74 protein-coding genes, 2 tRNA genes and 1 pseudogene (1 of these 77 only partly in view) are annotated in these 88,282 nt (G+C 73.4%); 38 read left to right on the top strand and 39 right to left on the bottom strand.

Annotated features, from left to right (window positions below; all coding sequences use genetic code 11):
- From ACWD4P_RS06920 to ACWD4P_RS06895, 6 genes are all read right to left on the bottom strand, one after another.
- Positions 1–404, bottom strand: a 404-nt coding sequence (locus tag ACWD4P_RS06920) for an NAD(P)/FAD-dependent oxidoreductase (protein ID WP_449778831.1), incomplete at its 3' end; no start/stop codon positions are given.
- Positions 405–577: 173 nt separating this feature from the next.
- Positions 578–1,591, bottom strand: a complete 1,014-nt coding sequence (locus ACWD4P_RS06915; protein ID WP_449778830.1) for a hypothetical protein — start codon at positions 1,589–1,591, stop codon at positions 578–580.
- Complete coding sequence (sigM, locus tag ACWD4P_RS06910; RefSeq protein ID WP_359830979.1) at positions 1,588–2,277, bottom strand: RNA polymerase sigma factor SigM; 690 nt, start codon at positions 2,275–2,277, stop codon at positions 1,588–1,590. Before sigM ends, ACWD4P_RS06915 begins: the two co-directional genes overlap by 4 nt.
- Positions 2,278–2,318: 41 nt before the next feature.
- Positions 2,319–4,313 (bottom strand): serine/threonine protein kinase, encoded by a 1,995-nt coding sequence (locus tag ACWD4P_RS06905; protein ID WP_449778829.1) that lies wholly within the window; start codon positions 4,311–4,313, stop codon positions 2,319–2,321.
- Positions 4,314–4,616: 303 nt separating this feature from the next.
- A complete protein-coding gene (gene murJ / locus ACWD4P_RS06900) occupies positions 4,617–7,094 on the bottom strand; it encodes a murein biosynthesis integral membrane protein MurJ (protein WP_449778828.1) in 2,478 nt (825 codons plus the stop codon).
- Between the two features lie 58 nt (positions 7,095–7,152).
- On the bottom strand, positions 7,153–9,702 hold the full coding sequence (locus tag ACWD4P_RS06895; RefSeq protein ID WP_449778827.1) for a DUF6049 family protein: 2,550 nt from the start codon (positions 9,700–9,702) through the stop codon (positions 7,153–7,155).
- A gap of 367 nt (positions 9,703–10,069) precedes the next feature.
- On the opposite strand from ACWD4P_RS06895, the gene ACWD4P_RS06890 reads away from it, so the two are divergent.
- The gene (locus ACWD4P_RS06890; protein ID WP_449778833.1) at positions 10,070–11,494 is read left to right on the top strand and encodes a CCA tRNA nucleotidyltransferase; all 1,425 of its coding nucleotides are present in this window, start codon (positions 10,070–10,072) and stop codon (positions 11,492–11,494) included.
- Between the two features lie 102 nt (positions 11,495–11,596).
- On the opposite strand, the gene ACWD4P_RS06885 is transcribed toward ACWD4P_RS06890, so the two are convergent.
- The 5 genes from ACWD4P_RS06885 to ACWD4P_RS06865 form a co-directional block, all read right to left on the bottom strand.
- The gene (locus ACWD4P_RS06885; RefSeq protein WP_449778826.1) at positions 11,597–12,652 is read right to left on the bottom strand and encodes an LppU/SCO3897 family protein; all 1,056 of its coding nucleotides are present in this window, start codon (positions 12,650–12,652) and stop codon (positions 11,597–11,599) included.
- A 34-nt stretch (positions 12,653–12,686) separates the two neighbouring features.
- On the bottom strand, positions 12,687–13,220 hold the full coding sequence (locus ACWD4P_RS06880; RefSeq protein ID WP_449778825.1) for an LppU/SCO3897 family protein: 534 nt from the start codon (positions 13,218–13,220) through the stop codon (positions 12,687–12,689).
- A gap of 232 nt (positions 13,221–13,452) precedes the next feature.
- Positions 13,453–14,775: an MFS transporter gene (locus tag ACWD4P_RS06875; RefSeq protein ID WP_449778824.1), complete on the bottom strand. Its 1,323-nt coding sequence runs from the start codon at positions 14,773–14,775 to the stop codon at positions 13,453–13,455.
- A gap of 118 nt (positions 14,776–14,893) precedes the next feature.
- Positions 14,894–15,976 (bottom strand): inositol-3-phosphate synthase, encoded by a 1,083-nt coding sequence (locus tag ACWD4P_RS06870; RefSeq protein ID WP_359822995.1) that lies wholly within the window; start codon positions 15,974–15,976, stop codon positions 14,894–14,896.
- Between the two features lie 126 nt (positions 15,977–16,102).
- Entirely contained in the window at positions 16,103–16,804 is a 702-nt protein-coding gene (locus ACWD4P_RS06865; RefSeq protein ID WP_359822992.1) for a PadR family transcriptional regulator, read from the bottom strand.
- Between the two features lie 519 nt (positions 16,805–17,323).
- On the opposite strand from ACWD4P_RS06865, the gene ACWD4P_RS06860 reads away from it, so the two are divergent.
- Positions 17,324–19,801: a transglycosylase domain-containing protein gene (locus tag ACWD4P_RS06860; RefSeq protein WP_449778823.1), complete on the top strand. Its 2,478-nt coding sequence runs from the start codon at positions 17,324–17,326 to the stop codon at positions 19,799–19,801.
- A 241-nt stretch (positions 19,802–20,042) separates the two neighbouring features.
- Positions 20,043–21,620 (top strand): glycosyltransferase family 87 protein, encoded by a 1,578-nt coding sequence (locus tag ACWD4P_RS06855; protein WP_449778822.1) that lies wholly within the window; start codon positions 20,043–20,045, stop codon positions 21,618–21,620.
- Between the two features lie 11 nt (positions 21,621–21,631).
- Here ACWD4P_RS06855 and ACWD4P_RS06850 read toward each other — a convergent pair whose 3' ends face one another.
- From ACWD4P_RS06850 to ACWD4P_RS06840, 3 genes are all read right to left on the bottom strand, one after another.
- Positions 21,632–22,666 carry an alanine racemase gene (locus ACWD4P_RS06850; protein WP_359822985.1) on the bottom strand — a complete coding sequence of 345 codons (1,035 nt, stop codon included), beginning with the start codon at positions 22,664–22,666 and terminating at the stop codon, positions 21,632–21,634.
- A gap of 13 nt (positions 22,667–22,679) precedes the next feature.
- Entirely contained in the window at positions 22,680–23,798 is a 1,119-nt protein-coding gene (locus ACWD4P_RS06845) for a lipid II:glycine glycyltransferase FemX (RefSeq protein ID WP_359822982.1), read from the bottom strand.
- A 224-nt stretch (positions 23,799–24,022) separates the two neighbouring features.
- A complete protein-coding gene (locus ACWD4P_RS06840) occupies positions 24,023–24,322 on the bottom strand; it encodes a hypothetical protein (protein WP_359822980.1) in 300 nt (99 codons plus the stop codon).
- 321 nt (positions 24,323–24,643) lie between these two features.
- On the opposite strand from ACWD4P_RS06840, the gene rpsF reads away from it, so the two are divergent.
- The 4 genes from rpsF (at position 24,644) to rplI (ending at position 26,418) form a co-directional block, all read left to right on the top strand.
- Positions 24,644–24,934 carry a 30S ribosomal protein S6 gene (gene rpsF / locus ACWD4P_RS06835; RefSeq protein WP_329488774.1) on the top strand — a complete coding sequence of 97 codons (291 nt, stop codon included), beginning with the start codon at positions 24,644–24,646 and terminating at the stop codon, positions 24,932–24,934.
- A 96-nt stretch (positions 24,935–25,030) separates the two neighbouring features.
- Positions 25,031–25,639 (top strand): single-stranded DNA-binding protein, encoded by a 609-nt coding sequence (locus ACWD4P_RS06830; RefSeq protein ID WP_359822977.1) that lies wholly within the window; start codon positions 25,031–25,033, stop codon positions 25,637–25,639.
- Between the two features lie 78 nt (positions 25,640–25,717).
- Positions 25,718–25,954 (top strand): 30S ribosomal protein S18, encoded by a 237-nt coding sequence (gene rpsR / locus ACWD4P_RS06825; protein ID WP_030059640.1) that lies wholly within the window; start codon positions 25,718–25,720, stop codon positions 25,952–25,954.
- Between the two features lie 17 nt (positions 25,955–25,971).
- Positions 25,972–26,418 carry a 50S ribosomal protein L9 gene (rplI, locus tag ACWD4P_RS06820; protein ID WP_359822975.1) on the top strand — a complete coding sequence of 149 codons (447 nt, stop codon included), beginning with the start codon at positions 25,972–25,974 and terminating at the stop codon, positions 26,416–26,418.
- Positions 26,419–26,520: 102 nt separating this feature from the next.
- Here the strand turns inward: rplI and ACWD4P_RS06815 are convergent, their stop codons facing one another.
- A complete protein-coding gene (locus ACWD4P_RS06815) occupies positions 26,521–27,867 on the bottom strand; it encodes an MATE family efflux transporter (RefSeq protein WP_449778821.1) in 1,347 nt (448 codons plus the stop codon).
- A 451-nt stretch (positions 27,868–28,318) separates the two neighbouring features.
- Here ACWD4P_RS06815 and dnaB point away from each other — a divergent pair, with 451 nt between their 5' ends.
- Positions 28,319–29,923 (top strand): replicative DNA helicase, encoded by a 1,605-nt coding sequence (dnaB, locus tag ACWD4P_RS06810; RefSeq protein WP_449778820.1) that lies wholly within the window; start codon positions 28,319–28,321, stop codon positions 29,921–29,923.
- A 22-nt stretch (positions 29,924–29,945) separates the two neighbouring features.
- Here dnaB and manA read toward each other — a convergent pair whose 3' ends face one another.
- Positions 29,946–31,124 (bottom strand): mannose-6-phosphate isomerase, class I, encoded by a 1,179-nt coding sequence (manA, locus tag ACWD4P_RS06805; protein ID WP_449778819.1) that lies wholly within the window; start codon positions 31,122–31,124, stop codon positions 29,946–29,948.
- A 337-nt stretch (positions 31,125–31,461) separates the two neighbouring features.
- Between manA and ACWD4P_RS06800 the strand changes: the two genes are divergently transcribed.
- Positions 31,462–32,226, top strand: a complete 765-nt coding sequence (locus ACWD4P_RS06800; protein ID WP_359822967.1) for a polyprenol monophosphomannose synthase — start codon at positions 31,462–31,464, stop codon at positions 32,224–32,226.
- 90 nt (positions 32,227–32,316) lie between these two features.
- On the opposite strand, the gene ACWD4P_RS06795 is transcribed toward ACWD4P_RS06800, so the two are convergent.
- Positions 32,317–32,724 carry a winged helix-turn-helix transcriptional regulator gene (locus ACWD4P_RS06795; protein WP_359822964.1) on the bottom strand — a complete coding sequence of 136 codons (408 nt, stop codon included), beginning with the start codon at positions 32,722–32,724 and terminating at the stop codon, positions 32,317–32,319.
- A gap of 108 nt (positions 32,725–32,832) precedes the next feature.
- On the opposite strand from ACWD4P_RS06795, the gene ACWD4P_RS06790 reads away from it, so the two are divergent.
- The 10 genes and pseudogenes from ACWD4P_RS06790 (at position 32,833) to ACWD4P_RS06745 (ending at position 44,203) form a co-directional block, all read left to right on the top strand.
- Complete coding sequence (locus ACWD4P_RS06790; protein ID WP_449778818.1) at positions 32,833–33,480, top strand: FMN-dependent NADH-azoreductase; 648 nt, start codon at positions 32,833–32,835, stop codon at positions 33,478–33,480.
- A 109-nt stretch (positions 33,481–33,589) separates the two neighbouring features.
- Positions 33,590–34,636, top strand: coding sequence for an MBL fold metallo-hydrolase (locus ACWD4P_RS06785; protein ID WP_449778817.1), 1,047 nt, complete (start codon positions 33,590–33,592; stop codon positions 34,634–34,636).
- Between the two features lie 28 nt (positions 34,637–34,664).
- Positions 34,665–35,607: pseudogene (locus ACWD4P_RS06780) on the top strand (NTP transferase domain-containing protein).
- A 20-nt stretch (positions 35,608–35,627) separates the two neighbouring features.
- Positions 35,628–36,812, top strand: coding sequence for a molybdopterin molybdotransferase MoeA (locus ACWD4P_RS06775; protein ID WP_449778816.1), 1,185 nt, complete (start codon positions 35,628–35,630; stop codon positions 36,810–36,812).
- On the top strand, positions 36,809–37,870 hold the full coding sequence (locus ACWD4P_RS06770) for a potassium channel family protein (protein ID WP_449778815.1): 1,062 nt from the start codon (positions 36,809–36,811) through the stop codon (positions 37,868–37,870). Before ACWD4P_RS06775 ends, ACWD4P_RS06770 begins: the two co-directional genes overlap by 4 nt.
- 42 nt (positions 37,871–37,912) lie before the next feature.
- Positions 37,913–38,890, top strand: a complete 978-nt coding sequence (locus ACWD4P_RS06765) for an NAD(P)H-quinone oxidoreductase (protein ID WP_359828962.1) — start codon at positions 37,913–37,915, stop codon at positions 38,888–38,890.
- Between the two features lie 151 nt (positions 38,891–39,041).
- Entirely contained in the window at positions 39,042–39,791 is a 750-nt protein-coding gene (locus ACWD4P_RS06760) for a hypothetical protein (RefSeq protein ID WP_449778814.1), read from the top strand.
- Positions 39,792–40,004: 213 nt separating this feature from the next.
- Entirely contained in the window at positions 40,005–40,619 is a 615-nt protein-coding gene (locus tag ACWD4P_RS06755; RefSeq protein ID WP_181970628.1) for a bacterial proteasome activator family protein, read from the top strand.
- A gap of 301 nt (positions 40,620–40,920) precedes the next feature.
- Positions 40,921–42,366: a protein kinase domain-containing protein gene (locus tag ACWD4P_RS06750; RefSeq protein WP_359828964.1), complete on the top strand. Its 1,446-nt coding sequence runs from the start codon at positions 40,921–40,923 to the stop codon at positions 42,364–42,366.
- Positions 42,367–42,478: 112 nt separating this feature from the next.
- The gene (locus ACWD4P_RS06745) at positions 42,479–44,203 is read left to right on the top strand and encodes a protein kinase domain-containing protein (RefSeq protein WP_449778813.1); all 1,725 of its coding nucleotides are present in this window, start codon (positions 42,479–42,481) and stop codon (positions 44,201–44,203) included.
- Between the two features lie 62 nt (positions 44,204–44,265).
- Here ACWD4P_RS06745 and ACWD4P_RS06740 read toward each other — a convergent pair whose 3' ends face one another.
- Positions 44,266–45,366: a phosphotransferase gene (locus tag ACWD4P_RS06740; RefSeq protein ID WP_449778812.1), complete on the bottom strand. Its 1,101-nt coding sequence runs from the start codon at positions 45,364–45,366 to the stop codon at positions 44,266–44,268.
- Between the two features lie 65 nt (positions 45,367–45,431).
- On the bottom strand, positions 45,432–46,091 hold the full coding sequence (locus tag ACWD4P_RS06735) for a response regulator (RefSeq protein ID WP_074001879.1): 660 nt from the start codon (positions 46,089–46,091) through the stop codon (positions 45,432–45,434).
- Positions 46,092–46,517: 426 nt separating this feature from the next.
- Between ACWD4P_RS06735 and pdhA the strand changes: the two genes are divergently transcribed.
- Genes pdhA through ACWD4P_RS06720 form a run of 3 tightly spaced genes read left to right on the top strand, consistent with a single transcriptional unit; the run spans position 46,518 to position 50,125 of the window.
- Positions 46,518–47,672, top strand: a complete 1,155-nt coding sequence (gene pdhA, locus ACWD4P_RS06730; RefSeq protein ID WP_449778811.1) for a pyruvate dehydrogenase (acetyl-transferring) E1 component subunit alpha — start codon at positions 46,518–46,520, stop codon at positions 47,670–47,672.
- Positions 47,672–48,646, top strand: coding sequence for an alpha-ketoacid dehydrogenase subunit beta (locus tag ACWD4P_RS06725; RefSeq protein WP_449778810.1), 975 nt, complete (start codon positions 47,672–47,674; stop codon positions 48,644–48,646). The genes pdhA and ACWD4P_RS06725 overlap by 1 nt, the downstream gene beginning before the upstream one ends.
- Positions 48,647–48,661: 15 nt before the next feature.
- On the top strand, positions 48,662–50,125 hold the full coding sequence (locus ACWD4P_RS06720) for a dihydrolipoamide acetyltransferase family protein (RefSeq protein WP_449778809.1): 1,464 nt from the start codon (positions 48,662–48,664) through the stop codon (positions 50,123–50,125).
- An 81-nt stretch (positions 50,126–50,206) separates the two neighbouring features.
- On the opposite strand, the gene ACWD4P_RS06715 is transcribed toward ACWD4P_RS06720, so the two are convergent.
- Both ACWD4P_RS06715 and ACWD4P_RS06710 read right to left on the bottom strand, forming a co-directional pair.
- On the bottom strand, positions 50,207–51,148 hold the full coding sequence (locus ACWD4P_RS06715; protein ID WP_449778808.1) for a hypothetical protein: 942 nt from the start codon (positions 51,146–51,148) through the stop codon (positions 50,207–50,209).
- A gap of 214 nt (positions 51,149–51,362) precedes the next feature.
- Complete coding sequence (locus tag ACWD4P_RS06710; protein WP_449778807.1) at positions 51,363–52,298, bottom strand: hypothetical protein; 936 nt, start codon at positions 52,296–52,298, stop codon at positions 51,363–51,365.
- A gap of 365 nt (positions 52,299–52,663) precedes the next feature.
- Here ACWD4P_RS06710 and ACWD4P_RS06705 point away from each other — a divergent pair, with 365 nt between their 5' ends.
- The gene (locus ACWD4P_RS06705; RefSeq protein ID WP_449778806.1) at positions 52,664–53,896 is read left to right on the top strand and encodes a M64 family metallopeptidase; all 1,233 of its coding nucleotides are present in this window, start codon (positions 52,664–52,666) and stop codon (positions 53,894–53,896) included.
- 59 nt (positions 53,897–53,955) lie between these two features.
- Entirely contained in the window at positions 53,956–55,356 is a 1,401-nt protein-coding gene (locus ACWD4P_RS06700; RefSeq protein ID WP_449778805.1) for an MFS transporter, read from the top strand.
- A gap of 65 nt (positions 55,357–55,421) precedes the next feature.
- On the opposite strand, the gene ACWD4P_RS06695 is transcribed toward ACWD4P_RS06700, so the two are convergent.
- Positions 55,422–56,243 (bottom strand): maleylpyruvate isomerase family mycothiol-dependent enzyme, encoded by an 822-nt coding sequence (locus ACWD4P_RS06695; protein ID WP_359829721.1) that lies wholly within the window; start codon positions 56,241–56,243, stop codon positions 55,422–55,424.
- A 174-nt stretch (positions 56,244–56,417) separates the two neighbouring features.
- Between ACWD4P_RS06695 and ACWD4P_RS06690 the strand changes: the two genes are divergently transcribed.
- The 3 genes from ACWD4P_RS06690 to ACWD4P_RS06680 all read left to right on the top strand — a co-directional run bounded on the left by ACWD4P_RS06690 (position 56,418) and on the right by ACWD4P_RS06680 (position 59,155).
- Positions 56,418–57,215: a carbon-nitrogen family hydrolase gene (locus ACWD4P_RS06690; protein ID WP_359829722.1), complete on the top strand. Its 798-nt coding sequence runs from the start codon at positions 56,418–56,420 to the stop codon at positions 57,213–57,215.
- A gap of 150 nt (positions 57,216–57,365) precedes the next feature.
- Positions 57,366–58,391 carry a GntR family transcriptional regulator gene (locus ACWD4P_RS06685; RefSeq protein WP_449778804.1) on the top strand — a complete coding sequence of 342 codons (1,026 nt, stop codon included), beginning with the start codon at positions 57,366–57,368 and terminating at the stop codon, positions 58,389–58,391.
- A 116-nt stretch (positions 58,392–58,507) separates the two neighbouring features.
- Entirely contained in the window at positions 58,508–59,155 is a 648-nt protein-coding gene (locus ACWD4P_RS06680; protein WP_359831514.1) for a hypothetical protein, read from the top strand.
- 39 nt (positions 59,156–59,194) lie between these two features.
- On the opposite strand, the gene ACWD4P_RS06675 is transcribed toward ACWD4P_RS06680, so the two are convergent.
- Positions 59,195–59,980: an SLATT domain-containing protein gene (locus ACWD4P_RS06675; RefSeq protein ID WP_359831512.1), complete on the bottom strand. Its 786-nt coding sequence runs from the start codon at positions 59,978–59,980 to the stop codon at positions 59,195–59,197.
- A gap of 367 nt (positions 59,981–60,347) precedes the next feature.
- On the opposite strand from ACWD4P_RS06675, the gene purD reads away from it, so the two are divergent.
- The 4 genes from purD to ACWD4P_RS06655 all read left to right on the top strand — a co-directional run bounded on the left by purD (position 60,348) and on the right by ACWD4P_RS06655 (position 66,640).
- Positions 60,348–61,595 (top strand): phosphoribosylamine--glycine ligase, encoded by a 1,248-nt coding sequence (purD, locus tag ACWD4P_RS06670; protein WP_359831510.1) that lies wholly within the window; start codon positions 60,348–60,350, stop codon positions 61,593–61,595.
- 694 nt (positions 61,596–62,289) lie between these two features.
- Positions 62,290–63,885, top strand: coding sequence for a hypothetical protein (locus ACWD4P_RS06665; RefSeq protein ID WP_449778803.1), 1,596 nt, complete (start codon positions 62,290–62,292; stop codon positions 63,883–63,885).
- Positions 63,886–64,113: 228 nt separating this feature from the next.
- Positions 64,114–65,652, top strand: coding sequence for a N,N-dimethylformamidase beta subunit family domain-containing protein (locus tag ACWD4P_RS06660; RefSeq protein WP_359817733.1), 1,539 nt, complete (start codon positions 64,114–64,116; stop codon positions 65,650–65,652).
- An 88-nt stretch (positions 65,653–65,740) separates the two neighbouring features.
- On the top strand, positions 65,741–66,640 hold the full coding sequence (locus tag ACWD4P_RS06655; RefSeq protein ID WP_359817735.1) for a phosphoribosylaminoimidazolesuccinocarboxamide synthase: 900 nt from the start codon (positions 65,741–65,743) through the stop codon (positions 66,638–66,640).
- 29 nt (positions 66,641–66,669) lie between these two features.
- On the opposite strand, the gene ACWD4P_RS06650 is transcribed toward ACWD4P_RS06655, so the two are convergent.
- The 7 genes from ACWD4P_RS06650 to ACWD4P_RS06620 all read right to left on the bottom strand — a co-directional run bounded on the left by ACWD4P_RS06650 (position 66,670) and on the right by ACWD4P_RS06620 (position 71,331).
- A complete protein-coding gene (locus ACWD4P_RS06650) occupies positions 66,670–67,293 on the bottom strand; it encodes a response regulator transcription factor (protein WP_359817736.1) in 624 nt (207 codons plus the stop codon).
- A gap of 34 nt (positions 67,294–67,327) precedes the next feature.
- Positions 67,328–68,557 carry a sensor histidine kinase gene (locus ACWD4P_RS06645; protein ID WP_449778802.1) on the bottom strand — a complete coding sequence of 410 codons (1,230 nt, stop codon included), beginning with the start codon at positions 68,555–68,557 and terminating at the stop codon, positions 67,328–67,330.
- A gap of 112 nt (positions 68,558–68,669) precedes the next feature.
- Positions 68,670–69,497 (bottom strand): ABC transporter permease, encoded by an 828-nt coding sequence (locus ACWD4P_RS06640; protein WP_449778801.1) that lies wholly within the window; start codon positions 69,495–69,497, stop codon positions 68,670–68,672.
- Positions 69,494–70,501 carry an ABC transporter ATP-binding protein gene (locus ACWD4P_RS06635; RefSeq protein WP_449778800.1) on the bottom strand — a complete coding sequence of 336 codons (1,008 nt, stop codon included), beginning with the start codon at positions 70,499–70,501 and terminating at the stop codon, positions 69,494–69,496. The genes ACWD4P_RS06640 and ACWD4P_RS06635 overlap by 4 nt, the downstream gene beginning before the upstream one ends.
- A 184-nt stretch (positions 70,502–70,685) precedes the next feature.
- Positions 70,686–70,758, bottom strand: a tRNA-Gly gene (locus tag ACWD4P_RS06630).
- A gap of 39 nt (positions 70,759–70,797) precedes the next feature.
- A tRNA-Gly gene (locus ACWD4P_RS06625) sits at positions 70,798–70,870 on the bottom strand.
- A 143-nt stretch (positions 70,871–71,013) separates the two neighbouring features.
- Positions 71,014–71,331: a histone-like nucleoid-structuring protein Lsr2 gene (locus tag ACWD4P_RS06620; protein ID WP_030056585.1), complete on the bottom strand. Its 318-nt coding sequence runs from the start codon at positions 71,329–71,331 to the stop codon at positions 71,014–71,016.
- Positions 71,332–71,796: 465 nt separating this feature from the next.
- On the opposite strand from ACWD4P_RS06620, the gene purS reads away from it, so the two are divergent.
- From purS to ACWD4P_RS06600, 4 genes are all read left to right on the top strand, one after another.
- Entirely contained in the window at positions 71,797–72,051 is a 255-nt protein-coding gene (gene purS / locus ACWD4P_RS06615; protein ID WP_049654013.1) for a phosphoribosylformylglycinamidine synthase subunit PurS, read from the top strand.
- Complete coding sequence (gene purQ, locus ACWD4P_RS06610; protein WP_359817744.1) at positions 72,048–72,725, top strand: phosphoribosylformylglycinamidine synthase subunit PurQ; 678 nt, start codon at positions 72,048–72,050, stop codon at positions 72,723–72,725. The genes purS and purQ overlap by 4 nt, the downstream gene beginning before the upstream one ends.
- Positions 72,725–74,980: a phosphoribosylformylglycinamidine synthase subunit PurL gene (purL, locus tag ACWD4P_RS06605; RefSeq protein WP_359817745.1), complete on the top strand. Its 2,256-nt coding sequence runs from the start codon at positions 72,725–72,727 to the stop codon at positions 74,978–74,980. Before purQ ends, purL begins: the two co-directional genes overlap by 1 nt.
- A gap of 64 nt (positions 74,981–75,044) precedes the next feature.
- Positions 75,045–75,860, top strand: a complete 816-nt coding sequence (locus ACWD4P_RS06600; protein ID WP_449778799.1) for a sterol carrier family protein — start codon at positions 75,045–75,047, stop codon at positions 75,858–75,860.
- A gap of 37 nt (positions 75,861–75,897) precedes the next feature.
- On the opposite strand, the gene ACWD4P_RS06595 is transcribed toward ACWD4P_RS06600, so the two are convergent.
- Positions 75,898–76,701, bottom strand: a complete 804-nt coding sequence (locus tag ACWD4P_RS06595; RefSeq protein WP_449778798.1) for a DUF3152 domain-containing protein — start codon at positions 76,699–76,701, stop codon at positions 75,898–75,900.
- Positions 76,702–76,921: 220 nt separating this feature from the next.
- Between ACWD4P_RS06595 and ACWD4P_RS06590 the strand changes: the two genes are divergently transcribed.
- The gene (locus tag ACWD4P_RS06590) at positions 76,922–77,341 is read left to right on the top strand and encodes a DUF3151 domain-containing protein (RefSeq protein ID WP_449778797.1); all 420 of its coding nucleotides are present in this window, start codon (positions 76,922–76,924) and stop codon (positions 77,339–77,341) included.
- A gap of 118 nt (positions 77,342–77,459) precedes the next feature.
- Here the strand turns inward: ACWD4P_RS06590 and fbaA are convergent, their stop codons facing one another.
- The gene (gene fbaA / locus ACWD4P_RS06585) at positions 77,460–78,482 is read right to left on the bottom strand and encodes a class II fructose-bisphosphate aldolase (RefSeq protein WP_359817752.1); all 1,023 of its coding nucleotides are present in this window, start codon (positions 78,480–78,482) and stop codon (positions 77,460–77,462) included.
- Positions 78,483–78,899: 417 nt separating this feature from the next.
- On the opposite strand from fbaA, the gene ACWD4P_RS06580 reads away from it, so the two are divergent.
- Positions 78,900–79,625: a DedA family protein gene (locus ACWD4P_RS06580; protein WP_359817754.1), complete on the top strand. Its 726-nt coding sequence runs from the start codon at positions 78,900–78,902 to the stop codon at positions 79,623–79,625.
- Between the two features lie 114 nt (positions 79,626–79,739).
- On the opposite strand, the gene pyrE is transcribed toward ACWD4P_RS06580, so the two are convergent.
- The 6 genes from pyrE to ACWD4P_RS06550 form a co-directional block, all read right to left on the bottom strand.
- Positions 79,740–80,276 (bottom strand): orotate phosphoribosyltransferase, encoded by a 537-nt coding sequence (gene pyrE / locus ACWD4P_RS06575; RefSeq protein WP_049659651.1) that lies wholly within the window; start codon positions 80,274–80,276, stop codon positions 79,740–79,742.
- Positions 80,277–80,320: 44 nt separating this feature from the next.
- Positions 80,321–81,325, bottom strand: a complete 1,005-nt coding sequence (locus ACWD4P_RS06570; RefSeq protein ID WP_449778796.1) for an SRPBCC domain-containing protein — start codon at positions 81,323–81,325, stop codon at positions 80,321–80,323.
- Between the two features lie 188 nt (positions 81,326–81,513).
- The gene (locus ACWD4P_RS06565; protein ID WP_359817758.1) at positions 81,514–83,169 is read right to left on the bottom strand and encodes a polyamine aminopropyltransferase; all 1,656 of its coding nucleotides are present in this window, start codon (positions 83,167–83,169) and stop codon (positions 81,514–81,516) included.
- A gap of 154 nt (positions 83,170–83,323) precedes the next feature.
- Positions 83,324–83,854, bottom strand: coding sequence for a DUF2617 family protein (locus tag ACWD4P_RS06560; protein WP_359817760.1), 531 nt, complete (start codon positions 83,852–83,854; stop codon positions 83,324–83,326).
- Positions 83,855–84,365: 511 nt separating this feature from the next.
- On the bottom strand, positions 84,366–85,526 hold the full coding sequence (locus ACWD4P_RS06555; RefSeq protein ID WP_359817762.1) for a pyridoxal phosphate-dependent aminotransferase: 1,161 nt from the start codon (positions 85,524–85,526) through the stop codon (positions 84,366–84,368).
- 121 nt (positions 85,527–85,647) lie between these two features.
- Positions 85,648–86,205, bottom strand: coding sequence for a type III secretion system chaperone family protein (locus ACWD4P_RS06550; RefSeq protein ID WP_359817764.1), 558 nt, complete (start codon positions 86,203–86,205; stop codon positions 85,648–85,650).
- 36 nt (positions 86,206–86,241) lie between these two features.
- On the opposite strand from ACWD4P_RS06550, the gene ACWD4P_RS06545 reads away from it, so the two are divergent.
- Complete coding sequence (locus ACWD4P_RS06545) at positions 86,242–86,904, top strand: helix-turn-helix domain-containing protein (RefSeq protein ID WP_449778795.1); 663 nt, start codon at positions 86,242–86,244, stop codon at positions 86,902–86,904.
- Between the two features lie 91 nt (positions 86,905–86,995).
- Here the strand turns inward: ACWD4P_RS06545 and clpB are convergent, their stop codons facing one another.
- A protein-coding gene (gene clpB, locus ACWD4P_RS06540; RefSeq protein ID WP_359817768.1) for an ATP-dependent chaperone ClpB crosses the window boundary here: on the bottom strand, positions 86,996–88,282 show its final stretch. 1,335 nt of this gene lie beyond the right edge of the window; the window shows 1,287 of its 2,622 coding nt (coding positions 1,336–2,622); its start codon lies off the right edge, out of view; the stop codon is at positions 86,996–86,998.

The raw sequence follows: 88,282 nt of genomic DNA, 5'->3' as shown, positions 1-88,282 counted from the left end.
CAGGAGACGCCGCGGCCGGAGAGCTTGTCCTCGTTCGGCAGGCCGAGCTTGCGGTGCTGGGAGCCGGTGGTGACGATGACGGCGCGCGCCTTGTGGACGTTGCCCTCGGAGTCGGTGACGGTCTTGACGTCACCGGTGAGGTCGACCGCGACGATGTCGTCGGGGATCAGCTCGGCGCCGAAGCGCTCGGCCTGGGCCCGCATGTTGTCCATCAGCTCGGGGCCCATGATGCCGTCCCGGAAGCCCGGGAAGTTCTCGACCTCGGTGGTGTTCATCAGTGCACCACCGGCGGTGACGGCCCCCTCGAAGACCAGCGGCTTGAGGGAGGCACGGGCCGTGTAGAGCGCAGCCGTGTACCCGGCCGGGCCGGAACCGATGATGATCACGTTACGGACGTCGCTCACTGCTTCTCCTGGTTCGCATCGCGACCCGCGTTTGCTGCGGGGAGGGCGGTCCTGCTCCGCCGCCCGGGACAACGACTGACCAGTGTCTCGCATTCCCAGGCGGATCAGTACCAGGCGCCCGGAGTCCGGAAGCGGCGTGCCGCCACCGGCGTGGATCGCATGGGAACCGCCGGTCAGCGGCTGGGAACGGCCTGGTGGAGGAGGACCGGACCGCAGTCGGGGGAGCGCAGGTAGACGTCGACGGAGCCGGGCCGGCCGGGCAGCGGGTAGACCAGGACGTCCACCGGGGAGCCGCGGTAGCTGCCCCGGTCGGTGGCCAGCGGGGTGCCGGGGGCGGGGGCCGGGCAGCCCGGGGCGGTCGGGGAGGCGGCGGTCGGCTCGGGCTCCGGCCGGGCGCCGTCGGCCGGCATCGCGCCCGGGGAGCCGGCGGGCCCGGTGGCCCGCAGCCCCGGGACGCTCTCCGAGCGGGCCAGCAACTGCTGGACCTGGGCGGCGAGTTCGTCCTCGCGGTAGTCGGTGCCGGCGCCCACCGCGTGCGGGGCCCGGGCGTCGCGGCTGTCGGCGGTGGCGGCCGGGGCGCCGCCCGCGGTGGCCGTCACCGAGCCGGACCGGTCCTCGGGGTGCAGCAGCAGGGCCCCGCCGAGCCCGAGGGCGGCCAGGGCGGCGGCCGTGCCGAGCAGCACGGCGAACCGCCGGCGGCGGGAGCGGGAGCGGCCGGGCCCGGTGGCCGAGCCGGACCGGTCGGCAGGTCGGCCTGCGGGTCGGTCGGTGGATCGGCCGGCGGGTCGGGAGGGGAGGGCCGTGGAGGACGGCGTGACGGGTGCCGTGGCGGCGCGTTCGGGCCGGGCCGGGGTCTCGGCCCGGCGGTCGGTCGCGGGGGCCTCCTGCGGCCGCTCGACGGCCTCGCGGCCGTTCCCGGCGGCGGCCTCGGCAGCGGCGGCCGCCAGCGCGGCGTCCAGCCGGGCGGCCACGTCGGCCGGCATCGGCGGCGCCTCGAAGCCGCCGAGCAGCGTCCGGACCCCGGCGAGCGCGTCGGCCGTCTCCCGGCACTCGGCGCAGCCGTCCAGGTGCCGCCGCAGTGCCTCGACGGCGCTCGTGGAGTCGATCAGCCCCTCGGCGAGGTCGGCGAGCCGCTCGACCGGGGGGTGGTCCTCGGTGGGGTCGGGGAAGGAGGGATGGGCGTTCATCGGGCGCTCGCGTCTCCTTCCAGGATCGTCCCTGTGACGGTTCCGGGGCGCTTCGGGTTCCCCGGGGTGCTCCGGCGTGGCGGGGCCGAGCCGGGGGCGGGCGGTGTTTCACGTGAAACACCGGGCTCGCGCAGGTGCCGGACCAGCGGGAGGAGCTTGGCCCGGCCGCGCGCGCAGCGGCTCTTCACCGTGCCCACCGGGACGCCCAGCAGCTCCGCGGCCTCGGCCACCGGGTAGCCCTGCATGTCGACCAGCACCAGCGCGGCCCGCTGTTCGGGCGGCAGCTCGGCGAGCGCCGCGGTCAGCTCGCGGTGCAGCTCGGCCCGGACCACCGGGAAGTCGGCCGGTTCGGCGGCGCCGACCAGGGTGTCCAGCCGCTGCGGGTCCTCGTCGAGAGGGGTGGTGCGGCGGGTGGCGCTGCGCCGGGCGCGGTCCAGGCAGGCGTTGACCACGATCCGGTGCAGCCAGGTGGTAACCGCGGAGCGGCCCTGGAATCCGGCGGCGGAGCGGAAGGCGGACACCAGGGCGTCCTGGAGGGCGTCGGCGGCCTCCTCGCGGTCGCCCAGGGTGCGCAGGGCGACCGCCCAGAGCCGGTCGCGGTGGCGGTCCACCAGCCGGCCGAAGGCCGCCGGGTCGCCGGCGACGTGCCGGGCGAGCAGCGCCGCGTCGTCGTCCGTCACCGTCACCCCTCGACCCCCTGCCGTCGTCCCGGGTCCACCGCCCCCGGTCAGCCGAAGACCTTGACCTCGGCGACCTGGCCGGTGAACTTTCCGGCGCCATCCTTCGGCAGAGCGGTCAGCCAGAGCAAGAGGTAACGCGTGGTGACCGGGGCTTCGAGGGTGTACTCGACGTTGGCCCCGCTCTTCTTGCCGGCGAGGGTGAAGCCGTCGAGCTTCGCCGACATCGGGTTGGCGGCGGCGGCCGCGGTGGGCACCCGGAGCTCCGCGGTGTGCTCGCCGGCGAACTGGACGTTCACCGAGGAGACGGACTGCGCCGAGCCGAGGTCGATCAGCAGGCCGGTACCCGACTTGAGGGCGGGCGGCTTGGTGCCGAACTGGTCGTTGTACCACTGGGTGGTCCAGACGGTGTTCACGTCGCCGTCGACCGCCTTGCCGGGGCTGTCGCTCCCCTCCGACCCCTCGCCCGGCAGGACGTACGACTGGGCGCCCTTGATCGTGATCGGCGCCGGGTTGTGGGTGCTGGCCTGCGGGCTGGGCGCGTTGCTGCTGGCCGAGGGCAGCGGGGACGCGGCGGCCGGCCCGGTGTGGCGCAGGGTGTCGACGAACTGCCAGGAAGCGACGCCGATCGCGCCCAGGGCGACCGTCCAGGCGGTGGCCTTGACCACCCGGCGCAGCCGCCGCCGCATGCGGTGCGAGGAGGTCGGGCGGGAGGAGGCCGGCAACGGGGAGACGGTGGTGTCGGCGACCCGGGTGGGGTTGGGCGCGGTGGGCAGCGCGTGGGTGTTGTGCCGGGGCGGGGCCGGGAAGGCGGGCAGCTCCGGCTCTGGCTGGCGGATCCGGGGCATCTGCGCGATCGCCCGGACCAGCTCCTCCGGCGTGGTGATCGGCTGGGCGTGGTGCGGCGGCTGGTCGAACAGGGCCCGCGCGGCGAGCTCGGACAGGCCCTTGTGGACCCCGGCGCGGACCTGGTCCGGCGCGGCGTTCTGGAGGCCCTTCGGCAGGCCCTGGAGGTCGTAGCGGTCCTCCGGGTACGGCCAGCGGTGGGTGAGCGCGGCGAACAGCAGTGCCCCGATCGCGCGGGTGTCGGCCCGCTGGGCGTCCTCGGCGCCCTCGGCGGGCAGCCCGCGCAGCGCGGCGTCCACCGCGATCCCGTTGATCCGGTACTGGCCGCTGTCGGTGCGCAGCACGCAGCGCGGGGTCAGCCGCAGGTGGGCCTGGCCGCGCCGGTGGGCGGCCGCGACGGCGTCGGCGACCTGGCGGACCATCTGGTACGCCTCGTGCGGCTCCATCGGGCCGTTGGCGAGCAGCCTGGCGAGGTCGGAGGAGTGCGGCAGCCACTCCCGCACGACGTAGACCAGCTCGCCCTCGTGGACGGCGTCCAGCACCTGGACGAAGCGGGGGTCGCCGAGCAGGGCGGCGGACTTGGCCGCGGCCACCACCTTGCGGGCCCGCTGGTGGCCGGAGGCCATCAGGTGGACGCCGACCGCCCGGCGCAGCTTCTCGTCGACGGCGCGCCAGCTGCTGAAGGTCTCGGTCTGGGAGATGCACTCCTCCAGCCGGTACCGGTGGCCGATCATGTCGCCGCTGCGGCGCTGCGGGGCGGGCAGGGTGCGCGGGAGGGTGGCGGTGTCGCGCGGGTCGACCGTGGGCTGCGGGTCGGTGGGGCGGCGCGCGGGTCGGGCGGGCTCCGCGGCGGGCTTCTTCCGGGAGGAGCCCGCGGTCAGCTCGGCGCGGAGCTCCTGGACCGAGAGCGGTGCGGTGATCTCCGAGGTCTCCTCGCCGACGGCGGACCCCGGGCCGGCGGCCGGCGCGTCGTCCCCGTCGCCGTCCTCGTCCTCGTCCTCGTCCTTGGCCTTGGCCTTGTCCGCGTCGGTGCGCCCGGGAGCGGCGGCGGTGGTGGAGCCCTTGCGGGTGCCCGCGGGGGTGCTCTCGCCGGCGTCCTCCGAGCCCGCGAGCCCGTCGATCGCCGCAGCCAGCGCGGCCTCGTCCGTCGCCGCGTCAGCTGCTGACGTGTCGACGACCGCCTTGGTGCCATCAGCCACCGTGGTCCTGCCTCCCCTTGTGTCGCCCCGGCCTGAGAGAGTCGCTGGAGCCCGAGGGTCGGCAGCCCTGCGCTCCAGGACAATTGTGCCCACTCTTCTCCACCGGGTACGACCGCTGAGGCGTCCGCTCGGTTGCACGGGGGTGGAGAGATGTGGTGCAGATCCGACACCGGGTCGCCATCCGGCGGTCGGGCGGACCCGAACCAACCGGTGCCCCAGCACTCGGCCGGACGAGCGGCGGAGCTGCCTGCTCCGGTTGACGCCCGGTCAGGGCGCCCGCTCGTCCGGCCGGTGGTCGGACGGTCAGCGGCCCAGTCGGCCGCGGACCATCCCCAGCATGGAGTTCAACTCCTCGATCCGCAGACGCTTCGCGATGAGCACGAAGACCGCCAGCTGGAGGCCGCCGGCCACGACCAGCGCCGCCACGCTGCCCGCCCAGCCGCCGAGCACCTGCTGGACGCCCAGGCTGGCGCCGAGGCCGACCAGGGCGGCCGGGACGCAGGCGGCGGCCAGCCGGCTGTAGGTCCGGCCGATCCGCTTGGTGTCCAGCCCGCCGATCCGCTTCTTCAGCTTCGGCATCGCGACCGTCACTCCGACGGCGTAGGCGAGGCCGTAGCCGAAGGCGAGGCCGACCACCGTCCACTCGGCGGGCAGCACCAGCCAGCACAGCAGCGCGAAGCCGGCCTGGCAGGCCGCGACCCAGACGGTGTTGGAGAACGGCGTGCGGGTGTCCTCGTAGGCGTAGAAACCGCGCAGCATCACGTACTGGGCGGAGTAGGGGACCAGGCCCAGCGCGAAGGCGGAGAGCATCAGACCGACGTTGGTGGCGTCGTTCAGGACGGTGTCGTTGCCGCCGACCGCGTAGATCGTCCGGCCGATCACCGGCCCGAGCGACAGGAACAGGAAGGCCGCCGGGACGACCGCCACCGCGGTGGTGCGCAGACCGTAGGAGATGTCGTCGCGCACCGCGCCGGCGTCCTCGTCGGCCGCCGCCCGGGAGAGCCGGGGGAGCACCGCGCTCATGATCGAGACGGTGATCACGGCCTGCGGCAGCTGCCAGATCAGCAGGGCGTTGGAGAACGCGGCCAGGCCGACGCCGCCGTGGCCGGCCGCCGCGGCGGCGTCGCCCGCCTTGGTGGACAGCTGGGTGATCACCAGGTAGCCGGCCTGGTTGGCGAGGACGAAGAAGAACGTCCACTTGGCCAGCCGGGCGGCCTTGCCCAGGCCGTGGCCGCGCCAGTCGAAGCGGGGACGGAAGCGGAACTCGGCGGCCCGCAGGTACGGGATCATCGACAGCGCCTGGACGACCAGGCCGACCAGGGTGCCGATGCCGAGCAGCCGCACGCCCTCGGGGGAGACGCCCTCCGGGGTGACGTGGGTGGTGCCGAACCCGCCGTAGACCCAGATGTAGGCGGAGAAGGTGAAGATCACCACGATGTTGTTCAGGACCGGGGTCCACATCATCGCGCCGAAGCGGCCGCGGGCGTTGAGGATCTGCCCCATCACCACGTGGATGCCCATGAAGAAGATGGCCGGCAGGCAGTAGCGGGCCATCGCGACCGTGGTCTCGGCGCGCTCCGGGTTGGCCATCATCGGGTGGGCGATCAGCTGCACCAGCACGGGTGCCCCGAGCACGGCCAGGAAGACCACGCCGCCGAGCCCGACCATCACCAGGGTGAGCAGCCGGCTGGCGTACGCGGTGCCGCCGTCCTCGTCGTTCTTCATGCTGCGCACCAGCTGCGGCACGAAGACCGCGTTCAGCGCGCCGCCGCCGATCAGGATGTACAGCAGGGTCGGCAGGGTGTTCGCGGCGTTGTACGAGTCGCCCATCACGCCGACGCCGATGGCCGCGGTGATCACCATGGTCCGGACGAAGCCGGTGCCGCGGGAGACCAGCGTGCCGGCCGCCATGATCGCGCTGGAGTTCAGCAGGCTGGAGACCTTGCCGCCGCCCGCCTTGACGGGCTCGGCGGCGGGCGCGGGCGCCTGCTCGGCGGCCCGCTCCTCGGCCGCGAGGTCCGCGAGCGGCTCGACCGCCGGGGGCACCGCGACGGCGGCCACCTGCATGGTGGCCTCCTCCTCGGAGAGCGGCGGGTCGAACTCGATCGGCGGCACGAAGTGGTGCTGTCCGCCCGGGGCGCCGCCGTGCTGGGGCTGCCCCGGGTAGCCGCCCGCCGGCGGGTACGACGCCGGGCCGGTCGGCGGGGCGGTCGGCTGGACCTGCTGGGGGGCGGGCTGCGGGACCGGCGGCTGGGCGGCGGCCTGCGCCTGGCGGCCGCCGAACAGCGCGTCCACCCCGACGTACTCGGTGGTCTCGGAGTCCCAGCCGGCGTGCGCCGGGCCCGGCTGCCACTGCGGCCGGGGCTGCTCGGCACCACCCCAGTGGCCACCGGCGGCCTGCGCGGGCTCCTGCGGCCAGGCGGCCTGCGCCGGGGCGTCCCAGCCGGGCTGCACGGGCGGCACCGGGGCCGTGAAGTGCTCCGGAGCGGTGAAGTGCTCCGGAGCCTGGTACGGGGCCGGCGGCACCGGCGTCGGGTAGCCGCCGCCCTGCGGCGGCAGCTGCGGCGGCACGTCGTACGCGGCGGCCGGCGGCTGGGGCGCGGCGGGCCGACCGGCCCGCAGACCGTACGGGTCCTGGCCGTCCTGCGGGTGCCCGTACGCGTCCGCCGCGTACGGGTCCTGGGCGTAGGTGTCGGCCACGTACCAGTCGCCGGACGGCGACTCGGCGCCCGGCCGGCTCTCACCGCGGCCCGGCGGCCGCTCCTCGCTGCGCCCGGTCATGTCACCTCTTCGCTGTCGTGGGGGGAGGCCGGCCCGGCGGTGCGGGGGATCGGCGGTATCAAGGACCAACCTTCTCATCACCGGCGGCCCGATCCCGGCCATCCGGGCTGCTGCCACGCGGTGTCTGCGCAGGACCGTCACCGGGGGTGTCCCCCGCCCCCTCGGCGCCGTCCGGTGCCGGGGCCCCGGTCGGGTCCGCGACGGATTCCGCCGCCGGGTCCCGCTCGGCCTCCTCCACCGGGGCCTGCGCGGCGGTGGCCGCCGCTCCGCCGTCGCCCCCGGCCGGGGCGTCGCCGACCGGCTGGTCGCCGTCCTCGTGCGGCTGCCCGCCGCGCCGCTTGCGCTGGCGCACGAAGCGCAGCGCCGCCAGCAGCAGCAGGACGCCGGCGCCCGCGAAGACGTACAGCACGCCGTTGGTCACCGAGGTGACGTCCACTATGAACTGCTGCGGCTCGCCGTACGGGCGGGAGTCGGGGCCGGTGGTCCACAGCTGGGCGGTCATCGCGATCGGCCCGTTGTTGTGCGCCTCGGCGTTGAAGCGCAGGGTCACGCTCTGCGAGGCCGGGAGGACCAGTTCCTCCTCCTTGCTCACCCGCAGCCTGTTCGGCTGGCCCGAGGTGAGCACCAGCTTCAGGTTGGTGACCGTCTGGGTCAGGTCGTTGCGGACGCTGACCTGGAGCAGCCCGGTGTCGCCGGCCAGCGTGACCAGCTTCTTCGGCGGCACCTGGACGGCCTTGGTCAGCTCCTTCAGGTACGCCGTGACGCCGGCGCGGTAGCTGCTCCCGGCGGGCGGCTGGGTGCGCCACTCGGTGGACAGCGAGCGGGCCATCGCCGCGCTGAACGGGCCGCGCACCCGCTGCGGCAGGGTGAGCACCCGCATCAGGGTGTCCAGGTCGTGCTGGATCCCGTCGGTGCGGCTCAGGTCGGCCGCCGGGAGCTCCGAGGCGCGGGCCTGGGTCGGGTAGTCGGTGGGCGCCGGGACGGCGGTGTTGGCCTTCGGGTCGGCCGCGGACTGGGCCACCACGTCCAGCTTGACCGAGGAGATCCACTTGCCGTCCGCCGTCTGCAGGGCGTTCGCCAGCGCCTTGGCGCCGGCGGCGCTCAGGTCGCGCGGCGGCAGGACCAGCAGGCCGCGCTGGTTCTGCGGCTGCTCGTGGGTGATCGTGAAGGTCTCGGCGAGGAAGCGCTGGCTGGTGTCGGTCTGCACCTGCGGGCTGCTCAGGTCCCGGTTGAAGAGCGCGGAGACGGTCTCGTCGGCCACCACGGCGCTCTGCCCGTTGCCGATCGGACGGACCGCGGTCGGGGTGTAGTTGAGCGAGTCCGGCTCCGGCATGCTCTCGCCGTTGACCAGCACCAGGCCGCTGCCCGACTGCTGGGCGAGGGAGGCGATCTGCTGGTCGAGGTAGCCCTGGTACGGCCAGGCGACGTCCGCGCGGGTGTCCACCGAGAGCCGGCCCTCGACGGTGAGCCGGCCGGCGGTGGCGGCCTTGCTCAGCGCGGTGGTCATCCCGGCCAGGTCGGAGCCGTTGTGGGCGATCGAGGCGAGGTCCGGGTCGGCGTACGGCAGCGAGACGACCTGGCTGCCCGGCTTGGCGACGGCGGCCCGCAGCTTGTCCAGCCAGGCGACGGCGGCGGCCGAGGCGGGCACCTGGACGGTGTTGTCGTCCTTGGCGGACTTGCCCGCCGCCTCGGTGCCCGGCTTCTGCACCCGGTAGGCCTTGGTCATCGCGAGCGCGGCGTCCAGCAGGTCCGGGTCGATCACCCAGGTCAGGCCGTTCAGCTTGGCGCCGGTGTCGACCAGCTCGTACAGCCGGCCGCCCGGGGCGAACTCGGTGGCGAGGCTGTCGTCGCGCAGCACCGAGACCGTCTGGTCGTTGCTGTCGCTGCTGGTCTGGGCGGCCACCACCGGCGGGTGCACCAGCGGCCAGATCGTGGCGACCTTCGTCGGCTGCGCCTCGGCGCCGCCCGGGTTGTACGGCAGGAAGGTCCGGGCGATGCCGAGGGCGCGGTCGCGCGGGTTGTCGGCCGTCCCGCCCCAGGCGTCCACCGCGAGCTCGTACGCGCCGCTCGAGGAGAGCCCGAGCTCGTTCACCGCGACGCTCAGGGTGTACGGCTGGCTCTGCCCCGGGTTCAGCTCCGGCAGGGCGTACTGGGGGCTGTCCAGCTCCACGCCGTCCTTGCTGTCCGGCGTGGTGCGGTCGGCCACGTTGGCCAGGTCGCTGCGCCGGTCCAGCGGCTTGCCGGAGTACGGCTTGCGGACGGCGGCGTGGGCGCCCCTGACCGCCGACTTGCCGGCGTTGGTGACCTGCCCGGTGATCGTCACGGTGCCGTTCGGGGTGGCCACCTGCGGGCTCAGCGCATCGATGGTCATCACCACCGGGTACTCGGCCGTGGCGGTGGAGTCGGCGGCCGGCCGGACGTTGCCGCCGGCGGGCAGCGCACCGGCCGGGGAGGCCGTGAAGAGGGTCAGGGCGGCCGCGCACGCGGCGGCGGCCCGCAGGACCGCACGGCGCGCCCGGCGGGCCGGATGACGCCCGTCGGCGGGGCGCTCGGCCCCTCCAGGCTGTCGGTGCGCCCCCAGGCCCGAGTGCCGTGCCGGCTCACTCACTCGCTTCGCCCTCGCCGTTCTCGATCGTTCTCGCTGCTGATGGTGTCCGTCCGGCGCGGTCCGCCGGACGCTCTTCGCCTGCTCTTGGAACTCTGCGCCCGACGCCGTCGCCGCACCGTCGCCGCGGGGGTTACCGCGGGCGGTGGCGGCGCGCGACACCGCATCCCCAGTCCGGTGCCCGAGACTCGTCCACCGGCATGGTAACGATGCAGCCCGCGGTGCAGTGTTGCGGGCTGTGGGGTGAGACGCCCAGAACGCGCGGGCGGTTGACCTGTCGGGGCACGTACCCTTGTGAGCCGTGTCCACTGCCAATGAGCCCACCGCGCGCACCGACCGTTCCAGCACCGCCGTCCAGGTCGTCCCAGGCCTGAGCGAGGCCCAGACCCGCGGCCTCCAAGAGCTGCTGCGGGTGTCTCCGGTCGCCGACGAGATCGCCGGCCGGTTCCAGGCGGCCGGTCACCGGCTGGCGCTGGTCGGCGGCTCCGTCCGGGACGCGCTGCTCGGCCGGCTCGGCAACGACCTGGACTTCACCACCGACGCCCGGCCGCAGCAGGTGCTCAAGCTGGTCAAGGGCTGGGCGGACGCGGTCTGGGACGTCGGCATCGCCTTCGGCACGGTCGGCGCCCGCAAGGACACCCCCGAGGGCTCCTTCCTGATCGAGATCACCACCTACCGCTCCGAGGCGTACGACCGCACCTCGCGCAAGCCCGAGGTCAGCTACGGCGACACCATCGAGCAGGACCTCGTCCGCCGGGACTTCACGGTCAACGCGATGGCCGTGGACCTGCCCGGCCGCGGCTTCGTCGACCCGCACCACGGCCTGGAGGACCTGGAGGCCCGGGTGCTGCGCACCCCCGCCACCCCCGAGGAGTCCTTCTCCGACGACCCGCTGCGGATGATGCGGGCCGCCCGCTTCGCCGCCCAGCTGGACTTCGACCCGGCGCCCGAGGTGGTCGCCGCGATGACGGCGATGGCCGAGCGGCTCACCATCGTCTCCGCCGAGCGGATCCAGGCCGAGCTGAACAAGCTGTTGCTGGCCGCGCACCCGGTGAAGGGCCTGCGGCTGCTGGTCGACACCGGGCTCGCCGAGCACGTGCTGCCCGAGCTGCCCGCGCTGCGGCTGGAGCGGGACGAGCACCACCGGCACAAGGACGTCTACGAGCACTCGCTGACCGTCCTGGAGCAGGCCATCGACCTGGAGCAGGACGGCCCGGACCTCACCCTGCGGCTGGCCGCGCTGCTGCACGACATCGGCAAGCCGCGCACCCGCCGCTTCGAGTCGGACGGCCGGGTCTCCTTCCACCACCACGAGGTGGTCGGCGCCAAGATGACCCGCAAGCGGATGCGCGACCTCAAGTACTCCAAGGAGCTCACCGAGGACGTCTCGCGCCTGGTCGAGCTGCACCTGCGCTTCCACGGCTACGGCGGCGGCGAGTGGACCGACTCCGCGGTGCGCCGCTACGTCACCGACGCCGGGCCGCTGCTGGAGCGCCTGCACAAGCTGACCCGCTCCGACTGCACCACCCGCAACAAGAAGAAGGCGGCCGCGCTCTCCCGCACCTACGACGGCCTGGAGACGCGGATCGGCGAGCTGAAGGAGCAGGAGGAGCTGGACGCGGTCCGCCCGGCGCTGGACGGCAACCAGATCATGGAGCTGCTCGGCCTCAGGCCCGGCCCGCAGGTCGGCAAGGCGTACAAGCACATGCTCGAACTCCGCTTGGAGCACGGCCCGATGGAGCACGACGAGGCGGTCGTGGCGCTGCGGGCCTGGTGGGCCGGGCAGCAGGGCTGAGCCCGGCCGCGGGTTCCCGGGCACGGCCCGGGACGCGGCTCCGGAGACGACGGGAGGGGTGGCCCCGGCCGAGTGCCGGGGCCACCCCTCGTCCGTGCCGGGCTACTTGAGCTGCTTCAGGCAGAGCACGTAGTCCAGGGCCGCGAGGTTGGGGTGCTTGCTGGTGTACCAGCTGTCCGACTTCGGCTGCTTCTCGCAGACCTTCTCGTCGGAGGTGGCGAGGTACTTGTAGACGATCTTGTACTGCGCCTTGGCGTCGGTGCAGGGCACCACGGTGATCTTCGGGTTGGTGTCGGTGGTCTCGCTGGTGCCGTTCGCGTTGCGCAGGCAGTCCCCGGGGTTGGCCGAGTCCACCTTGCTGTCCGAGTCGCTCGGCGTGGTGACCGGCGGGAGCGTGAAGGTCGGCGAGGGGATGACCGGCGGCGTGTGGGTCGGCATCGGCAGCGGCCTGGGGGAGAAGGTCAGCACCGTGGAGGTCGGCGTCGGGTCGGCGACCGGGTCGTCCTTCTTCGGGCCGAGCACCCCGGTCGCGGCCAGCACCACGACGACCGCCAGCGAGGCCGGCACCAGCAGCATCGCGATGTGCGGCCGGCCGGTCAGCGGGACGCCCGGGTCGAGCTGCGGGCCGTGGCTGCCCGGGACGGGCGGGGGCAGCCGCTTGAACTTGTGGTGCGGCCCGAGGTTCAGCAGCAGCGTGATCGGGGTCAGCAGCCAGGAGATCAGGCTCCACCAGCCCTGGACCAGCGTCCGGGCCGACATGTCGCGCACCGTCGCCGTTCCGCAGGTGTGGCAGAACGGGCCGGTCATCCGCAGCATCCGGTAGGCGATGATCAGGCCCTGGTGGCCGCGGACGGTGGCGTTGACCGCCGGGTAGCCGCCGCAGAAGCGGCAGGTGGTCCCGTCCGCCGGGGGCGGCGGGTAGCCGTAGCCGTAGGCGCCGGGCGGGGGCTGGACGCCGTACGGCTGCTCGGGCGGCGGCGGGGCGCCCGGGTAGCCGTACCCGGGCGGTGGCGGAGAGGACGGCGGGGCGCCCGGGTAGCCGTACCCGGGCGGCGGCGGAGGGGGCGGCGGGGCGCCGTAGGAGCCGCCGGAGGCGTACGGGTTGCCGTCGCCCGGTGGCGGACCGTACGGCATCTGGGGCGGAGGCGGAGCGGACAAGGAGGTCCCCCGGGAAAGGATGAGGCGGACGAGTTCAGGACTTCTTCACCGGCGGGACGCCGGTGGTGGCGGGCGCCATCGGGCCGAGGCAGAGCACGTACCGCTTCTTGTTCCAGCGGCGGCCGCTCTTGCCCGAGACCGCGCTCGTGGTCTGCGGCGTCTGCTGGCAGCGGGTCACGTCCGTGGTGCCCTCGAACTTCGCGAGTACCCGGTAATTCGCCTTGGTGTCAGCGCACTTGACGATCTCGACGTCACGGGAGCCGCCGGCCCGCACGCAGTCGCCGGGCTTGGCGCTGCTGACGCTCGGTCCGGCCACGAAGTAGCCCACCGCGAGCGCCACGCAGCCGCCGACCAGCCCGACGATCCGCAGCTTGGAGCGGATGCCCTTCTTGGCGGGCGGTGCGGGCGGTACCGCCGCCGTGGGCTGCGGGTGGCCGTACGGCCCGGGGGGCGGCTGCTGCCCGTACGGTCCTGGGGCCGGCTGTCCGTAGGGCTGCTGTCCGTACGGCTGCTGTCCGTAGGGCGGTTGACCGGGCGGGGGGCCGTAGCCGGCCGGGGGCGGCGGCACGGGCTGTCCGTAGGCCGGCGGCGGTCCGTACGCCGCGGCCGGCGGGGGAACGGGTGCCCCGTAGGGTGCCGGCGCGGGCGGGCCCGCCGGGACCGGTCCGTAGGGATTGGGCGGTGTGCTCATCAGTTCGTCCCCCGAGACAGTGTTCTGTCGTTGCGACAGGCCCGAGTACCTTAGCGAGTCGGACGGACGTCGTCGGCCGTGAGCCCCCGGCGGCAGGCAGGAGGCCTGGTCACCGGGGGAGCGGGCTCCGGCGGGCGGAGCGCAGGTAGAGGACCGCCGTCAGCGCGTATACCCCGGCGACCCCGAGCACCACCGCGACCGAGCGTCCGGACAGCGGCAGTACCAGCGCCGTGACCAGGGCGGCGGCCACGAAGGCGACGTTGAACAGCACGTCGTAGATGGCGAAGACCCGGCCCCGGTACTCGTCCTCGACCGACTCCTGCACCACCGTGTCGGCACAGATCTTGGTGCCCTGGGTGACCACCCCGAGCAGCAGGGCGGCGAGCAGGCAGGGCACCAGCGTGAAGCTCAGGCCCAGCGCCGGGACGAAGACCACCGGAGCGACCAGGCAGACCGTCATCCACCCGGCCAGACCCAGCCGACGGGTGCACCAGGGGCTGATCAGCGCGGCCACGAAGAACCCGGCGGCGGACAGGCCGACCGCCTGGCCGAGGGTGACCAGCCCGGCCGCGCTGTCGGTCGGGTCGTTGAAGGTGTACCGGGCGAGCATCACCACGACCACGATCAGCACGCCGTAGCAGAACCGGGCCGCGGTGACGGCGGCCAGCGCGTGCACGGCGGGCCGGCAGTCCCGGACCAGGTGGCGCACCGCGGCGCCGAGTTCGACGGCGGCCCGGACCAGCGCCTGGCCGAGCCGGGTGCGGTCCTCGTGCTGCTCCGGGCCGAGCAGGTCCGGGTCCATCCGGCGGGCGGCCAGCGCGGCCGAGAGGTAGAGCAGCGCGGCCACCGCGACCAGGGCGGCGTCGGCCCTCGGCCCGGGCGCCATCAGCTGGTGCAGCAGGAAGCCGACGCCCCCGCCGGAGGCGGCGGCCACCGTCCCGAGGGTGGGGGAGAGGGCGTTGGCGGTGACCAGCTGGTCCTGTTCCACGACCCGGGGCAGGGCGGCGGACAGACCGGCCAGGATGAACCGGTTGAGCGCGGTGACCAGCAGGGCCGAGGCGAAGAACAGCCAGGTCGGCGCCTCCACCAGCAGCAGCGCGCCGGTGCCCAGGCCCAGCCCGAAGCGGGCCAGGTTACCGAAGTAGAGCACCTGGCGGCGGCGCCAGCGGTCCAGCAGCACGCCCGCGAACGGGCCGATCACCGAGAACGGCAGCAGCATCACGGCCAGCACCGAGGCGATGTCGGCGGGGGAGGACTGCTTCTCGGGGGAGAACACCACGTACGCGGCGAGCGAGACCTGGAAGACGCCGTCCGAGAGCTGGGAGAGCACCCGGGCGGTCAGCAGCCGCCGGAAGTCGCGGCCCTTCAACAGGCCGAGGAGCGTGGCACGGTGCGCGGACTGGTGGGTGCTGCCGTTCTCGGTGATCGCCACGTGCCCAGAGTGCCATGGAACCGGCCGTTGTTTCACGTGAAACATTGGCTGCGGGAACGTGAAGGGCCCACGATCCGAAGACCGTGGGCCCCTTCCGTGACCGGAGTCGGTCAGCGACTCAGCGCTCGACCTCGCCGCGGATGAACTTCTCGACGTTCTCGCGGGCCTCGTCGTCGAAGTACTGCACCGGCGGGGACTTCATGAAGTACGAGGAGGCCGACAGGATCGGGCCACCGATGCCGCGGTCCTTGGCGATCTTCGCGGCGCGCACGGCGTCGATGATGACACCGGCGGAGTTCGGGGAGTCCCAGACCTCCAGCTTGTACTCCAGGTTCAGCGGGACGTCGCCGAAGGCCTTGCCCTCCAGGCGGACGTAGGCCCACTTGCGGTCGTCCAGCCAGGCCACGTAGTCCGAGGGGCCGATGTGGACGTTCTTGGCGCCCAGCTCGCGGTCGCGGATCTGCGAGGTGACGGCCTGGGTCTTGGAGATCTTCTTGGACTCCAGGCGCTCGCGCTCGAGCATGTTCTTGAAGTCCATGTTGCCGCCGACGTTCAGCTGCATGGTGCGCTCGAGGATGACACCGCGGTCCTCGAACAGCTTGGCCATCACGCGGTGCGTGATGGTCGCGCCGACCTGGGACTTGATGTCGTCACCGACGATCGGCACGCCGGCCTCGGTGAACTTGTCCGCCCACTCCTTGGTGCCCGCGATGAACACCGGCAGGGCGTTCACGAAGGCGACCTTGGCGTCGATGGCGCACTGGGCGTAGAACTTCGCCGCGTCCTCGGAACCGACGGGCAGGTAGCAGACCAGGACGTCGACCTGCTGGTCCTTCAGGACCTGGACGACGTCGACCGGGGCCTCGTCCGACTCCTCGATGGTCTCCAGGTAGTACTTGCCCAGACCGTCGAGGGTGTGGCCGCGCTGGACGGTCACACCGGTCGGCGGCACGTCGCAGATCTTGATGGTGTTGTTCTCGCTGTTGCCGATGGCGTCGGCCAGGTCGAAGCCGACCTTCTTGGCGTCGACGTCGAAGGCGGCGACGAACTCCACGTCACCGACGTGGTAGTCGCCGAACTGGACGTGCATCAGGCCGGGGACCTTGCCGGCCGGGTCGGCGTCCTTGTAGTACTCGACACCCTGCACCAGCGACGCGGCGCAGTTGCCCACGCCCACGATGGCTACGCGAACCGAACCCATTCCGGTTGCTCCCTGTGATCTCATGAGGACCGCCGGGGTCGGCGGAACTCGTCCTGCTTCTTCGATGACTGCATGTACGGGCGCGAGGCGCCCAATCCTGCCGCGCGGCACAGGGCTGGCGCGGTGTCAGCGCTCCTGGGCGGAGCGCCCCGGGCGGTCGTACGGCGGCCCGGGCGGCGGGTCCTGGGACCCGTCCTCCCGGCCACGGCCGTCCGAAGTCTTGCGGGGGTCGGCGGTGCCGGCGCCGTTGTCGGGGCCGGTCCGGCCGGTGCGGTTGGACCGCTCGGTCTCGATCAGCTCGTTGAGCCAGCGGACCTCGCGCTCCACCGACTCCAGTCCGTGCCGCTGGAGTTCGACGGTGTAGTCGTCGAACCGCTCGCGGGCGCGGGCCAGTGAGTTGCGCATCCGCTCCAGCCGCTCCTCCAGCCGGCTGCGGCGCCCCTCCAGGACGCGCATCCGCACGGCCCGGTCGGTCTGACCGAAGAAGGCGAAGTGCACGCCGAAGTGCTCGTCCTCCCAGGCGTCCGGGCCGGAGTCGGCGAGCAGCTCCTCGAAGCGCTGCTTCCCCTCGGCGGAGAGCCGGTAGACGATCTTGGACCGCTTGCCGTTGAGCGCGGTGGCCGGGACGTACTCGACGTCGGGGTTGTCCTCGACCAGGAAGCCCTGGGCGACCAGGCTCTTCAGGCAGGGGTAGAGCGTTCCGTAGGAGAGCGCCCGGAACGTTCCGAGCAGGATGTTCAGCCGCTTGCGCAGCTCGTAGCCGTGCATGGGGGCGTCGTGGAGCAGTCCGAGGACGGCGAACTCCAGCACTCCTGAGCGTCGGCCCACTGCCGCTGTCCTCCCTCCCGCTCGGCGTCCTTCCGGCCGCTGCATCCGGCGGTATTCCGCTTCGATGTATCGGCTCGATATATCGAGAACAGTAAACCCGACCCCTGGAACCGGCAAGAGGGGCGCGCGTGAATGTGATCACAAGCCGACGCGCGGTCGGCGTTGGCAACGGGCGTGTAATGATCTGTTGCCGTTTTGCGGGCATTGGCAACTGATGTCCGATTAGTTGTATATCCGTGCTGCGTACGCTGTCGCGTGTGCACGAGGACCACCTCCGGGATCAGGGCGGTTGGCGGGCATCGGACGTGAACCCTGCCTTCAGGCTGGAAACGCCTGGCGAGGAGTGGCTGGAAGATGAGCGAGCGACGGCGAAGGACGCCCAACCCGGGCGGTGACGGGCAGCAGCCCCCGGGAGGCGGCGGCCGTCGGGGCGATGGCCCGGGGCCCGATGAGCTGCGCTCGGACGGTGTCGGCGGCAGGCGTCCCTCGGGGGTGAGGGAGACCGCGCAGCAGCCCCGGATGACGCGTGCGGAGATGCGCAAGGCTGCCCAGAAGAAGGGCAAGGGGGGCGGCCGGCGCGGTGACGCCGCGGCCTCCGCTTCCGCCGCCGCGGCCTCCGGCCCCGGCAAGAAGCGCTTCATCGACTACCCGCGGTTCGGCAAGACCGGCGTGCGGCGCTGGCTGCCGTCCTGGAAGCAGTGGCTGAGCGGCTTCCTGCTGGTCTTCGGCTGCTTCGTGGGCCTGGTGTTCTACCTGTACCAGACCACCAAGGTCCCGTCGTTGAACGAGCTGGTGAAGGACCAGAACACGATCTACTACTGGGCCGACAGCACCGAGATGACCCGCAAGGGTCAGACCAACCGTCAGATCGTCGAGCTCAAGGACATCAGCCCCAACCTCCAGAACGCCGTCATCGCCGCGGAGAACAAGAGCTTCAAGACCGACCACGGCATCGACCCCAAGGGCATGCTCCGCGCCGTCTACCTCATGGCGAAGGGCGGCGAGACCCAGGGCGCCTCGACGATCACCCAGCAGTACGTGAAGAACGCCTACCTGAGCCAGGAGCAGACCCTGAGCCGGAAGGTGAAGGAGTTCTTCATCACGCTGAAGATCAACCAGGACAAGAGCAAGGAGGACATCCTCACCGGCTACCTGAACACCAGCTGGTTCGGCCGCGGTGCGAACGGTGCCCAGGCGGCGGCCCAGGCGTACTACGGGATCGACGCCAAGGACCTGAACGTCTGCCAGAGCGCCATGCTGGCCGGACTGCTCAAGGGCGCGACGTACTACGACCCCACCAACCCGGACAACAAGGAACGGTCCCAGGGCCGGTGGAACTGGATCCTCGACCAGATGGTGGACACCAAGGCCATCACCCCGGACGAGCGCGCCAAGTGCAACGTGTTCCCGGACCCGGTCCCGCAGAAGCCCAGCTCCAACATGAACGGTGAGATCAGCTACCTGGTCGACACCGCCAACAAGTACGTGCTGGCCACCGACAAGACGATCACCCAGCAGATGATCGACCGCGGCGGCCTGAAGATCTACACCACCTTCGAGAAGGACAAGGTCGACGCCCTGAAGAAGGCCGTCGACGACGTCAAGGCGGAGAACCTCAACCCGCAGAAGCGGCCCGACAACGACACCAACATCCAGTTCGGCTCCGCCAGCATCCGCCCCGGCGACGGCGCGATCGTCGCCCTCTACGGCGGCGACGGCGTGGAGAACGGCCACTTCGACAACAACGCCGACGCCACCGGCGTCCAGGTCGGCTCGACCTTCAAGCCCTTCGTGCTGGCCACCGCGATGCAGACCGGCGTGATGACGGCGAAGGACGACAAGGGCAAGCCGAAGCGGATCAACGCCGACAGCCGCTACCTCGCCGACGACATGTCCGAGATCCGCAAGCCGGACGGCTCGCTGGTGATCGGCGACGACGGCAAGCCGTACCGGCAGAAGAACGAGGACTCGGGCAAGCGCGGTTACGTCTCGCTGCGGCAGGCCATGCAGTTCTCGTACAACGTGCCCTTCGTCCAGCTCAACCAGGACGTGGGCGGCCAGAGCGTGGCCGACATCGCGGTGCAGATGGGCGTCAAGAAGGAGAGCCTCGCCGACCCGAAGACGGCGACCTTCCCGCTCGGCACCTCCACCATCAGCCCGATCCGGATGGCCACCGCCTACGGCACCCTCGCGGCCAGCGGCAAGGAGGCCGAGCCCTACTCGGTCACCAAGGTCGAGGTGAGCGGGGTGGAGCGGCCGGGCTTCGGCAAGAAGGAGGCCAAGGTCGCGCTGGAGCCGGCCGTCGCCGACAACGTCACCGACGTCCTGGTGAACGTGGCGGTGAACGGCACCGGCAAGAAGACCAAGGACCTGGGCCGCCCGGTGGCCGGCAAGACCGGTACCACCGACCAGAACAAGTCGGCCTGGTGGGTCGGCTACACCCCGCAGCTGGCGACCAGCGTCGCGATGTGGCGCGAGGACCCGACGAAGCACGAGCGGCAGTCGCTCAACGGGACCGGCGGCAAGGAGTCCATCCACGGTGGTGACATCCCGACCGACGTCTTCACCCGGTACATGAAGGCCGCGCTGGCCAACGAGAAGAAGATGGACTTCCCGACCCCGCAGCCGGTCGGCACCGAGGTGGACTCCTCCGGAGCGCCGTCCACGAACTCGCCGTCGGCGACCCCGACCGCGACCGACACCGCGTCGGCCCCGGCGCAGCAGCAGTCGCAGGCGCCGCAGCCGCCGGTCCAGCCGCAGCCCACCCAGACCTGCGTGCCCGGCGTGGACTGCCCCGGCGACCAGCCGAGCACCAAGCCGACCAAGGACCCGCACCCGAGCAACAGCTGTCTGCTGCCACCGTTCGGCTGCCAGACGCCCGGCCCGACGGAGACCACTCCGTCCGGCGGCAACGGCGGCGGGCGTCCGCCGGGCGGCGGCGGTGGCAAGCCCACCCCGAGCAGCACCGGCGGGCTGCAGGGCGCGTCCGGGCAGTAGCCCGGTCCCGGCGGAACCCGGAACGGCGGTGGCGGTCCTCCTCGGAGGGCCGCCACCGCCGTTCTCGTACGGGCGGACGCCGGTCCCGTACGGTCGGCGGCCGCCCCGCGGACCGGCCGCCGCTTTCGTCCGGACCACCGCCGTTTTCGCCACGATTGGCGGCCGCGACCGCCGTGCGGGGGCGCGGACCGTTGCGGGGTCCTCCTCGTCCGGACGGGATCGGTGCGGCAGGATGTCCGGCATGACGTCGAGCGATCGTGACGAAACCGCCGGCCCGGTCGGGGCCGGCGCCGCCGCAGGGCCCCCCCCGGCAGCCGTCGCCACGGCCGCGCCGCCGGCCAACACCGTGGTCGTCCCGGCCGACGAGGATCCGGTGGCGGCGGCCGGCAGCGAGGTGTTCGGCGGGCCCCCGGGCCGCCGGGCGCTGCTCGGCGTCTCCTGGTGGGTCCCGGCGCGGTTCCTGGCGCTCGCGGTGATCGTGGTGTCGGTGCTCGGCATGGTGCAGAAGCTGCCCTGCTACGAGCAGGCCTGGTTCCAGCCGGGCTCGCCGCAGTACATCCACGCGTGCTACAGCGACGTCCCGCACCTGTTCTCCGGACGCGGCTTCGCGGCCGGGCTGCACCCGTACGTGGACCGCATCCCGGGATCCTCGGGGGACCTCCAGTACCTGGAGTACCCGGTGCTGACCGGCCTGTTCATGCAGGTCGCGGCCTGGCTGACGCCGGGCGGCGGGGACCAGCAGAGCCAGGAGCAGTGGTTCTGGGCGATCAACGCCGGGATGCTGATGGCCTGCGCCGTGGTCGCCGTGGTCGCGCTCACGCGCACCCACCGGCGCCGCCCGTGGGACGCCCTGATGTTCGCCCTCGCCCCCGTGCTGCTGCTCAACGGCACCGTCAACTGGGACCTGCTCGCGGTCGCCCTGACCGCCGTGGCGATGGCCTGGTGGGCCGGTGCCCGACCGGGCTGGGCCGGCGTCTTCATCGGCCTGGCCACCGCGGCCAAGCTCTATCCGCTGCTGCTGATCGGCCCGCTGCTGGTGCTCTGCTGGCGGGCCGGCCGGTGGCGGGAGTTCCGGGTGATGCTGGGCGGCGCGGTCGGCTCCTGGCTGCTGGTCAACCTGCCGATCATGCTGGCCAACTGGCGGGGCTGGTCGACCTTCTACGTGTTCAGCAAGCACCGCGGCGAGGACTACGGCTCGTTCTGGCTGATCCTGATGCAGCGCCGCGGCGCCGCCCTGGCCGACCTCGACGTCTACATCGGCGTGCTGATGGTGCTGGGCTGCCTGGCCATAGCGTGGCTCGGCTTCTCGGCCCCGCGCCGGCCGCGCTTCGCCCAGCTGGCCTTCCTGGTGGTCGCGCTGTTCGTGCTGGCCAACAAGGTGTACTCGCCGCAGTACGCGCTCTGGCTGCTGCCGCTCGCGGTGCTGGCCCGGCCGCGCTGGCGGGACTTCCTGGTCTGGCAGGCCTGCGAGGTGCTCTACACCCTGGGCATCTGGTCCCACCTGGCCCTGGTCACCGGCACCAAGCAGCACGGGATCGGCGAGGGCTGGTACCACTTCGCGATCGGGCTGCACCTGCTGGGCACGCTCTACCTGGTCGTGCTGGTGGTCCGCGACGTCCTCCACCCGGACCACGACCCGGTCCGCTGGGACGGCAGCGACGACCCCTCCGGAGGGGTGCTGGACCACGCCCCGGACGTGGCCGTGCTGGGCACCGCCCGCCGGCTGCGCGAGGAGGAGAGCTACGCCGCCTACGCGCCGGCCGGCCCCGAGCAGTGGCTCGACGAGCCCGCACTGCCGGAACCGGCCGACAAGGCCTAGTCAGGCCCGGATCAGCGGTCCACCACGCGGTCGAAGTGCGTGGTGGTGTGCCGGACCTGGAGACCGAGCTCCTCGCCGATCGCCGGGGGCTTGGTCTCCCCGTCCAGGTAGAGCAGCGAGACCTGCATGTGCGGCGGCTCGGCGAACCACAGCTGCTTGCCGGACCAGTGGAACGGCGACTTGGTCTTGTTGACGGTCGCCAGGCCGGCCCGGGCGATGCCCTTGGCCCGCGCGCCCATGCTCGCGACGTACTTGGGCGCCTCCAGGCCGATGCCGTGCGCGGTGCCGCCGGCGACCACCAGGATGTGGCCGTCGGCGGGGGCCGGGTGCTGGCGGTAGCCGTAGCGGTCGCCCTTCTGCACCGGGGTGACGTCCAGGACGGTGGCCCGGACCTCCAGCGCGGCGTGGTCGCCCAGCCAGAGGCGGGTGCCGATCCGGGCCCGGAAGACCGTCTGCGGGTAGCGCTGGGCCAGCTGGTCCATGCCGGCCTGGCCGAGGTGGCTGACGAACACGGTGTGCACCGGGATGCCGGCCGCCCGGGCGGTGTCCACCCAGTACGCGACCTCGTCGACCGGGTTGGAGCCGTCCGGGCGGTCCATCGGCAGGTGCAGCGCCAGGCCCTCGAAGCTGACGCCCTCCAGCTCGGCGGCGACGGTGCGCAGGTCGGCCGCGCTCACGCCGTGCCGGCGCATGGTGGTCATGCACTCCACCACCACCCGGGCGCCGTGCAGCGCGCGCAGCGCGTCCACGTGGGCCACCGTCCGGATCACCCGGGCGTGCGGCAGCGGGAGCACCTCCTCGCCGACCCGGTACGGGGTGAGCACCAGCAGCTCGCCGCCGTACCACTCGGCGGCGTCGGCCGCCTCGTACGCGGTACCGACGGCGAGCACCCCGGTGCCCAGCAGCGTCGCCTCCTCGGCCAGCCGGTGGTTGCCCAGGCCGTAGCCGTTCCCCTTGGCGACCGGCACCAGGCCGGGGAACTCGGCGAGGACGGAGCGCTGGTGGTTGCGCCAGCGTTCGGTGTCGAGGTAGAGCGACAGCGTCATCGGGTCAGCCTCCTCAGCGGCGGGACATGTAGAGGTCGAGGGCCTTGTGCAGCAGCTTGTTGAGCGGGAAGTCCCACTCGCCGAGGTACTCGGCCGCCTGGCCGCCGGTGCCGACCTTGAACTGGATCAGACCGAACAGGTGGTCGTCCTCGTCCAGGGTGTCACTGATGCCGCGCAGGTCGTACACCCCGCCGCCGAGGGCGTAGGAGTCGCGCATCATCCGCCACTGGATGGCGTTGGACGGCTTGACCTCGCGCTTGTGGTTGGCCGAGGCGCCGTAGGAGTACCAGACGTGCTCGCCGACCACGAGCATCGTGGTCGCGGCCAGCGGCTCGCCCTCGTGGTAGGCGATGTAGAGCCGCATGCGGTTCGGGTCCTCGGCGACGAGGGCCTTCCACATCCGCTGGAAGTACGCCAGCGGGCGCGGGGTGAACTTGTCGCGCTCGGCGGTGACCAGGTAGAGCTGGTGGAAGATCGGCAGGTCGTCGTAGCCGCCCTGGACCACCTCGACGCCGCTCTTCTCGGCCTTCTTGATGTTGCGGCGCCAGAGCTGGTTGAAGCCCTTGTGGATGTCGTCCAGCGAGCGGTTGGCCAGCGGTACCTGGAAGACGTAGCGGGGCTGGACGTCGCCGAAGCCGGCGCCGCCGTCCTCGCCCTGGAGCCAGCCGGCCTTGCGCAGCCGGTCGGCCACCTCGAAGGCGCGCGCCTCGTACCAGTCGGCCTCGACGTCGCGCAGCCGCTTGGCCTGCTTGGCGGCGATGGCCTCCTTGATGGTGGGGGCGTTCCAGCGGCGGATCACCACCGGCGGGCCCATCTTCACCGAGAACGCGCCCTGCGACTTGAGGTGCGCCAGCATCGGGGAGAGCCAGCGGTCGAGGTCGCGGTCGAACCAGTCGATGACCGGGCCCTCGGGCAGGTAGGCGAGGTAGCGCTTGAGCTTGGGCAGCTGGCGGTAGAGGACCAGGCCGGCGCCGACGAGCTGATTGGCCTCGTCGAACCAGCCGATCGACTCGGACTTCCACTCGGCCTTCACGTCGCCCCACGACGGCACCTGCATGTGGCTGGCCGAGGCGCGGCTCCTGATGAAGGCGAGGTGCTCCTCGCGGGTGATCGTCCTCAGGCGCAGGCTCATTGCTCGGTGCTCCTCGTCGGTCGGGCTGCGGTGGCCCAGGTTCTCGGGCTGACCCTATCGTCCGGGGCTCGGGCGCCCGTCTCGGTGGGCACGACGGCGCCCCCGTCGGGTACCTGTCTCCTCTGCAGATACGCGACGGGGGCGGCGAGGGTTCCGGGCGGGCCCTGTGGGCTCGGTCCCAGCGGGGTCGTGCGGGCGGTGGGGAGGGGCGGACGCGGGGCGGTTCAGCCCCAGAGACCGCCGCGGGCGATGCCGAGGTAGAAGCCGATCGCGGCGGCGCCGAGCGTGATCATCAGGACGAAGCGCTCGGCGGTGGTGACCGAGACGAACATGCCCCACAGACCCGTGACGATGCCGGCCAGTCCGGTCCACGAGGTCAGCAGGTGCAGGTTGTGGAAGAACGAGGTGGTGAAGGCGATCACGCCCAGCAGGGCGGTGAGGCCCACCAGGGTGTTCTCGCGGGGGTGCGGGTGGCCGTCGGTGTTCAGCGTGAGGGCGGGCATGCGGTGGACGGACTGGGCCATGGGTCCCACCTCCTGGCGTGGAGACGAACGGGCAGGGATCCCGTTCCGTCCAGATTGCGGCGCTTGGGGCGCTCTCACAACCCCTATGCGTTTTGTTCGGCCGTCCGGGTGCAGGTAGGCTGTGCCGTCTGCACTGGTGTAGTTGTGCCCCCTTTGCGTCCGCTTCCGGGCGACACCCTCCTTCGGGTGGGGCGGGGGCCGACTGTCCGACCCGGCCGCTACGGTGGGCCGGAGTTGTCACTGCTCCGGTGCCGACGCTACGCACAACCCTCCTGCCACGGAGAGACCGTGGCCGCTGAGTCCAAAGGAGGTGGGTTACTCATGCGTCACTACGAGCTGATGGTCATCCTCGACCCCTCGGTCGAGGAGCGCGCTGTCTCCCCCCTGATCGAGAACTTCCTCACCGTCGTCCGCAACGGCGGCGGCAAGGTGGAGAAGGTCGACACCTGGGGCCGTCGCCGTCTGGCTTACGAGATCAACAAGCAGTCCGAGGGCATCTACTCGGTCATCGACCTGAAGGCCACGCCTGAGGTCGTCAAGGAGCTCGACCGCCAGCTGGGCCTGAGCGAGTCGGTTCTGCGGACCAAGGTCCTGCGCCCGGACACCCACTGAGCCACCTCTGAGGCCTTCGGGTCTCGGGTAGCTCGCGTCCGCTGTTTCACGTGAAACAGCGGTGAACGGACATCTTCCCGAGAGGTCATCACCACCATGGCAGGCGAGACCGTCATCACCCTCGTCGGCAATCTCGTCGACGACCCCGAGCTGCGCTTCACCCCGTCGGGTGCGGCGGTCGCGAAGTTCCGCATCGCGTCCACCCCCCGCACCTTCGACCGTCAGACGAACGAGTGGAAGGACGGCGAGAGCCTCTTCCTCACGTGCAACGTCTGGCGGCAGCCGGCGGAGAACGTGGCCGAGTCGCTGCAGCGCGGCATGCGCGTCATCGTGCAGGGCCGACTGCGCCAGCGGTCTTACGAGACCAAGGAAGGCGAGAAGCGGACGGTCTTCGAGGTCGAGGTCGACGAGGTCGGTCCGAGCCTGCGCTCGGCGACCGCCAAGGTCACCCGGGCCAACCGGTCCGGCGGCCCCGGTGGCGGCTTCGGCGGCCAGCAGGGTGGCGGCCAGGGCGGTGGCGGCTGGGGCGGCGGCGGTGGCGGCCAGCAGGGCGGCGGCAGCTGGGGTGGAAACTCCGGCGGCGGCCAGTCCGGCCCCTCCGACGACCCCTGGGCGTCCAGCGCCCCGTCCGGTGGCGGCCAGCAGGGTGGCGGCGGCTGGGGTGGAAACTCCGGCGGCGGCTTCTCGGAAGAGCCCCCGTTCTAAGAGCTGACAGATTTCGTGCGGCCCGGCCGCGGTGTCCTCGGACGCCCGCCGGGCCGTGAACCCCAAATGGAGCACACAATGGCGAAGCCGCCTGCTCGCAAGCCGAAGAAGAAGGTTTGCGTCTTCTGCAAGGACAAGGTCAACTACGTTGACTACAAGGACACGAACCTGCTGCGGAAGTACATCTCCGACCGCGGCAAGATCCGTGCCCGTCGGGTGACCGGCAACTGCACCCAGCACCAGCGTGACGTCGCCACGGCCGTGAAGAACAGCCGTGAGATGGCGCTGCTGCCCTACACCAGCACCGCGCGCTAAGAGAGGGTGACCGAGTAATGAAGATCATCCTCACTCACGAGGTGCCGGGTCTCGGCTCCGCCGGCGAGGTCGTCGAGGTCAAGGACGGCTACGCCCGCAACTACCTGGTCCCGCGTGGCTACGCCATCCGCTGGACCAAGGGTGGTCAGAAGGACGTCGACGCCATCCGTCGCGCCCGCAAGATCCACGCCATCCAGACCCTCGAGGCCGCCAACGAGGTCAAGGGTCAGCTCGAGGGCGTCCAGGTCAAGCTGGCCGTCCGCTCGGGCGACGCCGGCCGCCTGTTCGGCTCGGTGACCCAGGCCGACGTCGTCGAGGCCATCAAGGCCGCCGGCGGCCCGGCGGTGGACAAGCGCGCCGTCGCGATCGCCTCGCCGATCAAGACCGTGGGCTCCCACAAGGTCTCGGTCAAGCTGCACTCGGACGTCGTGGCCAACCTCGACGTCGCCGTCGTGGCTGCCTGAGCTCCGTAGCGAAGGCCCGAGGGCCGGACTCCTCCGGGAGTCCGGCCCTCGGTCTTTTCCCGGGCGGGTGCGGAAGCCGCCTCCGGGCCGTACGGAAACGTTTCAGCCGCGCACCGCGCCGGTGACCAGCCACTTGCCGCCGCGGGCGCGCCAGACCAGGAAACCGGCCCGCAGCAGCATGAACAGGTTCATCCCCCACCAGAGCCCGGCCAGACCGGTGCCGGTGGCCGGCACCACCAGGGCCACCGGGACGAACACCGCCAGGGTGGCGAGCCCGGCCCAGGCCAGGTAGGGGCCGTCGCCCGCGCCCATCAGCACGCCGTCCAGCACGAAGACCAGGCCGGCCACCGGCTGGGTGAGCGCGAGCAGCAGCAGGGCGGTGTCCAGCTGGGCCCGGACGACCGGGTCGGGCGTGAACAGCGGGACGTACAGCGGGCGGGCGAGCACCACCAGCAGGCCGAGCACCAGCCCGGAGACGATGCCCCACTCGACCATCCGCCGGGTGGCGGCCCGGGCGCCGGGGGCGTCCGAGGCGCCCAGGTAGCGGCCGATGATGGCCTGGCCGGCGATCGCGATGGCGTCCAGCGCGAAGGCCAGGAAGTTGAACAGGGCCATGGTGATCTGGTGGGCGGCCACCTGGTCGTCGCCGAGCCGGGCGGCCACCGCGGTGGCGGTCATCAGCACGGCGCGCAGGCTGATCGTGCGGACCAGCAGCGGGCCGCCGGCCCTGGCACCGGCCCGGATGCCCGCGGCGTCCGGCCGCAGCGAGGCCCCTTCCCGGCGGGCGCCGCGGACCACCACGACCAGGTAGGCGGCGGCCATCCCGCTCTGGGCGAGCACGGTGCCCCAGGCCGAGCCGGCCACCCCGAGCCCGGCGCCGTACACCAGACCGGCGTTCAGTCCGATGTTGGCGGCGAAGCCCGCGACGGCCACCACCAGTGGCGTGCGGGTGTCCTGGAGGCCGCGCAGCACCCCGGTGGCGGCCAGCACCATGAGCATCGCCGGGATGCCCAGGGAGCTGATCCGCAGGTACGTCACCGCGTGCGGCGCGGCGGTCGCCGAGGCGCCCAGCGCGTCGGCCGCCCAGGGGGCCAGCAGCAGGGTGAGCAGGACCACCGGGACGGCCAGGCCCAGCGCGAGCCAGATGCCGTCGATGCCCTGCTGCACGGCGCCCCTGCGGTCCCCGGCGCCGATCCGGCGGGCGACCGCCGCGGTGGTGGCGTAGGCGAGGAAGACGAACACGCCGGTCGCGGTGGAGAGCGCGGCGGAGGCGACGCCCACACCGGCCAGCTGGGGGGTGCCGAGGTGGCCGACGATCGCCGAGTCGGCCATCAGGAAGAGCGGCTCGGCGACGAGCGCGCCGAAGGCCGGGACGGCCAGGGCGAGGATCTCCCGGTCGCGCCGGCGCCGTGAGGGGGCCGGGGCCGGTGTCGGGGGCGAGGCGGTCATGGGGTCCAGGCTACTCATCCACAGGTAATGGATGTAAGTGCCATCTGCCTATTACTCGAAATTCTGAGCGGCGCGGTTCGCCCGCTCTGTGCCCACAGCCGTTCGGAGCTGTGTGAAGAATTTCTCATGCACAGGCCCGGGAAGAGGTAATCCCAGGTCAACAGGTTGACGGTGGATCGATCGTCCGGTTATCCACAGGGACGTCCACAGGGGCGTCCACAGCTTTGCGGCAGTTCTCCACAGGACGGGGCGGGTCATCCACACCCCCTGTGGATAACCGCCTTGGCGCGAGGGCGTCCGGCGCCTTAGCGTGGGCCCTCCGCCCGACACTCCCGCCGCCCCGGCGTCCGATTTGTCGGAGCCGTGGCGTACAAGGAGGATCGGATCCGCTCCACCCAGCCACCGGCAAGCCCGCTCCAACTTCGCACCACTCGCTGATCGGGGAACACGCGTGACCGGCCCCCAGTACGACGACCACGACGCCCCGCCGCCGGAGGAGGACTGGCAGCCCGCCGAGGACCCCTTCCCGGCCGGCGCCTTCGACGACGCTCCCTTCCCGGACGGACCGGGCGATCGGCTGCCGGTCTCCCGGAGCCGCGGCGAGGGACGCCAGGGCGGTGGCCGCGACGGCTTCCAGAAGGGCGGCAAGGGCGGCTTCCAGAAGGGCGAGAAGGGCGGCTGGCAGCGCCGGGACGACAACGGCGGCGGCGAGGGCGGGGGCGGCGCGGACGGCTTCGAGCGCGTACCGCCGCAGGACCTGGACGCCGAGAAGTCCGTCCTCGGCGGCATGCTGCTGTCCAAGGACGCCATCGCCGACGTGGTCGAGGTGCTCAAGCCGGCCGACTACTACCGGCCCGCGCACGAGATGATCCACGGCGCGATCCTCGACCTCTACGCCCGGGGCGAGCCGGCCGACCCGATCACCGTGGCCGGCGAGCTGACCAAGCGCGGCGAGCTCCAGCGGGTCGGCGGCGCCTCGTACCTGCACACCCTGGTCAACTCCGTCCCGACCGCGGCCAACGCCGAGTACTACGCCCAGATCGTCAACGAGCGCGCCGTCCTGCGCCGCCTGGTCGAGGCCGGCACCCGGATCGCCGGCATGGGCTACGCGGCCGAGGGCGACGTGGACGAGATCGTCAACGCCGCCCAGGCGCAGATCTACGCCGTCACCGAGCAGCGCACCAACGAGGACTACGCCCCGCTCGCCGACATCATGGAGGGCGCCCTCGACGAGATCGAGGCGATCGGCTCCCGGCAGGGCCAGATGTCCGGCGTGCCGACCGGCTTCGCCGACTTCGACGCGCTCACCAACGGCCTCCACCCCGGCCAGATGATCGTCATCGCGGCCCGCCCCGCGATGGGCAAGTCCACGCTCGCGCTGGACTTCGCGCGGGCGTGCTCGATCCACAACAAGCTGCCGAGCGTGATCTTCTCGCTCGAAATGGGGCGCAACGAGATCGCCATGCGCCTGCTCTCCGCCGAGGCCCGGGTGGCGCTGCACCACATGCGCTCGGGCAACATGACGGACGACGACTGGACGCGGGTCGCCCGCCGGATGCCCGACGTCAGCGAGGCGCCGCTGTTCATCGACGACTCGCCGAACCTGTCGATGATGGAGATCCGCGCCAAGTGCCGCCGGCTGAAGCAGCGCAACGACATCAAGCTGATCGTCATCGACTACCTCCAGCTGATGCAGTCCGGCGGCTCCCGGCGGGCCGAGAACCGTCAGCAGGAGGTCTCGGACATGTCCCGAAACCTCAAGCTGCTGGCCAAGGAGCTGGAAGTCCCGGTCATCGCGCTCTCCCAGCTGAACCGTGGCCCCGAGCAGCGCACCGACAAGCGGCCGATGGTCTCGGACCTCCGTGAGTCGGGCTCGATCGAGCAGGACGCCGACATGGTCATCCTGCTGCACCGCGAGGACGCCTACGAGAAGGAGTCCCCGCGCGCGGGCGAGGCCGACCTCATCGTCGCCAAGCACCGAAACGGTCCGACCGCGACGATCACGGTGGCCTTCCAGGGCCACTACTCGCGCTTCGTCGACATGACCCGGGACTGACCGGGCCGGGGTGCCCCCGCGCTCAGACGGTGACGGTGGCGCGGAAGAGCGTGCCGCCGGTGCCGGAGAGGCGGGTCGGGGCGCCGGTGGCGGGGAGGAAGGCGGACTGGCCGCGGGCCAGGTCCAAGACGGTGCCGGCGGCGGAGGTCAGCCGGGCGTCGCCCTCGGTGCAGAGCAGGATCTGCGGGGTGCGCCCGTCGATCTCGCGCCCGGCGCCGTCCAGGACGAAGCGGGAGAGCCGGAACTCGTCGATCGGGACGGGGTAGAGCTCCTCGCCCGGGGTGCCGTCGACCGGGGCGGGCTCCAGCACCTCGGGGGCGCCGGCCGTGAAGACCACGACCTCCAGCAGCTCCGGCACGTCGATGTGCTTGGGGGTGAGGCCGGCCCGCAGCACGTTGTCGGAGTTGGCCTGGAGCTCGACGCAGACGCCGGACAGGTAGGCGTGCGGCACCCCGGCGCCCAGGTAGAGCGCCTGGCCGGCCCGCAGCCGGAAGTGGTTGAGCAGCATGCCGGCGATCACGCCGCGGTCGTCCGGGAAGTCCTCGGCGATCCGGGCGTACGGGGCGTACTCCCCGTCGGGGCCGGTCAGCGCCAGCCCCTCGACGGTCCGCCGGACGGTCTCCGGGTCCAGCGCGAGGGCGGCGGTGAGGGCGCCGCGCAGCGCCTCGGACTCCTCCCCGGCGGCCAGCCGCTCGATCACCGGGGCGAGCCCGGGCACCGCGAGGCCGGCCAGCAGCCGGGCCGCCTCGGCGGGCCGGCGGAAGCCGCACAGGCCCTCGAAGTCGCCCAGCGCACAGACCATTTCGGGTTTGTGGTTGGCGTCCCGGTAGTTGCGCTCGGCGGCGTCCAGGGGGATCCCGAGGGCGTTCTCGGCGGCGAAGCCGGCCCGGGCCTGGTCGAGCGTGGGGTGGGCCTGGATGGACAGCGGGATGCCGGCGGCCAGGACCTTGAAGAGGAACGGCAGGGCCGGGCCGAACCGGGCCACGCTCGCGGCGCCCAGCTCGCCCTCCGGGTCGGCCGCGATCAGCTCGTCCAGCCGGCGCGGGCCTTCGCCGCGGTCGGCGCGCGACGGTGCGCCGGGGTGGGCGCCCATCCACAGTTCGGCCTGCGGTTCACCGGTCGGCTGCTGCCCGAGCAGTTCGGGCAGGGCGGTGAGCGACCCCCAGGCGTACGGGCGGACGGTGTTGACGAGCCTGTCCATGCGCGCGGTCCTACTCCTTCGCTGTCTGGGCGGCCCCGGACGTCCCGAGTCCGATTCGCCGGGGCGGGCCCGGCGGTGCGGGCGGTCCGGGCGCGGGCAAGGGAAACGACCCTAGCCGAACGGTGTCACCCGAGGGGAAACGGTGGGCATCGGATGGGAGTGCCGCGGCCGGGTCGGCGGTTCCCGGCGCGGTAGTAGGATGCGAGGACGCAGTAGTCTCCGCCCTGCGCGCAGTTCACCACCGTGGTCCTCCCCGGCGGACTGCCGGCGGAGCCGCGTTCCAGAATGCGGGCGCCGGTGTTCCGAGACCCCCCGCCATCGGCCGAGAGGTTTGTACGTGACCGTGAACCAGCAGAGTTTTGCTGATCTCGGCAAGGTCCTGGTGATCATCCCGACCTACAACGAGGCGGAGAACGTCGAGCGGATCGTCGGCCGGGTCCGTGCCGCCGTGCCCGAGGCGCACGTGCTGGTCGCCGACGACAACAGCCCCGACGGCACCGGCGAGCTGGCCGACAAGCTGGCCGTCGAGGACGAGCAGGTCCACGTCCTGCACCGCAAGGGCAAGGAGGGCCTGGGCGCCGCCTACCTCGCGGGCTTCCGCTGGGGCATCGACCACGGCTACGACGTCCTGGTCGAGATGGACGCGGACGGCTCGCACCAGCCCGAGGAGCTGGACCGGCTGCTGGGCGCGCTGCGCGGCGCCGACCTGGTGCTGGGCTCGCGCTGGGTGCCGGGCGGCCGGGTGGTGAACTGGCCGAAGTCGCGCCTGCTGCTCTCCCGCGGCGGCTCGACCTACTCGCGGCTGATGCTGGGCGTGCCGATCCGGGACGTCACCGGCGGCTACCGGGCGTTCCGCAAGGAGACCCTGCTGGGCCTGGGCATGGACGAGGTGGCCTCGGCCGGGTACTGCTTCCAGGTCGACCTGGCCTGGCGCACGGTGAAGGCCGGGTTCAAGGTCGCCGAGGTGCCGATCACCTTCGTGGAGCGGGAGCTCGGGGCCTCCAAGATGAGCCGCAGCATCGTGGTCGAGGCGCTGTGGCGGGTGACCACCTGGGGCGTCACCGACCGGCTGGCCCGGCTGCGCGGCGGCTCCGCGCGCTGACCGACCGACTTTCCGGACCGAAGGGGCCCGTCCACCGTCACGGTGGGCGGGCCCCTTCGCGCGTCCGGCGGCGGCGTGCGCCGCGGCGGCTCAGCAGCCGCTCTTGAGCACGCTCTCGGGCAGGTGGCGTTCGGCCCAGACGGCCAGTTCGGTGAGCGCGGGCCTGAGCGCCACGCCGGACTCGGTGAGCCGGTAGCTGACCCGCAGCGGTGGTCCGGCGTCGACCTCGCGGACGACCAGCCCGGCCTCGGCCAGCTCGGTCAGCCGGTCGGAGAGCATCCGTTCGCTGATGCCCGGGACGGCGCGGCGCAGCTCGGAGAAGTACGCGGGGCCGCCGTTGGTGAGCACGCCCAGCAGCATGCCGGTCCAGCGCTTGCCGAGCAGGGTGAACACCCGGTTGAGGGCCAGGTCCACGTTGCGGCAGGGGCCGGGGCCCTCGACGCCGCACGCGTCGGTGGCGATCGGGACTCCGTCGGTCAGTGCCTCGTGGTCGTCCATGGGATCAAGCGTACTCGACCCGTCACTAGTGACTGCAGAAAAGTAAGCTGCTACTCTACTTGCAGTTGCAGCGAAAACAGCAGCTACTAATTCTCTGGAGGTCCTGCCATGCCCACGCTCCTGCACCTCGACTCCTCCGCGATCGCCGACGGCTCGGTCTCCCGCGAGGTCACCTCCGCGTTCCGGGCCGCCTGGCAGGCCGAGCACCCGGACGGCACCGTGGTCTACCGCGACCTCGCCGCCGAGCCGCTCCCGCACCTGGACGCCCACGGCATCAGCGCCGGATTCGCCCCCGCCGAGGCCCGCAGCGCCGAGCAGGCCGCCGCCTTCGAGCTGCGCGAGGAGCTGATGGCCGAGCTGGAGCGGGCCGACGCCGTGCTGATCGGCAGCCCGATGTACAACTTCACGATCCCGTCGACCCTCAAGGCCTGGCTGGACCAGGTGATCCTGGTCGGCCGCACCGCCGGCGAGGCGCCCTCCGCCAAGGGCACCCCGGTCACCGTGGTCGCCGCCCGCGGCGGTTCCTACGCGCCCGGAGCCCCCCGCGAGCCGTTCGAGTTCGTCACCACCTACCTGGAGAAGGTGCTGACCGGCATGCTCGGACTGGAGGTCGAGTTCATCGTCCCGGAGTTCACCCTGGCGGGCACCGTCCCGGCGATGGCCGACTTCGTCCCGAAGGCCGCCGAGTCCAAGGCCCAGGCGCTGGAGCTGGCCGCCCGCCGGGGCAAGGAGCTGGCCGCCGCGGCCGCGGTGTGACGTGCGTCGGAGGCGCGCCCCGCCGGGCGCGCCTTCCGCGCAATCGGCCGCCGGTGCTCCCATGCTGTAGGGCGCAGGACATCCGACCGCCGACCAGAGGGAGCAGCCCGTGACGACGTCCCCGCCGCCCGAGGAGAGCGCCGGCGCGGAGCGTGCCCAGGCCGGGCCGGCCGTCCCCGGTGGGCCCGCCGGGGCCGTGGGCGGCTCCGAGCCGCCGGAGCCCGGGCAGCCGGTCCGGCCGCTGGAGGTCGCCGTCTTCACCGGCCCCGAGTCGGCCTTCTTCGCCACCTCCACCCTGATCCTCGGCGAGCGGACCGCGATCCTGGTGGACGCCCAGCTGACCCGCAGCGCCGGGCGCGAGCTGGCCGAATGGGTCGCGGGCAAGGGCAGACGGCTGCTCGCCGTCGTGGTCACCCACCGGCACCCGGACCACTACTTCGGCGCCGAGGAGGTGCTGCGGCTCTTCCCGGACGCGCAGCTGCTGGCCGCCCCGGCCGTCGTCGAGGGCATCCGGCGCACCGTCGCCGCCAAGGTCGCGCAGTGGAAGCCGGTGTACGGCGACGACATCCCGGACCACCCGCTGATCCCCGCCCCGCTGCTGCCGCAGCCGCTGATGCTGGACCGCCAGGTGATCCCCGTGCTGCTGCTCGGCCAGGCCGACTGCGGGGACTCCACGGTCGTCCACGTGCCGAGCATCCGCACCGTGATCGCGGGGGACTTCGTCCACAACGGCACCCACGTCTGGACCGCCGACACCACCCCGGCCCAGCGCACCACCTGGGGGCACAACCTCGGCCGGATCGCCGACCTCGGCGCGGACCGGGTGATCGCCGGCCACCGGGCCCCGGACCAGGGCGACGACGCGGCCCGGGTGCTGGCCTTCACCGGCGAGTACCTGCAGGACTTCGACCGGCTGCTGGCCGAGCACCCGGCCGACCCGGAGGCGCTGGTCACGGCGATGAACCAGCGGTACGGGGAGCTGACCCTGCCGTCCTTCCTGGAACTGGGCGCCGCGGCCAACACCGCCCGCACGGCCGAGGACACCGTCGAGGCCGAGCTCGTCGCCGAGCCCGAGCGGAGCCCGGAGGCCGAGCGTCGCCCGGAGCCTGAGGGCGGCCCGGAGCCCGGGCGGCAGCCGGGCGGCGCGGAGGAGTAGGGCGCCGCCGCGGGCGGATACTGGCCGCATGACGCCGTACGACGTGATCGTCCCGGCGGGCGGGGCCGCCCGGCGCCTCGGCGGGGCCGACAAGCCCGGGCTGACGGTGCGCGGGACCACCCTGCTCGACCGGGTGCTCGCCGCCTGCGCGGGCGCCCGGACCGCCGTCGTGGTCGGCCCGCCCCGGCCGACCGCACGGGCCGGCGTCCACTGGACCAGGGAGCAGCCGCCCGGCGGTGGGCCGGTGGCCGCCGTCGCGGCCGGGCTCGACCTGGTCACCGCGCAGACCGTGCTGCTGCTCGCCGCCGACCTGCCCTTCCTGGACCGGCGGACGGTGGAGCGGCTGGTCACCGCCCTCGACCGGGCCGGGACCGACGCGGACGCCGCCGTGCTGGTCGACGCGGGCGGGCGCGACCAGCCGCTCGCCGCCGCCTACCGCACCGCGCCGCTGCGCGCCGCACTGGCGGCCCTCGGCGACCCGGCCGACCAGCCGCTGCGGCGCCTGGTCGGCGGGCTGACCCGGCTTCGGGTGGCCGACACCGACGGCGTCGCCCACGACTGCGACACCTGGGAGGACCTGGAACGGGCCCGCGAACGCGACCGGAGGTGAACCCCACCGGCCCGGTCACCGGGGTGTGAGCGAAACGACGCGCCCCGCACACGGGGCGAACACCTCGGGGAAACCGGCGATCGGGCAGCATGGGCGCATGGAGCGCACGCTGGATGACTGGATCGCCGAGGTCAAGGCCGACCTGGGCATCGACCTGGACGTCGACGTCCGTGGTCTGCTCGACACGGCCCGGGTGGTCGCGCACGGGGTGGCCCGGCCGGCCGCGCCGCTGACGGCCTTCCTGATCGGCTACGCCGCCGCCCAACGCGGCGGCGGGGCGGACGCCGTGGCCGAGGCGGCCCGGCGGACCGAGGCCCTCGCCGAGGACTGGGTCACCACCGACCGGCCGGGCGAGTCGTGAGTGCGGTCGGACAGCCGACCGTGGCCGCGCCGCCCGCCGGTCCCGGCGCGCTGAGCTGGCCCCGCGCCCGCGAGACCGCGCGCCGGGCCGGGCTGGGCCCGCTGCCCGGCGGCGAGGTCCCGCTGGCCGAGGCGCTCGGCCGCACCCTCGCCGAGCCGCTCGGCGCGCTGACCGACCTGCCGGCCTTCGACACCTCCGCGATGGACGGCTGGGCGGTCGCCGGCCCCGGCCCGTGGCGGGTGGCCGGCCGGGTGCTGGCCGGGCGGGCCGAGCCGGTGCCGCTGGCCGACGGCACCGCCGTGGAGATCGCCACCGGCGCCCAACTGCCGCCCGGTGCCACCGCCGTACTGCGCCGTGAGCACGGGACGGTGGACGGCGCGCTGCTGCACGACCGCGGCCCGCGGCCGCTGACCACCGGCCAGGACGTCCGCACGCGCGGCCAGGAGTGCCGCCGGGGTGAGGAGTTGCTGCCGGCCGGCACCCCGGTGGGGCCGGCGGTGCTCGGGCTGGCCGCCGCCTGCGGCCACGACCGGCTGTCGGTGCACCGCCGCCTGGATGCCCAACTGTTGGTTCTGGGAGACGAGTTGCTCACCACCGGAGTGCCCGGTCCGGGCCTGGTCCGGGACGCGCTCGGGCCGCTGCTGCCGCCCTGGCTGCTGGCCGCCGGGGCCGGGTCGGCCGAAGTCGGCTACGTCCGGGACGACTTCGGGCTGCTCCGGGACGCGCTGCGGCACTCCGCCGCGGACCTCGTCGTCACCACCGGAGGAACGGCCGCCGGACCGGTCGACTTCCTGCACCGGGCGCTCGCCGAGGCCGGCGCCCGGCTGCTGGTGGACGGCGTCGCCGTCCGGCCGGGGCACCCCATGCTGCTGGCCGAACTCCCCGGGGGCCGCCACCTGGTGGGTCTGCCGGGCAACCCGCTGGCCGCCGTCGCCGGGATGGTCACCCTCGTCCTGCCGCTGCTGCACGCCCGCGGCGGACGGACCGCCGGTGCCCCCGCCCTCGCCCCGGCCGCGGCCCCGCTGCCCGGGCACCGGACGGACACCCGGCTCCAGCCGGTCCGGCGGACCGCCGCGGGCGTCCTGCCGCTGGCCTTCGACGGACCGGCGATGCTGCGCGGGCTCGCCCGGGCCGAGGCGTTGGCCGTGGTGCCGCCCGGCGGCGCGGCGGCGGGCGAGACGGTCGAACTCCTGGAGGTGCCGTGAACCGGCTGCGACGCAACCTGGCGCCCGGTACCGAGCCGTGGGCGGACGCCGGGATCGTGCTGCCCGCCCGGCGGGCCGAGCCCGCCGTCCGGCAGGTCGGCTCCCGGCTGCTGCTGGCGCTCGCCGTGCTGGTCGCCACCACGTTCATCGTCTGGTTCGACCGGGACGGCTACAACGACAACGCCGGCGGCGGGCTCAGCCTCCTGGACGCGGCGTACTACGCCACCGTGACGCTCTCCACCACCGGGTACGGGGACATCACCCCGTTCAGCGACAGCGCCCGGCTCACCAACATCTTCGTGGTCACCCCGCTGCGCGTGGTGTTCCTGATCATCCTGGTCGGCACCACCCTGGAGGTGCTCACCGAACGGACCCGCCTGCAATGGCGGTTGAACCGCTGGAGGTCCACCGTGCGCGAGCACACCGTCGTCATCGGCTACGGGACGAAGGGCCGCAGCGCCGTCGACACCCTGCTCGGTCAGGGGGTGAAGAAGGAGGAGATCGTCGTCGTCGACCCGCAGCGCAAGGTGATCGACCACGCCGCCCGGGACGGCCTGGTCGGGGTGGTCGGCGACGCCACCCGCACCGACACCCTGATGCGCGCCGCGCTGCCCGGCGCCGCGCGGGTGGTGGTGGCGCCGGAACGGGACGACACCGCGGTCCTGATCACGCTGACGGCCCGCCAGCTGAACAAGGCCGCCACCGTGGTCGCCGCCGTCCGGGAGGACGAGAACGCGCCGCTGCTGCGGCAGAGCGGCGCCGACGTCGTGGTGACCAGCTCCAGTTCGGCCGGGCGGCTGCTCGGGATGTCGATGCTCAGCCCGCACGCCGGGGCGGTGATGGAGGACCTGCTGACGTACGGCAACGGGCTGGACGTGGTGGAGCGTCCGGTCACCCGGGCCGAGGCCGGGCACAGCCCGCGCGACTGCGCGGACCTGGTGGTCGCGGTGGTCCGGGGCCGACGGGTGCTCAACTACACCGAGCCGGAGGCCGCCGTCCTCCAGCTCACCGACCGGGTGATCGTCATCAAGTCCAGCACGGTCCCGCCGACCGGCTGAGCCCTGCGGTGGAACCGCCCCGGACCGCAGTAGGTTCGGGGCATGCATGCGATGACGATTCCCGTACCCGGTGGTCCCGAGGCGCTGGTCTGGGCCGAGGTGCCCGATCCGGTGCCCGCTGCGGGCGAGGTCCTGGTCGAGGTGGCGGCCACCGCCGTCAACCGTGCCGACCTGCTCCAGCGGCAGGGCTTCTACAACCCGCCGCCCGGCGCCCCGCCCTACCCGGGGCTGGAGTGCGCCGGGCGGATCGTCGCGCTCGGGCCCGGGGTGTCCGGCTGGGCGGTCGGCGACGAGGTGTGCGCGCTGCTGGCCGGCGGTGGCTACGCGCAGCTGGTCGCGGTGCCGACCGGGCAGCTGCTGCCGCTGCCCGCCGGGCTGTCCGCCGAGCAGGCCGCGGCGCTGCCCGAGGTCGCCTGCACGGTGTGGTCCAACGTCTTCCTCACCGCCCACCTGCGGCCCGGCGAGACGGTGCTGCTGCACGGCGGTGCGAGCGGCATCGGGACGATGGCGATCCAGCTGGCCAAGGCGGTCGGCGCCCGGGTCGCGGTCACCGCGGGCAGCCGGGAGAAGCTGGAGCGGTGCGCCGAGCTGGGTGCGGACATCCTGATCGACTACCGCGAGCAGGACTTCGTCGAGGTGCTCCGGGAGGCCACCGGCGGGGCCGGGGCGGACGTCGTCCTGGACATCATGGGCGCCAAGTACCTCCAGCGGAACGTGGACGCGCTGGCGGTCAACGGGCGGCTGGTGATCATCGGACTCCAGGGCGGGGTGAAGGGCGAGCTCGACCTCAACACGCTGCTGCGCAAGCGCGCGGCGGTGATCGCCACCAACCTGCGCGGGCGGCCGCTGGCGGAGAAGGCGGCGATCGTGGCGGCGGTGCGGGAGCACGTGTGGCCGCTGGTCGAGTCCGGGGTGGTGAAGCCGGTGGTGGACCGGGTGCTGCCGCTGGCCGAGGTGGCCGAGGCGCACCGGGTGCTGGAGCGCGGGGAGCAGGTCGGGAAGGTCGTGCTGCGGGCCTGAGCCCGGGGCTCCCGACGGCGGCGGGGCGGTGGCACACGGGTGGTGAATTGCCCGAAATGCCGTAACGGCCGGGGCGTGCGAGCCTGGTCCGGAGCAGTCCCGCCGCCGATCCCGCCCCCGGGCGCCGTCGGCCGTCGGAAGGACTCCGACCGTGGCCGCATCACCGCACGCACTCCTCGGGCCGCTGCCCGTCCCGCCGCACCGCCGTGGTGCCTCCCGCCGCTCCCCGGGCCGTACCCAGCGGCTGTTCGCGGCGGTCGTGCTGGGCCTCACGCTGCCGCTGGCCGCCGCTTCGGCGGCGGTGGCGCTGCCCTCGCCGACGGTGCTGCGGCTGCCGGCGGCCGTGCCCTCGTCGGAGGCGCCGCCCTCGTCGGAGGCGGGGGCGGAGGCGGACGCCGATCCGGGCGGCGAACCGGATGCGTCCGGGCCGGAGGCCGCGCCGCCGCGCCGGCTGCCGCCGCACCCGCACCCGGGCGGCGACTTCCCCCGGGCCCACCGGCACCGCCCGGCCTCCCTGCCCGAGCACTCCGACGCCGCCGTGGAGCAGGCCCCCGACCGGGCTCCGGAGCAGGGTCCCGAGCAGCCCGCGGACCAGGCCGCCGCCCAGGCCGTCGAGCAGGAGCCCGACCGGGCCCCGGAGCCGGCCGCCGAGGCCGAGCCGCCGCAGACCGACGGGGACGCCGCGGAGGCGGAGACGCCCGGCGACGCGGCCGCGCCGGACCCGGCCGCCGCGGACACCGCGGCGGCGGGCGGGCAGCCGGTGGCGGCCGTCGCCGCCGTGCCGGTGATCTTCCCCGCCCGCTGGCAGGACGCCTCCACCACCCAGCTCCCGCTGGGCGTCGGCCTGGGCCTGATCGGCTGCGGTCTGGGCCTGGTCGGCCTGCGGCTGCGCAAGGGCTGAGGCCGCGCGGGGCCGGTCCGGGCAAGGGCTGAGGCCGCGCGGGGCCGGTCCGGGCAAGGGCTGAGGCACCGAGGGGGCCGGGCCGGGGGAACTGAGTATCCGTACGGATGCCCGCGCGGGGCCCGGGGGCGTACCTTCGTCACGGGGTGGCGCAGGACGGCGGGACGACGGGGGCTTCCGCCCGACCAACCCCAGTGAGAGAGAATGTTGTTCATGACGAATCCGATGAACGAGCGCCCGTCGCAGGAGCCCTTCCGGGCCGCCGGCGGGCAGTCGCAGGACGGCCAGAAGGTGCTGATCGTCGGACCGGACGGGCTGCCCGTGGGCCAGGGGTTCGCCGGTGCGGCTGGGGACGGGGACGACGAGGGCGACGTGCCGCGTGAGCTCCCGGTGACCGAGATGGTCGAGCAGCCCGCCAAGGTGATGCGCATCGGCAGCATGATCAAGCAGCTGCTGGAGGAGGTCAGGGCGGCGCCTCTCGACGAGGCGAGCAGGGTGCGGCTGAAGGACATCCACGCGAGCTCGATCAAGGAGCTCGAACTGGGTCTGGCACCGGAGCTGGTCGCGGAGCTGGAGCGGCTGTCGCTGCCGTTCACCGACGACACCATCCCGACCGAGGCCGAGCTGCGGATCGCCCAGGCCCAGCTGGTCGGCTGGCTGGAGGGCCTGTTCCACGGCATCCAGACCGCCCTGTTCGCCCAGCAGATGGCGGCGCGGGCCCAGCTGGAGCAGATGCGCAGGGCGCTGCCCCCCGGTCTGCACAGCGGTGAGCCGGACGAGGACGAGCCGGGCCAGGGCCGCGGCATCCGCTCCGGCCCCTACCTGTAGCCGCACCCGGCGGTACCCGCCGGTAGGCACGTCCGGTCCGACGGGGCGCCGTCGGACCGGACGTACCGGGACCGTCCTCCCCGGCCCAGGGTCGCCGGGAACGGGGACCGGCGGCCCGGACCGCGCCCCGGCCCTGGACCGATCACCGTCGGCGCGAGCCGATACCCTGACCCCTGTCGCCGGCCGGAGGAACCGCCGCGGCAGGGGCTCGCCGGGCCAGCGGGCCGGGCCCACCACGCACGGACGAGACCGAACGTCAGGCTGCGGCACGCACGGCCGCGCCGAGGGGGAGCAGAGGACCATGAGCGAGCACGGCAACGCGGCGGTCGAGGGCTTCTCCCTGGGCAACGGCCGCTATGTCCTGCAGCGGCTGCTGGGCGAGGGCGGCATGGCCTCCGTGCACCTCGCCCACGACCGCGTGCTGGACCGGCAGGTCGCGCTGAAGAGCATGCACAGCGAACTGGGCCGGGACGACTCGTTCAAGGAGCGGTTCCGCCGCGAGGCCCAGGCCGTGGCCCGGCTGGAGCACCCGAACATCGTCACCGTGTACGACAGCGGCGAGGACGTCGCCCCCGACGGTTCCAGCACGCCGTACATCGTCATGCAGCTGATCGACGGCATGGGCCTGCGCGAGGCGATCAACGAGGCGATCGGTCAGTACGGCGCGATGCCGTGCGAGGAGGCGCTGAAGGTCACCGTCGGCGTGCTGAACGCGCTGGAGGCCTCGCACGACATGGGCCTGGTGCACCGCGACATCAAGCCCGGCAACGTCATGTTCGACCGCAAGGGCAACGTCAAGGTCATGGACTTCGGCATCGCCCGCGCGCTGGAATCCGGCGTCACGTCGATGACCCAGACCGGCATGGTGGTCGGCACCCCGCAGTACCTCTCGCCCGAGCAGGCGCTCGGCAAGCCGGTGGACGCCCGCTCCGACCTGTACTCGGTGGGCGTGATGCTCTTCGAGATGATCACCGGTCAGCTGGTCTTCGACGGCGACTCGGCGTTCTCGATCGCCTACAAGCACGTCCAGGAGGAGCCGCCGGCGCCCTCCACCCTCAACCGCGCGGTCACCCCCGAGGTGGACGCCTTCGTGGCGCAGGCGCTGCGCAAGGACCCGGCGCACCGGTTCCAGAGCGCGGCGGCGATGCGGGACGAGGCGGAGCGGCTGATCGAGGCCGCCAAGGGCGGCGGCAACGGGCACCGGCTGCAGGCCAGCACCCCGCTGGTGATCAACGAGGGACCGCGTTCGGTGCACGCCGCCCCGCAGGCCCCGCAGACGCCCCCGCCGCAGTACCCGCAGCAGGGCGGGCAGCAGTCGCAGTACCGGACGCCGCCGCCGGCGTACCAGACGCCGCAGCCGCAGGCGCCGCACACCCCGCACCCGCAGTACCTCCAGCAGGGCGGGCAGCAGCCGCAGTACCGGACGCCGCCGCCGGCGTACCAGACGCCGCAGCCGCAGGCTCCGCACACCCCGCACCCGCAGTACCTCCAGCCGCCGCAGGCGCACACCCCGCCGCCGCGGCCGATGCCGCCGTACCAGCAGCCGAAGGCGTCCTCCGGCGGCGGCTGCTCGACGGCCGTGGTCGTGATCGGCATCATCATCGGCGTGCTGGTGCTCGCGGGCATCATCATCGCGATCGTGGTCAACAAGGCGGACCAGAAGACCGGCGGCAAGTTCAGCCACTCGGAGCGCCCCGCCAACGTGCTGGTCGTCGACCTCCCCGCCGACCGGAATGGCCTGCTCTGAGGGTTTCCGGCCGGTTCGCGGGTGCCGCGTCCGTCCGCCGGAAGCGGTAGCGTTCGGGGATACGTAAGCGACAGGGCACCGCGATCCGAGCGAACGCCCGGGGCGAGGAGCGATGGCACAGACGCAGCAGCCGGACGACGACGCGGGTGTCCGAGCGGTCGGCCGGACCGGCGGAACGCCGAGGATCCCCGAGCCCAGCGCCGAGGCCCCGACCTCGGCGCTGCCGCCGTTCCCCGCGGGCGGCCCGCAGACCCCGGGCCGCGGCACCGCCGTGCCGCTGAGCACCGTCGGCGACGGCCGCTACCGGCTGACCCACCGGCTGGGGCGCGGTGGCATGGCCGAGGTGTTCGCCGCCGAGGACGTGCGGCTCGGCCGCACCGTCGCGGTCAAGCTGCTGCGCGGCGAGCTGGCCCAGGACGACGTCGCCCGACTGCGCTTCACCCGCGAGGCACACGCCGTCGCCGCGCTCAACCACCACTCGATCGTCGCGGTCTACGACACCGGCGAGGAGTACGTCGGGGACGAGTCCACGCCGTACATCGTGATGGAGCTGGTCGAGGGCCGCACCGTCCGCGAGCTGCTGGCGGACGAGGAGGCGCCGCCGGTGGACCAGGCGCTGATCATCATCGCCGGGGTGCTGGAGGCGCTCGCCTACAGCCACCGCAACGGCATCGTCCACCGCGACATCAAGCCCGCCAACGTCATCATCACCAACACCGGCGCCGTCAAGGTGATGGACTTCGGCATCGCCCGCGCGCTGACCGGCGGGGCCACCACGATGACCCAGACCGGCATGGTCATGGGCACCCCGCAGTACCTCTCGCCCGAGCAGGCGCTCGGCAAGCCGGTCGACCACCGCTCGGACCTGTACGCGGCCGGCTGCATGCTCTACGAACTGCTCACGCTGCGTCCGCCGTTCACCGGCGACACCCCGCTGTCGGTGGTCTACCAGCACGTCCAGGACCCGCCGATGCCGCCCTCGCAGGCCAACGGCCGGGTGCCGGTCGGCCTCGACCCGCTGGTGCTCCGCTCGCTCGCCAAGAACCCGGACGACCGCTTCCAGGACGCCGACGAGTTCCGCGCCCACGTGCAGCACGCGCTGCGCGAGATGCACGGCTCGGGCGGCTGGGCCGGCGCCACGGCGGGGGACACCGGCGCGACCCAGGTGCTCCGGCCGGACCAGGCCGCGGCCACGGCGGCCTTCGGCGCGGTGGGCCCGGGCGACCAGACCTCCGTGCTGCCGTACCCGCCGGGCGGTCCGCACGCGTCCCCCTCGCCCTACCAGGTGTCCGGCGCTCCGTACGGCGGCGACGGGGCGGGCGAGGACGGCGACGGGCAGGGGCCGCGGCGGCGCGGGCCGTGGGCCTGGGTGGCCGGTGCGATCGCGGTGCTCGTCGCGGCCGGTGCGGGCATGGCGTTCGCGCTCAGCGGCAACGACACGACCGACCACTCGGTGACCCCGACGCAGCCCCCGGCGGTCACCAGCAGCGAGACGGCCGTGCCGACCCAGAGCGGCGGGGTGGCGACCCCGCCGCCCTCGTCCTCGGGCGGTAAGAAGACGCAGCAGCCGGCCGACCCGAACAGCAACAACAACGGGAACGGCACCGGGAACGGCGGCGGCAACATGTCGCCCTCGCCGTCGGGCAAGCACTCGCAGAGTCCGACGCCGAGCGCGCCCCCGAGCCGCGGGCCGTCGTCCACCTCGTCGGCGACCTCGACCGGCGGGGCGACGCCCGGCGGCGGAGGCGGCAACACGCAGCCGCCGAACCCGCTGCCGACCAAGACGGGCCCGCCGGTGACGTTGCCGGCCACGGCGCCCCCGCCGGCGGGGAACTGACGGCGGGCAGCCGGACGGCAGACCGGCTCGGACCGGTCCGTCGGAGCGGGCGGTCGGTCCGGTCAGTTGGCGAAGGCGTCCAGGACCTGCTCGTACTCCTGGCACCACCACGCCAACTGACCGGCGGAGGCGGGGTAGAGCGGGTCGGCCCGGTGGTCGGCCCGCTGGTAGCGCCACTGCAGCATCCAGAAGTCGTTCAGCCGCTCCCACCAGACCCGGTGGACGGCGGCGGCCAGGTGCTCCGCGGTGGCCGCGCCGGAGGCCCGGTAGGCCTGGGAGTAGCGGCGGACCCGGACCAGGTCCAGGACGCCGGACGAGCGGTCGTTGAAGAGCAGCGTGGCGGCCCGGACGGCCTCCTCGGCCCGTGGCTGGGGGCCGAGCTTGTCCCAGTCCAGGACGGCGGCCACCCGGCCTCCGCGCGGGCCGTCGTCGTACAGCAGGTTGAGGCCGTGGAAGTCGCCGTGGGTCCAGCCGGTGGGCGGGGCGGCCTGCGGGGCGGGGCGGCGGTGGGCGTGCTCGGCGAGCAGATCCAGCCGTTCCGTGAGCCGTTCGACCACCAGTGCGTCCAGCTCCCCGGCCGGGTGGTGCTCCCGGGCGCGGCGCCGCAGGTCGCGGGCGAGCGCGGCGCTCTCCACGGGGTCGGCGCTCTGGTATCCGGGCGGTTGTTCGAGGGGGGCGCAGACGTCGTCGAGCGCGCCGTGCAGTCGGCCGAGCAGCGCGCCGAGCGCGTCGCACTGTGACGGGTCGAGCTCGCCGCCGTGCCGGTGCCGGCCCTCGACCCAGGGGAACAGCGCGAACATCCGGCCGCCCCAGGAGGCCACCGTGCCGGAGCGTTCGGCGCAGGCCAGCGGGGGTGCCACGGGCAGTCCGAGGGCGTTCAGCGCGGCCATCGCGCGGTGGTGGGCGAGGATCCTCGGACGGCTGGCGGTGGCGGAGTCGACGTAGCACTTCAGGAAGTACGGACCGGCCTCGGTGGTGACCAGGTACCCCCGGTTCAGCAGGCCCTCGGCGACGGGTTCGGCGGTCAGCAGCCGCCCTGTCCGGTAGCGGGCCAGGACCTCGGCGAGCGCTCCCAGCGGGACGGGTGGACTGAGGGTTCCCATCGGCGGTGCGGAGAGATCGGGGCGGGCCGGTGCGCAGGCGAGGGTCTGGCTGAAAGTCACGTGCAGAGGTTATGGCCCCCTTGCGGGGGCCCTTGACAAACCGTCAGTTCTGTGCAGGCGTCCGGTCAGTACTGGTGGTCGGCCTGGTGCCGCGCCACGAAGGCGGCCGCCTGGGTGCGTCGCTCCATGCCCATCTTGGCGAGCAGACTGGAGACGTAGTTCTTCACCGTCTTCTCGGCCAGGTGCAACTCGTTGCCGATCTGACGATTTGTCATACCTTCGCCGATCAGATCGAGGATCCGCCGCTCCTGCTTGGTGAGTTGGGCGAGCCGTTCGTCCTCCTTCTCGCCGCCGTCGCGCAGCCGGGCGAGCACCCTGCTGGTGGCGACCGGGTCGAGCAGCGAGCGGCCGGCCGCGACGTCCCGGACGGCAGTGATCAGGTCGGTGCCGCGGATCGCCTTCAGCACGTAGCCGGAGGCGCCGGCCATGATCGAGTCGAACAGCGCCTCGTCGTCCGAGAACGAGGTCAGCATCAGGCACTTGATCTCCGGCAGCTTGGACCGGATCTCGCGGCAGACCTCGACCCCGTTGCCGTCCGGGAGCCGGACGTCGAGCACCGCCACGTCCGGGTGGACCGCCGGGATCCGGGTGAGCGCCTCGGCGGCCGTGCCGGCCTCGCCGACCACCTCGATGTCGTCCTCGACCGACAGCAGGTCGTGCACGCCCCGTCGGACGACCTCGTGATCGTCGAGCAGGAATACCCTGATTTGTCCGTTATCAGTCACGTCCAAAGCCTCCCATATCACCGTACGAAAGGCCTATCACTCGGACCTCCTCGGCAGTACGGTCAGGTCGGGGCCGTCCGAAACCGATACCGAGAACCCCCTTACGTACGGGCGTCTGCCCGGATAACGTGCGCTGGTGTCCTGAAGGCGCTCGAATTGAGAGCTGCGTCACGCCGACCGTCACCCCCACCCTTCCGACGGCGAGCCGAACGCGGCACCCTCGGGGTTGTAGGCCCTGAACAAGTAGGACGTCCTAGCGCAAGCGCGTCGAGGGCGGACGCTGGGTAACGTTCTCGTGAGGGACGCCGTCGGAACAGGATCACCACCTGCCCCGCAGTGGGAGCGCACACCCAAGCGCGCCCCGCGAGGCGGTGACCGGACCGGTCACCGGCGACCCCGGGCGGCCGGACAGACCGAGGAGTGAACGTGACCGTCAAAAGCACGGCGAGGGCTCGCAAGAAGGCGGCCCCCGGCGTCCCTGACACCCTCCGCGCCAAGGGCAAGGAGGCCCAGCCGGAGCTCGTCCAACTGCTCACGCCGGAAGGCGAGCGGGTCGAGCACCCGGACTACCCCCTCACCACCACTCCCGAGGAGCTGCGCGCCCTCTACCGCGACCTGGTGCTGGTGCGCCGGTTCGACGCCGAGGCCACCGCGCTCCAGCGCCAGGGCGAGCTCGGCCTGTGGGCCTCGCTGCTCGGCCAGGAGGCCGCCCAGGTCGGCTCCGGCCGTGCCATGCGCACCGGCGACTACGCCTTCCCCACCTATCGCGAGCACGGCGTGGCCTGGTGCCGCGACGTCGACCCGCTGAACCTGCTCGGCATGTTCCGCGGCGTGAACCACGGCGGCTGGGACCCGAACGAGAAGAACTTCCACCTGTACACCATCGTGATCGGTGCGCAGGCCCTGCACGCGACCGGCTACGCGATGGGCATCACCAAGGACGGCGCCGACGACGCGGTGATCGCGTACTTCGGCGACGGAGCCTCCAGCCAGGGCGACGTCAACGAGGCCTTCACCTTCGCCTCGGTCTACAACGCGCCGGTCGTGTTCTTCTGCCAGAACAACCAGTGGGCGATCTCCGAGCCCACCACCACCCAGACCAGGATCCCGCTGTACCGCCGCGCCTCCGGCTTCGGCTTCCCGGGCGTCCGGGTCGACGGCAACGACGTCCTGGCCTGTCTGGCGGTCACCCGCTGGGCGCTGGACCACGCCCGCAGCGGCAACGGCCCGGTGCTGATCGAGGCGTTCACCTACCGGATGGGCGCCCACACCACCTCCGACGACCCCACCCGCTACCGGCACGCCGAGGAGACCGAGGCCTGGAAGGCCAAGGACCCGATCGCCCGGCTCCGCGCCCACCTGGAGAAGGAGGGCCAGGCCGACGAGGAGTTCTTCGCCGCCGTCGACGCCGAGAGCGAGCGGCTGGGGCTGCGGGTGCGCGAGGGCGTGCGCGGCATGCCGGACCCGGACCCGACCCTGATCTTCGACCACGTGTACAGCGAGCCGCACGCGCTGGTCGATGAGGAACGGGCCGAGTACGCCGAGTACGCGGCCTCCTTCGAGGCGGGGGAGAACAACTGATGGCCGGTCAGCTGAGCATCGCCAAGGCGCTGAACGGAGCGCTGCGCAAGTCGCTGGAGAACGACCCGAAGACCCTGCTGATGGGCGAGGACATCGGCAAGCTCGGCGGCGTCTTCCGGATCACCGACGGCCTCCAGAAGGACTTCGGCGAGGACCGGGTGATCGACACCCCGCTCGCCGAGTCCGGGATCATGGGCACCGCGATCGGCCTGGCGCTGCGCGGCTACCGCCCCGTCGTGGAGATCCAGTTCGACGGCTTCGTCTACCCGGCCTTCGACCAGATCGTCTCCCAGCTGGCCAAGATGCACGCCCGCGCGCTGGGCCACGTCAAGATGCCGATCACCGTGCGCATCCCCTACGCGGGTGGCATCGGCGCGGTCGAGCACCACAGCGAGTCGCACGAGGCGTACTTCGCGCACACCGCCGGTCTGCGCGTGGTCACCCCGGCCAGCGCGCACGACGCGCACTGGATGCTGCGGCAGTCGATCGAGTCCGACGACCCGGTCATCTTCCTGGAGCCCAAGCGCCGTTACTGGGACAAGGGCGAGGTCGGCGACGCCGCGGACCTGGGCCTGCACGACGCGAGGATCGTCCGGCCCGGCACCGACGCGACGCTGATCGCGTACGGCCCGATGGTCAAGGTCTGCCTGGAGGCCGCCGCGGCCGCCGAGGAGGACGGCCGCCGGCTGGAGGTCGTCGACCTGCGCTCGCTCTCCCCGGTGGACTTCGCCGCCCTGGAGGAGTCGGTCAAGCGCACCGGTCGGGCCGTCGTGGTGCACGAGGCACCGGTCTTCCTGGGCATGGGCGCCGAACTGGCCGCCCGGCTCACCGAGAAGTGCTTCTACCACCTGGAGGCACCGGTCCTGCGGGTCGGCGGCTACCACGCCCCGTACCCGCCGTCCCGGGTCGAGGAGGCCTTCCTCCCCGACCTGGACCGCGTGCTCGACGCCGTCGACCGCGCACTCGCGTACTGATCCAGGGGAGCGTAGATGACCACCGAAGTTCGCTCGCTCCGCGAGTTCAAGATGCCCGATGTGGGCGAGGGCCTCACCGAGGCCGAGATCCTCAGCTGGTACGTCAAGCCCGGTGACACCGTCACCGACGGGCAGGTCGTCTGCGAGGTGGAGACCGCCAAGGCGGCGGTGGAGCTGCCCATCCCGTTCAACGGGGTGGTCCAGGAGCTGCACTTCCCCGAGGGCGCGACGGTCGACGTCGGCACCGTGATCATCTCGGTCGCGGTCGCCGGGGAGGCGGGGGCCGCGGCTCCGGCCGCCCCCGCCGAGGCCCAGGCTCCGGTCGCCCCCGCCGAGGAGGCCGAGCCCGAGCGCCGCGAGGTGCTGGTCGGATACGGCCCGCGCACCGGTACCGCCCAGCGCCGGGCGCGGCGGACGACCACGACCAAGGTCGCCGCCACCAGGCCGGCCCCGGCCGCCGCTCCCGCCCCGGCCGCCGCCGCGGCGCCCGTGGCCCCCGCGGCGCCCGCCCCGGTGGCCGAACTGCCGGGCGGGGAGCGCCCGTTGGCCAAGCCTCCGGTGCGCAAGCTGGCCAAGGACCTCGGCGTCGACCTGCGCGCGGTCACCCCGACCGGCCGGGACGGCGTGATCACCCGCGAGGACGTGCACGCCCATGCCGCCGCCCCGGCCGCCCCGGCCGCCCCGGCGACCCCGGCGACCCCGGCGACCCCGGCGACCGCGGTGCCCGAGACCGCCGTCGCCGAGCCGGCCGCGCAGCAGGCGCTCGTGCCCGCCGCGGGCGACGTCCGGGTGCCGATCAAGGGCGTCCGCAAGGCGATCGCGCAGGCGATGGTGGCCTCGGCCTTCACCGCCCCGCACGTCACCGAGTTCGTGCAGGTCGACGTGACCCGCACGATGAAGTTCGTCCGCCGGCTCAAGGAGAGCGGCGAGCTGGGCCGGGACGTCCGGGTCAGCCCGCTGCTGATCGTCGCCAAGGCGCTGCTCACCGCGATCAAGCGGCACCCCGAGATCAACGCGCAGTGGGACGAGGCGGCCCAGGAGATCGTCCTCAAGGGCCAGGTGAACCTCGGCATCGCCGCGGCCACCCCGCGCGGCCTGATCGTCCCGAACATCAAGGACGCCGGGTCCAAGACCCTCACGGGGCTGGCCACCTCGCTCGGCGAGCTGGTCGACACCGCCCGTCAGGGCAAGACCTCGCCGGCCGACATGCAGGGCGGGACGATCACCATCACCAACGTCGGCGTCTTCGGCGTCGACACCGGCACCCCGATCCTCAACCCGGGCGAGGCCGCCATCCTGGCCTTCGGCACGGTCCGGGAGCTGCCGTGGGTGCACAAGGGCAAGGTGGTCCCGCGTCAGGTGACCACGCTCGCGCTCTCCTTCGACCACCGCCTGGTGGACGGGGAGCTGGGCTCCAAGGTGCTGGCCGACGTGGCCGCCCTGCTGGAGCGCCCGAAGCGCCTGATCACCTGGGGCTGACGCCCCGTAGGGCATGAGGAAGGGGCCCTCCTCCGCACCGCCGTGCGGAGGAGGGCCCCTTTCCTGTGGCCGCCCGTTCGACTAGCACTGGTGGCGCAGCCGGCGGACGGCGATCAGGAGGCCGGCTCCGAGGGCGAGGAGCGCGGCGGAGCCGGTGGCGAGGAGGGTGTTGGTGGCGGAGGAGCCGGTGTGGGCCAGTTCGGGGGTGCCGGCGGGGGCGGTGGTGGCCGGTGCGGCGGTCGGGGTCGCGGGGGCCTCGGTGGCCGGGGCGGCGTCCTTGGTGGTGTCGGTGGCGGGTTCGGCGGTCTTGGTGTCCTTGGCGGGCGTGGTGGGCTTCGCCGGGGTGGTGGGCTTGGGCTTGGCCGGGGTGGTCGGCTTCTCGGACGGCTTCGGGTGGATCACCGCGACCTCGGTGATCCCGCCCCGGCCGTGGTTCGGCGAGCCGATGATCTGGAGCCCTTCGACGTCCTTGGCCACGTCGGCGGAGAGCCCCACCCGGAAACGGAAGGAGACGGTCTGGCCCTTGGCGAGCGGCACGCCGGCGGACGGGGCGTTGCCGCCGATCGCCGGGTCGCAGCCGTTGCGCAGGGCGATGCGCTGCCAGTGACCGTTCGACAGGACCTCGGCGGTGACCTGCGAGGGCCTCGGGGTGCTCCCGTTGAGGTTGAAGAACGAGATGCCCGGGGTGATCCGGTGGTAGTCCGCGCCGGTGTTGTTGGTGACCTTGAGGCTGAACTCCGCCTTGGGGCCGCCGACGGTGATCGCGGAGGGGACCTTGGAGAACACGGCGGTGGCGCCCTGGCCGTGCAGTTCGAGGGAGTCGTCCTGCTCGTCCGCGGCGGACGGCTTCGCCGGGGCGGTGACCGGGGCGTCATCCGGGGCCCCGCAGGCCCAGGCGGTGTCGGTGGCGAGGAACTGGACGCCGCCGACGAGGACGGCGGTGGCGGCGAGGGTGGCGAGGCGACGGCGGCCGGAACGGGTGCGGTCGTTCTTCGCGAAACGGTTGATAACGGACGTGCTCATGACGTGACTCCCCGATGGTCATGGTCTGACGAGTGTGTGGTGAAGGCGACCGGCTCCGCCGCTGCTCCTGAGCGGTGGCGCCCCCCGGCTCTGCCGGTCTCGCTCTCCGTGCCTTCATGTGCATGGACGCGCATCCCCGGCGGGGGTTGCGGGTGGTCCGGAGGATTTCTTCGTTCGACGGGGCCGAGGGCCGCTCGGCCCCGTCGGCGGTCGGTCAGCGCTGGTGGCGCAGCCGGCGCACGGCGATCAGGACGCCGGCTCCGAGGGCGAGGAGCGCGGCGGAGCCGGTGGCGAGGAGGGTGTTGGTGGCGGAGGAGCCGGTGTGGGCCAGTTCGGGGGTGCCGGCGGGGGCGGTGGTGGCCGGTGCGGCGGTCGGGGTCGCGGGGGCCTCGGTGGCCGGGGCGGCGTCCTTGGTGGTGTCGGTGGCGGGTTCGGTGGTCTTGGTGTCCTTGGCGGGCGTGGTGGGCTTCGCCGGGGTGGTGGGCTTGGGCTTGGCCGGGGTGGTCGGCTTGGCCGTGGCACCGTCCTGGGGGTGGGTGACCTTGACCGCCTTGAACCCCGAGTCGCCGGGGCCCTGCGAGCCCGCCATCTCCGTCGAGGCCAGGATGTCGATCGTGGTCACGCCGGCCGGGGTGCTGGGGGCCAGGGAGTACCGGAACGTGAAGGTCGTCGAGCTGTTGGCGGCCATCCGCTGGCGCTGGGAGCCGGTGACGTCGACGACGCGGGAGCAGCCGTCGCGCAGCTGGAGGTTCTTCCAGGCGCCGGTGTAGTCCTTGAACTGGATCTTGACGTCCTTGAGCCGGGCGGCGGCGCCCGAGCCCGGGGTGGCGAGGGCGAGGAAGGGCTCCATGCCGTGGGCGTCCTCGGCCGCCCTGTTGGTGACCTTGAGGGAGACCTCGTTCCAGCTGCCGTCCGCGACCACCGAGGACCTGGCCGAGGTGATGGCGGTGTCGGGGGAGAGCCCGGTCGCGTTGGCCGCGGCCTCGTAGGCGCCGCCCGTCCGGTGGTCGCCGCAGGCCCACGCGCTGTCGGTGGCGAGGAACTGGACGCCGCCGGCGAGGACGACGGTGGCGGCGACGGTGGCGATGCGGCGGCGGCCGGAGAGCGGGCGGTCGTTCTTCGCGAAACGGGTGATAACGGGCATGCGCATGGCGTGGGTCCCCAGGGTGGTCGTGCTGGTGGTGTGAGTGGGTGAAGACGACCGGCTCCGCTCCTCCTGAGCGGAAGCGCCCCCCGGCTCTGCCGGTCTCGCTCTCCGTGCCTTCACCCGTATAGACGCGCATCCCCGCAGGGGGTTGCAGGTGGATTCAAAAAACTTTTCGGGCACCTCCGGCGGGCCTCTGCGGCCGTTCGGGCATGTGGTTGGTATGACCTGAATGATCCGGAAAGTGCGGATCGTTCGGCCAGGTCGGTGACTTTTTCGCGGCCGGACAGGGGAGTCCCGGCCGCCCGGGTACGTCTCCGCTCCACCACCCGGGCGACGCCGGGTGACCGGAACCCGGAGGACGCACCCGTATGGCGCCTGGCAAGCCTGGCCGTCTCGTCCGGAGTCTGGCCGCACTCGTGCTGGTGTCCGCCGCCGCCCTCCCGGGCGCCCTGGAGCTGATCGGCCCCTCGCCGTTCGGCGTGATCGGCCCGGGGGCCCCGGCCGACCGCGCGGTGCCTCCGCACACGGCCCTCCAGGCCGACCAGCGGATACCCGCGGCCGCCCCCACCGTCGACATACGCCGCACCGGGGACCCGGCCAACCGGATCACCCTGGTGCTGCTCGGCGACGGCTACACGGCCGGCGAGCAGGACCTCTTCCGGCAGCAGGCCGACCGGGCCTGGCACGCGCTGATGGACATCGAGCCGTTCCGCACCTACCAGGGCTTCTTCAACATCAGGCGGGTCGAGGTGGTCTCCCCGGTCTCCGGGATCGCCGAGTCCGAGAGCCGCGGCCGCAGGACCACCACCCCGCTCGGCATGCACTTCTGGTGCGAGGGCACCGCTCGGCTGCTCTGCGCCGACGAGGCCGCCACCGCCCGGTACGCGGGGGACAGCGCCGGACCGCAGTACCTGATCGCCCTGGCCAACTCCACCGAGTACGGCGGGGCCGGCGGCACCGGGGTGACCACCCTGGCGGGCGGCAGCCCGGACGCCGGGCGGATCATCCAGCACGAGATAGGGCACACCGTGGGGGACCTCGGCGACGAGTACGACAGCGCCCCGGAGGACGCCGACTACCCGAACCTCGCCACCCTCAACGCCGACGACATGCGCAGGAAGCAGACCAAGTGGTGGCGCTGGCTGGGCGCCGAGTCCCCGGACGGCGCCGGCGTGATCGGCGCGTACCGCAGCGCCAACGGCCTCTACCGGCCCACCCAGGACTCGGTGATGCGCACCCTGGGCAGCGCGTACAACCTCCCCTCGCGCGAGGCGATCGTCGAGGCGCTGTACCGCAAGGTCCGGCCGACCGACGCCCCGGTGCCGCCGCCGGGCGAGGTCTCCGGCCGGCCCCGGCTCGAAGTCCGGCCGCTGCCGCTGAACGGCCCGCGGCAGCTGAAGGTGGAGTGGAAGGTGGACGGCGTCCCGGTGCCGCCGCAGTCCGAGGACGGCTCCTCGCTGGACACCGCCCGACTCCAGCTGCCCCCGGGGCGGACGGCCACCGTGACGGCGACCGTCAAGGACACCACCGACTGGGTGCGGGACGAGGCCTTCCGGGACCGCTGGATGACCCGCTCGGTGTCCTGGACCCTGGCCGGCTGAGTCCCGGCCCCGCCCCGGATCTGGGCGTCCAATCATGGGATGACTAATCTGGTCGGACTATGACCGTGGAGCCCGCCCGTTCAGTCCCGTCCCTGTCCGTCCCCGCTCCCCGATCCACCGCCGAGCCCCCGGCCGCCCCCGCGCCACCGCCCGGGCCCGTGCCGCCCGGCGGCCGCGCGGCCTGGCTGGCCTGGTCCATCGGCGTCAGCGTCTACATCCTGGCCGTCATCCACCGCACCAGCCTCGGCGTGGCCGGACTGGACGCCGCCGACCGCTTCGGCATCGGGGCCTCGGCGCTGTCCACCTTCTCGATCCTCCAGGTGCTGGTCTACGCGGCCATGCAGATCCCGGTCGGCCTGCTGGTCGACCGGTTCGGGCCGCGCCGGGTGCTGCTGCTCGGCGTGCTGCTGCTGAGCGCCGGCCAGCTGGCCTTCGCGTTCAGCTCCGCCTTCGGCCCCGCGCTGGCCTCGCGCGCGGTGCTCGGCTGCGGCGACGCGATGACCTTCATCAGCGTGCTGCGGATCGCCGCCCGGTGGTTCCCGGCGGCCCGGAACCCGTTCGTCGCCCAGCTGACCGGCCTGGCCGGGATGGGCGGCAACCTGGTCACCACCGTGGTGCTCGCCCGGGCACTGCACAGCGAGGGCTGGACGCCCACCTTCGCCGCGATCGCGCTGCTCGGCGTGGGGGTGTTCGCGCTGGTCGCGCTCTTCCTCCAGGACGCGCCCCGCCAGGACCCGCCGGTCCGGGACGCGCTCCACCCGGAGGCCGCTCACCCGGAGGCCGCGGCGGCGCCGGAGACCGCGGCGGCGAGGCCGAAGGTCGGCCGCCAGGTGCTCGCCTGCTGGCGGGAGCCGGGCACCCGGCTCGGCCTCTGGATCCACTTCACCACCCAGTTCCCCGGCAACGCCTTCGGCCTGCTCTGGGGCCTGCCCTACCTGGTGCAGGCCCAGGGCATGTCCCGGGCGGGGGCGGGCGGACTGCTGACCCTGCTGGTGCTCAGCAACATGACCTTCGGCTTCGTCTTCGGCCGGCTGCTCTCCGCCTCGGCGCGGGCCCGGATGCCGATCGTGCTGAGCGTCATCGCGGCCACCGCGCTCGGCTGGGCGCTGGTGCTGTCCTGGCCCGGCGGCCACCCGCCGGCCTGGCTGCTGGTCGGGATCATCCTGGTGATGGGCAGCAACGGCCCGGCCTCACTGGTCGGCCTCGACTACGCGCGCGCCCGCAACCCCGCGGAGCGGCTCGGCACCGCCTCCGGGATCGTCAACATGGGCGGCTTCATCGGCACGATGATCACCCTGTTCGGCATCGGCGTGCTGCTGGACGCGCTCTCCCCGGACGGCGCCGGTTCGTACTCGGCCGCGGCCTTCCGCTGGGCGTTCTGCTGGCAGTACGTCCCGCTGGCGCTGGGCACGGCGATGATCCTGCGGCTGCGCCGGAAGGTCGTGGCGCAGCCGGGCTGAGCCCGGACCCCGGGCCGGACCCGCCCGGGGTCCGGCCCCGGGCCGGCTCGGGTCCGGGCCGGGACTCAGATGGTGACGGAGAAGTTGGCCAGCACCCGCTCGGCCAGCTCCCGGTCGCCCTCGACGGTGACCGGGCCCGGCCGGCCGCGGCCGCAGGCGAGCCGCAGGTAGGTCTCCCAGTCCATGGTCAGCTGGACGTCGGGCGCCAGGCTGATCGACTCGTCCACGGTGCAGTGGCCGGTGGCGTCCACCCGGACGGTGCGCAGGAACTCCACCGGGCCGGTCACGTCCAGCACCAGGGCCGTTCCGGCCGGGGCGCCGGCCTTGTTGGCGACGGCCTTGGGCAGCAGCTCCAGCAGCAGGTCCCGGGTGATCAGGGCGGCCGGGGCGTCCAGGTTGCCCGGGGCCTCCAGGGCCCGGCGCAGGTCCTGCTCGTGCACCCAGACGTCGAAGGCCCGCATCCGCAGCAACTCGTGGTACGGGACGTCCCGGGCCAGCGGCCCGGCCGGCCAGCGCACCGGCTCCTGCGGCGTCTGCTTGGCGTTCCGCAGCGCCCGGGAGCGGCGGATGATCGTGTACTCCAGCTCGCTGGTCATCTCCAGCGCGGTGTGGCAGCGGCGCTTGTCGACCGGCAGCTCGACGTAGCGGGCGAACTCGGTGGTCACGTGACGGAGGTCACGCGGCAGCGAGTGGATCGGGCGCGGGTCGCCGAGCAGGTCGGACTCGACCGCGATCACGTGCGAGACGACGTCACGGACGGACCAGCCGGGGCACTCGGTGGCCCGGTTCCAGGAGCCCTCGGGAAGGGGGGCGACCAGCTCCGATATGGACTCGATGGTCTGGGTCCACGCCTCGGTGTAAGCCTGCACGGTCTGGTTGTCCGTCACGGGAATCTCCGGCCCTCCGTCAGCTTCCTTGCCACCTGTGCCCCGCCGTCACGGCCGACCGGGATGGTCCGGCTTTCCGGGCGCACACGCTAACCGCACGTTACGCTGCCGGGTGACAGCTGGGCAGCGCTTTCGGGTGACGATCGTAGGTCTCTTGCCGTGGACGGTGGTACTGTGCGCGCTTCATTGATCCAACTCGCGGTCTCCGACGCGGAGCCGCCCGCCGAGCGGAGGGCCCGGGCGGCGGCCCTGGTCAGGGCGCAGCAGGGCGCCGACCTGGTGGTGCTCCCGGAGCTGTGGCCGCTCGGCGGCTTCGCCCACGACCTCTGGTCGGACGGCGCGGAGACCCTGGACGGACCCACCTCGGACGTGATGTCGGCCGCCGCCCGGGCCGCCGGGGTCTGGCTGCACGCCGGTTCGATCGTCGAACGCGATCCGGACGGGCCGATCTACAACACCTCGCTGCTGTTCTCCCCGGACGGCGAGCTGGTGCACACGTACCGCAAGATCCACCGCTTCGGCTTCGACAGCGGTGAGGCGGTGGTGATGGGCGCCGGGCAGGAGATCGTCACCGCGCCCACCGACTTCGGCACGCTGGGCCTGGCCACCTGCTACGACCTGCGCTTCCCGGAGCTGTTCCGGGCGCTGCTGGACGCCGGCGCGCAGCTGCTGGTGGTCCCGGCGGCCTGGCCGGCCAAGCGGCGCGAGCACTGGACGCTGCTGGCCCGGGCGCGGGCGGTGGAGGAGCAGGCCTTCGTGCTGGCCTGCAACACCGCGGGGACGCACGCCGGGATCGAGCAGGCCGGGCACAGCGTCGTGGTGGACCCGTGGGGCCGGGTGCTGGCCGAGGCGGGGCCGGACGAGGAGGTCCTGACGGTCGCGTTCGACCCGGCCGAGGTGGCGAAGGCGCGCGCGGAGTTCCCGGTGCTCCGGGACCGTCTGCTGGGGATTCCGGCGCCGGTCCAGCGCTGAGCCGGAGCGGGGCCGGGGCGCGGCGGACGGCGTTCGGGGTGGGTTGGTTCGTACCTGGGTCGATCGGGTTTGAGAAGATGAGCACTCGTCGTGTTCCCCGCCGGCCCGTACGAGGGCCGGCACGGTAGGCCGCCCGAGGAGGTCGCGCCCATGCCTGACAACGGCGCAGGCGACACCCCCCGCCCCGTCATCCACCGCAACAGCCTGCGCGAGCAGATCGCCGGCGCGCTGCGCGAGGAGATGATGGCCGGCCGCCTCGCGGCCGGCCGCAACTTCACCGTCAAGGAGATCGCCGAGCTGTACGGCGTCTCCGCGACCCCGGCCCGTGAGGCCCTGGTCGACCTCGGCGCCCAGGGGCTGCTGCGGGCCGAGCACCACCGCGGCTTCACCGTGCCCGAGCTCGGGTGGGACGACTTCCTGGAGATCTTCGAGTCCCGGGTCCTGATCACCGACAGCTTCCACCGCCAGTACGCCGACCGCCGGGCGCTGCCCGACCTCAGCCGGCTGCCCTCGCTGCACCGCCGGGCCGACGCGGCGGTGCGGGCCGCCCGGGCCGGGAACCTGGACGTGATGGTGGGCTGCGACCGCCGGTTCTGGCAGGAGGTCGGCGGGCTGCTCGGCAACCGCCGGATCGCCGACTACCTGGACTGGCTGCGGGTGCAGTCCTGGATGTTCGCCGCGCGCTACCTGCGGAAGCTGCCCTCGCTGGGCGGGGTCTGCTGGGAGCGCCACCCGGACCTGGTCGAGGCGATCGAGGCCCGCGACTCGGCCGGCGCGCACCGGATCATCTGCGAGTACAACCTGTACACCGTCCGGCTGCTGGCCGGGCTGGCCGGGCAGCCGCTGGAGTCGGTGACGGTCCTGGAGCTGCTCACCGCCTACGCCGGGGAGGACTCGCCGCCGGTGCCGGTCGAACCGCCGCCCGCGCCGCCCGCGCCGCCGGCCCGGCCGGAGCCGGCCGTCGGGCCCGTCGCCGAGCCCGGTGCGGCCCGCGGCGAGCGGAGCCGCCGCGGCGACGAGGTGGGCCGGGAGCTCGGCCGTGAACTGGGCCTGGGCCTCGGCCTGGTGCCGCAGCCGCGCACGATCCCGTACGGCCGGTTCGGCCGGCGGCTGCCCGAGCCGTCGCCGGAGGCCCCGCGGGGCCGGCCCGACCCGTACGGCGGTCCGGGCCGGTAGGGTGGGCGGTCGTCGGACCGGGCGCCCCGCGAAAGGGCCGTCCGGGTACCGACCCAGCCCCCGTCGTCGCCCCGTCTCCGCGGGCGATCCCCGCCTCCGGAGAGGAACTGCCGGCCATGGCCTGCGACCTCTGGCTCGTCCCGCTGGTGGACGTGCTGAGCCACAGTCCCGACAACCCCTTCCGGGACGACCTCGCGCTCTACAACGCGGTGTTGGCCTCCAACGGGCTGCCCGAGGTGCCGGTCTACCGCTTCGTCCCCGGCGTCAGCGGCGCGGTCGAGCCGATAGCCGCCTTCGACTACGACTCGCTGCACTTCCTGCGCCGCGCCTACCTGTTGGGCCTCACCGGACTGGACATCACCCCGGTCGACGCGCTCGGCGGCGACTACGAGCAGCTGCTGGAGATGTTCGAGGGCAGCGCGGAACAGTCGCACCTGGTCTGGCACTTCGACCACGCCGGCGCGTACGTGCCGGTCGAGTTCGCGGTGCCGCTGGTGGACGACACGCTGCTCGCCTCCGGCGGCCCGCTCGGCTCCAGCCACGGGCTGCTGCGCGAACTCCAGGCCGTCGCACCGGCGCTGGGCATCGACCCGTTCAACCCGCCGGACCCGACCCGGCCGCTCGGACCGACCGGCCTGGAGCAGCCCTTCGGGCCGCCGATCGACGACGTCCACCCCTTCGCGCGGGAGCGGCACGCCTGGTCGGGCCTGTACGCGGCGGCGACCAGGAGCGTCACCCAGGGCTCGATGATCGTCTTCGCCTGACCCCCGATCCCGGAGCACCCCGCCCCGGAGCACCCGGCGCTACCGCAGCGGCCCCTCCGGCGGCCGCTGGCGCGGCATGGTGGGCCGGGTGCCCGGCGGCGGCAGCACCCGCACCTGGGCACCCACCCCGGGCTCGCTGCGCCCGCCCCAGGCCCCGCCGGACTGGGTGGGCAGCTGGGTCATCGAGGCGCGGAACTCCAGCATCCACTCCGAGGTCTCGGAGCGGACCATGTCCGAGACGTCCTCGCAGAAGCGGCGCAGCACCCCCAGGCAGCGCTCGGCGGCCTCGCCCGCGGTGCCCTCGGTCGGGCCGAGCACCTCGCGCACGCACTCCGACGCCCAGTCGAACTGGAAGGCCTCCAGGCGGCGTTGCAGGGCCTGCCCGGTGGAGACGTCCCGCATCCAGCCGGAGGTGAGGCCGAAGACCCGGTCGGCGGCCAGGCAGGCGGCGGAGAGCGCGAAGCCGACGTAGCCCCAGCCGGTGCCGTGCGCGAAGGCGCCGGCCAGGTCGACCAGCGGGGCGGTCACCCCGCCCACCGCGAAACCGGCCGCGCCGAACCGCAGCAGGCGGGCCCAGCGGCGCTTCCAGATCCGGTCCCGGCGGTACCACTCGATCGCCTCGACCGCCCGTTCCTCGGACCAGCGGTACAGCTCCTCCAGCCGTTCGGCGGGCTCGCCCCAGTCCCCGAGCGGGAACTGGCGGGTGCTCAGGTCGGTTCGGCGGCGGGTGGAGGCCCGTCGGACGACGGCGGCGACGGGCTGGTCCTCCTCACCGATCTCCTTGCCCCAGGCACTCTCCTCGGGCTGCATTTCCGGCTGGCTCACCTGTGGGGCTCCCTGTGGCGGGCGGACTGCTGGGTCTGTCGGCGCAACGGCTGACGTGGTGTCCGCCGGTGGTTCTCCAACAGCACTTCTTACCGCCAAATGGCTGACCGTGGGGGCGCTTCTCCGTTGATCGTTACCGGTTTCGGCCAACGGAACCCGAGGTGGGCGGGTTGCGGGGGGCGGCCGGATTTCACCCGTCCGAGCGAGGGTCCGGTGACCCGCCGTCGTGACCCGGCCACCCATCGCCGAACCGGTCCCGCCGGCCTTGGAGGATCCTCCGACCCGCCCGCCCCACGGAGCCATCCTCCTGGAGGATCCGACGGGACCGGAGAGCGGCCGGATCAGGCCACCGACTACGCTGCCAGGCGTGAAGGTCCTCGTCATCGGCGGCGGCGCCCGCGAACACGCCCTGTGCCGCTCTCTGTCCCAAGATCCCGCAGTGACCGAACTGCACTGTGCCCCGGGCAACGCCGGGATCGCACAGGTCGCGACGGTCCACCCGGTCGACCAGCTGGACGGTGCGCAGGTCGCCGCGCTGGCCGGCCGGCTCGACGCCGCGCTGGTGGTGGTCGGCCCGGAGGCCCCGCTGGTGGCCGGCGTCGCCGACGCCGTGCGCGCGGCCGGCATCCCGGTGTTCGGCCCGTCCGCCGCGGCCGCCCGGCTGGAGGGCTCGAAGGCGTTCGCCAAGGACGTGATGGCCGCGGCCGGCGTCCCCACCGCCCGCTCCTACGTCTGCACCACCGCGGCCGAGGCCGCCGAGGCGCTGGACGCCTTCGGCGCCCCGTACGTGGTCAAGGACGACGGCCTGGCCGCCGGCAAGGGCGTCGTGGTCACCTCCGACCGCGAGGCCGCGCTGGAGCACGCCGCCGCCTGCGAGCGCGTGGTCATCGAGGAGTACCTGGACGGCCCCGAGGTCTCGCTGTTCGCGATCACCGACGGCACCACCGTCGTCCCGCTCCAGCCCGCCCAGGACTTCAAGCGCGCGCTGGACGGCGACGAGGGCCCCAACACCGGCGGCATGGGCGCCTACTCGCCGCTGCCGTGGGCGCCCGCCGGGCTGGTCGAGGAGGTCCTGGAGACCGTCCTCCAGCCGACCGTCGACGAGCTGCGCCGCCGCGGCACCGAGTTCTCCGGCCTGCTGTACGCGGGCCTGGCGCTCACCTCGCGCGGCACCCGGGTGATCGAGTTCAACGCCCGCTTCGGCGACCCGGAGACCCAGGTCGTGCTGGCCCGGCTGCGCACCCCGCTGGCGGGCGTGCTGCTGGCCTCCGCCAACGGCACCCTGGACCAGCTGGAGCCGCTGCGCTGGGACGAGGGCGCGGCCGTCACCGTGGTCGTCGCCTCCGAGGGCTACCCGGCGGCCCCGCGCACCGGCGACCCGATCGAGGGCCTGGCCGAGGCCGAGGCGGACGGCACCGCGTTCGTGCTGCACGCCGGGACGAAGGCGGACGAGGACGGCCGGGTGCTGAGCGCCGGCGGCCGCGTCCTGTCGGTCACCGCGACCGGCGCCGACCTGGCCGGGGCGCGCGAGCGCGCGTACGCCGCGGTGGACCGGATCTCCCTCAAGGGCGGCCAGCACCGCACCGACATCGCGCTCAAGGCGGCCACCGCCTGAGTGCCCGCGCCCGCGCTGTCCGCGGCCCCCGTGCGAACCGTTCGCACGGGGGCCGCGGCGTTCGCGGCGTTCGCGGCGGCCGTGCCCGGCGGCCCCGGACGGGTGTTCGCGGGCGGTCCCGGGCGGGCGCTCGGGGGCGGTCCGGGCGCGGGCGGGCGGTTCCTGCCGGGGCCGTGGACGACCGGGTCCGCCGGTCAACCCCATGGGCGCAGCGTCCCCGGCGTTTCGGGGCGGGAGGGGCCGTGGGGGCGGACGCACCGTTCGGTCGACGGATTCCAGCCCATCGGGTGACAGCACCCGCATCCGGCTGACGCAACCGGCCGCCCGGCCTTATGGTGCGCTGGATCGTGGTGCGCGGGGCCCGTGCGCCGGGGTCGCCGCCGGGTAGCGGTGTTCCCACGGGGGGATGCTGGACGGCGTCCGGCCGGGCGGTCGTCGGGTGCTTCGCACCGGACCGGTCGTCGGGGTCCGGGCGGCGTCACCGGAACGACCGCGCGGTGTCACCGGGACGAGTGGAAACCGGGGTGATCCGGAACGCCCACCCGGACCGGGGCGTCGAAAATGTCAGTAGCGCCACGCAGCATGCACTACCGGGGATCGGACGCCTCCGTTTCCCGGTCGGAACTGATCGTTTCGAGTCGGCTCAGGGCCCGAAGCCGGGCGCCCGAGGGCTCCGAAGGGGGTGCCGCACCGTATGGCAGCAGTCGACAACGCGCGCGCTCACGCCCAGGCGGTCCTGCGGGTCCGGGGCCTCGCCCGGGCCGCCGCCGCCCTGCCCGCCGCCGTCGCGGTGGTCCTGCTCGCGGGCCGGTTCACCGGCCGGATCGGCGCGCCCGGGGCCGCCGACGCGGCCGGCTGGGACGCCGCCCGCTGGGTGGTCTGCGCGGTCGCCGCGCTGACCCTGCTGGTGGCCGGGCTGACCGCCCGGGCCCTGCGCCGGGCCGTCCCGCCGCGCACCCCGGCCGTCTCCCTGGAGCGCGCCGAGGCCCCCGAGCTGTACCGGCTGATCGACGAGCTGGCGGCCCGGCTGGAGGTGCCCGCGCCCTCCGCCGTCGCCCTCACCCCGGACTGCGACAGCTGGCTGGAGGACGTCCCGCCGACGGGGCGGACGGCCCCGTCGCGGTCGCGTCCACCGCGGCCGGGCCCGGGGGCGCCCGCCCCCGTCCTGGTGATCGGCTCACCCTTCCTGTGGTGGATGCGGGCCGGCGAGCTGCGCGCCCTGCTCGCCCCCGTGGTGGCGGGCACCGCCGCCTCCGCCGACCCGGAGATCGCCGCCGCCCGGCGCTTCCTGCGCGACCTGGACGCCTGCCTGGACTCCGGCGGCGCGGCCCCCGGCCTCGGCGGCGCCACCCTGGCCGCCCCGCCCCGGCCGCCCCGGCGCGGTCCGGCCGCGCTCGCCGACCGGGTCGTCCGCAGGATCGTCCGCCGCCTGCTCGGCGTCTGCCGGGGGCACTCCGCCGAGCTGGAGCGCTCGGTCGCGAGCTGGGCCTCCGAGCAGGCCAGGGCGGTCGACTACGGCCTGCGGATCGCCGCCCAGGAGCAGGTCGGCCTGGCCTACGCGGGCTGGGACCGGCTGCTCACCCGGGTCGCGCTGCCCGCCTGGCGGCTCGGCCGGCATCCGGCCCACCTCAACGCCGGAGTGGTCTCCGCCCTCACCGAGCTGTCCCGGCGCGACCGGCTGGCCGACGGCTACGGCAGCCGGCTCGGCGACCGCCCCGCCTGCGACCTGCTGGAGGAGCCGGGCGCCGTCGACCGGGCGGTCTCCCGGCTGGCCGCCGAACTGTTCTTCGGCCGTCCGCCGGCCGGCACCTGGCACGAGCTGGAGTGGGCCGACTACCCGGCCGAGGCGGTGGACGCCGGCTGGCGGGCGGGTGCCGCCGCCCTGCAGACCGCCCTGGACCGGCTCGCCCCGCAGGCCCGCCCCGGCTCCCCGACCCTCACCCGGCTGCTGGGCCGGCTCGCCGAGGGGGACGGCGAGCTGCTGGCCGCCGCGCTGGCCGCCCAGCTGGCCCGCACCACCGCCCCGGCCCCGCTGCTGGAACCCGACCGCGGCGGCCGCGACCTGCTGGTCGACCACGTCACCGCGATGGTCTGCTGCGCCGCGGTGGACACCGCCGGCGGCGTCCCCGGCCTGGACTGGCTGGACGGCCCGGTGCTGCTGCTCGGCGGGGTGCGCCGCACCGACCTGGCCGGCCCGGTCGCCCAGGCCGTCGAACAGGGCCAGGACGGTCCGCTGCGCGCCTGGCTGGACGCCGCCGACGTCCGTCTCGAGAAACCCGTCCGCCTCTGACGTCCCAGGCGCCCCGGGAGGGCGCTCGGACCTCCGGTACGCGCCCCCAAATCGACTGGCCGCCGGGCGTTTCCGCAGGCCGGAGGCCCTGCCCGGGAGGCGCGCGAGATTCCCTGCACCAATCGCTACCGGAGGGTGACGTTGCGACACCACTCTGTGGTGTATTAGACCGCACGCACATCCGGGGGGCACGTGCCAACCGGGCGGAAGTGCACCTGGGAGGGGCGCGTGGGGACCGAACTCAACCGCCGCTGGGAGTCGGGGACGCACGCCTACAGCGTCTCCGACCCCTTCGGTCAGGGCCCGCTGCCCTGGCTGCGCAGCCCGGACCAGTACCTGGCCGGGGCGGAGGGCGCCGTCCCCTGGTACGTCTCGGTGGACGCGCCCGGGCAGCAGCCGCTGACGGCGGGCGTCCGGCGCAAGCCGTCGGTCGGCAGCCCGCAGGGCGCCAACGACGTGGACCAGCAGATCAAGGGCTTCGCCTCGGCCGGAGTGATCCGCCCCGGGGGCTCGGTGGACTTCCGGGTCACCGTCAACCCGCCCCGCGAGTTCACCGTGGACGTCTTCCGGATCGGCCACTACGGCGGTGACGGCGCCCGCCACATGACCTCCAGCCCGCTGATCTCCGGCCTGGCCCAGCCCGCCCCGCTGGTGGTCGACCGCACGGTCTCCTGCCACCACTGGTGGCACTCCTGGCGGCTCCAGATCCCGGCGCACTGGAAGCCCGGATCGTACGTCGCCGTGCTGACCACCGCGGACATGCTGCACCGCAGCCACATCCCGTTCACCGTCCGGGACTTCGACGAACAGGCGCGCACCGCCGAGCTGCTCCTGGTGCTCCCGGACGTGACCTGGCAGGCGTACAACCTGTTCCCCGAGGACGGCCGCACCGGCGCCAGCCTCTACCACGCCTGGGACGGCCGGGGCGGGCTGGTCGGCGAGCCGGAGGCGGCCGTCACCGTCTCCTTCGACCGCCCGCACGCCACCGCCGGACTGCCGCTGCACGTCGGCCACGCGTACGACTTCATCCGCTGGGCCGAGCGCTACGGCTACGACCTCTCCTACGCCACCGCCACCGACCTCCACGCCGGCCTGGTGGACCCGTCCCGGCACCGGGCGCTGGTCTTCCCCGGCCACGACGAGTACTGGTCCGAGCCGATGCGCCGGGCCGCCGAGCGGGCCCGGGACGGCGGCACCTCGCTGGTGTTCCTCTCCGCCAACACCATGTACTGGCGGGTCGAGCTGACCGCCGCCGCCTCCGGCGAGCCCAACCGGCTGCTCAACTGCCGCAAGCGGCAGAAGGTCCGGGCCGGCAGCCCGGCCGCCGGGGCGGCCGGCGCGGCCAGCGCGCTGTGGCGGGACGCCGGGGAGCCCGAGCAGCACCTGCTCGGGGTGCAGTACTCGGGGCGGGTCGCCGCGCCCGTCCCGCTGGTCGCCCGGCACACCGCGCACTGGCTCTGGGACGGCACCGGCCTCCAGGAGGGCGACGAGCTGCCCGGGCTGGTCGCCGGCGAGGCCGACCGCTACTACCCCAAGGTGGCGCTGCCCGAGCACATCGAGCGGGTGCTGCTGGCGCACTCGCCGTACCAGGACCCGGCCGGCCGCACCCGCTACCAGGAGACCTCGCTGTACCGGGCCCCCAGCGGCGCGTACGTCTTCGCGGCCGGCACCTTCGCGTGGTCGCCGGCGCTGGGCCGCCCTGGCCTGACCGACGAGCGGATCCAGCGGGCCACCGCCAACCTGCTGGACCGACTCTGCAAGAACTAGCGCGCGGGGGCCGTGAAAGACTGCGGGGGCAGTGACCTCCCCTTTCGCGGTGCCCCTGCCCGTGAACGACCCCTGAGGACTGAACACCTTGAGCGGATTTGTCACCAAGCCCGAGCCGGTCCAGGTACCCGGCCTGGTCCACCTGCACACCGGCAAGGTGCGCGACCTCTACCGCACCGAGTCGGGCGAACTGGTCATGGTGGCCAGCGACCGGACGTCCGCCCACGACTGGGTGCTGCCGAACGAGATCCCCGACAAGGGCCGTGTCCTCACCCAGCTGTCGCTGTGGTGGTTCGAGCGGATCGCCGACATCGTGCCCAACCACGTGATCTCCACCGAGGTCCCGGCCGGCGCCCCGGCGGACTGGAAGGGCCGCACCCTGGTCTGCCGCAGCCTGGAGATGGTCCCGGTCGAGGCGGTCGCCCGCGGCTACCTGGCCGGCTCCGGCCTGGCCGAGTACGAGGAGAGCCGCACGGTCTGCGGCATCGCGCTGCCGGAGGGCCTGGAGAACAGCTCCGAGCTGCCCGGCCCGATCTACACCCCGGCGCTCAAGGCCGAGGTCGGCGAGCACGACGAGAACGTCTCCTACGAGGAGACCGCCCGCCGGATCGGCGCCGACCTCGCCGCCCGGCTGCGCCGCACCACCCTGGACGTCTACGCCCGGGCCCGGGACATCGCCCGCGAGCGCGGCATCATCCTGGCCGACACCAAGTTCGAGTTCGGCCTGCTGGACGGCGAGCTGGTGATCGGCGACGAGGTGCTCACCCCGGACTCCTCCCGCTACTGGCCGGCCGACGACTACCGGCCCGGCCGCTCGCAGTCGTCCTTCGACAAGCAGCTGATCCGCGACTGGCTGGTCTCCCCGGCCTCCGGCTGGGACCGCCACGGCGAGGAGCCGCCGCCCGCGCTGCCGGCCGAGATCGTCGAGCGGACCCGGGCCAAGTACATCGAGGTCTACGAGCGGCTGACCGGGACGACCTGGTCCTGAGCCCGCCCGGACCGCCCGCGGGCGCGGCTTCAGATCCAGCCGTGCTCGCGGGCGATCCGCACGGCCGCGTGCCGGTTCTCCGCGCCCAGCTTGGTGGCCGCCGAGGACAGGTAGTTGCGCACGGTGCCCTGGGAGAGCGAGGCCCGTTCGGCGATCTCGGCGATCGAGGTGCCGTCGGCGGCCAGCTCCAGGACGTCCGTCTCCCGCGGGGTGAGCGGGGTCTCGCCGGCGCTGATCGCGTCCGCCGCCAGCTCCGGGTCCACGTACCGGCCGCCGGAGCGCACGGTGCGGATGATGCCGGCCAGGTCGGAGGCCGAGACGGTCTTCGGCAGGAAGCCGCGTATCCCGACCTCCAGGGCCCGCTTCAGGTAGCCGGGGCGGCCGTGGCCGGTGACGATCATGCAGCGGCAGTCCGGCAGCCGCAGCCGCAGCTGGGCGGCCACCTCGATGCCGTCCTTGCCGGGCATCTGGAGGTCCAGCACCGCGACGTCCGGGCGGTGCGCCAGCGCCATCGCCAGCGCCTCCGTGCCGGAGCCGGCCTGGGCGACCACCTCGATGTCGTCCTCCAGCGAGAGCAGCGCGGCCAGCGCGCCCCTGATCAGGTGCTCGTCGTCGGCGAGCAGGACACGGACGGGCGCGGCGTTCTCGGTCATCGGGCGGGCCTTCCTCGGCGTTCTTCGGGCGGGCTCAGCGCGGCAGCGGGACGGTGGCGAGCATCCGGAAGACGCCCGCGTCGGCGGTCGGCAGGGTCAGTTCGCCGTCGTGGGCGGCGAGCCGCTCGCGCAGCCCGCGCAGCCCGGTGCCGCTGCCCTGGGAGGGGAACGGGACCTCGGGCACCCCGTCATTCTCCAGCTCCAGCACGGCCCGGCCGTCCTCGGTCCGCAGCCGGATCAGGCAGTGGCCGGCCTCGCTGTGCCGCAGCACGTTGGTGGTGGCCTCGCGGATCACCCAGCCGAACACGGACTGGACCGGAGCCGGCAGCTCGTCGGCGTGCTCGCCGAGGTCGATCTCGCAGTCGACGTCGGCCGAGCGCAGCACCGCGCGGGCGCCGATCGCCTCGGCGTGCAGGTCGGCGGTGCGGTAGCCGCGGATGACGTCCCGGACCTCGCGCTGCGACTCCTGGGCGATCTTCTGCACCTCGGCCATCTGGTCGGCGGCCTCCTCGCGTCCCCGGCGGGCGAGCTGGACGGCGAGTTCGCTCTTGAGCGCGATGGTGGTGAGGTTGCGGCCCATCACGTCGTGCAGGTCGCGGGAGAAGCGCAGCCGCTCCTCGGCGACGGCCAGCCGGGACTGGGCCTCGCGGGCGGCGTCCAGCTCCCAGACCACCGAGGTCAGCCAGGCGAAGCTGCGGCAGGTCCCGCCGAGGAAGGGCAGCATGATCAGGGAGCCGACCACCAGTCCGGCGGTGCCGGCGAGGCCCTGCCCGGCCAGCACCATCGCCGGGACGACCAGCAGGAACCCGCCGAGGGCGGCCAGTGCGGCGTGGGGCAGCGACAGGCCGATGGACGCCGGGCCGAAGGCCATGACGAGCAGGAGCACCGAGACGGTGGAGGTGAACAGCGTCGCGCGCGAGCCGTCCGCCCCGCCGGCGTCCGGTCCGAGCAGCAGGACGGCCCAGGAACCGGCCACCGCGAACCCGCCGTTGACGGCCAGCCAGCGCAGGTGGTCGGTGGGGCGCTTCAGGTAGTGGTCGAGCGAGGTGCGGCAGGCCCGCAGGCCCAGCAGCGTCTCGGCGAGCGCGACCAGCACGGAGACCCGGACGGCGTTGCCGGAGCCCGGCAGGTCGCTGCCGGCCCCGGCGACCACCAGCACGGCCGGGAGCAGCAGCAGCGGCATCGAGTAGAGCGACCAGCGGAAGTACAGCTCGGTGCGCTGGGGCTTGCTCAGGCTCGTCCAGCTGCGCAGCGGTGACCGCATTCTCAATTCTTCCGCCCAGTTCGATCACGATCTTGCCGGAGACTTCATATCAGAGGCGCCGAAGGCGCTCATCCGACGGATGAGCGCCTTCGGCGTGCGGTGGCCCTTCGGGTCAGCGGCGCGGCTCCCAGCGGAAGTAGCGCACCGCGCCCCAGACCGCCAGGCCCAGCCAGATGCTCCCGGTGACGAGGTGCGAGCCGGCGGCGCCCCAGGAGCCGGCGAAGTCGGTCGCGGCGGCCGAGCCGTCGGTGCCGAACCAGCCGACCCGGATCAGCTGGAAGGCAGGGGTGGTCGGCAGCAGGCGGCAGACGTTCGCCATCTGCTCGGGCATGACGTCCAGCGGGATGAACAGGCCGGAGCCGAACTGCATGACCAGCATGACGGGCAGGGTGGTGATGCCGGCGCTCTCGACGGTCTTGGTGAAGGCGCTGGACAGCGCGGCCAGGGCGATCATGGTGGCCAGCGCCAGCAGCAGGCCGGCCAGCATCAGCAGCGGGTTGACCGGCACGGCCAGGTGCAGGCCGACGCTGCCGCCGATCCCGATCAGGGCGGCCATCAGCAGGCCGAGGGTGAGCGAGGGGACGGCGGTGCCGAGCAGGATCTCGATGTCCCGGGCCTCGCCGGTGCGCAGCCGCTTGAGGACCAGCTCGCCGCGCCGCCCGACGTACGCGGCGGTCAGGTTGTAGTAGACGACGAAGGCCAGGACCATCCCGACCGAGCCGTAGACCAGCAGCGAGTCGACGTCCAGGCCGGGGTTGGACTCGGCCTGCTTCGCCAGCGTGCTGTGGAGGACGACGACCAGGAACAGCGGCAGCACCAGGGCGGTGAACAGGGCCGTGCGGTTGCGCGTCAGCAGGGTGGCCTCGGCCCGGCCGAGGGCGAGCAGCCGGCGGACGGTGGTGCTCTTCGGACCGGCGGTGATGGTGGCGGCGGTGGTCATCGGGCGGATCCGATCAGGCGGCGGCGGGCGGGACGGGTGGCGGCGGGCGCCTGCGGGGGGTTCTGGTGGGCGGCCTCGGAGGCGATCGCGAGGAAGGCCTCCTCCAGCGAGGCGCTGCGGGCGTCCAGGGCGCCGAGCGCGATCCCGTGGTGGCGGGCCCAGCCCAGCAGGTCGGTCAGGGTGTCCTGGAGCCCGAGGGTCTGCACGGTGACCTTGCGGCCGTCGACGGTGAGGTCGGCCCCGGACAGGGCGGGCAGCGAGGCCCCGGCGAACTCGGGGAGCTCGAAGCTGATCCGGGAGGGCCGGCCGGCGATCACCTCGGCGACGGTGCCGGAGGTGACCACCTGGCCGCCGTGCATGATGGCCAGCCGGTCGGCCAGCTCCTCGGCCTCCTCCAGGTAGTGCGTGGTGAGCAGCACCGTGGTGCCCTGGGCGCGCAGTTCGCGGACCAGCTGCCAGACGGCGGCCCGCGCCTCCGGGTCGAGGCCGGTGCTGGGCTCGTCCAGGAAGAGCACCTCCGGGCGGCCGAGCAGGGCCATCGCGAGGTCCAGCCGGCGCTTCTCGCCGCCGGACAGCTGCTTGACCCGGACGTTCGCCCGGTGGCCGAGGCCGACCAGCTCCAGCGCCTCCGCCACCGGGCGGGCGCCGCTGGTCATGCCGGCCCAGACGCGGCCGGTCTCGGTGGCGGTGAGCTCACCGGCGAAGCCGCCCTCCTGGAGCATGATGCCGATCCGCGGGCGGACGGCGGCGCGCTCCTTGAAGGGGTCCCGGCCGAGCACCCGGACGGTGCCGCCGCTGGGCGCGGCCAGGCCCTCGATGACCTCCATGGTGGAGGTCTTGCCGGCCCCGTTGGTGCCGAGCAGGGCGAACAGCTCGCCGCGGCGGACGGTGAGGTCGACGCCGCGCACGGCGTGGTACCCGGTGGTGCCGCCGCCGTAGTGGCGGTGCAGGTCGGTGACCTCGATCACGTCGTCGCTGGGGCGGGAGGGCCGGCTCGTTTCCATGCCTCAAGCCTCCCGTCGGCCGGGCCCCGCGGGCAGTGCGTGCCGTCATGACATCGCCGTGGGGACGCACGGGTCGGCGATGACAAATGTCATGGCCGATATCGCCGGTGCCCGGGGACCGCCCGCCGGGAGCGGGGAGGGAATGCCGAAGGGCCCCCTCGAATGAGGGGGCCCTTCGTATCTGAGCGGACGACGAGATTCGAACTCGCGACCCTCACCTTGGCAAGGTGATGCTCTACCAACTGAGCCACGTCCGCAGGTCAAGATATTGAGTTGTGCTGTGCTCGCGCACTGCGAGCGGACGACGAGATTCGAACTCGCGACCCTCACCTTGGCAAGGTGATGCTCTACCAACTGAGCCACGTCCGCACGGTGCCTGGTGGGGCACCGGCCGCCTCTTCGGATCTCTCCGTTGCGGCGACGAGGAATACTCTACAGCATCGTTCGGGGTGGTCGCCCCACCCTTTCGGTCCGGGCGGGCGGGGCGACCGGGGAGCACGCTCCCGCGGGGCTCAGTTCGCCTCGGCGAACGCCTCGTACACGTGCTTGGGGATGCGGCCGCGGGCCGGAAGTTCCATCCCGCGGGACAGGGCCCAGGCGCGGACGGCGGCCGGGTCCGGGGTGAGGGCGGTGCGACGGAACGACTTTCCGGTGCGGCTCTGGCGGCGGCCGGCGGCGACGAACGGAGCGAGGGCCTCCCGCAGCTTTTCCGCGTTGTCCACGGACAGGTCGATCTCGTACGACTTCCCGTCGACGCCGAAGTGGACGGTTTCCGCGGCGGCGCCGCCGTCCAGGTCGTCGGAGAGCGTGACAACTACACGCTGAGCCATGGGTGTCAATCCTCTCGGGCAATTCGGCCGCCGGTCCGAGGGGGTACCGGGGCCTGATGTGCACCAACTCGGGCAAGCGCGTACGGGCGTGCCGGACGGCTCGCCTGATACGCAGCACTTGCCGCGACAGGTGGCCCTATTCTGCACCCGAAGGGGGCCGAAATCGAAGAGTCCGGCATTCTTTTCCGGATATTCACGTCTCTTCGCGGTGGTCCTGGATACCGATGTGCGGGACGGGCGGATCTGTCCCCAAGTGCCGTATTCGGGTGTTCTCCGGGCGGGGGCGTTCCGGGCGTCGAATCCGGGGAAACCGGCGGGGCCGGGGCGGTGGCGGGGGGTCCGGATCCCTTGCGGCGTAAGGGTCTGGGGTCTACGCGCGTCGCTATGCCCGGCCAGCAATCCTGCCCGAAACCACCGGTAGTCTGGAGTTCCCCCGCCTCACCGAAGACACCACCGGGAGTGCCAGTGGCACGCGTCGTAGTCGACGTCATGCTCAAGCCGGAGATCCTCGACCCCCAGGGACAGGCGGTGCAGCGTGCACTGCCCCGTCTCGGATTCACCGGGATCGCCGACGTCCGCCAGGGCAAGCGTTTCGAGCTGGATGTGGAGGGCCCGGTCGACGACGCGGCGCTCGCCCGTATCCGCGAAGCCGCCGAGACCTTTCTCGCCAACACCGTGATCGAGGACTTCACCGTCCGGGTCGAGGAGGAGGGCAAGTGACCACCCGCGTAGGCGTCGTCACTTTCCCCGGCTCCCTCGACGACCGCGACGCCCAGCGGGCGGTCCGCCTGGCCGGCGCCGAGCCGGTCGCCCTCTGGCACCGTGACAAGGATCTCCACCAGGTCGACGCCGTCGTCCTGCCGGGCGGATTCAGTTACGGCGACTATCTGCGCTGCGGTGCGATCTCCCGGTTCTCGCCGGTGATGGAGTCCGTCATCGAGCAGGCGAAGCTCGGAATGCCGGTCCTCGGTATCTGCAACGGCTTCCAGGTGCTGTGCGAATCGCACCTGCTGCCCGGCGCGCTCCACCGCAACGACTCGCTGCACTTCATCTGCCGCGACCAGAAGCTGCGCATCGAGAACGCCGGCACCGCCTGGACCCGGGATTACTCGGCGGGCCAGGAAATCGTCGTCCCGCTGAAGAACGGCGAGGGCCGCTTCGTCGCCGACGAGCGGGTGCTGGACGAACTGGAGGCGGAGGGCCGGATCGTCGCCCGCTACGTCGACGTCAACCCGAACGGTTCGTACCGCGACATCGCCGGCATCACCAACGCCGCCGGCAATGTCGTCGGCCTGATGCCGCACCCGGAGCACGCGGTGGAGCCGCTCACCGGTCCGACCACCGAGGGCCTGGGCTTCTTCACTTCCGTCCTGAAGCAGCTGGTGAACGCCTGATGAGCCTCGACACCGTCAAGAACGCCGAGCAGACCCCGGACGCCGCCCAGCCCTGGGCCGAACTCGGCCTCAAGGAGGACGAGTACGCGCGCATCCGGGAGATCCTCGGCCGCCGCCCGACCGGCGCCGAACTCGCCATGTACTCCGTCATGTGGTCCGAGCACTGTTCGTACAAGAGCAGCAAGGTCCACCTGAAGCAGTTCGGCGAGAAGAAGCCCGATTCGGACGCGATGCTCGTGGGCATCGGCGAGAACGCCGGCGTCGTCGACGTCGGCCAGGGCTACGCGGTCACCTTCAAGGTCGAGTCGCACAACCACCCGTCGTACATCGAGCCCTACCAGGGCGCGGCCACCGGCATCGGCGGCATCGTGCGCGACATCCTGGCGATGGGCGCCCGCCCGGTCGCCGTGATGGACCCGCTGCGCTTCGGGGCGGCCGACCACCCGGACACCCGGCGCGTGCTGCCCGGGATCGTCGCGGGCATCGGCGGCTACGGCAACTGCCTGGGCCTGCCGAACATCGGCGGCGAGGTCGTCTTCGACTCCTGCTACCAGGGCAACCCGCTGGTCAACGCGCTGTGCGTGGGCGTCATGAAGCACGAGGACATCCACCTCGCGCAGGCCTCCGGCGCCGGCAACAAGGTCATCCTGTACGGGGCCCGCACCGGCGGCGACGGCATCGGCGGCGTCTCGGTGCTCGCCTCCGAGACCTTCGACGACACCAAGCCGGCCAAGCGCCCGGCCGTCCAGGTCGGCGACCCGTTCCAGGAGAAGCTCCTGATCGAGTGCACCCTGGAGATCTTCCGGGAGAAGCTCGTCAAGGGCATCCAGGACCTCGGCGGCGCCGGTCTGTCCTGCGCCACCAGCGAGCTGGCCTCGGCGGGCTCCGGCGGCATGCGGATCGAGCTCGACACCGTGCACCTGCGCGACCACACGCTCTCGCCGGAGGAGATCCTCATGAGCGAGTCGCAGGAGCGCATGTGCGCGATCGTGGAGCCCGACAAGGTCGACCGCTTCCTGGAGATCTGCGAGAAGTGGGACGTCATCGCCAACGTCATCGGTGAGGTGACCGACGGCGAGCGCTTGGAGATCTTCTGGCACGGCGAGCTCGTGGTGGACGTCCCGCCGCGCACCGTCGCCCACGAGGGCCCGACCTACCAGCGCCCGTACGCCCGCCCGAGCTGGCAGGACGCGCTGCAGGCCGACGCCCCGACGGCCGAGCGGCTGGCCCGCCCGACCACCGGCGAGGGCCTCAAGGCCGACCTGCTGAAGGTCACGAGCCACCCGAACCAGGCCTCCAAGTCCTGGATCACCGACCAGTACGACCGCTACGTGCTCGGCAACACCGTGCTCGCCTCCGGCGAGGACTCGGGCATGATCCGGATCGACGAGGAGACCAACCTCGGCGTCTCGGTCGCCACCGACGGCAACGGCCGGTTCGCCAAGCTGGACCCGTACACCGGGGCCCAGCTGGCCCTGGCCGAGGCGTACCGCAACGTCGCGGCCGGCGGTGCCAAGCCGCTCGCCGTCTCCGACTGCCTCAACTTCGGCTCCCCCGAGGACCCGGACGTGATGTGGCAGTTCGCCGAGGCCACCCGCGGCCTGGCCGACGCCTGCCTGGTGCTCGGCACCCCGGTCACCGGCGGCAACGTCTCGCTGTACAACCAGACCGGCGAGGTCGCCATCCACCCGACCCCGGTGGTCGCGGTGCTCGGCGTCATCGACGACGTCACCCGGCGCACCCCGCTGGCCTTCGCCGAGGAGGGGCAGCTGCTCTACCTGCTCGGCGACACCGCGGACGAGCTCGGCGGCTCGGCCTGGTCGCAGGCCGTCCACGACCACCTCGGCGGCCTGCCGCCCGCGGTGGACCTGGAGCGCGAGCGGCTGCTCGGCGAGATCCTGATCGCCGCCTCGCGCGACGGCATGATCGACGCCGCGCACGACCTGTCCGACGGCGGTCTCGGCCAGGCGCTGGTGGAGAGCTGCCTCAAGGGCGGCCACGGGGCCCGGATCGTCGTTCCCGAGGGCCAGGACCCGTTCGTCCTGCTGTTCTCGGAGTCGGCCGGCCGCGCCGTCGTGGCGGTGCCGCGCAGCGAGGAGCTCCGGTTCAACGACATGTGCACCGCGCGCGGCCTGCCGGCCACCCGGATCGGTGTCGTGGACGGCGACAGCCTGGACGTCCAGGGCCAGTTCAGCGTCTCGCTGGCGGAGCTGAAGGACGCCCACACCGGTGTCATCGAGGCCCTGCTGGCCTGACGCACGGCTCCCGGGGGCGGACGGTTCTTCTCGAACCGTCCGCCCCCGGGCGTATGTTGGGCCCATGCCTGCCAAGCCCCGCACCTATCAGCCGCAGAAGGTCCGCGCCGCGCTGGCCGGCCAGAACGAGGCGCTCCGCGCCGTCGTGCACGGCGTCACCGCCGAGCAGTTGGAGCTGCCGACCCGGCTCGGGTCGTGGCGGGTACGGGAGTTGCTGGCCCACCTGTGCCTGGCGCTGGGCCACCTGCCGGCCGGGGTGGACGGGCCCGAGCCGGACGGGCCGGCGCTCTCGCTGGCCGGCTACGCCGAGCTGTCCGAGGCGATGGCCGAGGCGGTCGACACCCGGGTGGTCGAGCACGCGGCGGCCGGGTTCGCCGGCCCGCCCGCGGAGGTGTCCGCCGCCGTCGACCGGACGCTCGACGCCGTGCGGACCGCGCTCGACGGGCCGGCCGTGACGGAACCGGAGCGGCGGATCGCCGTCCTGGGCGGTCGGTCGATGGCACTGACCGACTACCTGGTGACCAGACTGGTCGAGGCCGTGGTGCACGCCGACGACCTCGCCGCCGCGCTCGGCCAGGACGCCTTCCCGCACGACCGCCAGGCCCTGGCCGCCGTCACCCGGATGCTGGCCGACGTCCTCGCCGACCGCGCCCCCGGTGGCGCGGTCGAGCTGAGGGTCCCGCCGTACGCGGTGGTCCAGGCGGTGCCGGGGCCGAAGCACACCCGCGGCACCCCGCCCAACGTGGTGGAGACCGACCCGCTCACCTGGATCCGGCTGGCCACCGGCCGGGCCGACTGGGCGGCGGCGGTGGAGGCCGCCGAGGTGTCCGCCTCGGGGGAGCGCAGCGACCTGCGGGCGTACCTGCCGGTGTTCGGATAGGGGGCCCGCGGCCCGGCCCGCACCCGGGCCGGTGCCGCTACGGCACGGACGGCCCGCTGAGGTAGGTGCCCTCCGCCGAGTACGGCCAGGCGTTGGGCGTGCAGCCCTTGAGGCCGTAGATCTGCTGCATCATCGCGGGCGCCGGCTTGCCCTCGCCCGGGCAGCCCTCGTGCCCGTGGCCGATCCGGTGGCCCACCTCGTGGTTGACGATCAGTGCCCGGTACTCCTCCAGCGGCCCGCTGAACTGCGGTGAACCGGTGTTCCAGCGCTTGGAGTTGACGAGCACCTGGTTGCCGACGTTGCAGTTGACCTCGCCGTGGGTGTCCAGGCCGGAGGCGCCGCAGATCCGGTCCACGGTGGCCGGCGAGGCGATCTTCACGGTGAAGTCGTACGGGCCGTCGGCGACCAGCTGGAAGCCGTTCTTGCGGTCGTTCGTCCAGCCGCGCCTGTCGCCGAGGACGCCGTGGATCTGCGCCGCGGCGGACGGGGCGTCGATGCCGATGCCGTCCTCGACCTCGACCCGGTAGCGGCGCACGGTGCCGCGCCCGACCGGCTTGGCGGTGGCGGGGGCGACGGCGAAGGTGCCCGCGCCCTTGGTGGGTCCGGGGTCCGGGGCCGGGGGCGCGGGAGGCGCCGTCGGGGCCGGGGACTGCGCGGGCGGCGGGGTGTCGGCCGGCGCGGGGCCCGGGGGAGGGGTCTGCGCCGCCGTGGCGGCCTGTTCGGCGGGCGGGGCGACCCTCGCCCGGGTGGTCGGGGTGGCGGCAGGGGTCTGCGCGGGGCGGTTCAGCATGACCGCGGTGGCGCCGAGCACCAGCGCGGAGACCGCGAATGCCGTGAGCATGCCAGGACCGGGTCTGCGCCGCGGTCGGCGGCGTCGGCGACCGCCCTTCCGGGGCGGTGCGGTGCGCCTGCCGACGGATCGGGCTGCGGACATGATCTTCACACTGGCACGGCGAACGGGTGAATGTCCACGCACTTCGTCCGCGGGTTCGCGGCCCCGGCGCGGCGGTCCGGACGGGACGGCGGTTGACCCCTGCGTCTCGGGTGGCAGACTTCAGGGCATGGCGATCCACAGGAATCTTCTCGACGGTCCCGAACCGACCCTCCTCCCGGAGGAGGAACGGCCCTACCGGATGCTGGCGGAGGAATCGGCCTCCCCGACCCAGGTGGCGGCCGAGTTCCCGGCCTTCTGCCTGGCATGGGCCATGCTGGCCGACGACGCCTTCGCGGCCGGCCGATACGTCGAGTCGTACGCCTACGCCCGGACGGGCTACCACCGCGGCCTGGACGCGCTGCGGCGCAGCGGCTGGAAGGGCCACGGACCGGTGCCGTGGGAGCACCGCGGCAACCGCGGCTTCCTGCGCTGCCTGGCGGCCCTCGCCCGGGCGGCCGGCGTGATCAAGGAGACCGAGGAGGAGGCCCGCTGCTGGCAGTTCCTGAAGGACAGCAGCGCGGAGGCGTACGCGGAGCTCAAGCAGTAGACCCCCCGACGGACGGGTGCCCCCGGCGGTCTCCGCCGGGGGCACCCGTGTTCTCAGGCCCGGGGCGTCCCGCGCCCGGTCCCTGTGCGGCCCGGAGCGCGTGTCCGGGGCGCGGGCCTCACTTCAGGCGCTTGCCCGCCGAACGCAGCTGCTCGGCGGCCTCGACCACGCGGGCGGCCATGCCGGCCTCGGCCAGCTTGCCCCAGGTGCGCGGGTCGTAGGTGTTCTTCTTGCCGACCTCGCCGTCGACCTTCAGCACGCCGTCGTAGTTGGCGAACATGTGGCCGGCCACCGGGCGGGTGAAGGCGTACTGGGTGTCGGTGTCCAGGTTCATCTTCACGACGCCGTTCTCCAGCGCGGTGGCGATCTCCTCGGCGGACGAGCCCGAGCCGCCGTGGAAGACGAAGTCGAACGGGTCGGTCTTGCCGTACTGCTTGCCGATCGCGTCCTGGAGCTCGCGCAGCAGCTCCGGCTTCAGCACGACGTTGCCGGGCTTGTACACGCCGTGCACGTTGCCGAAGGAGGCGGCCAGCAGGTAGCGGCCCTTCTCGCCCAGGCCCAGGGCCTCGGCGGTGCGCACGGCGTCGTTGACGGTGGTGTACAGCTCGTCGTTGATCTCGTGGGTGACGCCGTCCTCCTCGCCGCCGGTCGGGGTGATCTCGACCTCGAGGATGATCTTGGCGGCGGCGGCCTGGGCCAGCAGCTCCTGGGCGATGGCCAGGTTGTCGGCCAGGGTCTCGGCCGAGCCGTCCCACATGTGCGACTGGAACAGCGGGTTCAGGCCCTTGGCCACGCGCTCGGCGGAGACCGCCAGCAGCGGGCGGACGTAGCCGTCCAGCTTGTCCTTCGGGCAGTGGTCGGTGTGCAGCGCGACGGTGACGTCGTACTTGGCGGCGACGATGTGGGCGAACTCGGCGAGCGCGACGGCGCCGGTCACCATGTCCTTGTTGTGCTGGCCGCCCAGGAACTCCGCGCCACCGGTCGAGATCTGGATGATGCCGTCGCTCTCGGCCTCGGCGAAACCACGCAGGGCGGCGTGCAGGGTCTGCGACGACGTGACGTTGATGGCCGGGTAGGCGAACTTGCCCGCCTTGGCCCGGTCCAGCATCTCGTTGTAGACCTCGGGAGTTGCGATGGGCATGCGATCCGCTCCTGTCGGGTTGCGGCGTACGGACGGTGCTGTCCGACGCTGTGTACGCCTTCGTGACGACTCCGTGCCGGCCCGCCGACGCGCGGCGTTGCGGTGTGGCTCTCCGGCACGTTCGAGGCGACCTCCGCGGTACGGCCATGAGGGTGGTGTGCCGTTGCGGACCGGACGCCTGTGCCATCTTCCCAGACTCGTGCCTGCGGGTCAGCAGGAGCCCGCCATGCGGAACGTCGCACGGCACGGGCGCACGGCGGCACTCCGGACCGTCCCCGACCGGCCCCCGACCGGTGCTCAGCCGGCGCTCCGCCGCTCCCCGGGCGGCCCGGGCGGCGGCCGGGAGCGGCTCCGGGCGGGCCCCGCCGGTACGGGACGCCCGCTTCGCCGGCAAGGTGCGCCCGCTATCCTGCGCCCGTGGACTACAACCAGCTGGCCGTCAACCTGCTCGACGCCAAATCCCTGATCTCGTCCCTCGGCGCCATCGGGCTGATCGCGATCATCTTCGCGGAGACCGGCCTGCTGGTCGGCTTCTTCTTCCCGGGTGACTCGCTGCTGATCCTCGCGGGTGTCGCCGCCTCGAACGCCGCCTCCTCGGTGCTCGGCGACGGCGCCAAGCTGCCGATCGCCGTGCTGCTGATCGGCTGCCCGATCGCGGCGATCGCCGGCGCCCAGCTCGGGCACCTGATCGGGGCCAAGGTCGGGCCGAAGATGTTCGACAAGCCCGATTCGAAGATCTTCCGCCGCGAGTACGTGGTGAAGGCGGAGGAGTACTTCAACAAGTTCGGCTCCGGCAAGGCCGTGGTGCTGGCCCGCTTCATGCCGATCATCCGCACCTTCCTGAACCCGGTCGCCGGCACCCTGGAGATGCCCGCGCGCACCTTCTTCGTCTGGAACGTGATCGGCGGCGTGCTGTGGACCGAGTCCATGCTGCTGATCGGCTACTTCTTCGGTGACGCGCTCGCCCCGGTGATCGACAAGTACCTGATCCCGGCGGTGCTGCTGATCGTCCTGCTGTCGATCTCGCCGATCCTGGTCGAGGTCATGCGCGAGCGGAAGAAGAAGCGGGCCGGCGGCGCCGCCGCCGAGGTCGGCGACGAGAGCCAGGCCCAGGCCGGCGGCGGCCGGCACCGGCGGGGCTGAGCGTCCGCCGCTCCGGACACGGCGAGGGCCGGTGCTGTTTCACGTGAAACAGCACCGGCCCTCTGTCGTTCGTCGTGCCGGTCGCTCCCCGGGGCACCGGCCGTCGGCCCGGGGTCAGAGACCCAGGTCGTCCAGGGTGTACGCGGTCACGTACTCCAGGCCCTGGGCCTCGACGGCGGCCGCGCCACCGCGCTCCACGATCACCGCGACGCCGACCACCTCGGCGCCCGCCTCGCGCAGCGCCTCCACGGCGGTCAGCACCGAGCCGCCGGTGGTGGAGGTGTCCTCGACGGCCAGGACCCGGCGGCCCTTGACCTCCGGGCCCTCGATCCGGCGCTGGAGGCCGTGCGCCTTGCCCGTCTTGCGGACCACGAAGGCGTCCAGCTGCTGCCCGCGCGCGGCGGCGGCGTGCAGCATCGAGGCGGCCACCGGGTCGGCACCCAGGGTCAGACCGCCGACGGCGTCGTACTCCAGGTGCGAGGTCGCGTCCAGCATCACCCGGCCGACCAGCGGGGCGGCCACGCCGTCCAGCGTGATCCGGCGCAGGTCGACGTAGTAGTCGGCCTCCTTGCCGGAGGAGAGGGTGACCTTGCCGTGCACGACGGCCTTGTCCTTGATCTGTGCCAGCAGGGCGTCGCGGTCGTTGCTCATGAGCGTTCAGTCTAGGCCCTGGCGGGCCCGGCGGCGCTCCCGGCTCAGCGTCGGCGCAGCGCCCTGACCAGCACCACGGCGCCGCCCAGCAGGGCCACCGAACCGCCGATCACCCACGGCACCGCGCTGCGGCCGCCGGTGCCCGGCACCACGATCCCGCCGGCCTCCCCGCCCCAGCGGGACGCCGCCCGGGCCCGCGCGCTGCGGGCGGGCAGCGCCGGGGCGTACGGGCCGCGCGGCGGGGCGTGGTCCACCTCCTCGGCGGACCGGCCGACGATGCTGCGGCGCACCGGGCCGGTGAGCACCGGCTCCTCCTCGTACGCGAAGAGCGGCTCGGCGGGCAGTTCCTCGGCGACGCCGTCCTGCTCGGACCCCTCCGCGTCGTCGACGTCGTCCTCGTCGTCGTCGGCGGAGCCGGTCGGCAGGCCGAAGCGCTCGGCGTCGGCGTCCGAGAAGGCGATCAGGTCGGAGAGGTCGTCGTCCAGGTCGTCACCCGGGAGGTCCTGGCGCTCCTCGATGAAGACCACACCGGCGTCGGTCCCGGTGGCCTCCGACCCGGCCGGCTCGGCGTCGTCCTGGTCCTGGTCCTCCTGGGGCTGCTCGCCCTCCGGGGCGACCAGCGCGGCGGCGAACCTGTCCAGCAGGCGGCGGCCGGTGGTGTCGAGGGTCTCCTCGTCGAACTCGGCCAGCCGGCCGGTGGCGCTCAGATCGCCGGTGAAGCGGATCGCCGCGGTGCCGTCCTCGGCGCCGTCCGCGACGCTGACCCGGACGGTGGCGGTCACCTCACCGCTGCCCCGGGCCTCCTCGCCCTCGGCGAACACGGTCAGCACGCCCTCCCGGCCCTCGATCAGCGACAGCATGCCCTTGTACGTGATCGTGGAGCCGCCGATCCGCAGCTTCAGCCGGCCGCCGATCTCTTCGGCCGCACCGGCCCCGACCGCGGCCGGCTCGGTGCTCAGCCCCGGCACGCTCCGCGCCAGCAGCGCCGGATCCTGCAAGGCCTGCCGCACCAGCTCGGCGGACATCGGGACGACAACCTCATGCTCCATGTCACGGAGCCTACCGACTGGCCCCCGCCCGGTCCCTACCCACCACCACCCGATTTTCCCCGCCCGGGCTGTTCCCCCGGCCGTCGAGCCGACACCCGGGCCGCGCCCGTCCCGGCTCGGACTCCTCCGGGGTGCGTCCGGGCCCGAGGGCCGGTGGTCGCCCCCGCGGGCCCCGGGCCCGGCCCGGCTCAGCGGGGGCCGAGCAGGGTGAGGGCGGCCGGGGGACGGGTGGGGCGGAGGGCGGTGAGGCGGGTGGTGGCGGCGCGGAGGGCGTCGGTGGTGAGGGCGCGGGGCGGCGGGGCGTCGGGGGCGAGGGTGAGCGCGGGGCGGGTGGCGGCGGCGAGGAGGAAGTTCTGGGCGTCGTCCGGCGGGCCGGGGCGGCAGGTGGCGGTGGCGCTGCCCGGGACGGCGTACGGCACGGTCTGCAGGCCCGTGGTGCGCAGGCCGGACTCGATCTGCCAGAGGCCGTCCAGGCCGTCCAGGCCGCTCCCGGCGCGGACGGCGATCCGGCCGCCGGGGGAGAGCAGCCGGGTGGCGAGGCCGTAGAACTCCTGGGAGTGGAACTTGACCGGTCCGCCGTCGGCCGGGGCCGGGAGGTCGGCGAGCACCACGTCGTACGGTCCGTCGGCGCCGGAGGCTCCCGCGTCGCGCAGCCAGGCCATCGGGTCGGCCGCGGTGGTGCGGACCCTGGGGTCGTCGAGCGAGCGGCCGCCGAGGGCGGAGAGCCCGGGGTCGGTGCGGGCGATCCGGGGGAGGGCGGGGTCGGAGTCGACCAGCCGGACGGTGCGGACGCCCCGGTGCCGCAGCACCTCCCGCAGGGCGAGCCCGTCGCCGCCGCCGAGCAGCAGGACCCGGGCGTCCGGGCCGGCCGCCATGGCGGGGTGCACCAGGCCCTCGCTGCCCCGGTACTCGTCGGGCCCGCAGACCGCGAGCCGGCCGTCCAGGTAGAGCCGGAGGGGGCCCTCGGCGGGGCCGGTGAGCACGATCTCCTGGGAGCGGCCGCGGGTCGCGTAGCGGACCTGGTCGCCGTACAGGGCGTGCCGGGCGGCGCGCTCGATGGCGTCGGAGCCGGCCGCGGCCGCCGCGAGCGCGGCGAGGACGAGCAGGCAGCCGCCCCAGAGCAGCCGTCGTATCCCGGGGGCGGGTTCGTCGCGGAACAGCCAGAGCACCACGGCCGCTCCGGCGACGGCGTTGACGGCACCGGTGAGCAGTGCTCCGTCGCCCGGTCCGAGGGCGGGCAGGATCAGGAACGGGAAGGCGAGGCCGCCGACCAGCGCGCCCACGTAGTCGGCGGCGAACAGGTCGGCGACGGCCCGCCCGGCGTCCTCGCGCCGGATCCGCTGGATGAGCGTCATCAGCAGGGGGATCTCGGCGCCGATGAGGACGCCGATCAGGCAGGTGAGGCCGACCATCGCGGCCTGGTAGCGGCCGATCCAGGCCCAGCAGGAGTAGAGCGCGAGGACGGAGAGTCCGCCGGTGAGCGCGAGCGCGCACTCGACCAGGGCGAAGGCGGTGGCGGGCCGGTGGGTGAGCCGTTTGGCGAGCAGTGAGCCGAGGCCCATCGCGAACACCATGACGGAGAGCACGACGGAGGTTTGGGTGACCGTGTCCCCGAGCAGGTAGTCGCCGAGCGCCACGAGTTCGAGCTCGTAGACGAGCCCGCAGGCCGCGCAGACGAACGCGGCCAGCAGGACGCTCAGGCGGGCGAGTCGGGGGCGGGAGCGCAGCCGGGGCCGACGGCGGGCGGGCAGGAGTGGGGCGAGGGGTCGCCCGGGCCGGAGTGGGGTGCCGTCGTCGAGGTCCACTCGCGGGCGTGCGGGCGGACCGGCCGGATGGTTGATCACGAACAAACGCTAGGGGACGTGCGGGACGGATGGCTGCGCCCATCCGACGGACAGTGAGCAACGTCGGATTGACGAACCGTTCCTGCGTACGATTCGCAGGCCAGTGCCGGGAGGCCTACGGCCGGATCGGTGTTCCGGTCCGGGCTTCGGGTGGTCATGCCCCGGACACCACCAGCGAGGAGCGGGTGCACACCAGCTGCCCCTCCTGCGGGTAGGCGTGCCAGGTGCGCCAGAGCAGCCGGTCCGCGCCGCCCTGGGCGACCAGCGCGGTGAAGGCGCTCGGGTCGCCCGGGAAGACTCCGGCGAGCCCCCGGGGGTGCCCCTCGACCAGGGCCAGCAGTTCCTGGGCGCGGGCCGCGAAGTCGTGCGGCGGCAGCGCCTCGATGCGGGCGGCGAACTCGTACTCCCAGCCGCCGACCTGCTTGGCCACCCGGGCCGGCAGCGGGGTGCGGCGGCCGGGCAGACAGGCGACGGTCTCCAGGCACTGGCCGGGGCCCGCGTCGATCACCACCTGGTGGGAGGCGCCCAGCAGGCGCAGCTGGAGGGTCCCGGAGGCGCCCGGGCGGCCGCATCCGTCGAGTCTCAGGTCGCGGACGGCGAGAGCGGGCAGCGGGTCGCCGCCGAGGCACCAGGCGAGGTCACCGGCGCGGGTGTCCGTGTAGGAGGTCTGCAGTGTGGTGAGCATGCTCGGCTCCGCGTTTCAGCTCCGTGCGCGCCCGCCGAGCAGCAGCGAGTAGGCCTAGGCGATGGCGAGGCTGTTCGTGGCTGTGCGGCCCTGGGCGCGGCCGACCGTGGAAGGAAGGATTCCGGCTGGAGATTCAGCAGCAGAGAAGCACGAATACGCCGGGTCCGCCGGTGATTTACCCAACTTTGTCAAGCATTCACCGTTTCGAGCACACCTGCTTCCCGGGTCCGATCGAGTCCATGTGCGACTCTGCACAGCGCGCGCCCCTATCACCGGATCGCGCGCCGTGCGCGCCGGGTGTGCGCTGTTCGGGTGCATCACACGCCGCCGCCCTCCAAGCGTGAGGCATGGAGGGCGGCTCGGTACTGCCGGAAGGTCGATCAGAACGCCTTCGGGTTATCAAAAATCCAAGCTGATCAAGGAAGTTGATGATCCATCGGAACTGGTGTCGGGTTCCGGAGATCCCAGTTCGAAAGGCAGGGCGGGGGCGTGAAGGGGGGCGTGCGGCCCTTCACAGGCGCCGCAGACGGGTGACGGCCTCCTGAAGGACTTCGTCCGTTTTGCAGAAAGTGAAGCGGACCAGGCTAAGGCCGGCCTCCACGGTGTCGTAGAACACGGCGTTCGGGATCGCGACGACGCCGCAACGGCCGGGCAGGGCACGGCAGAACCCGATGCCGTCCTTCTCGCCGAGCGGGGTGATGTCGGTGGTGACGAAGTACGTGCCCTCGGGGGTGAAGGCCCGGAAGCCGGCCGCGGTGAGCCCGTCCACCAGCAGGTCGCGCTTGCGCAGCAGGTCGGCGCGGAAGCCGTCGAAGTAGGCGTCGGGCAGCCGCAGGGCCTCCGCGACGGCGTACTGGAAGGGGCCGGCGCTGACGTAGGTGAGGTACTGCTTCGCCGTGCGCACGGCCGCGACCAGCTCCGGGCACGCGGTGACCCAGCCGACCTTCCAGCCGGTGAACGAGAAGGTCTTGCCGGCCGAGGAGATGGCGACGGTGCGCTCGCGCATGCCGGGCAGGGCGGCGATCGGGTGGTGGACGGCGCCGAACACCAGGTGCTCGTACACCTCGTCGGTGACCACCAGCAGGTCGTGCTCGACGGCCAGTTCCGCGATGCCGCGCAGCTCCTCGGCGGTCAGGACGGTGCCGGTCGGGTTGTGCGGGGTGTTGATCAGCAGCAGCCGGGTGCGCGGGGTGACGAGCGAGCGCAGCTCGTCCAGGTCCGGCCGGAAGGACGGGGCCCGCAGGGTGAGCGGGACCCGGGTGGCGCCGGCCATCGCGATGCAGGCGGCGTAGGAGTCGTAGAACGGTTCGAGGGCGATCACCTCGTCGCCGGGCTCCAGCAGGGCCAGCAGGGCGGCGGCGATGGCCTCGGTGGCCCCCGCGGTGACCAGCACCTCGGTGTCCGGGTCGTACGAGAGGCCGTGGAAGCGCTGCTGGTGCTCGGCGATCGCGGTGCGCAGCTCGGGGATGCCGGGGCCGGGCGGGTACTGGTTGCCGCGGCCCTCGCGCAGGGCCCGTACGGCCGCCTCGCGGACCTCCTCGGGCCCGTCGGTGTCCGGGAAGCCCTGGCCGAGGTTGATCGAGCCGGTGGCCGTGGCCAGCGCGGACATCTCGGCGAAGATCGTCGTTCCCATCCCGGCCAGTCGGCGGTTCAGCAGCGGCCTGGTACCCATCGGTGGCTCCTCACGGCTCGTCGTCAGGGGGCCATCCTGGGACAGCCGGGAGCCGGGGACAAGAACGGCCCGCCACCGGCGCGGAGGCGGTGGCGGGCCGGACCGGAGTACCGGGGCGGGATCAGGCCTGGTCGGTGCCCTCGGTGCCCTCGCCGTCCTCGCCCTCGATCTCGTCCTGGAGGCCGAGGCGCTCGACCATCCACTGCTCGAAGCCGACCGCGGCCTGGGTCCAGTTGGCGGTGGTGGTGACGAAGTAGTCCAGGTTGACGCCGGTGCCGACGATCATCTGGGCCTCGCCGATCAGGCGGACCACGCCGTCCTCGTGGGTGTGGGTGTAGACCTTGGGCCAGAGGGTCTCGCGGTTCCACTCGTCGATCAGGTCGAGGATCTCGCCCTTCTTCTCCAGCGGGTACGCGCGGTCGTAGAAGGCGCGCACCGCGAAGAGCTCCTTCTGCTCGCCGCGGAACATGTAGTAGACGCGGAAGCCCTCCCAGGGGGCGGTGAGGTCGCCCTCCTCGTCCACGACGTGCTTGAGCTGCATCTGGTCCAGCAGCTGGGTGACCAGGGCCTGGTCCGGGACGATGATCGGCGGCGGGCCGGCCGGCCGCCCGCCCTGGCCGCCGGGCTGGCCGCCCTGGGGGACGCCGAAGGACGGGATGGACGACGGGTCGATGCTCATGGGGGTCCTCTTCCTCAGTGCACGTGGTGGCCGGCAATGAGAGGCCGCCCTTTCCACCTCCCATCCTGCCTCATTCGGGGCTCCGCTCACAGGGGCGGCCGAGGGGTGCGTCGATCTTCGTCCGGCGTTCTCCGGGGCTTCGCCGGGCGTCGTCGGGCGGCCCCGGCGGGGGTGCCGCGGGCGGCGGTCACGGAGGGTGCGCGGGGCCCGGGGCGGCCGGGCGGGTGGGGCCGTCCGGAGGGGCCGCGTGAGTCACGTCACGCGCCCGGCGCGCTGGTTCGCCTGTCGCGCGGACCGGTTGCGGTTAGCGTGCGACGGAAGTCGCTTCGATCAAATCCCGGCCGGCCCGGGGGAGTTGAGCTGTCCGGAAGCGGACCGTCCGGAGTCGGACGGTCCGGAACTGAGGGGGGACCAGGAGTGGGTGGAGCGGCGACGGGGGACGGCGCATCGCTCGGGGCGCTGCTGCGGAGCATCCGGCTGGACCGGGGGATGACGCAGGAACGACTGGGCGAGGCGACCGGGCTGAGCGTGCGGTCGATCCGGGACCTGGAGCGGGGGGTCTCCTGTCCGCGGGTGTCCACGCTGAGGCTGCTGACCCAGACCTGGAACCTGCCGGACGCCCAGGTGGCCGAACTGCACCGGCTGGCGCGCAGCCGGCGGGACCGGACCCGGCGGCTGCTGCGGCGGGCGACGGAGTGACCGCGGCCGGGCGGTGGGCCGCGGACGCGGAACGGGCCGCCCCCGCCGCCGGAGCGGAGGGAACGGCCCGTGCGCCGGACGCCCGGCGGTGCTACTTCTCCAGCGGCCCCCGGCCGCGGACGGTGAGGCGGTCGCCCGCCTCGTCCCGCTCGACCACGACGGTGTCCCCGTCGTGCACCGCGCCGGACAGGATCGCCCGGGCCAGCTGGTCGCCGATCGCGGACTGCACCAGCCGGCGCAGCGGCCGGGCGCCGTACGCCGGGTCGTAGCCGGTGAGCGACAGCCAGTCGCGGGCGGCCTCGGTGACCTCCAGGGTGAGCCGCCGCTCCTGCAGCCGCTCGCCCAGCCGGGCCACCTGGAGGTCGACGATCCGGCTCAGCTCGCCCGTGCCCAGCGGCTCGAAGACCACGATGTCGTCCAGCCGGTTGAGGAACTCCGGCTTGAACGCGGACCGGACGGCGCCCAGCACCAGCTCCCGCTTCTCCGCCTCCGGGGTGGCCGGGTCGACCAGGTACTGGCTGCCCAGGTTGGAGGTGAGGATCAGGATGGCGTTGCGGAAGTCGACCGTGCGCCCCTGGCCGTCGGTGAGCCGCCCGTCGTCCAGCACCTGGAGCAGGACGTCGAAGACCTCCGGGTGCGCCTTCTCCACCTCGTCCAGCAGCACCACGCTGTACGGCCGGCGGCGGACCGCCTCGGTGAGCTGGCCGCCCTCCTCGTAGCCGACGTACCCGGGCGGGGCGCCGACCAGACGGGAGACCGAGTGCTTCTCGCCGTACTCGCTCATGTCGATCCGGACCATCGCCCGCTCGTCGTCGAACAGGAAGTCGGCCAGGGCCTTGGCGAGTTCGGTCTTGCCGACGCCGGTCGGGCCGAGGAAGAGGAAGGAGCCGGTCGGGCGGTCCGGGTCGGCGATGCCGGAGCGGGTGCGCCGCACCGCGTCCGAGACGGCCTGCACGGCCTCCTTCTGGCCGATCAGGCGTCGGCCCAACTCATCCTCCATGCGCAGGAGTTTGGCGCTCTCGCCCTCCAGCAGCCGGCCGGCCGGGATGCCCGTCCAGGAGGCGACCACGTCCGCGACGTCGTCCGGACCGACCTCCTCCTTGACCATCGGGGCGGAGGCGGACCCGGGCTCGGTGTCCGCGGTGGCGGCCCGCTCCTGGGCGTCGGTGAGCTCCTTCTCGGCGGCCGGGATCTCGGCGTACATCAGCTTGGACGCCCGCTCGAAGTCCCCGTCGCGCTGGGCGCGTTCGAGCGCCCCGCGCAGGTCGTCCAGCCGCTCCTTGAGCTCGCCGACCCGGTTGAGGCTCTTCTTCTCCTGCTCCCAGCGCGCCGTCAGCACGCTCAACTGCTCGTTCTTGTCGGCGAGATCGCGCCGCAG

The organism is Kitasatospora sp. NPDC002543 (assembly GCF_053594915.1).
The sequence above is the reverse complement of the archived record's forward strand: the minus strand, read 5'-3'. Positions and strand labels throughout refer to the sequence as shown.

Bases quoted from the DNA above. Each gene is read 5' to 3' on its own strand.
- ACWD4P_RS06685 (WP_449778804.1), top strand. From the start codon at position 57,366: ATGCCTGACAACGGCGCAGGCGACACCCCCCGCCCCGTCATCCACCGC.
- ACWD4P_RS06635 (WP_449778800.1), bottom strand. From the start codon at position 70,501: ATGGAAACGAGCCGGCCCTCCCGCCCCAGCGACGACGTGATCGAGGTC.
- ACWD4P_RS06840 (WP_359822980.1), bottom strand. From the start codon at position 24,322: ATGGCCCAGTCCGTCCACCGCATGCCCGCCCTCACGCTGAACACCGAC.
- ACWD4P_RS06725 (WP_449778810.1), top strand. From the start codon at position 47,672: ATGGCCGGTCAGCTGAGCATCGCCAAGGCGCTGAACGGAGCGCTGCGC.
- ACWD4P_RS06710 (WP_449778807.1), bottom strand. From the start codon at position 52,298: ATGCGCATGCCCGTTATCACCCGTTTCGCGAAGAACGACCGCCCGCTC.
- ACWD4P_RS06595 (WP_449778798.1), bottom strand. From the start codon at position 76,701: ATGCTCACGGCATTCGCGGTCTCCGCGCTGGTGCTCGGCGCCACCGCG.
- ACWD4P_RS06855 (WP_449778822.1), top strand. From the start codon at position 20,043: ATGACGTCGAGCGATCGTGACGAAACCGCCGGCCCGGTCGGGGCCGGC.
- fbaA (WP_359817752.1), bottom strand. From the start codon at position 78,482: ATGCCCATCGCAACTCCCGAGGTCTACAACGAGATGCTGGACCGGGCC.
- ACWD4P_RS06915 (WP_449778830.1), bottom strand. From the start codon at position 1,591: ATGAACGCCCATCCCTCCTTCCCCGACCCCACCGAGGACCACCCCCCG.
- ACWD4P_RS06745 (WP_449778813.1), top strand. From the start codon at position 42,479: ATGGCACAGACGCAGCAGCCGGACGACGACGCGGGTGTCCGAGCGGTC.
- rplI (WP_359822975.1), top strand. From the start codon at position 25,972: ATGAAGATCATCCTCACTCACGAGGTGCCGGGTCTCGGCTCCGCCGGC.
- ACWD4P_RS06645 (WP_449778802.1), bottom strand. From the start codon at position 68,557: ATGCGGTCACCGCTGCGCAGCTGGACGAGCCTGAGCAAGCCCCAGCGC.
- ACWD4P_RS06545 (WP_449778795.1), top strand. From the start codon at position 86,242: ATGAGAGGCCGCCCTTTCCACCTCCCATCCTGCCTCATTCGGGGCTCC.
- ACWD4P_RS06620 (WP_030056585.1), bottom strand. From the start codon at position 71,331: ATGGCTCAGCGTGTAGTTGTCACGCTCTCCGACGACCTGGACGGCGGC.
- ACWD4P_RS06860 (WP_449778823.1), top strand. From the start codon at position 17,324: ATGACGCGTGCGGAGATGCGCAAGGCTGCCCAGAAGAAGGGCAAGGGG.
- ACWD4P_RS06590 (WP_449778797.1), top strand. From the start codon at position 76,922: ATGGCGATCCACAGGAATCTTCTCGACGGTCCCGAACCGACCCTCCTC.
- ACWD4P_RS06830 (WP_359822977.1), top strand. From the start codon at position 25,031: ATGGCAGGCGAGACCGTCATCACCCTCGTCGGCAATCTCGTCGACGAC.
- ACWD4P_RS06815 (WP_449778821.1), bottom strand. From the start codon at position 27,867: ATGACCGCCTCGCCCCCGACACCGGCCCCGGCCCCCTCACGGCGCCGG.
- ACWD4P_RS06790 (WP_449778818.1), top strand. From the start codon at position 32,833: ATGCCCACGCTCCTGCACCTCGACTCCTCCGCGATCGCCGACGGCTCG.
- ACWD4P_RS06795 (WP_359822964.1), bottom strand. From the start codon at position 32,724: ATGGACGACCACGAGGCACTGACCGACGGAGTCCCGATCGCCACCGAC.
- purL (WP_359817745.1), top strand. From the start codon at position 72,725: ATGAGCCTCGACACCGTCAAGAACGCCGAGCAGACCCCGGACGCCGCC.
- ACWD4P_RS06560 (WP_359817760.1), bottom strand. From the start codon at position 83,854: ATGCTCACCACACTGCAGACCTCCTACACGGACACCCGCGCCGGTGAC.
- rpsF (WP_329488774.1), top strand. From the start codon at position 24,644: ATGCGTCACTACGAGCTGATGGTCATCCTCGACCCCTCGGTCGAGGAG.
- rpsR (WP_030059640.1), top strand. From the start codon at position 25,718: ATGGCGAAGCCGCCTGCTCGCAAGCCGAAGAAGAAGGTTTGCGTCTTC.
- manA (WP_449778819.1), bottom strand. From the start codon at position 31,124: ATGGACAGGCTCGTCAACACCGTCCGCCCGTACGCCTGGGGGTCGCTC.
- ACWD4P_RS06715 (WP_449778808.1), bottom strand. From the start codon at position 51,148: ATGAGCACGTCCGTTATCAACCGTTTCGCGAAGAACGACCGCACCCGT.
- ACWD4P_RS06845 (WP_359822982.1), bottom strand. From the start codon at position 23,798: ATGAGCCTGCGCCTGAGGACGATCACCCGCGAGGAGCACCTCGCCTTC.
- ACWD4P_RS06555 (WP_359817762.1), bottom strand. From the start codon at position 85,526: ATGGGTACCAGGCCGCTGCTGAACCGCCGACTGGCCGGGATGGGAACG.
- ACWD4P_RS06650 (WP_359817736.1), bottom strand. From the start codon at position 67,293: ATGACCGAGAACGCCGCGCCCGTCCGTGTCCTGCTCGCCGACGACGAG.
- ACWD4P_RS06720 (WP_449778809.1), top strand. From the start codon at position 48,662: ATGACCACCGAAGTTCGCTCGCTCCGCGAGTTCAAGATGCCCGATGTG.
- ACWD4P_RS06680 (WP_359831514.1), top strand. From the start codon at position 58,508: ATGGCCTGCGACCTCTGGCTCGTCCCGCTGGTGGACGTGCTGAGCCAC.
- ACWD4P_RS06850 (WP_359822985.1), bottom strand. From the start codon at position 22,666: ATGACGCTGTCGCTCTACCTCGACACCGAACGCTGGCGCAACCACCAG.
- pyrE (WP_049659651.1), bottom strand. From the start codon at position 80,276: ATGAGCAACGACCGCGACGCCCTGCTGGCACAGATCAAGGACAAGGCC.
- ACWD4P_RS06600 (WP_449778799.1), top strand. From the start codon at position 75,045: ATGCCTGCCAAGCCCCGCACCTATCAGCCGCAGAAGGTCCGCGCCGCG.
- ACWD4P_RS06870 (WP_359822995.1), bottom strand. From the start codon at position 15,976: ATGGGTTCGGTTCGCGTAGCCATCGTGGGCGTGGGCAACTGCGCCGCG.
- murJ (WP_449778828.1), bottom strand. From the start codon at position 7,094: ATGACCGGGCGCAGCGAGGAGCGGCCGCCGGGCCGCGGTGAGAGCCGG.
- ACWD4P_RS06750 (WP_359828964.1), top strand. From the start codon at position 40,921: ATGAGCGAGCACGGCAACGCGGCGGTCGAGGGCTTCTCCCTGGGCAAC.
- ACWD4P_RS06755 (WP_181970628.1), top strand. From the start codon at position 40,005: ATGACGAATCCGATGAACGAGCGCCCGTCGCAGGAGCCCTTCCGGGCC.
- ACWD4P_RS06765 (WP_359828962.1), top strand. From the start codon at position 37,913: ATGCATGCGATGACGATTCCCGTACCCGGTGGTCCCGAGGCGCTGGTC.
- ACWD4P_RS06550 (WP_359817764.1), bottom strand. From the start codon at position 86,205: ATGAGCATCGACCCGTCGTCCATCCCGTCCTTCGGCGTCCCCCAGGGC.
- ACWD4P_RS06640 (WP_449778801.1), bottom strand. From the start codon at position 69,497: ATGACCACCGCCGCCACCATCACCGCCGGTCCGAAGAGCACCACCGTC.
- ACWD4P_RS06665 (WP_449778803.1), top strand. From the start codon at position 62,290: ATGGCAGCAGTCGACAACGCGCGCGCTCACGCCCAGGCGGTCCTGCGG.
- ACWD4P_RS06705 (WP_449778806.1), top strand. From the start codon at position 52,664: ATGGCGCCTGGCAAGCCTGGCCGTCTCGTCCGGAGTCTGGCCGCACTC.
- ACWD4P_RS06570 (WP_449778796.1), bottom strand. From the start codon at position 81,325: ATGGAGCATGAGGTTGTCGTCCCGATGTCCGCCGAGCTGGTGCGGCAG.
- ACWD4P_RS06700 (WP_449778805.1), top strand. From the start codon at position 53,956: ATGACCGTGGAGCCCGCCCGTTCAGTCCCGTCCCTGTCCGTCCCCGCT.